The following is a 113651-nucleotide window of genomic DNA, read 5'->3' as shown; positions in this document are numbered from 1 at the left end:
TCTACAGCGAATACCAGCTACCCAAGGACCAGCTCAAGGCCTTCCAGACCACGCGCACCGGCGCGGTGGTCGGCGAGTCGCTGGCCAAGCAATTCGGCTGGAAGATCGGCGACACCATTCCGCTGCAGGCCACCATCTTCCCGCGCAGCGGTAGCAACGATTGGCCGCTGCAACTGGTCGGTATCTTCCGCATGAAGGACCGCACCGTGGCAGCCAACCAGGAACGCCAGTTGATGATGAACTGGAAATATTTCGACGAATCCAACGACTACATCAAGAACCAGGTGAGCTGGTACACGGTGACCTTGCGCAGTGCCGACCAGGCCTCGCGCGTGGCATTGGCGATCGATGCGTTGTCAGCCAACTCCGATCATGAAACCAAGTCGCAGACCGAATCAGCGTTCCAGCAGGCCTTTCTCAAGCAGTTCGCCGACATCGGTTTGATCGTCACCTCGATCATGGCCGCAGTGTTCTTCACCTTGCTGCTGCTGACCGGCAACACCATGGCGCAGGCGGTGCGCGAGCGCATTCCGGAACTGGCCACGCTCAAGACGCTGGGATTCCAGGACCGCACCGTGCTGACGTTGGTGATGGTCGAATCGGTGTTGCTGATTGGCCTGGGCGGGTTGATCGGCATGGGGCTGTCGGCGTTGGTGATTCCGATGGTGGCCGCGCGTAGCGGTGGCCTGATGCCGACACAGACGGTGCCGCTGCAGACCTGGTTGGTCGGCCTGGGCCTGATGGCCGGGATCGGCATCGTGGTGGGTGTGCTGCCGGCGTTACGCGCGCAGCGCTTGAAGATCGTCGATGCCCTCGCCGGCCGCTGACAGGAGCACGCAGATGCAAAGCAAATGGAAGAACCGTCTGGTCAATCTGCTGTCGGTGGTGCTGCTGGCAATCGGCCTGGCTGCGTGGATCGCCTTGCCATGGACGTTGTTGCTGCCGATCGCCGCGCTGTTGGCGGTGTGGTTGGTGGTCACACGCAGCGGCCGGCTGTCGTTGGCGGCGGCACGCATCGGCATTGCGACGTTGCCGCAACGCTGGGGCTCCAGCTCGGTGATCGTGGTCGGCATCGCCGGGGTGGTCGGGGTGCTGGTGGCGATGCTGGCGATGGGTCAGGGATTTCAGGCCACGCTCAACAACACCGGCGACGACAGCACCGCGATTGTGTTGCGCGGCGGCTCGCAAGCGGAAACCAACTCGGTGATTACCCGCGATCTGGTGCCGTTGATCAGCAACCTGCCCGGCATTGCGACCGATGCCAACGGGCGCCCGCTGCTGTCGCCGGAATTGGCGCAGGTGGTCAACATCGCCTCCAAATCCGATGGCACCGACGTCAACGCGCAATTGCGCGGGGTGGGCGAACAGGCCTGGGCGGTGCACACCAAGGTCAAGCTGGTGCAGGGCCGCCACTTCACGCCCGGCCTGCGCGAGATCGTGGTCGGCAAGGGCGCGTTGAATCAGTTCCGCGGACTGGAACTGGGCAAGACGCTCACCCTGGGCAGCCAGCAGTGGACGGTGGTGGGCGTATTCGCGTCCGGCGATGCGCACGACTCGGAGATGTGGACCGACGCGCAGACCCTGGCCACCACCTACAACCGCAGCGCGTACCAGTCGATCACCGCGCGCACCGCCGGCAAACCGGGGTTTGCCCAGTTCAAGGCCGCCATGGCCGCCGATCCACGGCTCAAACTGGATGTGGACACCACCCGTGCGTACTACGGCAAGCAGGGCGGCGGCTTGAACAAGTTGATCAGCATTCTGGGCACGGTGATCGGCGCGATCATGGCGGTGGGTGCGGTGTTTGGTGCGCTCAACACCATGTATGCCGCCGTAGCCACACGGGCGCGCGAGATCGCCACCATGCGCGCGATCGGCTTCCGCGGGCTGCCGGTGATCATGGCGCTGATGCTGGAAACCATGCTGCTCGCCCTGCTCGGCGGCCTGCTGGGCGGGCTGATCGCCTGGGCAGTGTTCAACGGCTACACCGTCTCCACGCTGGGCAACAACTTCAGCCAGGTGGTGTTCCAGTTCAAGGTGTCGCCAGAGCTGCTGTGGAGCGGGCTGAAATGGGCGCTGGGCATTGGGCTGGTGGGCGGGCTGTTCCCGGCATTACGCGCGGCGCGCTTGCCGATCACCACGGCATTGCGCGAGGTGTGAGGCGGGCGGTGGCCCGCCGGGAGTGGGGAATGGGGATGCGTAACAGCCAGGGCAAACCATCTGGCTGCGGCTGAACGCCGGGCGGACTGTCATCGTTTTGTCACCGCACTGCGGTAGATGCGCGCGCCAGGCAGGCCGTAGTCTGCTCGGCCGCTTCGCCCTTCGATGCATTGCCATGACGCGCCTGCTCCTGCTGGCCTGCGCCTGCCTTTGGCTGGCCGGCTGTTCCTCGTCCTCCACCTCGCTGAGCGAGCGCCTGGTCGCGCCCGGCGGCACCTCGCCGTTGCTGGACGAAGAGCGCATTGCCGCCACCATCGCCAGCGTGCCCAGCCGCAGCGGGCACGTGGTCACCCGCGATCAGGTGCCGATCTTCTGGCGCGCAATCGATCCGGGCCAATACGCAATGCGCTACCGCTACCGCGGCCAGCGGCATGACCCGGCGCATGCGCTGGACGTGGATTTCAGCTTTACCGTGCCCGCCGCGGCCGCGCCGGCCACACCGCGCGGCACCGTGGTACTGCTGCACGGCTGGATGATGGATGGCGATTCGCTGCTGCCGTGGTCGTTGGAGTTGGCGCAGGCCGGCTACCGCGTGGTCACCATCGACCTGCGCAACCACGGCCATTCCGGCGGTGGCCCGTCCGGCTACGGCACGCGTGAGTCCGACGACGTCATCGATGTGATCAATGCACTGCAGCCGCGCGGCGAGATCCAGGGCCCGCTGTACCTGTTCGGGATTTCCTACGGCGCGGCCACCGCGCTGTTCACCGCCGACAAACTGGGCGACCGCGTGGCCGGCGTGGTGGCCATGGAATCCTTCGCCAATGCCGGGCGCGGCATTCGCGACATGGTGCCGCACCTGCTCGCCAGCCAGCCCAACGGCTGGCGTGGGCAGGCGGTGGCAGCGTATGCGCGCTGGCGCTATGGCGGCCAGGACATCGATGCGGTGATTGCCGCGGCAGACACGCAATTGCAGCTGGATCTGGACCATGTCGACGTCACCCAGGCATTGGCCGCCACGCGCAGCTGCGTGCTGCTGTTGCATGGCGATGCCGATCAGCACATTCCGGTGGCGCATGGCCGCGCCCTCGCCCTGGCCAGCCCGCGCGCGCACTACCTTGAGCTGCACGACGAAGACCATCTGAGCCTGCCCTTGCGCCTGGACCTGCTGGCGCAGCCGATCGATGCCTGGCTGGCGCAAACGCAACAGGACCGCGGCACTTGCCCGGCCCCGCAGGCGCTTCCAGCCTCCACGCTTGCTGTCGCGGCAGCGGCAACGCCGCCGCGTAGCTGATCGCAGGGCAGGCCGTCGCTTCAGAGCACTGCGCGGCGATACGCGCGTAGCGAAACCAGATCGCACATCGAGTCCCGCGTGCGCAGGTACATCAAGCACGCGACCACGTCCGCGCGCACTCTCACACCTGCATGCGTCACGCGTTGCGCTCAGCGCGACGCCGCAGGCCTGCGCGCACGCCACACGCTGTCACCGACGAACAACAACAAGCCCAGCCAGATCGCGGCAAATCCAATCGCACGGCCCTGGTCGAATGGCTCATGGAAGAACCACACGCCCAGCAGCAGCTGCAGACTCGGCGCGATGTATTGCAGGATGCCCACCAGCGACAGCGGAATGCGCCGCACACCGTAGGCGAACCCGATCAACGGCAAGGCGGTGACCACGCCGCCGAAGATCAGCATCGCGTCGGTGCCCAGGCTCCAGCTACCGATAAAACCGCCGCCGTGGCCGTACTCGCCCCAGCCCACCAGCAGCAGTGCCGGCACGAACAGATACACGCTTTCCACGCCCAGGCCGGCCACCGGATCCACCGCCACCAGTTTGCGCAGCAAGCCATACAACCCGAACGAACTCGCCAGCCCCAACGCGATCCACGGCGGCGCGCCCGCATCGAGCGTCAGCCACAGCACGCCCAGCGCCGCGCATGCCACCGCCACCCATTGCAGGCGCCGCAGGCGCTCCTTCAACACCACCACGCCCAGCAGCACGCTCAGCAGCGGGTTGATGAAGTAGCCCAGGCTGCTTTCGATCACATGCCCGGCGTTGATCGCCCAGATATACAGGCCCCAGTTGAAGGCAATCGCCACGCTGCTGCCGGCCAGCATCGCCAGCGCGCGCGGCTGCGCGGCGATCGTGCGCCACCAGCGCAAGCCGGAGGTGGCCACCAGCCACGCCACCACCAGCAGTGCACTCCAGACGATGCGATGACCAATGATCTGCAGCGACGGCACCGCCTTCAGCACATGCCAGTACAGCGGAATCACGCCCCACAACACGAAGGTGGAGGCGGTGATCAACAACCCACGGCGCGCTTCGGCCGGCGACACCGCGCTCATCGGCGCGCCTTGGCAAGCGTCACCACCAGCACGCCGCACAGGATCACCGCCATCGCGCCGATATCGTGCGCACTGAAACGTTCGTGGCCCAGCCAGGCACCCAGGCTCACCGCAATCACCGGGTTGACGTACGCATAGCTGCCGGCCAGTGCCGGGCGCACGTGATGCAACAGCCACACGTACGCGGTGAACGCCACGATCGAGCCGAACACGCACAGGTAGGCCACCGCCAGCAGGCCCTGCGTGGTGGGCCAGGCGTGCGGGCGTTCGCCCAGCAACAGGCCGGTGCTCACCAGCAACACGCCGCCGCACAACATCTGCCCGGCGGCGGTCATGAACGGGGTCGGCAGATCACGCCCGCGCGACCACACCGAGCCGAACGCCCAGCCGATCGGCGCGATCAGCAACAACACCAGCCCACCCGGCGTGGCGGTCAGGCTGCTGCCGGCATTGAGCCAGACCACGCCAAGAAATCCGATCACGATGCCCAGCCATTCGCCGCGGCTGGCGTGCTGGCCGCGCAACGCGCCGAACAAGGCCATCCACAACGGCACCGATGCCACCGCGGTCGCCGCCAGGCCCGACGACACACTGCGCTCGGCCAGCACCACCATGCCGTTGCCCAACAGCAACAGTGCCGCGCCCATGAACGCCACATTCTTCCATTGCGCGGGTGTCGGTGCGGCCACGCCACGCCAGCGCAGCACCGCATACAACAGCGTGCCGGCAACGATGAAGCGCGCGCCGGACACCATCGTCAGCGGTTGCGCGCCGCCGGCCAGGGCGAAGCGGATCACCAGGTACGTCGAGCCCCACACCACGTAGACCAGCAGCAGCGCGAGAACGACCAGCCCGTTGCGCGCAGGCGCAGGCGCGGCAGCGTTGTGAGAGGAAGACATCGGACATGCCAAGTGCAGCGGAAGCTTCAATTCTAGAGCACCTGCACACGCCCACGTGCCGCATGCGCTCGCCTGCCGCGCACGTTATGGTGCCTACCGACTCTCATCACGATGGAATGCTTATGCAGCGTCGCATCACCTTGCTGGCCCTGGCCGCCCTGAGCCTGCTCTCCACCACTGCAGCGGCGCGCACGCCCGAGCCTTGGGAACTCACCGGGCAGGCGCTGATCGATGCCGGACTGGACGGTTCGCTGGCACCGGAAATCGACGCACCCGGGCAGCCCGAACTCAAGGTCATGGTCTCGGCCAGCCGCGCCGGCGCGTACGTGCTCGGCGTCGCCAGCACCGGCTATCGCACCAAGTGGTGCATGCCCGCAGGCAAGGCCGGCCCGCCGGACTTGCAGGCCATCATTGCCGACCTTGCGGCGCTGCCGTTGAAGCGTCTGGAAGAGCCCGCTCCCGGCTTGATCCTGCAGGCGCTGGCCAAACGCTATCCGTGCCGCTGAGGGTCAGATTGCTTGGGCACTGCCGCAATCCTTCGGCGGCGTGCGCGATACAGCTGAAGGTGCATCTGCACTCAGCGATGCCCGGGCCTGACCACCGCGCCGGGCACCTGCACCGCGCCGCGCTTACTTGCGCGCCGCATCGCTCTTGCTGCGGATCGCCCTGAATTCCGACCCGTCCTGCCAGCTCGGCCATTGGCGGTTGTTGGCCAGCGCCACGCCCACGTCATAGACCAGCGTGGTGTCGGCCGCATGGCCGCTGGCATCCCATTGCGGGGTCCAGCGATCGCAGGGTTGGTGATAGCACTGCGCAAAGTAGGTATCGCGCAGCGCCTTGCCGGCAGCCACGCCGCCATCGAGCATGTCCAGGCCCGGGCCTGCGGTGATCGCCGGCACACCCATGCGGGCAAACGCGAAATGATCCGCGCGGTAGAAGAAGCCCGCTTCCAGATTCGGGTCCGGCGAATACGTGCGCCCACGCGCCTTGGCCGCCTGTTCCAGATCGCCCTCCAGCGACACCCGTCCACGGCCCCACGAGGCGATGTCGCGGGTCGGGCCATCCGGGCTGAACATCTCCATGTTGAGCACCGCCACGGTCTTGTCCAACGGCGCCAGCGGATGTGCCGCGTAGTAGTTGGCACCCAGCAGGCCCTTCTCTTCGGCCGTCAACGCAATGAAGTACAGCGTGCGCTGCGGTCTGGGGCCGGCAGCGAACACGCGCGCCAGTTCCAGCACGCTGGCCACGCCGGTGGCGTTGTCCACCGCACCGCGCCGGATCGTGTCGCCGCTTGTATCGGCCTTGCCAACGCCAAACGCATCCCAGTGCGCGGAGAAGATCACCGTCTCATCCGGATGCTGGCTACCGGTGAGCTTGCCCACCACGTTGTGGGTTACCACCCGCTCGCGCTTGAGCTTGAAGTCCACCGACAGGCGCGCATCGCCCAGCGCGATCGGTGCGAAGTCGCGCTGCTGCGCACGCTGCTTGGCCTGCTCGAAATCCAGGCCGGCGCGCTGGAACAACGATTCCGCTAATGCACGCTGCATCCAGCCACGCACCGGCACGTGCTGCGCGCGGGCGTCGGCATCACTGCGTTCGATATCGAACAGCGGCGACAGGCCGGAGCTCTGCACCGTGGCCCAGCCATACGCGGCCGGCGCGGTCTCGTGCACGATCAATACACCGGCAGCGCCGCGGCGCGCGGCTTCTTCGTACTTGTAGGTCCAGCGGCCGTAGTAGGTCACCGCCTTGCCGTCGAATGCGCCCGGCTGCGGCGTAGCGAAGTCGGCATCATTGATCAGCACCACCGCGATCTTGCCGCGCAGGTCCACGCCCTTGTAGTCGTCCCACTGCCGTTCCGGCGCGCTGATGCCGTAGCCCACGAACACCAGCGGTGCATTCTTCAATGCCACCGTGTCGATCGGCCGCAGGCTCTGCAAGGTCACATCGGTGCCGTTGACCAGGGTCTGGTCCTTGCCGCCCACATGCAACGTCGCGCGGACCGGCCCATCCACCTGCGCACGCACCAGCGGCACCGCCTGGGTCCACCCGCCCTGCTCGCCACCGGGCTGCACCCCTGCGGCCTTGAATTGCTCGACCAAATAATCCACGGTGCGCTGCTCGCCGGCGCTGGCCGGTGCACGACCTTCAAAATCGTCGGACGCCAGCAGGCGCACATGCCGCGACAGCGCTTCGGCATCGATCCCGCCGCCGGGCAGATCGTTGGCGGCCTGCGCCACACCTCCCACAAACAGGCAGGCGGACAACAGCAGGATGCGCATCGGATTCACGGCGTGGCCTTGCAACTCAAAGATGACCAACAGTTTACAAAGCGCGCGCGCAAAACCGTAGCGCTGTGTTGCTGCGCGATACGAGCAAGCGTGCTGCGCAGTGATTCGTACGCGGTTGCCATGACTTGCAGCGCAGCCACACGCCACACGCTGCCTCAGCCCGCGCGCACCGGCCGATCCAGCCAGCAGGCCAATCCCTGCGCATTGAGTTCGATATCGGTGGCCAGCAAGTGCTCCACCGCGGCATCGTCCAACGGGCAGCCATGCTGGCGTGCGCGCTCCAGGTAGAGCGCGGTCAATGCGGCCACCAGACAGCGGTGGCGGTCGGCACGCTCGGCACAGCCGTGCGCGATCTCGGTCATCGCATGGATCTGCTGCACCAGCGCCTTCGCCAATCGCTGCGGATGGGTCACGCGACCATAGTGGGTGAGATACATCGCCTCTGGCGCCATTGCCATCAACCGTCCGATGGACTGCAGCATGGCGTCGGGCTCGAACTGCACCGGCGATGAGGTCGGCAGGATGAAGGCGCCCTGCGCGCTATCGAGCTGGCGATACGACAACCCGAAGGTGTCGCCGGTGAACCAGCTGCGGCTGCGCGCATCCCACAGGCACAGGTGATGCCGCGCATGCCCGGGCGTGTCGATGCATTGCAGCGCACGTGTACCCAGCAGCAGCGTGTGCCCGTCCGGTGCCTGCACCACGCGTTCGGCCGGCACCGGCAGGATTTCGCCATAACTGCGCGCCATCGCCTCGACGCCATAGACGGCGGTGGCGCCGGCAATCAGACGCGCCGGATCGATCAGATGCGGCGCGCCGCGCGGATGCACCAGCACGCGCGCGTTGGGCAGGTGCTGCAGCAAGGCACCGGCGCCGCCAGCGTGATCCAGGTGCACGTGGGTCAGGATCAACCACTCCACCTGCGCCGGCATCAGCCCGGCATGGGGCAACGCCGCCAGCATGTGCGGCACCGACAAACTGGTGCCGCAATCGACAAATGCGCCGCGTTGCTCGTCGACGATCAGGTAGGCAGCATCGAAGTTCGCGCCGCCAAAGCCGGTGTCGATGGTCTGGATGCCATGCTCGACGGGTTCTGTCATGCCCACCACACGATTGCCATGCGCAGCCTCAAGTGTAGACGCGTGCGCAGCGGGCCGCTGTGGACCACGTCAAGCGGCGACAATCACGCCTCGCGCAGCGCGCGCAATGCGGCAAGCACCGGCGCCGCATCGGCGGGCAGCTGCACACCCGGCAATTGCAGCTGGGTGGTGTCTTCGGCCTGTTTCAAGCGCGCAATCAGCTGGCCCGCCTCGCGCGGCGATGCAAAGCCATCGCTCTGCAACAGCAAGGTGCCGGCCGCGTCGTGCAACTTGAAATAGAACTGGCCATCGCTCTCGCGGTATTGCTTGAACACCGGTAATGCAGCCTTTGCCGTCGTCGCCGGAGCCACTGCGCTGGCCTGGCTGGACAGATCGCGCAAGCCCACCGCATCGCGCAGTTGCGCCAGCAGCGGCGTGGCATAACGGGCACGCAGGCGCGCACCGCCGGCACGCAGCGTCGCCTCGATCTTGGCCGGCTCGGCCATCAATGCCTCATAGCGTGCGCGCAGCGGTGCGATCTCCAGATCGATGCGTTCGAACAGTTGCTGCTTGGCATCGGCCCAGCTGATGCCATCGGCAAACGCCTGCGCAAACGCAGCGGTTTCCTGCGGCGTGGCGAAGGCTTGATACAGCTGGAACAGCGCCGAGCCCTGCGTGCCCTTGGCCTCGCCCGGCGCACGCGAGTCGGTCAGGATCGAGAACACCAGCTTGCGCAATTCCTCGCGCGGGGCGAACAACGGAATGGTGTTGTTGTAGCTCTTGCTCATCTTGCGGCCATCCAGGCCCGGCAAGGTGGCCACCTGCTCATCGATCACCGCATCGGGCAGGGTGAAATAGTCCTGCCCATACACATGGTTGAAGCGCTGCGCGAAATCGCGCGCCATCTCGATGTGCTGGATCTGGTCGCGTCCCACCGGCACCTTGTGCGCATTGAAGATCAGGATGTCGGCGGCCATCAGCACCGGATACATGAACAATCCGGCGGTGACCCCGGCGTCTTCGTCCTCGCCCTCGGCGCGGTTCTTGTCCATCGCCGCCTTGTAGGCATGCGCGCGGTTGAGGATGCCCTTGCCGGCCACGCAGGTCAGTAACCACATCAATTCGGTGGTCTCCGGCACATCGGACTGGCGGTAGAACCACACCTTGTCCGGATCCAGGCCACAGGCCAGCCAGCTGGCTGCGATTTCCAGCGTGGAGCGCTGCGTCCGCGCCGGGTCCTGTGCCTTGATCAGGCTGTGCAGGTCGGCCAGGAAGTAGAAGCTCTCGGCATCGGTGGCCGTGCTGGCCTGGATGGCAGGACGGATCGCACCGACGTAGTTGCCCAGGTGCGGTGTGCCGGAGGGAGTGATGCCGGTAAGAACGCGAGTGGTCATCTGCATAGGCCAGGGAATCAGCCTGCAAGTTTAACGGTTCCGCGCCAGGGCATCCGGCAGCGCCTAGCGCCGGTGCCGCGTACAACGAAAGACGGGCCGCAGTGCGGCCCGTCCCTTGCACACGCTGCTCAGCCGATCGGCGAGCGGGCGCGGCGTGCCTTAGCGGTCGTCGCGCAGCGACTTCTCGAAGGCGCGCACCTCGGTCTGTGCGCGGTCACGGTCCCAGCCATAGCGCTCCTGGAGCTTGCCTTGCAGGTATTCCGCATTGCCTTCGGCCACCTTGAAATCGTCGTCGGTGAGGTCGCCCCACTTGGCCTGCATCTGGCCCTTGAGCTGGGTCCACTTGCCGGAAATGATGTCAGTGTTCATTGCGATTCTCCGCTGCTTGCGGCCGCGATTGACCGTGGCGCCAGCTTGATTCTGGCCGCGTTCGGCACAGGTCAAAAGATGTCGAGCGCGCACTCACCGCGATGAACGGTTGCCATCGCAGCGGCGTGCGACGGAGGTGCACTGCACCGGCACATAGCGCCGCGCGCCATTGCGTCACCCACAAAAAAACGGGCCTTTCGGCCCGTTTTTTGTTCACCGATGCAGCAAGTGGATCACTTGCGCGCGGCGTCTTCCACCTTCTCGCCAGCGCCCTGCACGTCCTTGCCAGCACCTGCGACGGTGTTGCAACCCGCCAGCATTCCAACCGACAACATCGACAGCACCAACAATGCAATTGCACGCTTCATAAACTCACTCCTTCATAGGCACGCGGCGGTTGCCGCAGATCAATCAAGACCAACCAAACAGATCAAACAAAACCGATGATCAGCACTTACCGTCGCTGCATTTGTCGGCGGTCTTCTCGACCTTGTCACCCGCACCCTGCATGTCCTTTCCGGCACCAGCCATGGTGTTACAGCCAGTCATCATGCCGGCCGAGAACAGGCCCAGCACCATCAGTGTCAGCAGTCGCTTCATTTGGTCTTCCTCGGTTCCGCGTCCGGTGCCGATGCACCCCGCTTGGCGCCAAATCTGACTGCGCGACCGTGGATTTGATGTGAACGCCGGGCCAAACGTTCAGGCACCGATCAATCTCGCATCAGCGTCGACTTGCCAAACAGGCTTTCCACCAGATCCACCGCCAGCTCGGCGGTGGCGTTGCGGTTGTCCAGTACCGGATTGAGCTCCACGATATCCAGCGACCCCATTCGCCCGGTGTCGGCGATCATCTCCATCACCAGCTGGGCCTCGCGGTAGTTCGGCCCACCCGGCACGGTGGTGCCTACGCCCGGCGCAATGCTGGGGTCCAGGAAGTCCACATCGAAGCTCACATGCAGGTGGGTATCGGCGCTCATGCCTTGCAGGGCCGCTTCCATGGTGCGCTTCATGCCGGCTTCGTCGATGTAGCGCATGTCGTAGACGTCGATGCGGTGCTGCTTGATCAGGCGCTTCTCGTCCGGGTCCACCGAGCGGATGCCGATCTGCCGGATCTGCTCGGGCAACACGGCCGGCGCGCTGCCGCCCAGGTGGGTTAGCGCCTGCGGGCCAAGGCCGCACAGGCAGGCCACCGGCATGCCGTGCACGTTGCCGGACGGGGTTACCTCGCTGGTATTGAAGTCCGAATGCGCATCCAGCCACAGCACTCGCAGCGGGCGATGCTGCTCGCGGCAGTACTTGGCCACCGCGGTGATCGAACCGATGCCCAGGCAATGGTCGCCGCCCAGCATGACCGGCATGCGGCCTGCGCACAGCTCCGCGTAGCTGGCGTCCATCAACGCCTGGTTCCAGGCGACCACCTCGTCCAGATGCCGGTACCCGGCCTGCGGTGCCTGCCACGGATTGCGCGGGCCATCCAGATTGCCCAGGTCACGCACCTCGACGCCGCGCCCGACCAAGGCCTCCTGCAGCCCGGCGATGCGCAATGCCTCCGGCCCCATCCGGGCACCACGGTGGCCGGCACCGATGTCGGTGGGCACGCCAATCAGGGAAACCGGCACGTACTGCGTTGCCATGCATTGCTCCAGCATCGGGAAAGCCGCGCAGTCTAGTCGTCGCATCGCGCAACTACGCGCGGCAGCGCAGCACGGCACACCGCTTGCATCGTGGTGCGCAGTCATCATGACTGCCGTGAGCACCGTCATAAGTGACGTTGCGGGGCAGTTTGTGGCACGCGCAGCTTTGCGGACTGTGCTTGTCTGACCGCACAGTTAAGAAGCTGAGGCCGGTATGACTTTGCCCTCATATGCCGATGGTATCGTTCGCCCGCCAGCGCAGGACCGGTGTCACTTATTCGCGCAGGCCGTTCGCAACAGGGGGAAAATTTTCATGCCGCACAACGCCGTCAACCAGGTCGTCAAGGCTGCCGTGGGCGAAGTCGCGCGGGCGTCGCATCAGTACGACCTGCAGCGCATCGGGCGCGAATTTGCGCAGACCATCGAGCGCGAACCGGGGATCCGGCTGCTGATGTTGTCCACCGCCGACGGGCGCGCGATCACCGAGCAATCCAGCCTCGACGCCGATGGCCGCCGGCTTGCCGCCATGGCCAATTCGTTTTTGACGCTGGGCGAGACGCTGGCGCGCGAATCGGGCCTGAGCGAAGCTGATTACGCCACCATCAGCACCCGTGGCGGGCAGTTGGTGCTGATCCGCATCCGTGCCGACAAACCATTGACGCTGACCGCCGTGGGCGCCAGCGATCTCAATGCCGCCGCGCTGCTGTTCAACGCACGCGATTGCGCAGGCCGGCTGGCCACGGCGCTGGCAACGCCACCGCCGGCCGCCGCGTAGCACTGCTCGCTTGGCACTGTTCGTGCTTGCGTGTGCGCACGGCATCCGCCCACTCATTTCTCAACGCTGGTAAGGACGACTCGTGTCAAAACTCAATCTGGAACAACTGCATTCGCTGGCCGGTTTCGTTGGCGCCGCGCTGGTCGATAGCGACAGCGGCATGGCGCTGGGCATGACCGGCGGTACCGAGCTCAACCTGGAACTGGCCGCGGCAGGCAACACTGAAGTAGTGCGCGCCAAGCGCCGCATCGCCGAACAGCTGGGCTTGAACGACACCATCGAAGACATCCTGATCACCCTGAGCAAGCAGTACCACCTGTTGCGCCCTCTGGAAAGCAACGGCGCGCTGTTTCTGTACGTGGTGCTGGACCGCGCCAAGGCCAACTTGGCCATGGCACGTCACGAACTGAAGGCGTTCGAGAAGACCCTCGACTTCGGTTGATCCGCTGATCGTTAAAGAACGGCGCCACTGCGCCGTTGCTATTGGCCTGCCGGCGCCCGCCGGCAGGCGTTGCTGCCTCGATGCGCCGCCAGGCGCCAGATCATGACCACACCCATCCACACCATGCGGGTCGCTACGGCCGGCCTGGACCTGCTGCACACCACGCGCCTGAAACTGGCCTGCTCGCTGCTGCTCGCCGAACGCATCGACGTGCAGCTGGGCGAGTGGCCCGAGCACGCCGCCGATGTGGTGGTGCTGGGTCTGGAAAGTGCCGATGGCCTGGCCGCGTGGCAGGCCTTGCAAGGCCAGCCGGTGCGGGTACTGGTGGTGTCGCGCACGCCGGTGGCGGGCGCATGGCTCAAGCACGGTGCCACCGTGCGCGAACTCAACGAACAATTACGCCTGCTGCTGTCCTCGCCACAGCACGCCCCGGCCACCGAGCCGGCGCTGTTGCTGCGGCATTGCCGCGGCGAATTCGGCACCGATGCGGTAGTGCTGCAACAGGCGCAGCTGCGCGTGCGTGTGGACCCGGGCAATGGCTGGCTGGAGTTGCCCGCCACACTGCCGCTGGCCGCCTTGGTGGCTGCGCTGGATCGCCCCGATTGGCAACGCGCAATGGGCGACATCGGCACCACCGCCACCCGACGCATCTCGCTGGAAGCGCTGTATTTCGCCTTGCCCGAACACCTGCGCCCGGCACTGCCGGCGGTGGAACCGGGCCACGCGCTGCAACTGCGCCAATGGCCGGAACTCAGCGCCGATATCAGCACGCCGTCACAGTTGCTGGCCATCGCGCACCTGCATGCCCGGCCGTGGCGCCCGCAGGCGCTGGCCAATGCTTGCAAGCTGCCGCTGCAAACGGTGGAATGCCTGTTCGCCGCCGCGCTGGCCAGCGGCCTTGCCCAGACTGCGGAGATTGCCGTGCCGTCCACGCCGCGTCGTCAGAACAGCAGCAACTCCCGGTTCTTTTCCTGGGTTGCGCGTCGGTTCGGTCTCACCCTCTCCCAGGCACAGTCATGAGCCTTCCGGCCAACAAATTGGTGTTCGTGGGCGGCATGGGCGCGGGCAAGACCACCGCGGTGCGTGCGATCTCCGACGTGGAACCGGTCAGCACCGAAATGCCGCTGAGCCAGGATGCCTACGGCGACAAGACTTACACCACCGTGGCGCTGGACTACAGCTCGATCGAGCTCGAAGACGGCGAGCTGCTGCACGTCTACGGCGTACCCGGCCAGAAATACCTGGATTTCATGTGGCCGCTGGTGTGCGACGGCGCCCTGGGCGTGATCGTGCTGACCAGCGCGCGCGATACGCAAATGCGCGACACCACGCTGGAGCTGCTGCGCGAATTTTCGCGGATTGCGCCAGAGGCCAGCCTGGCCGTTGGCGTCACCATGACCGACGAGGTGCAGGAATTCCTGCTGCCGCCGTTCCGCGAAGCGCTGGTGGCCGAAGGCTTCCGCATCCCGGTCATGCGCGTGGATGCGCGCTCGGCCACCCAGATCACCTTCCTGGTGAAAACGCTGCTGTCCTATCGCTACACCTCCGCGCCGGTCTGAGCGGAAGGTGGCCGTGCGCGATCAACGCGCACACAAAGTGAGTCAAGGAATCCGGTCACGACGGTGCCTGCAGAGGGCGTCACGCGGGGGATGCCGCCTCTAGGGTGGCGGCGACGCGTCCTTCATCCTTGAAGTCAGTAAAGCGTCGCTCAAACGCCACACGGTTGAGCACCGTGCCTGACTTGTTCAGTATGACAACCGGACACGAGCGGCGGCATCGGGACATTCCTGACACATACGGCAGCGAATGCTGCATGCGGTTGTCGGTGCACTGACCAGCGCGCGACTGCACGCAGCAATCGGCGGATTCAGGGGGATCGGCTAAAGTAGCGTGATGACTATCGAACTCACGCCAGGCGGCTTGTTGATCGCGATCGAAGGGATCGACGGAGCCGGCAAGACCACCCTCGCCAGGAGCCTGGCCACGCTGTTGGAGCAGGCCGGCGCGCGCGTCGTGCTGAGCAAGGAACCGACCAACGGCCCCTGGGGCACACAGCTGCGGCAGTCGGCCGCCACCGGGCGGCTGAGCGCCCAGGACGAGGTCGACCTGCTGCTCCGCGACCGCCGCGAGCATGTGGAGACCCTGATCGCCCCGGCGCTGGCGCGCGGAGAGATCGTGATCCTGGACCGTTATTTCCCGTCCATGGTTGCCTACCAGGGCGCCGCCGGCCTGCCACTGGATACGTTGCTGGCCGCCAACGATTTTGCGCCGCGGCCTGACCTGCTGTTGCTGCTCGACCTGCCGCCGCCCACCGGTCTGGCGCGCATCCGCGCACGCGGCGATGCCCCCAATCATTTCGAAACCCAGGACAACCTGGAACGCTGCCGCGCGATCTTTGCGGCACTGCAGCTGCCGGGCAAGCACGTCATCGACGCCAGCACCGATGCGGACAGCGTGCTGCGCCAGGCGCATGCGCTGGTGGTGGCCGCACTGGCCGAACGCGTGTCCGGCCATGGCGCAGGCACCGAGCAGGACGTACTGGGATTGCTCTCGGCCGGCCGCCCGGCCTGAGCCGAGGTCGCCGCCGGCCAACGCGCTGGCTGGCCTCACCGACAACCGCTCTAGCGGTTGTCGACACGTCACCTGCGCCGTGCCCAAACCAAGCATCGCCCGCTGCGCGCCATGGAACCAGACATCCACGCACAACACATCAGCGCGCGCCAGACGGTGCGCACTGTGGTGACTGAAGAACGGGGATGGTGCCGACACCCGGATTCGAACTGGGGACCTACCGCTTACAAGGCGGTTGCTCTACCAACTGAGCTATGCCGGCAAAGGCGTGCGCGCATCGCGCAGGGTGCGCATTCTAGCGCAGCGCGGTGCAGTCTAGCGATCGTTGCCGGCTCGCGCCCGCACTGCGCTGCAGGCTGGACACCGACGCACTGCTGCGCACGTCGATCCACCAGCGCGACTGGCCGGTGCCACTGGGCACCAGTTGCGCGGGAAACCCCGCGCTGACCAGGCTGGCCTGACGCCGCTCTGCGCGCTCGCGGCTCTGGTACTGCCCCAGCGCGATGCTGTTGTCCTCGCCCTGGGCGATGACGTAGTAGTCGCCGATTCCGGCCGCAGCAATGCGCTTGACCAGCGCCTGCGCCGCGGCGCGGTCGCCGACATTCGGCAGCATCACCCGAAAGGTACTCACTCCTGCATCCTTGTCCTCGCGCACGCTGGCACGGCTGGCCTGCCCGCGCAGTGCGGGCAAGGCCGCATCGGCCTCGGCACGCGCCGCGTACGGCCCGAGGCTGGCACAGCGCTCGGCGGGTGCGGCAACCGCGGGCGCCGGGCTTGCGGCCGGCACCGCTGGGGTGACAGCGGCGGTTGCCGCCGGCATGGACGGCGGCGCCTTGTCCACCGCTGCAACAACTGGTTGCGCTGCAGGGGCCGCCGGGGGCGGCACGGGCGCTGCTGCTGGCGCCACCGTGGCAACGGCGGGCGCGGCAGCGGTGGGCGGCGTGGGCAGCAGCTCCAGCCGCGCCACACCTGCCGGTTGCGACGGCGCTGCCGGCGGGACAGCCGCCGGTTGCAGTGCCCACCACAGCGCCACGCCGGCGTTGAGGATGATCAGGACAACGATGAGTGCGCGTACGTACATGCGGCCGATTCTACGGCGCGGCCGAATGCGTCGCCCAGGTCGCCAGGCCGTCCAGCACCAGCGCGGCGCGAAATTCAGCCGTGGGCAGCAAGGGCAGCAACGGCGGCGCGCCACCGCCGTGCACCAGCAAGCGCACCGGCATGCCAAGGGTGCGCGCGGCGTGTTGCAGGCTGCGTTCGATCAAGGCCACCGCGGCGCCATCGCAGCCGGAGGCCAGCGCATCGTCGGTGTCGTTGGCCAGCTCGGCATAGGCACCCCCGGTAGGCGGCAACTGCACGGCGCGCGCATGCAGCGCCTCGCGCATGGTGGTCGGCGAGGCAGCGATCCGCCCGCCGTGATGCTGGCCGTCTGCGCCCAGCACGTCGATGGTCAGCGCGGTGCCGACCCCGGCCACCAGCACCGGCGCATCACCGCGCGCGCCCAGCAGGGCCAGGAAGCGGTCCACCCCGAACCGGCTCGGGTCGGCATAGGCAATCCGCACGCCGGCACAGGCAGCGGTGGTGCGCACCACCCGCACCTGCTCAAAGCGCGAGCGCAGGCTGGCCAGCACGCGCTCGGTCAGGCCCGCTGCGGCCACGCTGGCCACGTGCGCAACCTTGCCCGACGGCAGCGCCGACAACGCGGCGGTATCCATCGCCTCGGCACCGTGCGCCCAGGCCTGCACATCACCGGCGCGAGTGCCGTCCAGCGGCGCGTATTTGAAACGCGAATTACCCAGGTCGAACAGCCACTCACTCATGCAGGTCTCACGCTCACTTCTCCGGAGTGGAACAGGCGCACATCGCTGCCGATCTGCACACGCAGCGCGCCATCGGCCGCCAGGCCAAGCGCGGTGCCGCGGTGCAGGCTGCCGGCTTCCTCTACCTGCACCGCGCGCCCGCTCAGCAGGTCCAGCGCGGCATAGCGGGTCAGGAACGGGGCCAGTCCCTGCGCCTCGAACAGCGCCAGCGCCGGGATCAGCCCGGACAGCACGGCCGCCACCACCTGGTCGCGCGACACCGGCCGGCCGGCCAGGGTATCCAGGTCTACCCAGGGCTGGTCGATGCTGGCAGCCGCAGCCGGCGGCATGTGCACATTCAAGCCCAGCCCGATCACCGCGCGCGCATTGCCGGCCATCTCACCGCCGCCTTCGATCAACAGGCCGCCAAGCTTGCGTCCGCGGGCCAGCAGGTCGTTGGGCCACTTCAACCCGACTTCGTCGAACCCGCAGCCGCGCAAGGCCTCGGCCACCGCCACCCCGACCGCCAGGCTCAACCCGGCCAGCTGACCGAGCCCACCACTGAAGCGACGCGATGCCGACAGGTACAGGTGCGCGCCCAACGGCGAGGCCCATTGCCGGCCCCGGCGACCGCGCCCGCCGGTCTGCCGCTCGGCCAACAGCACCGCCACGCCCTGCTCGGGCGCTGGTCGCGCCAGCAGGCTGGTGTTGGTGGAGTCCACGGTCCAGGCCACCTCCAGCGCCGCCAGCCCGGCGGCGGCATCGGCTTGCAGGGCGGCGCGGACGCGCTGGGCGTCGAGCAGGTCCAGCGGCGCGGCAAGCTGGTAGCCCTCGCCGGCTTGGCCGTCGATCGCAACCCCGGCCGCGCGCAGGTTCTGGATGCGCTTCCACACCGCGGCACGGGTCAGCCCGGCCTCGCGCGCCAGCGTGTCGCCGGAGAGCCGGCCAGTCGCAAGTTTGGCCAGCAACGCGCGGTCGTCCACGGCAAGGTCCCCAAATCGATCCGTGAAATTATGCGCCAAGCTCCCCCAGGCGCCCAGCGCGGCTTGCGTGATGGGGTGAAAACCACGTTATGATCGGGGACTTACGCCGCTTGCCCTGGATGTGGACGATGCGCCGACTTACGCTCTGCCTGCTCTTGTTGTTGGCTCCGCTCGCCGCCCTGGCAACGGACCAGCTGGCCGACGGCGATCATGAGAGCTGCGTCAGCAGCAACTCGGCAGCACGCGGCAGAACGCCAAATGGCGAGGCACCCGCCGCGTCGCGCGCACCAGCCCACAAGCCTGCACCCGCCTCCAATGGCGGCGGTGGCGAAGGCGATGCGTTATTCCCGCGCATGCGCATGATGCCGCGCTGGCACAGCTTCCTGCCGGGCATGTTCCGCTGATCCAGTGGGTGTTGCGCTGGCTACGCCGGCCACCTGCTGCCCTTGACGATGCACTGTGGCAGGCGGTCTGCACCGAGTGCGCCTGGGTTGCCGCGCTCGATCCGCCGCGGCAACGCCGCCTGCGCGCACTGACCACGCAATTTCTGCAGCAAAAGACCATTTCGCCGGTGCATGGGCTGACCCTGACCCCGCACGATGCCGTGCTGCTGGCGGCCACCTGTTGTCTGCCGCTGTTGAACATCGGCGCCGCCGGCTGGCGCGGCTGGTCGCAATTGATCGTGTATCCGGATGCCTTTCGCGTGCAGCGCACCCACATGGATGCCGCCGGCGTCATGCATGCCTGGGACGACACCCTGATCGGCGAGGCCTGGGAGCATGGCCCGCTGATCGTCAGCTGGGCCGATGTGCAGGCCGATCTGGCCGATCCCATCGCTGGCTTCAACGTGGTGGTGCACGAGATGGCGCACAAGCTCGATGCACTGGATGGCGCGCTCGACGGCACGCCGCCGCTGCCGGCAGCGCAGTACCGCGACTGGGCACGCGATTTCCAGCAGGCCTATACCGCGTTCTGCCGCCAGGTTGACGCAGGCACGCAGACCGACATCGACCCGTACGCCGCCGAAGCGCCCGAAGAATTCTTCGCCGTGCTCAGTGAGTATCACTTCTCCGCACCGCAGGTGATCGCACGCGAGATGCCGCGCGTGGCCGCACATTTGACCCGTTTCTACGGCGCCTCGCCGTTCGCGCACACGCCGCCAAACTGAGGTAACACGACGGCCGCGGCATCGCTTGCGATCACTGCCGCAGTGCCTGCAACGCACGCGCACCTGATACGCCGTGCCGCAGGTTCTGCATCATCTTGACTGCATTGGTTTGCCTTTAAACAAGCCCAAGATCGCGCGGCCTGGCACCGGGGAATACCCGCTCCAACTGCGATGGCGACAGCCCCCACAGCCGGCCCAACAGGCCACCAAACAGGTCGCGGTAGTTGTTGAGTACCTGGTAATCGCGGTTCTGCAGCAGTTGCGCCTGCGCCACCGCGACCTGCTCGCCGGCGATGCGCCCGCCATGCAAAGCGCCACCCAGCACCCAGTACGCAGTGCCGTGACCATGATCGGTGCCCTTGCTGCCGTTTTCGCGGAAAGTGCGCCCGAACTCGGAAATCACCACCACCACGGTGTCCTGCCATGCCGGTCCCAGGGCGTCCGCATAGGCGGCCAGGCCCTGCCCGAGGTTGCGCAGGTTATTGGCCAGCCCACCTTCGACGCTGCCCTGGTTGGCATGCGTATCCCACCCGCCGACATCCACAAATCCCAGCCGGTAGCGGTCGCGCATCAAGGTCGCCATGCGCCGGGTCTCGTCGGCAAAGGTGCGTGCGCTGGCCGCACCGCGGCCGGCCTGTTCCATTTCCTCGCGCAGTTGGGTGGTCACCTGCTGCCGCAACGCCAGGCCATCACGCGCGGCCGCGGCCAACGGCGTGGCGCCATACATCTGCGCCAGGATCTGCGCCTGGCGGTCATCGAGGCCGCGCTTGCCGATGCCCTTGAGCGAGACATTCGGCAGATCGCCAGCGCCCTGGAACGTCAGCGGCAAGGAATCGGTAAAGGCGATCGCCGGCACGCCGCTGAGTACACCCGACAGCCGCGCCATGAAGCCGGAGCGGTAATCGCGGCGCTGCGTGGCCACCTGGCCCGATTCGATATCGTCCTGGGTTTCGAAATGGCTGCGCGACAGATCGTCAGTGCCGGCGAACGGCACGAACGCCAGTTGCTTGCGTTGCCACAGCGGCAGCAATGACTCACCCATTACCGGGTTAAGACCCCACTGCGCATCCAGTGCCAGCGCGCTGCGCGGATTGTTTGTGTCTGGCCGGGCGATCGCCAGCGTCGGACGCGCCTGGTAATAGAAATCGCTGCCATGCGGCACCAACAGATTGTTGCTGTCGTAGCCGCCGCGCAGGAACACCACCAGCATGCGTGCGCTGTCGCGTGGGGCAGCAAACAGGCGGCCGCTCCACGGCAGACTCGCGGCGGCAGCGGAGGCCAGCAAAAATTGACGTCGTTGCATTGGTGCACTCCCGCTCAGCGATAGTTGAAATCCGGCGAAGACAGCAAGAAGCCATTCCACTCCTGCGGTGTGCGCGCCTGCTCTAGCGCCTGGCGCGTCTGCACCGACAGCGACGGTTGCAGCCAGCGGTACGCAGGGCGCACATCGATGCGCGTCAGTGGTGGTTTGCGCGCGTTGCTCAGCTCTTGCGGCACATCGTCACCTTGAAACAATTGCACCGGTGCGCTGCCCAGCGTGCGTGCCACTTCGAACCGACGCGCCAGCTGCCCGGAGCTGGTCCAGGCTTGCGATTGCAGCGACCATCCATCCGGCGTGATCCGCCCGAACAACGGCTCACCGAGTTGCTGCACCCAGCTCACCATCGGCGCGGCATTGGTGATGACTTCTCCGTCGTAGGCAAGCCGCATCGCCGACACCACCAGACGATTCGGATCCTTGAATTTGCGCGGTTGCGCAGTGGCAAATTCCGGTGCGGCGAGCATGGTCTGCATCACCTGGGCGATGTCGCCGTCGCTGCGCTGGAACGTGGCAGCCATGCGCTTCACCAGCGCCGCAGGCGGCTTGTCGCTGACGAAGTATTCGGCGAGCTTGTGCGAGATGAACTGCGCACACGCCGGCTGCCGCACCAGCAGTTGCACGGCCCGTTCGATCTCATCCAGGCCGCCACCGGCAATGCGCTGACCCAGCAAGGTCTTGTCGCCGGGCTGATGACGGGCCGGGTTGAATTCGAACAGTCCCCTGCGCACGACCGGTGCCTGATCCTTGCCGGGCGGCGGCACCAGGCCTTCGCGTTTGACCTGCGCCAGGCCGGCGCCAGTGAGTATCAAGGCCAGCTGCTGCACATCCTGCTGCGTGTAGCCGCCATCCACACCGAGCGTATGCAGCTCCATCAGCTCACGCGCGTAGTTCTCGTTGACCTTGCCCTTGGCATTCTTGGCGTTGTCCAGATACTCCAGCATCGCCGGGCTCTGCAGCGTGGCCATCACCAGATCGGCGAACTTGCCGGTGGCATTGGGGCGAATAGCGGTTTCCATGTAATCGGCGGCCATCCACTTCACACGGCCCTTGTCGGCATACACACTGAAATGATTGAGCCAGAACCACACCAGTTGCTCGCGCATCTGATCCGGCGCGTACACCGCGCGCAGTAATTGCGCCTGGCGCGCCTGCGTGAGCATCCGCCCACCGCGCGCGCGCCACTGTTTGCTCGCGGCCACCTTGTCATCGCCATCGGGCATCGCCTGCAAACGCGCCTTGTCGGCCTCGTATTGCACCAGCAAGGTGTCGAGCGGGGTATGCAATGCATCGAACTGCTGCAGCTGCGCGCGCACCGGTGCAGGCAACGCTGCATCGTCGCTGGGTTGCAGCAGGGCCGCGCTGTAACGCGCCTGGCCCAGCCGCAGCAACTGCGCCACGTTCTCCGCACTCGCGCCGTAGGTGGCGCGCTGCAGCCATTGCAGTTGCTGCGGTGTCGGCGCCGGCGCGGCGGTGGCCACCGCGCTGCAGACAAGCAGGCAGCCCGCGGCAAACACGCCAACCCAATCGCGGCCGCGTATCACCCGCGTGGACGTGGCAGCTTCACTCTGCATGGCGTCGCTCTCCATCATGGCGGCCGAATACCGGCCCAGTATGGTCAAGACAACGCGCGAGGCGTTAAACGGTTGTCGGTGCGCCGCGCGGCAGTCGCAACGGGTTCATGCAACCGGGGGTGACAGTTACAAGCCTGGCGGCAGGGTGACTTCGAAGCGCGCGCCGCCCAACTCCTGCGAGCGCAGCACCTGCAGCTCGCCGCGGTAGGCCTTGATCAGGTCCTGCACGATCGACATGCCGATGCCATGGCCTTGCACGCGCTCATCGCCACGCACACCGCGCTGCAGGATCTTGGCCACATCTTCGGGCGCAATGCCGGGGCCATCGTCTTCCACCGACAAAATCATGCCGGCGCGTCGGCTGCCGGTGGTTGGGCCCGGCTGGGCGGTCAGCAGCACGCGGCTGCGCGCCCACTTGAAGCCGTTCTCCAGCAGGTTGCCCAACAGCTCCTGCAAGTCCCCCGGCTCGCCGTGGAAACGCGCATCGGGCGAAATATCGAATTCGCACAACACGCCCTTGGCCGCGTAGACCTTTTCCAGGCCACGCACGATTTCCTCGGCGGTCGGCTCGATCGGCAATGGCGCGGCGAAGAGCTTGTGGCCGCTGGAAGCAGCGCGCGCCAGCTGGTAAGAGACGAGGTCGTTCATGCGGCGCAGTTGCACGTCCATTTCTTCGTGCAGATCGCGCTCGGAGGCGCCGCTGTCCAGTTGGGTGCGCAGCACTGCCAGCGGCGTTTTCAAACTATGCGCCAGATCGGCCAGCGTGTTGCGCTGGCGATCCAGGTTGTCGCGCTCACTTTCGATGAAGGCGTTGATGCTTTCGGTCAGCGGTTCGAGCTCGCGCGGATGCTGTTCGCTCATGCGTTGGATCTCGCCGCGCTGCACCTTGGTCAGCTCGTTGATCACTCGCCGCAGCGGGCGCAGGCTCCACTGCAGGATGAAGGCCTGCAACACCAGCAACACCACACCGGCACTGCCCAGGTAGAACCACACCGCGCCGCGGAACACGCGCAACTGCGCGCCCATCGAGCGCGCATCTTCCATCACGTAAATGGTGTACGGGATCTCGCCGCCGTTTTCGCGCTCGACATAGCTCACGCCCAGGCCGTAGCGATAGACCTGCCCAAGGCTGCCGTCGATCTGGGTCATTTCCAGCGGGCCGATGAATTCTTCCTGCCGCGGCTCCAGCATGCGCCCATGCGGAATGCTCGGCCCTTCGGCCGATACGGACGTATAGCTTTCATCAGGGCGCACCACTTCTACATACAGCCCGCCGCCCGGCACGTCGAAGCGCGGGTCCGGCGGCTGGCCGCCGAGATACAGCGAGCCATCGCGGACGAAGTCGATGTTGTAGGTGTAGGCGTTGGCGTAGTTCTTCAGCCGCTCACGCAGATTCTTCTCTGCGGTGTCGGCAAACGCCACGTCGAGTGCGTAGCCAGCCAAGGCCAGAAAGGCCACCAGGCTGAGGCTGGCGGCCAGCAGCTGACGGGCCTGCAACGAGCGCGGCCGCCAGCGCCGATACCACTTGGAACGTCCCGACACTGGCCGATCGCCGCTGCGCTGACTCAGCCTTCGGTACGCGGAATGGCGAAGCGGTAGCCGCGACCACGCACGGTCTCGATCGGCTTCAACTCACCATCCGGGTCGAGCTTCTTGCGCAGGCGACCGATGAACACTTCCAGCACGTTGGAGTCGCGGTCGAAATCCTGCTGATAGATATGCTCGGTGAGGTCGGCCTTGGAGACCAGTTCGCCGGCATGCATCATCAGGTATTCCAGCACCTTGTACTCGTAGCTGGTCAGATCCACGTTGGCGCCGTTGACGCTCACCGTCTGCGCAGCAAGATCCAGGGCCACCGGGCCGCATTCCAGCGTCGGCTTGCTCCAGCCGGCCGCACGACGGAGCAGCGCATTGACGCGCGCCAGCAACTCTTCGACGTGGAACGGCTTGACCAAGTAATCGTCGGCACCCTGCTTGAGGCCTTCAACCTTGTCCTGCCAGCTTGAACGCGCAGTCAGGATCAGCACGGGGAATTTCTTGCCCTCGTCGCGCAGCGCCTTGATCAGCTCCATGCCCGACATCTTGGGCAGACCGAGGTCGATGATGCCGACATCGAACGGCACTTCACGGCCCATGTAGAGACCTTCTTCGCCGTCCTGGGCAGCGTCAACAGCAAAGCCTTCGCGCTTCAGGCGCGCGGCAAGGGTCTCGCGCAGCGGAGCTTCGTCTTCGACCAAAAGGATACGCATGCACTCTCCCTACTTACGTTGTGTGGCCACAGGCCAGGGGATTTATGTCACTGAACGCAGAAGTATCTGCGCTTACTGGTGATCGGCGCGTGGTGGTGGCGCGTCGGACGGAGATGGTGCCGGGCTGCGTGCATTGGCAGGCGGTGGTCCGCCTTGCCCGCCTTCGGGGTGGTAGACGATATGCACGCGGCCGCGTTCGTCCATGTACTTGACGCGCGTCAGCCGGCTATCGCCAAACGGAACACTCTCCGCGCCAAGAATCTGTCCACCGGTAGACCGCTGCACGCGGCGAATGGTGTCCGAAAAAGATCGGCTGTCGCGCGGGCCAACGCCTTCGCGACCGGCCTGCGCCATCGGATATCCCTGCCCCCACGCGGACGGCGCGACCACAGCAACCCAGAGGGCCACCAGGGCGAGACGACGGGACGTGTGGAAGGGCTGGGTCACGGATGAATCCTAGCGGGTTGTTCAGGAACATTCAAAATTCGTGAAACTAGCACCGCGTCACACCGATGCCAGCCGCAGAAATCGAGCCAAATTCTTGATTTTTCGGGGTGAATCCGATCTGAACTTTTTAGCTCGGTGTTAACGCCATTCAGTGAAATGAACATCTAGGCGGCAATTCCGGGTAAGGACGGGAGTGGATCTCTGGCGCAATCGCGATGGCACATGCCATTGGCAGCCTCGACCGTACAGCAGCTGCCCATACCCGAAGATTGCAAAAACCGGGCCGAACTTTCGTCCTGGAGGTGCCGTCTGTTCAGGCAGCAATACGCCGCGCCTGATCGTCGGTGCGCTGCAACGCCTGTTCCACCAGTTCCCAACCCGCGCCGGGGCGGTGGGCGCCCTCGCTCAGCACCTGGCGGAACACCCGGCCGCCGGGCTGCCCGTGGAACAAGCCGAGGATGTGCCGGGTCATGTGCTTCAGGGCCAACCCCTGATCCAGTTGCGCCTGCACGTAGGGCTGGTAGGCCTGCAGCAGGTCTGCGCGCGCGCGCTCGGGGCGCCCGGACAAGGCAGCCTCCAGCTGATGCAGCACGTACGGGTCGTGATAGGCGGCCCGGCCCAGCATCACTCCGTCGGTGTGCTGCAGATGTGCCAGGGAGGCCTCGACGCTGGCGATGCCGCCATTGAGCACCACCGGCAAGGCCGGCCGCTCCTGCTTGAGGCGGTAGGCCCAGTCATACCGTAACGGCGGGACTTCGCGGTTCTCTTTCGGCGACAGGCCCTTGAGCCAGGCGTTGCGCGCGTGCACCACCACCATGGCGGCGCCGGCGCCGACCACCTGGTCGATGAAGCCGGCAAACACGGCGTAGTCCTCATCGTCGTCCACACCCAGGCGGCACTTGACCGTAACCGGCAGGGCGGTGGCCGCGCACATGGCCGCGACGCAGTCCGCCACCAGCGCCGGCTCGCGCATCAGGCAGGCGCCAAAGCGCCCGGCCTGCACCCGATCGGATGGGCAGCCGCAATTAAGATTGATCTCGTCATAACCCCACGCCTGGGCGATCTGCGCCGCCTGGGCGAGCAACGCAGGATCGCTGCCGCCCAGTTGTAGGGCCAGCGGGTGCTCGACCGCATCGAAGCCGATCAGGCGCTGGCGATCGCCATGGATCACCGCGTTGGCGTGCACCATTTCCGTATACAGCCGCGCCGACGGCGCCAGCAGCCGGTGGAAGACCCGGCAATGACGGTCCGTCCAATCCATCATTGGAGCGACGGACAGGCGCAGGGAATCGGCGTACGCAGCGGGAGGGGGCAGAGTCATCGACGGTGGGCCGCGCAACCGGCGGCCTGGAATGCGGAGCAGGATCAACAGCTTACACGGCAGGCGCTGAATCTGCGGCAGCGCGGCGTGCATGCTGGCGCCCCTTGCTGTCGGGCCCTGCTCGAGAACCAGCTGTTCGCTGCGTTATGTGATCGACCCTACCTGCTGGCCGAGTTCGAACGGTACGCGCGCTTGCGGATCCCGCTGGTGACGCGCTGTGGCGGCCAGCATCATGGCGACTTGCTGCCGTCCGAAGGGCGAACAACAGCGTCGCTTGCCGCGTACGAGCGCTATCGGAGCGCTTCGCTAGAGGACGCGGAGTGCCTGGCGGCGTTTGCGTATGCCGAGCACACGCGGTGCATCATCAGTGACGAGCGGAGCTTCTTTCGTCCGCTACCGGGGTGAGCGCTGCGGCGCTCCCCATCACCATCCGCCTCAGCTGCGGATGCTGGCGCGTTCTTCAATGCTGAGCGGCTTGCCGAGTGCGTGGTACGAGGCGACCAGCGTGATCAGGGCGGTGCCCATCACGGTGTAGAAGCTCCACGACTTGGCCAGCAGATGCACCTGACCGAACACCAGGGCCACGACAGCTGTCGCGGTGCACAGCACCATGGCCAGCAGGGACATCAGAAACGGGATGGAGGGATCGAGCTTCATGGTCCGGGGGTTCCAGGGTGCGATAGCTCCAGCATCGGCGTTCGCCGGCCTTTCTTGAAGGATTTTTTGAGGTTTTTATCGCCGCTTTTTTCGCAAGTCAGCGGGCGCTCAGATAAATGTCAAACCCTTGGCGTGCAAGGGTTTGCGCGTCAGAAATTCCCCGACAGCAGCGCAGAAAAACGACCACGCGTGTCGGCATTCCAACGCACGTGCGGCGGAAAACCGACGGCGTTGTTGGTGAGGTTTGGTCGGCGGAAATCGGGGTGGTAGACGGGCTGCGCGCCACCGTGGATGTCTATGCCGGAGCGCCAGATCATTGCGACGGTGCAAAGAGGAGCCAGCAGCAGGGACCCTCATCCCTGGCTGTCGCCTGGCGTGTTGCAGGGGCAGGGCGACATCACCACCGCCGAAGTCCGCCTGCGGGATCGTTCGGCACGCACACGAACGATTACCCTCTCGCACGCTGAAGCGCTGCTGCGCGTTCAGCGTGTCGGCGCGGTGGCGAATTCGCCGCGTTGCAGCTTGGTCACTTCATTGCCCTGCGCATCCTTGATGCTCAGGTCCGCTCCCTTGGCGGCGAGATCCTTGAGCACATCGGTGCGCTGGAACAACGCGGCGTACATCGCCGCGGTCTGGCCGGCATTGTTGCGCTGGTCCGGGGCGCAGTCGGCCTGCATCAGCCGCTTGGCGATGGCCAGCTCGCCCTTGAAGATCGCGCCCATCAGCGCGGTGTTGCCACGCTTGTCCTGCGCACACGGGTCCGCGCCGGCCTGCAGTAACTGCTCCACTGCCGGGCCCTGGCCGTGATACGCGGCCAGGATCAACGCGGTGTAGCCCTTTTCGTCGCGCGTATTGAGGTCGTAATGCGAGCGGATGAATTCGCCCAGCATGTCCTGACGCCCCTCACGCGCGGCGTCGAAGAAGTAGGTCTGCAGCTGTGTCTTGATCTGTGCAGGCGTTGCCGCCGCTGTCGGCGCCTTGGTGGCGACCGGTGCCGGCGAGGCAGCGTTGGCGGTCACGGCCAACGCCGACCACGCTAAAAACAACAGAGTGCGCATCTCGCTCTCCCGAAACGAAGGACGGCACCGCGGCATGGCGCCGCGATGCCGTCGGGTGGATCAGTCCTGCAGGGTCGACGCGAGCTGCTTCACGCGCGCCAGATCGCCCTTGGCCACGCGGGTGACACCGGCGCCGTACTCGGGGTCGGCCTTGTACAGGAACGACAGCACCAGGTGCTTGCTCTCGGTGTCGGTAGTGGCCAGAGACTCGCCAAAACTCTGCACCAGATCGGCGCGATCCTTCTTGCTGTAGGACCGATACAACTCACCGGCCTGCTTGAAGTTCTGCTCGCGGGTGATCTTGGCCTGCTGGGTGGTGCCCGACAACGGCAGCTCGCTGTAACGCGCGGCGCTGTCCTGCGGACGCGGTTCCAGACGGCTCGGCTCGTAGTTCACGCCGCTGGTGGTGTGCCCGGTGTTGGCTTCGCCGTCCTGGTTGCCATTGTTGACGGCCACGCGCGGACGGTTGACCGGCAGGCTCAGGCCGTTGGTGCCGATGCGATACAGCTGCGTGTCGGCGTACGAAAAGATACGGCCCTGCAGCAGGCGGTCTTCCGAGGGTTCGATACCCGGCACCAGATTGGCCGGCGCCATCGCGACCTGTTCGGTCTCCTGGAAGAAGTTGTCGACGTTCTTGTTCAATACCATCTGGCCGACCTTCTGTTCCGGCACATCCGGCCAGATCTTGGTGGCATCGAGCGGGTCGAAATCGAACTTGGCCAGGTCGTCCGGCTTGAGCACCTGCACGTACAGGTCCCACTTCGGGTAATCGCCCTTCTTGATCGCGCCGACCAGATCGTTGGTCAGGTGGCTGTAGTCCTTGGACTGGACGGCGGCAACCTGCTTTGGGTCGAGATTCTTGATGCCCTGCAGCGTCTTCCAGTGGAACTTGACGTAATGCACTTCACCCTGCGCATTGACCAGCTTGTAGGCGTGCACGCCGTTGCCATCCATGAAGCGATAGCCGGCCGGGGTGCCTTCATTGGAATACAGCAGGGTCAGCGTGCGGGTGGATTCGGGCACGTGCGAGAAGAAATCGAAACGACGCGAATCATCGTCCAGGTTGGTGCGCGGATCCGGCTTGAACGCGTGGACCATGTCGGGGAACTTGATCGCATCGCGAATGAAGAAGGTGGGGAAGTTGTTGCCGACCAGATCCCAGTTGCCTTCGCTGGTGTAGAACTTGGTGGCGAAACCATGCGGGTCGCGCAGCGTTTCCGGCGAATGGTTGCCGTGCACCACCGAGGAGAACCGCACGAACACCGGGGTCTTTTCGCCGGCGCTGAACACCTTGGCCTTGGTCAGGTTGGACAGATCGGCAGTGGCGGTGAACTCGCCTTTGACGCCAGTGCCGCGCGCATGCACCACGCGCTCGGGAATGCGCTCGCGATCGAAGCGCTGCAGCTTCTGGATCAGCTGCACGTCCTGCAGCAACGTCGGGCCGGTGGCACCGGCGGTCTGCGAATTCTGGTTGTCGCCAACCTTGGCGCCATTGTCGCGGGTCAGGACGGATTGGGCGAAGACCGGCGGGGCGATCAGCGTGGGGGCTAGCAGGGCTAGCACCATGAGGGATCCAGGGCGCATGGCGTCAGCTCGAGTTGAAGGTGCTGAATCATGGCTAGCCAGCTGATGCGTGAGAAGTCGTTAGTTCTGATCGCTGCGATAGGGGAACATGATGATGACTGCGTAGCGTGATATGCATCGCCAAATGCATCGGCAGCGTGTTGCAGATCGTCGCTGCATGCTTCGTCTTTGCGTTGAGCATCTCGCGGCGATGGTCAGCGGCTGCCGTGCGTTGCGTGCGCTGCGCGCTTAAATGCTGCGCTGCACGCATGCGTGCCTGGTCAAGACGGTGACCTACTTGGCAGGCTTGATCAAGGCAGCGATACGCGGGTGTGCGTTCGAATAACGAAGCAGGCACCGCATTTCTCAAACGCGCGACAGCGACATACGGTGCGCTTGCGAGACGCACGCTCCAGCGAGCTGCTCGCTTCTTGCATGGAAGCAGGCTGTTTCGCCTGCATCACCTTACGACACGCCCGCCCAGCTGCCACTGATGCCGCAACGATCACCATGGCTGCGCGCGAGACTAGCTCACGCCCACCTCGCCAAGCAGCAGTGTGGGTGCGTGGATCTGCACCGTGCCTGCCATCGCGCATCCATCCGCTGCACTGCGCGCCGCGCGCATCCGTCAAGCGTGCAGGCCGATGCACGCACACCAGCTCAGCGCCCGATCACCCGCTTGAACGGCGGCAGCGCATCGAGGATGCGTTTGCCATAGCGGCGCGTGAGCAGGCGCGAATCGAGGATGATGACGCGGCCGTGGTCGTTGGAACTGCGGATCAGACGGCCAGCAAACTGGGTGAGCGTGCGCAGTGCGTGCGGGATGGCGATCAGGTTGAAGGCGTTGTGGCCGCGGCTTTCCAGCCACTCGCTCAAGGTGGAGGTCTGCGGGTCGGTGGGCACGGCGAAGGGCACCTGGGTGATCACCACCGTGGTGCAGGCTTCGCCGGGCAGATCCAGACCTTCGCCGAAGGAGTTCAAGCCGAATAGCACCGAGCCCTCGCCTGCCGCGATCCGGCGCAGATGCTCGGTGATCAGTTGCGACTTGTTGCCTTCGCCCTGCACCAGCACGCGGTTGCGCTGGGCCAGCGGCAGCAAGTCAGCAACCTTTTCCATCTTCCAGCGCGAGGTGAACAACACGATGCTGCCCTTGGCAGCCCAGTCCAGTTCGCGCACCAGATACTTGGCGACTTCCTTCGGATGGCCTTCGCGATCGTCGGGAGTGACCGGGAAATTGGGCACGATCAATTCGGCCTGATTGGGCAGATCGAACGGCGAGGCCAGCGAGGCCATTTCGGCATGGTCGGGCAAGCCATTGTCGATGGCGAAGGATTGGAAATCGCCGCCGCCGGTCAGCGTAGCCGAGGTCATCACCACCGAATCGACTTCGTTCCACAGCAGGGTGCGCAGCACCTGGGCGGCGGAGACCGGCGAGCAGTGGCAGATCAGATCGCCATCGCGCGAGAGCGTGATCCAGCGCGCCATCGGCGGTTGGCCGTCCTTGTCTTCGCGGCGCCAACCGCTCCACAGATTGTGCTGCTGCTCGGCCATCTCCAGCGCCATGCCCAGGCTGCGCTGCAGGCGCTCGCGCGCGGCATCGTCCTGCTTGCCCTTGGCCACGGTGCCGTGTGCGGCGTGCACCCAGTTGAACAGCGCGCGGGTTTCTTCGCCCAGTTCTTCGATCGCCGGGCCCCATTGCGGCGGCAGCTTGCCGTTGGGCGCACGCCACAACGGATCGCGCTCACCGGGTTCGGGCTTCCAGACGCGTTCGACTTCGGTATGGAACGCCTTGAGCAACTTGGACACGCGCGCGGCCACCTCGATGGCTTCGCTGGGCAGCAGGTTGCCGATCTTGTCCTTGTCCACCGCGCGGTACGCGGCGGCGATCAGGATCTGCATGCGGCCGGTGCGCTTGGCCATGTCGTCCAGCGGCAGATTGGCCGCGCCCTGGTCAATCGCCACGCCGGCAATGTGATGACCTTCGTCGAGCACCAGCAACATGTCCGACGGCGGCGCAATCAACGGCTGGCCGTTCTCGGCATCGCCCAACGACAGCGACGACAGCAACAAGGCGTGATTGGTGACCACGATCTGCGCCTCGCGCACATCGGTGCGCGCCTTGAGCACCGGGCACTGCGCCGCATAGCTGCAGCGACGTCCGGCGCAGCCGGAGGCCGGCGTGGTGACGCGCATGCGCAGCGGCACCGACACCGACTCGGGGGCGTCGTCCAGGTCACCGTTCCAGGTGCGTGCGGCGTAGGCCTTGGCCAGCCGTTTGGCCAGGTCGGCATCGGCCGGGCTGAGCGGGCGGTCGTACAGCACCTGCTCGTCCTCGAACATGCCGTTCTGGCTGGTTTCGCCCTCCAGTTCGGCGGCGTTGCGCGTGCATAGGTACCGGGTGCGGCCCTTGGCCAGCGCGACGGTCGCCTCCAGGCCGGTGGCCTTGAGGAAGGCGGGGATGTCGCGTTCCACCAACTGCGATTGCAGTGCGACCGTGCCGGTGCTGATCACCAGCTTCTTTTTGGTGGCCAGCGCGATCGGCACGCCGGCGGTCAGATAGCCCAGGCTCTTGCCCACGCCGGTCGGCGCCTCGGCCACGCCAATGCCGCCGGAGGTGGCTAGCGCGCGCGACACCAGGCCGATCATCTGGCTCTGCGCGCGGCGGGTGGCGAAGCCGGGCGTATTGGCCTGCAGCTTGGCATAAGCCTCGCGGATGCCGGCCTTGACCGGCTCGGTCAGGGTGCGCTGGGTAGGAACGGGCGCCGACGGGGCGGCCGGTGTGGCAATGTCACTCATCGCGCTATTTTCGCACGGACCGACGCAGCGCCTGCGACCGCGCCGCGCGCCGGCTGAACCGCTGGGCAAAGTGCTGGGGTGGCGCGATCAGGCACGCGCTGCCGCGGGCCTGAGCACCACGCGCCACCGGGCCGGCGTGCCGCCAGTTCGGGCGCGATCACCTCCTGTCACTGTCGCTCGCCTGCGTCAGACGCGGCGCGGCCAGGCGTAGCGGGCCCAGACCAGGCCGATCACCAGCATCGCCAGGCCCATCAGCAGCATGCCCACGCCCACGCCGTTTGGCCCGAAGCGTTCGTACAGCAGGCCGCCGCGGTTGACCGTGGCCAGCCGCTCCGGGTGCAGCAGCGTCCAACCGCCCTGCCCGGCACAGACCAGCCCGATCAGGGTCAACGCGATCGCCTTGAGCGGAATCACTGCAACGCTTCCGGCGTAGCCCGCGCCCGCTGCAGGCTACTGGCCAGGGTCCAGACCAGCACGCCCAGCGCGACGCCCTGCACGCTGACCAGCACCAGCCGCGACACGCTCATCACCATCGAGATGCGCGCCACACTGCCCTGCTGCATCAACCACAACGCCACCGCCTGAATCGCGACTTCGGCCACCGAGCAGGTCAGCAGCAACCACAGCGCCGCCAGCGCGGCCCGGCGTGCCGCCACCGGCGGCGTGCGCCAGACCAGCACCAAGCCGAGCACCAAGGCAATCAGCACCGGCACCCGCGACAGCAGGCTGGTGACGATGGACAACAGCAGATCGGTGGTGGTCATCGCAACGCGCTCAGTCGGCGCTGACCAGCACGGCGTCACGCGCGCGCAGCGCGTCGTACACCGGGTCGGTCTGCGGGCGCACGCCGTGCCACAGCGCAAAGCTTTCCGCGGCCTGTTCCACCAGCATGCCCAGGCCGTCGATGGCGTAGCGGCACTGCGCCGCACGTGCCCAGGCCAGGAACGCGATGGCGGTGGCGCCGTAATTGAGGTCCACCGCCGCAGTGAGGCTGTTGACCAGGCCCAGCGGCAGCGCGAACGCACCGGCGTCGCGATCACGGCCGGCAGCGGTGGCATTGACGATCAGCTCGAAGTCGCCCAGCTCGCGCAGGTCTTCCAGATAGCGCGACACCACGCGCCCGGGTTCGCCCAGCGCATCGCACAGCGCATCGGCGCGCTCGGGCGAGCGGTTCACCACCACCATCTCGGTGATGCCGGCCTCCAGCAGCGCCGGAGCGACGCCGCGTGCGGCACCGCCGGCGCCCAGCAGCAGCACGCGGCGGCCGCGCAGATCCAGGCCGTGCCGCTCGGTGAGGTCACGCACCAGGCCGGCGCCATCGGTGTTGTCGCCCTGCCACTGGCCGTCGTTGCGCACCAGCGTGTTCACCGCACCGGCCACGCGCGCGCGGTCGCTCAGGCTCGCCGACAGGGCGAACGCGGCTTCCTTCAGCGGCAGGGTCACGTTGGCGCCCTTGCCACCGTCGGCCGCGAAGCGCTCCAGCGCGGCGGTGAATTGCTCCGGCGCGGCGTCGATGGCGGTGTAGTCCAGCGCGATGCCGGTCTGCTTCCCGAAGTCGGCATGGATGGCCGGCGACAGCGAATGGGCGACGGGGTGTCCGAACACGGCATAACGGGATACGGGCATGAAACGCTCTCTGGGTTGACTAGACTGGGCGCGACTCAGGCAGGAACACCCCATGCAACTTCGAGTGACGCTGCTCGCGCTGGCGGCAAGTTTACTCTTCGTCCCGTCTGCTTCGGGACTTGCCGAATTCGGCATCGAGGGCATGGGCGTGGTCTCCACGCCCGCCAACGAGGCACGCGCCACGCTCAGCCCCGACGGCCAGCGCATCGTCTGGGCCAGCGATCGGGCAGGCGGCGCCGGTGGCTGGGACCTGTGGCAGGCGCAGCTGGTCGGCGGACGCTGGCAGCAGGCCACGCCGCTGCCGTTGAACACGGCGCTGGACGAGACCACGCCGGTGTTCAGTGCCAACGGGCGCTGGTTGCTGTTCGCCTCCACGCGCGCCGGCGGCGCCGGAGGGAGCGATCTGTATCGCGTGCCGGTGGACGCGCAAGGGCAACTGGGTGCGGTGCAATCGCTGGGCCCGGCGATCAACAGCCGCGGCAACGAGACCGCGCCGACGCTATCGCTGGACGGCATCGCCCTGCTGTTCGCCAGCGACGGCCATGGCGGTGCCGGCGGCCTGGATCTGTTCGTCGCGCATTGGAATGGAGCAGCTTTCATCGCCCCGGCAGCGCTGGGCGAGGTCAACAGCGCCGAGGACGAACGCGACGCGGCCTGGCTGGGCGATGGCCGCGCACTGGTATGGGCGCGCGGGACGTCCGCAGGCCCGAGTCAGCTGTTGCTGGCTGCTTGCAAGGGCGGCCACTACGGCCAGGGCCAGCCGCTACCGCTGTCGTTCAACGGCCCGCAGGAACGCACCTTCGGCGCAGTGGTGGACGCAGCAAAGCCGGGCGAACTGCTGGTGACCGGCAGCGCCCGCGCACCGCGCGCCGGCCAGCTGGATATCTACCGGATGAAGGCGCCGGTGGCGGATGGCGAGATGGGGTGTCGGTGAGTTGGTCGAGTGTGGTCGTGCGCTGCGTCAGGTGATGCTGCGTTGACCGTGTTGAGGGAGGCGTGTGTCGCAGGCATTGGCTTGGTGTGCACGCTGCGTGGGAAGCCATCCTCTCAATGCACGCGGGAATGGCGGTGTTGGCTTTCCCGATGTCGATGTCGATGTCGATGTCGATGTCATCGCCACGCTGCCAGCGCAGATGAGGTTTGCCTGAAGCACGTTCGATCCATCGACGCTGCTTCTTACTACCTGCAACGCCAATGCGCTGGTCGTCCTGGGTGGCCGCGCAGTTCTGCGCCTGCGATACGGACTGCACTCAATACACGTCGCGTCGATACCGGCCGGCGGCGGTGAGCAACTCCAGCCGCGTCTCGCCCAGGATCTCGCGCAGGGCCGCATCCACCTCACGCGCCATGCTGTCCAGGCTGCCGCACACATAAAGGACGGCGCCGCGGTCGATCCAGTGCCGCAGCGTCTCGCCGCGCTCGCGCAGGCGGTGCTGCACATAGCGCTTGTCGGCCTGTTCGCGCGAGAACACCCAATCCAGTTCCTGCAGATGTCCGGCGGCCTGCCAGGCCTGCAATTCATCGCCGAACAAGCGGTCGTGCGCGCGATGGCGTTCGCCGAACAGCAGCCAGTGGCCGTGCACGCCCGCCAGCTCTGCGTCGCGCAACAACGCGCGTAATCCGGCGATACCGGTGCCGTTGCCGATCAACACCAGCGGTGCACCTTCCACACGGTGGAAGCCGGGATTGGTGCGCAGGCGTGCGCGCACCGGTGCGCCCAGCGGCGCATGGCAGACCAGCCAGCCAGAGCCCAGGCCCGGGCTGCCATCGGCGCGCGTGGTCAGCCGCACCACCACCTGCGCGCTGCCATCGGCGGGCACGCTGGCGATGGAATAGTCGCGCGTCGGCAGCCACGCGCAGCCATCGAGCCAGGCCTGCGCCACCGTGCCGGGCACCGGCGGCTGCGCAGGCGGCTCGGGCAGCACGCGTTCGGCGGCGGCCTGGTGCAGCGGCAGCAATTGCGCGTCCACATGCACCAGCGCATCGGCCGCCAAGCCCCAGGCCTGCAGGCAGGCGCGCACGGCGGCGGCGGCATGCGCAGGCTGCACTTCCAGGATGTCGCCGGCCAACCACTGCGCCCCTGCCGGCGGTTGCAGGTCCACCTGCCAGATCGGTGCGCCCACGCTGCCTGGATTGAGCTGGGTCCGCGATAGCACCGGCCAGTCCATCAGCGCCGGGCGGGCCAGCGGCACTGCTGCCACCGGCGCGCCGCTGACCTGCGCCAGCTGCGCGTGCCATTGCGCCAGGGCCTGCGGATCGGCCTGGTCCATTTCCACCGCCGGGAACAGCGCACGTGCGCCCTGCGCCTCCAGCCACTGTTCGATACGCCGCGAAAACCCGCAAAACCGCGCGTACTGCCGGTCGCCCAACGCCAGCACTGCGTAGGCCAACTGCGGCAATGCCAGTGTCTGCCGCAGCATTTCGCGCTCGAATCCGCGCGCCGCATCCGGCGGCTCGCCGTCACCGAAGGTGCTGATGACAAACAGCGCATGCCGCGACTGCTGCAGTTGCGCCGCATCCAGTTGTGCCAGCGAGCGCACCTGCACCGGTACCCCGGCCGATTGCAGATGGCCGGCCGCCTGCCAGGCCAGCCGCTCGGCAAATCCGCTTTGACTGGCAAACCCGATCAGCCACGGCGCGGCCTGCGAGGCGGGCGGCGCGCTCTGCAGCACCTCGCGCGCTGCGCGCAGCTCGCGCTTCTTGCGCCGGCGATCCAGATACAGCATCCAGCCAGTCACAAAGAACACCGACATGCCCGCACTGGCCAGCAGCACCACGATGCGCCCGGGCAGGCCGAAGAAACTACCCGAATGCAGCGGGAACATGCTCACCAACAGCTGCTGGCCAAGCGGCAGCCGGGCGTAGTCCTGGCGCCGCAACAGCACGCCGCTGTGCGCATCCAGCTCCAGGTTGTCGTAGGCGCGATCATGGGCGGGCGCATCCGGCAGGAAACGCACGCTCAGCGGCTGGCCGGCGCGGGTGGGAATACGCAGATCCATCGCCGCGCTGCGGGTTCCCGCAATCCCGTCGAGGGTGCGCTGCACACGAGCGAAATCCACCGGGGGCGGCCGGTGCCCGCGTCCATCGCCGCGCATCGCCGGCTCAGTACCCAGCAGGGCCACCATGCCGTCGCGGTACCAGGTGTAAGACCAGGTCAGCCCGGTCAAGGCAATCAACAGATACACCAGCAGGCACCAGGTGCCGAACACCGCGTGCAGGCTCCACAGAAAACTGCGCCCCTGCCGCCGCCATTCCACCACCCACCAGGTCCGCAGGCTCCACCAGCGACGCGGCCAGCGCAGATACAGGCCCGAGGCGCAGAAGAACAGCAGGATCAGCGTACTGGCGCCGGTAATGGCCTGGCCGCGCTCGCCGGCGGTGAGATGCCGGTGCAGGTCTTCGATAAAGGCGAATGCCCCGCTCAGCCGTGGCGCGCCCACGCGCGCGCCGGTGTAGGGATCGAAATACACACGGCCGCCGGGCTTGCCGGCCAGACGCACCGTGGACGGGCGCCCACCGGTCGGGTCGATCAGCATGCGGGTGATGCCCTGCCCCGGCGCCAGGTCGAGCCGGCGCACCAGCACATCCACGGGCAGTGGCGCCTGCCCGGCGGCATGCCGCTCGGCCAGCTGCGCGATGGCCGGGTTGGCCAGGCGCACGATCTCATTCTCGAAGGACATCAGCGCGCCGGTCAGTCCCATGACGGACAGCACCAGCCCGGCAGTGATGCCCAGCAACCAGTGCAGTTGGAATACAACCGTCTTGAACACGCGCGAGCAGCCTGAAGCAGAGGGCTCGCCATTGTAGATGAGAATCGTTATCGCAGTTGCGCAGGCGCGGGAGCGCCCCGCACCGCATTCAACCGCTCACTACATAAAAAAAAGGCGCCCGCAGGCGCCTGTTCGTGCACTTAGGGCTGCGCTTAGTCCTCGCGCAGCCAGCGCGCCACTTGCGGCGCGAAGTAGGTCAGCACGCCATCAGCACCGGCGCGCTTGAACGCCATCAGCGCTTCCAGCACGCACTTGCGTTCGTCCAGCCAGCCATTGGCGCTGGCGGCTTTCAGCATCGCGTACTCGCCGCTGACCTGGTAAGCGAAGGTCGGCACGCGGAACTCTTCCTTGACCCGCCGCACCACATCCAGATACGGCATGCCCGGCTTGACCATCACCATGTCCGCGCCCTCTTCCAGGTCCAGCGCGATCTCGCGCATGGCCTCGTCGCTGTTGGCCGGGTCCATCTGATAAGTGGTCTTGTCGGCCTTGCCGAGATTGCCGGCGCTGCCCACCGCATCGCGGAACGGGCCGTAGAACGCGGAGGCGTATTTGGCCGAATACGCCATGATGCGCACGTTGAGATGGTCGTCGGCATCCAGCGCGCGGCGGATCGCGCCGATGCGCCCGTCCATCATGTCCGAGGGCGAAATGATGTCCACGCCGGCCTGCGCATGCGACAGCGATTGCTTGACCAGCGCCTCGACAGTGATCTCGTTGAGTACATAACCCTTGACGTCGATCAAACCGTCCTGGCCGTGGGTGGTGTACGGATCCAGCGCCACGTCGGTCATGATGCCCAGCTCGGGGAAGCGCGCCTTGAGGGCGCGCACCGCGCGCTGCGCCAGCCCGTCCGGATTCCAGGCTTCGGCCGCGTCCAGGCTCTTGCCGGCGGGGTCGATCACCGGGAACAGATCGATCACCGGGATGCCCAGTTCAAGCGCGTTTTCCGCCTCGCGCAGCAACTCGTCCAGCGACAGACGTTCGACGCCGGGCATCGAGGCAATCGGCGCGCGCCCTGGCAACTCATGTACGAACACCGGCCAGATCAGATCGTCGGTGGTCAACGTGTTCTCGCGCATCAATCGGCGCGAAAACGCATCGTGGCGCATACGACGTGGACGGTAGTGGGGGTGGGCCATCACGGGCTCCTGAAGTCGAAGAAAAGAGTGGGGCATGCCGTCCGCACGGCACTGCCGTGCGTCGCTCCAGCCTGCCGGCACGGACGCCCCGCGCACGCAACCGCTGGCAATGCGGCGCCTGGCAACTGCGCACTGACCCCGCTGCCTAACCACAACAGTCGCCGCGAAAGACGCGAACGTACTGACAGACAGAGCAGTGCATGGAACGAACGAGCGAAGAGCATCGAAGTCGCCTGCAACACGGTGGCAGGCCAGCGGTGGCAGGCGATGGACAGCGCACAAGTCTACGCCCGCCAGCAGCGGCGAAATGCGCTGCGACGCTGTGTCGCAGCGCTGCAACGCTTAGATCACCCCACCGCCCAGGCTCAGGCGGATGACGCCCACCACGATCACCAGGCCGTTGAGCAACAGGCCGGTCTTGGCCCGGCCACGGTTGCCGGCCGAGGTGAACAACAAGGCGATGGCCGCGATCAGCGCACCAAAGGCCGCGAACGGGATCAGAAACCAGTTGCCCCAGCCCAGCAGCGGAATGAAGGCCAGGACCATCCACAGCAACGCCACAATGCCCCACAGCAGGCTGATCAATCCCACACATCACCTCACACGTGTCTCAGAAGGCGCCCAGCTTAGCGGCGCCGGTGCCTGCGCGCCGTGGGCGGGTGGTCACCGTGACCAATGGCGGCTTGGCGGCGGGCTCACATCGGCCGGCCTAGGGTGTGCGCAAAGTCCGGCGCGATTCAGTCCAGGCGCCGGATGATCACTGCCATTACCCACGGGGGGCCAGGTATGAACATGCAGTCACGCATCAGGCAGGTGGCCATCGGTGCCGCCGCAGCGGCCTTGCTGGCCGGCTGTGCGAGTAGTTCCAAGGTGATGCTGGGCCAGCCACGCGCGCCGATCGATCCGGCGCAGGTGCAGGTTTACTCCAACGCGCCAGTGGGCTCGGTCGAGATCGCCCAGCTCGAATCCACCAGCGCCGCCGGCTTCGGCACCCAAGGCCAGACCGACGCCGCGGTGCTACGCCTCAAGCGCGAAGCCGCCAAGCTCGGCGCCAACGGCGTGGTGATCGTCGGCGTGGGCTCCGAGCGCTCCGGCGGTGGGCTGTCGGTGGGCGGTGGCAGCTACGGCGGCCGCGTCGGCGGCGGCCTGGGCATCGGCATTCCCACCACCCAGAAGCGCGCGGCAGGCATGGCGATCTGGGTGCCGGCTGGTGCCGAGCAACGTGACGCACCGCAGTCAGCGCCGCCCGTGCGCTGACATTCGGCGGCTGTCGAAGCGCATCAGCCGCCTGCAGTGATGCGCGGGAACGATGGACGGTGCAGCCAATGCTGTGCTCGCGCGTGGTTCGTAGCGTTGCTGGCGGCTCGCTACGTTTGTAGCAGCCGCTCTTAGTCTCTGCGTGATACGCCAGACCAGGGCGCAGCGCCTCGCTCAGCTGGACGAAGGCCTGCGGTGCAGACGTGATGCCTGCAGGCTGCAGGCATCACGTCCCTCCTGACGACCAGCTACACGCTGATCAGCGCTTGGACTGCTGCGCTGGAATGAACTGCTTTTCCACCGCCTGGGCCAGCTGGTCCGGCGGTAGCAGGCCCTGGTCGAGCAGGAAGTTGTTGAAGGCCAGGCGGTCGAACTTCTTGCCCAGGGCCAGTTCGGTGCGCATGCGCAGTTCCAGGATGCGGGTGTAGCCGTAGAAGTAGCTGCCGGCCTGTCCGGGGGCGCGCACGGTGTAGCGGTCCAGTTCCTGGCGGGTCATGGCGGCCGACAGGCCGACGTCGTCTTCGAGCACCTGGCGGGCGCGTTCGCGGTCGATCAGGCCCAGGTTGAGCATCGGGTCGAGCATGGCGCGGGCCGCGCGCAGCAGGCGGAACTGCAGGGCGATCAGCTGCCCATCGAGCGGTTCGTACGGCACCATCTCGGCTTCGGCGTACAGCGCCCAGCCTTCGACGTTGACCGAGTTGAAGGCGAACATGCTGCGCGCCAGCGACACGCCGCGCTCCACCATCGCGGTGAACTGCAGTTCGTGCCCCGGGCGGCCTTCGTGGGCGCTGAGCGTCCAGGCGGCCGAGCCGAAGTTGAAGTCGTCGTACTGCTCCTTCTTGCCGCCCTCGGCGGACGGGTTGCCCAGCGGCAGCACGAACTGGCCCTGCTGGCCGGTGTTGCCGATCAGCGGTGCGGGCAGGAAGTGCGGCGCCGGCTGCGCGGCGCTTTCGGCGGCACTGCCCAGGCGCATCTGCATCGGCCGCTTGGGCACATCGACGATGCGCTGCTGGCGGATGATCGGGTCGATCTGGTCGATCACGCCGCGGTAGTGGGTTTCCAGCTGGTCATCGGCAATGGTGTTGCGCTTGAGCGCGCGGATCACCTGCACGTAGTCCTCGCCCTGCACGCCTTTGGCCTTGGCCACCAGCGGCGCCAGCTGGCGCATCGCCGAGCGGGTTTCCATGAACTCCAGCTGCGCGCGCTGGATCAGCTGCTGCGGCGCGATGTCGATACCCACCTGCTTGAGCTGATAGGCATACAGCGGCTCGGGCAGGCGGGTGTCCTTGCGCGCCTTTGGCAGCACAGTGCTGCGGGTCCAGCTGGCGTAGTCCTTGAGCTGGGTGGACATGGCCTTGAGGGCCTCGTCGGCACCGGCGATCTTGTACTTGGCGAATAGCTCGCCGATGCCGGCCACGTAGGTGTCCACGTTCGCCAAAGCCTGTTCAACCTCGCGCTCGGTCGGCTGCAGCAAGGTCTTGTTGCCCAGCTGCTCCTCGTAGCGCTGGCGCGCCAGCGTGGTGGTCGGAGTGGTGCCTGGGACCAGGCCCACGTAGCGCTTGAGACGGTCCAGCGCCTTGGCGCGGCGATCCGGCGCGGTCTGGTCGGACAACAACCCGTTGAGACCACTGAAGACCAGCTGCGGCGCATCGTTCCATGGCAGCAGGTAGCGCTCGTTGAGCTCGCTGCCTTCGATGTTGTCGGTGGCCGCACCGATCATGATCTGCAGGTCCTGGCGCACGTTGGGATCGCGCTCGCTGGCCAGCTTGGCCTGCAGCGCGGTGCGCGCGGTGGCCATCGCCTCGCGGTAGCGCTTTGCATTGTTCGGGCCCAGATCGACCACCTGATCGTCGTAGCCGGGCACACCGAAGAAGCTGGCGTATTCCGGCTGGAACGGTGCCTGGGCGCTCAGCAGGAGTTGCGCGTAGCCGTTGCTGGTTTTGACCCAGGCCGGAGTGGCGGGTGCGCTGGTGGTCCCGGTGGTGGCAGGACTGTTTTGCGCGTGCAGTGGCAGGGAGGCGCCGAGCGCCAGGGCGACAGCAATCACGAGAGGCTTCATCGGGCGGATTTCCAACAGGAGATGCGCGACCGTACGCGGCACACGCGGCGCCGGCAACCTGCCGGAGGTCATGGCCGGCGTACTCGGATCAGGCGGCAGCCGCGCCCGTGGGGTGAGACGCAGTGCGCCGCCACAGCGCGCAGCGCCGCATACCCTGGTGTGCAGCGTCGCTACCAAAAGGTAACCCGCCACGGCTAGGTGCGCCGCTGAGCGCCCGGCGCGCGTTACCGATCCTGCTCCTTCCCTGGCGCGACAGTGTCGGTCGTTTCACTGTCCGGATCAGTCCCGGCATCGGTCGCGCGTGGCCGGCCGGCGGCAGCCGTGGCGTCGTCCAGCAATGCGATCGCGTCGCCGACGTCCGGAACCACCTGCACGCTCGTGTAGTGCCATTGCCCGGCATGCCGCTCGGCCTCGATATACAGGGTGCCGTTGCCACGTGCTCCGTGCAGCGAAACGCTGAGGGTGGCGTGTCCCCCGCCACCGCTGGTCGCGATGTTGCCGCTGGGCAGAAAGCCGTCTTTGATCGGCGCGCCGAGTGCGGTGGCAACGCGGGGATCGTGTTGCGCCGTCAACACGCCGACACGGTAGGGTTCGGTCGATTTCATGACGCGCGCGATGCTTGCCACGAGCGCGCCGATGGAGACGGCCAGGATCACGATCAACAGCAGCGCCAGCAGCGGCACCGCCCATTTCCAATGCCGTGACCACCAGCCGCGCCTCGCCGGTGGCGACGGTGTTGCGGAATGCGGCAGCGATGGGGGCGTGGACATGCGCAGAGCTCCTTATCGACGGCGAACGTGGGGCGGCGTGCTCAGGGTTGCAGGCAACGCGCCAGGAACGCTTCTGCCGTCTTGTAGCGATGCAATGCGGTCTTGCCCGACAACCCATGCTTGGCGCCGGGGTAGGTCATCAGCTCGAACGGCGTGCCGCGTTGTTGCAACCCGCTCATCAGCGCGGTGGAGTTGGTGAACAGCACATTGTCGTCGGCCATGCCGTGGATCAGCAGCAGCTTGGCGCGCAGGCCATCCAGGTGGGTGGCGATGCGTGCCTGGCGATAACCGGCCGCGTTGCCGGCAGGCAGGTCCATGTAGCGCTCGGTGTAATGGGTGTCGTACAGGCCCCAATCGGTGACCGGTGCGCCCGCCACCCCGCAGGCATACGCCTCGCTGTGCTTGGCCAGCAGCATCAAGGTCATGTAACCGCCGTTGGACCAGCCCTGCACGCCGATGCGCGCCGCGTCCACCCAGCGTTGCGTCTTGAGCCACGCCACGCCCTGCAACTGGTCGTCCACTTCCACCGTGCCCTGCTTGCCGTACAGCGCGCCACCAAACGCGCGGCCACGCCGCGGGGTGCCGCGGTTGTCGAGTGAAAACACCACGTAGCCACGCTGCGCCAGGTATTGATCGAACAGTGCATCGCTACGACCGGGCCAGGCATCGACCACGGTCTGCGCGGCCGGGCCGCCGTAGACATACACCACGACCGGATAGCGTTTTGACGGGTCGAAATCGGCCGGCTTGATCAGCCGGTAGTGCAGCGGCGTGCTGCCATCGGCAGCAGTGAGCGTGCCGAATTCCACCGGGCGCTGCGCCTGGCGGTATTTGGCATAGGGATGCTGCGGGTCGGCCACATCGTTCTGCAACAAGGTGGCGATCTTTTCGCCATTGGCGCGAAACAGTTCGATCTGCGGCGGCGTGGTGGTGTTGGACCACGTATCCACATACACGCTGGCGTTGTTGGCGAAGCTGGCCGCATGCGTGCCGTTGGATGCCGAGCGTTTTTCGATGGCGCCGCCGGCCAGTGGCACCGCGTAGATGTGGGTTTGCGTCGGCGAGTCCTTGCTGCCGGTGAAGTACACCATGCCGGCCTGCTCATCGACCGCCAGCAGTGCATCCACCACCCAGGCGCCGGAGGTCAGCGGCGTGAGCGTGGTGCCGTCTTCGGAGGCAACATACAGATGCTCGTAGCCGCTGCGTTCGGAGTTCCAGAGAAAGCGGCCGTCCTTGAGAAAGCGCAGATCGTTGGTGAGCGGCACCCAGGTCGGCGAGGTTTCGGTGATCAGCACGCGTTGCTGACCGCTGGCCAGCGTGGCTTCGATCAGTTGCAGGGTTTTCTGGTCGCGTGACTGGCGCTGGAAGGTCAGCCGCTGCGCATCGCGCCAGTCCACCCGCGCCAGGTAGATGTCCGCTTGCTTGCCGAGGTCGATCCACTGTGGTTTCGCTGACGCGCGCGGGGCGATCACGCCCAGCTGCACGGCGACATTCGGTTGGCCGGCCTGCGGATAGCGCTGGTCGATCACTTCGGTGTGATCGGCGTAGACCTCCGGGCGCTTCTGGATGGGCACGGCGGATTCATCGATGCGCGCGAAGGCGATCGCCGAATCGTCCGGTGCCCACCAGTACCCGGTGTGGCGATCCATTTCTTCGTCGGCGACGAATTCGGCCACGCCATTGCCGATGGTGTCGCTGCCATCGCGGGTCAGCTGTAGCTGTTTGCCGCTGGCGAGATCGATCACCCACAGATTGCGCGCCCGCACGAAACTGACAAAGCCGCCCTTGGGCGAGAGCTTGGCATCGGTGGCGAAGCCTTCGCCATGTGTGAGTTGGCGCACCGCAGCGCTGCCGGTCTTGCGCAGGTCATACAGATACAGCTCGCCGCCCAACGGGAACAGCAGCGCGTGCGCATCCGGCGCCCATTGGTAATCGACGATGCCGGCGAAGGCCGCGATGCGTTGGCGCTCGCGGCGGGCCTTTTCGGCATCGCTCAGGGTCTCGGTGCCGGGCAGCACCACCTTGGAATCCACCAGCAGCCGGGTCTGGCCACTGGCGATGTCGTATTCCCACAGGTCCAGCTGGTTGCGGTCGCTGTCCTTGCCGCGCAGGAAGGTCACCCGCGAGCCGTCGGGCGCGACCTTGGGCTTCATCAGCGTCGGGCCAGACAACGGCAACGGGCCGGTGATGGCCTCCAGAGTGAGCTTTTCGGCGTGGGCCATGGGCACGGTGCTGAGCATGAGGGCAAGGGCGGCGAACAGGGCGCGCATTGAAGATCCTGTCTGGAGACAGCACACAGGATGCGGGCGCGTGGAGTATTTGAGAAGCGCGGTGGTGGTGCGCGTGTGCGCGTGTGCGATGAGGGGCGGTGTCTGCGGCGGTGCGCGTGTGCTGCAGCGTGGTGCTGGGGTGTTGTGGTTGCGCTGCTTTCCGGCGAGCAGGCGTGCCTGTGAGCTGGTGGCTGCAGTTGGCGCGCTGCCGATGAGGGGCGCGCTTTTTTCATGCGGCGCACGTTGCGGGAGCGGTGGGTCTGGCGCCACTTGCGTGCCCTCACCCCAACCCCTCTCCCGGGGGGAGAGGGGCTAGAGCTGCCGGGTTGTGTCGTGCGCGGTTGGTGTATGCGCGTGCCGCTGCCAACCCCTGATTCTGCTTGCTGTTGCTGCTTGCTGTTGCTGCTTGCTGTTGCTGCTTGCTGTTGCTGTTGCTGCTTGTCCTTGTTGCTTGCTGATGCGGTTTTGCGGTGGTTCTTGCTGTGCAGTTGCAACAGTCGCCGCTCTCGCCGCATGTCCTGTTGCGCGACCGCCGCGACCGCTTTGCCTCAGCGCTTGCCAAACAGGTGCTTGCGCTCTTCCTCGCTCAGCGGTTTGCCGGCATCCGGGTTGACCTTGTCCTTCAACGCGTACGCGCGCTGGGTGGCCGGGCGGGCGGCGATGGCGTCGTGCCAGCGCTTCACATGAGGGAACGCGGCGTAGTCCGGCTTGAGGTCGCCATACACTTCGATCCACGGGTAGCTGGCCATGTCGGCGATGCCGTATTCCGGGCCGGCCAGGAACGCGTGCTCGGCCAGGCGCTTGTCGAGCACGCCATGCAGCCGGCGCACCTCGGCGTTGTAGCGTTCGATCGCGTAGGGAATCTTTTCCGGCGCATAGACAGTGAAGTGGCCCATCTGGCCGCTCATCGGGCCCAGCCCGCCCATCTGCCAGAACAGCCATTCCAGCGCCGCGATGCGGCCGCGTGCGTCGCGCGGCAGAAAGCGCCCGGTCTTCTCGGCCAGGTACAGCAGGATGGCGCCGGACTCGAACACGCTCAGCGGCGCGCCACCGCCGGCCGGTGCGTGGTCCACGATGGCGGGCATCTTGTTGTTGGGCGAAATCTGCAGGAAGGCGGGCTCGAACTGGGCACCCTTGCCGATATTGACCGGCTTGAGGGTGTACTCCAGCCCGGCCTCTTCCAGAAACAAGGTGACCTTGTGGCCATTGGGGGTGGGCCAGTAGTACAGGTCGATCATTAGATGCTCCAGTTCGGAAGGAAGATGCACGCGGCGGCGCGCCGGCAACTTCGGATGGTACGGCCAAGCGCAGCCAGGCAACGGTGCCCAATGCCGCGCCGGCTGGAACGATGTGTGACGCGATTGGCTCGCGGCCGATGCTGCAGTGCAAGTTGACTTGTTAAGAGCCGCGCTAACAAATGCACGACTGCTTAATTAACCTTGCCTGTCCAGCTCGGACCGGCGTTTTGTTCATTTGGGGAAGAAACACCGTGAGAGAGCCACGCACCTTGCCGCGTACGCGACGCCTGACGTCTGCCTTGCTGTTTGCACTGTCCGCACCGCTGGCCGCGCAAACCGCGCCGGCGCCGCAGTCGGCCTCGACCGTCCCCGGCTCCAGCCAGGCCGACCCCGCCACGCTCGATACCGTGCAGGTCAGCGGTATCCGCGGCAGTCTCACCTCGTCGATGAACGTCAAGCGCGATGCGCAGGGCATCGTCGATGGCATCGTGGCCGAGGACATCGGCAAGTTTCCCGACACCAACCTGGCCGAGTCGCTGCAGCGCATCAGCGGTGTGTCGATCGACCGCTCGCTGGGCGAAGGCTCGCGCGTCACCGTGCGTGGCGTCGGCCCGGACTTCAACCTGGTGCTGTTGAACGGCCGGCAGATGCCCGGCGCCAGCATCGAAGAATCCAATGCGTCCAACTCGCGTGCGTTCGACTTCGCCAACCTGGCGTCCGAGTCGATCTCCGGCATCGAGGTGTTCAAGACCAGCCGCGCCAGCACGCCCACCGGCGGCATTGGCGCCACCATCAACATCAAGACCGCCCGGCCGCTGGACAACCCGGGCATGCATGCCAATGTGGGGCTGAAGGGCGTGCACGATGCGTCCAACGAGAACCTGCCCGGCCGCCTGCAGGGCGATGCGCTGACGCCGGAAATCTCCGGCATCTTCAGCAACACCTCGGCTGATGGACGCTTTGGCGTGTCGCTAAGCGGCAGCTACCAGGAGCGCGACTTCGGCTACAGCCAGGTCGGCGTGCCCAACGGCTGGCGCTCATTCCGTGGCGATTCCACCGCCTACGGCACCATCCCGCAGCCGGGTGCGCCGGGCTCGGAGAACATCACCAACCGCCCCGGCCCGAACGACATCTACTCGGTGCCGCAGAACCTCAACTACCGCGTGGTCGGCGTCGAACGCCAACGCACCAACGGTCAGCTGGTGCTGCAGTACAAGCCGCTGGACAACATCACCACCACGCTGGATTACACGTACTCGGAAAACAAGATCCAGCAGCAGCGTAATGAAATGTCGGTGTGGTTCAACTATGGGCCTTCGGCCAGCGCCTGGACCAATGGTCCGGTCGCCGGCCCGGTGACCTATTCTGAAATCGTCAATCCGGCCACCAGCGATCTGGCCACCGCCGGCTCCAACGCGGCCACGCGCAACCAGAACAAGTCGCTGGGCTTCAACGTGGACTGGGCGGTGAACGATCAGTTCAAGCTCAACTTCGATATCCACCGCTCCACGGCCGAAGCCGGTGCGGACAGCCCGTACGGTTCTAGCAATTCGCTGGGTGTGTCGGGCTTTTACCGCGGCACCTCGGTGGTGGATTTCAGCAAGGATTTCCCGGTGTTGCAGCAGCAGTTGGGCTTCGGCCTGAACGGGCTGGACCCCTCGCGCACGCTGGTCACCGGCTCGGCGTTCCGCAATAGCTACATGAAGTCGGAGATCGACCAGGCGCAGGTCAACGGCGACTTCACCTTCGAAAATTATTCGCAGTTGAAGTTCGGTATCGGCAGCACCGAGGTCAAGAACCGCTCGGCATTCTCCAACGTGCAGCGCGATACCTGGGGCGGCAACGGCACCGCGGCCGATTACCCGGACGATCTGTGGATTCCCAGTTCGTTTGCGCAGTATTTCGATGCGATCGACGGCAGCGGCAACCCGGCGCAGTTCAACCAGTTGTTCCTGTTCGACTTCGAGCGCGCACGTCAGGCCGCCGCGCAAGCTGCGGGCGATGACGCGCTGTACCGCATCTCGCCGGTGTTCACCACCGACCGCCGCGTGACCGAAAAGTCCAAGAACGCCTATCTGCAGTGGAACAACAGCTGGGACGAGTTGCGCGTGCCGATCAGTCTGGCCGCCGGTGTGCGTTACGAAGAAACCAAGGTGGACGCACAGGCACTGGTGCCGGTGGCAGTGGACATCGATTGGGTCGCCAACAACGAATTGCCGATCCGCCTGGCCGACTCGGCGTTCGCCAGCGGCAGCGGCAAGTACGAATACTGGCTGCCCAGTCTGGACCTGAGCTTCAAGCTCACCGACGACCTGGTGCTGCGCGCCAGCTACGGCGAAACCATCGGCCGGCCCGGCTGGGGCGATATCCAGGGCGGGCAGACGCTCAACCAGATCGCACGTCTGGAAGGCGGCACCGGCCAGGAAGGCAATCCCGGCCTGAAGCCGCTGCTCTCGCACAACATCGATTTCTCGCTGGAGTGGTATTACAGCGATGCCAGCTACGCCTCGGTGGGCTTCTTCCGCAAGAACATCGACAACTACATCGGCGTGACCACGCGCAACGACGCCTCGCTGGGCCTGAACACGCCGGTGGGCGGCGCGTACTGGAACGAAGCGCTCGGCAACGGCTGCGCCTCGGCCGACCTGACCTGTATCCGCAACTACATCTTCCGCAACCGCGGCGGCGCGCCCGGCGTGGTACGCGGGGCCGACGATGCCAACGGCAACGCCACTGGCGTGATCAGCGGCCAGCCCGGCGACCCGGTGGCCAACTTCGCCATCACCGCGCCGGCCAACCAGCGCTCGGCGTCGCTGGACGGTTGGGAATTCAACCTGCAGCACATGTTCGGCGACAGCGGGTTCGGCGTCTCGGCCAACTACACCATGGTCGACTCGGGCCTGACCTACGACAACTATGTGATCGGCGAGCAGTTCGCGCTGGAAGGGCTGAGCGATTCGGCCAACGTGGTCGGCTTCTACGACAGGGACAAGTGGCAGGTGCGTGCGGCCTACAACTGGCGCGACGAGTTCCTGGCCGCACGCTTCGATGGCAGCGGCCAGCCCAATCCGGTCTACACCGAAGCCTATGGCCAGCTGGATCTGAGCATCGGCTACCAGTGGACCGAGAACCTGTCGCTGAGCCTGGAGGCGATCAACCTCACCGACGAGGTGCAGCGCCAGCACGGCAGGCAGTCGAACCAGATCGTCTATGCCACCCAGACTGGCCCGCGCTACATGCTGGGCGTGCGCTACAAGTTCTGGTGATGCGGTTCTGATGCGGTTGCTGTGTTGATCCAACGCGTCTCCCGGCAGCCTGGCTGCCGGGTGGCGTGCATGGCCGTTGCGGCCGGCCCTGCGGTGTTGCGCCATGGGGCTTGCCGTCGCACGGCGATTCGTTGAAGCATGGGCCACGCGCCCCGCGTGCTGTGCCATTCCCCATGACCGATCCCGTGCTGTTGAACAATCTCGATCACCGCGACCTGCGTGTGATCACCACACACGGCGCCGCCTATGGCGACAACGTGATGTCGGCCGCCACTTTTCCGCTGGAATTCCGCCAGCTTCAGGCGCAATACCCAATCGTGTTCCATCGCGATGCCGACGGGCAGTTCCAGCCGCTGGCCCTGCTGGGCCTGCGCATGGGCGAAAACCTGTTCCTGGACGGCGCGCGCTGGGATGCGCCATATGTGCCACTGGCGATCCAGCGCCAACCGTTTTTGATCGGCCAGCAGCCCGACGGGCCGATGGTGCATGTGGACCTGGACAGCCCGCGCATCAGCACCGCCGAAGGCGAGCCGCTGTTCCGCGAGCACGGTGGCACCACCGAGTTTCTGGAGCGCATCAGCCAGGTGCTACGCACGCTGCATGACGGGCTGCATGCCACGCGGGAGTTCATGAGCCGCTTGCTGGCGCACGACCTGCTGGAACCGTTCGTGTTCGAGGCCACGCTGGACAACGGCGTGGAATGCCGGCTCGCCGGTCTGTATGCCGTGCACGAAGAGCGCCTGCGCGCGCTGGGTGACGAAGCACTGCTCAGCCTGCACAAGCATGGCGATCTGGAACCGCTGTACATGGCGGTGGCCTCGATCGCGCAGTTCCGCCACCTGCTGGACCGCATGAACCGCCGCCATGCCGGCTGAGCCGCGCCCCATCTCCGAACTGCACGGGCTGGATCCACAGCAACTGGATCCGGCACTGCTGCGCTCGACCACGCCGCTGGTGTTGCGCGGGCTGGTGCGCGACTGGCCGCTGGCCCGCGCCGGCGCGCAGTCTGCGCAGGCCGCCGCCCAGTACCTGCGCAGGTTCGACCGCGGCGAGGCGGTGGTGGCGCAGGTCGGGCCACCGGAGATCGCGGGGCGGTTCTTCTACAACGCCGACATGAGCGGCTTCAACTTCCGGCCCGAGCGGGTGCCGCTGGCGGTGGTGCTGGAGACCTTGCTGCGCGATCTGGAGGTTGCGCAGCCGCCGGCGATCTACGTGGGCTCCACCACGCTGGACACCTACCTGCCCGGCCTGCGCGCGGACAACCCCATCACCCTGCCGCAGGCCGAGCCGCTGGCAAGCATCTGGATCGGCAACCGCACCCGCATTGCCGCTCACCAGGACCTGCCCGACAACCTGGCCTGCGTGGTGGCAGGGCGCCGCCGCTTCACGCTGTTTCCGCCGGAGCAGCTGGCCAATCTCTACATCGGCCCGCTGGATCTCACCCCGGCCGGCCAGCCGGTCAGCCTGGTGGATATCACCGCGCCGGACCTGGAGCGCTTCCCGCGCTATGCGCAGGCGCTGGAACACGCACTGGTGGCCGACCTGGAACCGGGCGATGCGGTGTTCATGCCCAGCATGTGGTGGCACCACATCCAGGCACTGGACGGCTTCAACGTGCTGGTCAATTTCTGGTGGCGGCAAAGTCCGGCCTATATGGATTCGCCAATGAACGCGCTGATGCTGGCGCTGCTCACCATCCGCGACCTGCCGGCCGAACAACGCGCCACCTGGCAGGAGGTGTTCCGCCACTACGTGTTCGACGCCGATGCCGACACCGCCGCACATCTGCCCGAGGCCGCGCGCGGCGTGCTCGCCCCGATGGACGACGCCCGCGCCCGCGCCTTGCGCGCGCGCCTGCTGCAACGCCTGAATCGCTAAGGATCTCCCATGCACGCCCCTGTCCCCTCCGAGTCGCAACGCCTGGTCCGCCGCGTGGTCATCGCCGGTGGCGGTACCGCCGGCTGGATGGCCGCCGCCGCGCTGTCCAAGCTGCTCGGCCGGCAGCTGCAGATCACCCTGGTGGAATCGGACGAGATCGGCACGGTGGGCGTGGGCGAAGCCACCATCCCCAGCCTGGTGACCTTCCACCGGCTGCTGGAGATCGACGAAGCGCAGTTCATGGCCGCCACCCAGGCCACCTTCAAGGTGGGCATCGCCTTCGAACATTGGCGCGATGTGGACCGCCACTACATCCATTCCTTTGGCCACACCGGTACCGATCACTGGAGCGCGGGCTTTCAGCACTTCTGGCTGAAGGCACGCGCACGCGGCGTGGCGCGCGACTTCGGCGACTACTGCCTGGAGCTGCGGGCCGCGCAGGAAGGCCGCTTTGCGCATCTGCCCAACGGCGGCATGAATTACGCCTATCACCTGGACGCAGGGCTGTACGCGCGCTTCCTGCGTCGCTTCAGCGAAGGCTTCGGCGTGCAGCGCATCGAAGGCCGCATCGGCAGCGTGCAGACCGACGCGCACAGCGGCGACATCGCCGCCCTGGTGCTGGACGACGGCACCCGCATCGAGGGCGACCTGTTCCTGGATTGCACCGGCTTCCGCGCGCTGCTGATCGGCCAGACGCTGGGCGTGGGCAGCGAAGACTGGTCGCGCTGGTTGTTCGCCGACAGCGCGCTGGCCGTGCAGACCGAATCGGTGGGCGCGCCAGTGACCTTCACCCGCGCGCGCGCCGATCGCGCCGGCTGGATGTGGCGCATTCCACTGCAGCACCGGGTGGGCAACGGCATCGTGTATTCCAGCCGCTACATGGACCAGGACAGCGCCGCGCAGGTGCTGGAACACAACCTGCAGGGCCGCGCGCTCACCACTCCGCGGGCATTGCGCTTCACCCCCAACCAGCGCCACCGCGTGTGGGAAAAGAACTGCGTGGCGCTGGGCCTGGCCAGCGGCTTTCTGGAGCCGATCGAGTCCACCAACATCCATCTGATCCAGCGCGGCATTGTCCGCCTGCTGCAGACGTTTCCGCAGGTCATCGACCCGGTGGACATCGCCGAATACAACCGACAGGCGGCCGAGGAGATCGCGCACATCCGCGATTTCGTGATCCTGCATTACCACGCCACCGACCGCCGCGACACGGCGTTCTGGCGCGATTGCGCCGGTATGGACATCCCCGACAGCCTGCGCCACCGCATGGAGCTGTTCCGCCAGAGCGGGCGCGTGTTCCACCAGGGCAATGAGTTGTTCGCGGAGAATTCCTGGATCCAGGTGATGCTGGGCCAGGGCATCGTGCCGCGGCACCACCACCCGGTGGCCGACCTGATGGGCGATGTCGAGCTGAGCCAGTTCCTGGAGGGCATCCGCCAGCGCGTGGAGGCCACCCTGGCCCGCCTGCCGCCGCATGCCGAGTTCCTGCGCCGCTATTGCCCGGCCCCGGCACCGCCCGCGCCCATGCCACAGCCGGCACCGGGCACGCCGCTCGCCGCACCGGCTGCCTGAATTTCGCGGGCATCTCGGCAACCCTTGGCTTAGACCGCCCCAGCAATGCTAGATTGCGGCATTGCCGACCCTTGCGGGAACAAGGGCCGGCGCTCACCGCAGCAACGTTATCTTTCGCACTCGGGGTAAGGGGGACGCATGTTGGATCTGACACAGGGCCGTATGGCACGCCGGATCGCGCCGGTCATTTTGCTGGTTGGCCTGGCCGCCTGCTCCAAGCAGGAAGAAAAACCTGCCGCCAGCGCGGGCACCACGCCAGCGGCACCGGCCACCGCGCCGGCGCCTACGGCAGCCACCGCGGTCTCCCCGCAGGTGCAGTCGATGGCAGCCGATCAGCTGCGCGAATCGGCCACCAAGGCGCTGCAGGACAACCGCATGTACGCCCCGGCCGGCGACAACGCGGTGGAGTACTACCTGGCGCTGCGCGAGAAGCAGCCGCAGGACGCCACCGTCAACAGCGCGCTGACCGACCTGATGCCGTACACGCTGATCGCCGCCGAACAGGGCATCAGCCGTGAGGAGTTCCCCGAAGCGCAACGGCTGATCGCGCTGATCGAAAAGGTCGACCCCAAGGCACCGGCGCTGCCGCGTCTGAAGAGCGGCCTGGAAACCGGCATGAAGACCGCTGCCAACCGCACCGAGCAGGACGCCGAGCAGGCCAAGAAGCTGGTCGAAGACAAGGCCAAGCAGGCCGCCGAGCAGAAGCGCCTGGCCGAGCAGCAATCGCGCGAGGCCGCTGCGGCCCAGCAGATCGCCGCCCAGCAGGAAACAGCGCGCCAGCAGGCGGCCGAAGCCGAACGCCAGGCCGCCGCCAAGCGCCCGGCCGAGCCGGCACCGACGCCCGCCGCACCACGCCCGGCGCCGGCCGCTGCAGCTGCCGCTCCGGCGGCCGCGTCGCTGCGCCCGATCAGCACCCCGGCCCCGCGTTATCCCCCCGAAGCCCTGCGCGCCGGTACCTCCGGCGAAGTGCTGGTGGAGATCACCGTGGGCACCGATGGCTCGATCACCGCCTCGCGCGTGCTGCGTGCCAACCCGCCACGCGTGTTCGACCGTGAAGCCCTCAACGCCGTGAAGCGCTGGCGCTTCGAGCCGGTGGCCGCGCCGGTGACCACCCGCCGCACGCTGTCGTTCAACCCGGGCGGCTGAGTGAGTGGTTGGGTGCTTGCAGGGTCTACGCGCGGCTGAGTAACTGCGTTGGTTGGTGATCGTTGCTTGATGCTGCTGATGATTGATGCAATGCACCTCCGGCACATGCCGAGCGCCAAACAAAAAGCCCGCAGCGATGCGGGCTTTTTGTGGGCTGGCCATCCGTACCCTCATCCGCCCTTCGGGCACCTTCTCCCGAGGGGAGAAGGATTAAAGCCCCTCTCCTGCGGGAGAGGGGTTGGGGTGAGTGTACGGCGGCAGATTGGACATCACGAACTGCATCGGCGACAGCAACATTCAATCATTCAACATCAACATCAACATCAACAGCTGTAACAGGCATTCGCACCAACAACCCATACCCCCATCCTGCGCTGCGCGCCGCCTTCTCCCGACGGGAGAAGGAACATCAGCCCGAAATCGCCAGCCGCTCCTGGTGATATCGACGCACCGCGGCGTACCACAGCACCCCCGCCAGACTGAACCCGGCCAGCAGGTACACCGCCCAGGTCTGCAGCGTGATCTGTTCGTGGCGGATCACCTTGAGCAACATCTGGTTCTGCGCCAGGAACGGCACGGCGAAATGCCACAGCTGCGTCTTCAGCGGATAGGCCATCAGCGCATAGCCCGGCAGCATTGGCAGCAGCAGCAGCCAGGTCATGTGCGCCTGCGCCTCTTTCATGCTTTTGGCAGCCGCGGCCAGGTAGGTCAGCAGCGAGGTACCGATGAACAGCATCGGTACCAGGATGAAGAGCATCTGCAGGATCGGCACGAAGCCCACGTTGAGCTGGCGCCCCAGGTTGGAGCTGGACAACTGCGCGCTGAGCTTGAAGGCCAGCAACGTCAGCAACAGCGACACCATACCGATCACGCAGGCTGCGGCGATCTTGCCGCTGACGATCGCACTGCGGGGCGCGGGCGTGGCCAGCAGCGGTTCCAACGACTGCCGTTCGCGTTCGCCGGCGGTGGCGTCCAGGATCAACGACGCACCACCCAAGAACGAGGTGATCACCAGCAGCACCGGCAACAGCATCGCCATCATCTGCCCGCGCTTGGCCTCGGCGGTGGCCAGGTCCTGCGCGGCGATCTCCAGCGGCCGCGCCACCTGCGCATCGATCCCGCGTGCGAGCAGACGCAACGCACCCACCTGCTGGCTGTAGCCGCTGAGTGCGGCCTGCAGGCGCATCGCCGGCACATCGGCTTCGCGGCGCGTGCTGTCCTTGATGATCTCCACCAGCGCCGGCCGCCCGGCACGCCAGTCGTCGGCGTAGTGCGCACTGATGCGCAGCGCCACGTCCACGTCCTGGTCGCGGATGGCGGTGGTCAGATCGGCCGGCGCGTCCACTGCGTTGAGCCCTTGCGCGGCGAGAAAACGCACCAGATTGGGCGCGTGCTCGCGGCCAAGCACCGGGATGTCCAGCGGCTTGTCGATCTGCGTGCGCACGCGGCTTTCGCTGAGCGCGCCCATGCCCAGGATCAGGATCGGATACAGCAACGGCGACAGCAACAACGCCAGTGCCAGGGTGCGGCGGTCGCGGCCGATGTCGCTCAGTTCCTTGCGCAGCACGGTGCCCAACGTGGCGAAAAATGACATCTTGCTCATGCGTGCAGTCCCTCGTCCGAACCGATCGCCTTGACGAAGGCGTCTTCCAGGTTGTCTTCGCCAGTAGCCGCGCGCAGTTCATCGGCGGTGCCGGCAGCCACCACGGTGCCCTTGGCAATGATGACGATGCGATCGCACAGCGCCGCCACCTCTTGCATGATGTGGCTGGAGAAGATCACGCAGCGCCCTTCGGCGCGCAGTTGCTGCAGGAAGCCGCGCATCGCGCGCGTGGTCATCACGTCCAGCCCGTTGGTGGGTTCGTCCAGGATGACGTTGCGTGGGTCGTGCACCAGCGCGCGTGCAATCGCGGTCTTGGTGCGCTGGCCCTGGCTGAAACCTTCGGTCTGCCGGTCCAGGATGTCGTCCATGTCCAGTGCATGCGACAGCAGGCGCGTGCGCTCGGCAATCTGCGTGCGCGACATGCCATGCAGTTCACCGAAGTAGGCGATGTTCTCGCGTGCGCTCAAACGCTTGTACACGCCGCGCGCATCCGGCAGCACGCCCAGCGCGCGGCGCACCGCGACCGGGTCGTGCGCGGCATCGACGCCGTCCACGCGGACGCTGCCCTGGTCGGGCGTCATCAAGGTGTAGAGCATGCGCAAGGTGGTGGTCTTGCCGGCACCATTGGGGCCGAGCAAGCCGGTGATCTGGCCATCGGCGGCGTTGAAGCTGACCCCGTTGACCGCCTTAACCAGGCCGGTCTTGGTCTTGAACGACTTGTGCAAACTGTCGACGACGATCATGCGTGCGCCTCCGTGGCGTGGTCGATGCGGCTCATGGTTCCCATCCGTTGAACGAGGTAAACGCGGGCACATCGGTCAGGCTGTCCACGCAGCGCGCGTCCAGGCCCTTGGCATCGGCGGTCTGCAGGAATTGCCCCAGCACCTTGGGCATGCAGCCCAGCCGGAACACACCGTGGCTCTGCCCGGGCGCGATCAGATGCCGGCCGTTGGGCAGGCCTTGCAGCACGCGCGCGGCATAGCGCGGCGGGGTCACCGGATCGAGCTGGCCGGACAACAACAGCACCGGCAGCGTGGAGCGGAACGGCGCAAATGCCGCCGCCGGAGTGGGCTTGGACGGCCATGTCTTGCACGCTGCGAAGAACATCTCCGCCACCTGCGCGCCCAGCAAGGTGTCGTCCTGCGCGGCCGGCGCGCGATAGCGCCCCGCATCTTCGCTGCACAGCACCGACCACTGCATCGGGCGATTCATCTGGTCGGCCATGTCCGAGCCGCTCATCTGCGCCAGCGCCATCAACGACGCGTAGCGCCCCGCGGCGGCTTCGTCCAGCACCAGCGGCAGCAGCGAGGCGGTTTCCGGCGCATACGAAAACCCGAATGCCAGGCCGGCCACGGTATCGGCGTTGACCTCCTGGTGATGCAGTTCACCGGTGCGTGGGTCGCGGTAATCCACCGCGACCGGCGCCTGGCGCAGGCGCTCCACCACCTGGCGCAGCTGGGTGCGCGTGTCCACCGGGAAGCGCTTGGCGCAGGCTGGCTGCGCCTTGCATTGGGTGGTCTGCAACGCAATCGCGTCTTCAAAGGTGCGCGCAAATTCGCCGCCGATCACCAGATCGTTGGGGGCCACGCCGTCGAGCACCACGGTGCGCGTGTGCTGCGGGTAGCGCGCCGCGTACTGCTGCGCAACCCGCGTGCCGTAGGAGCCGCCGATCAGGTTGATCTGTTGCGCGCCCAGCGCCTCACGCACCGCATCCAGATCGCCGATGGCTTCGCTGGTGGTGAAATAGCGCGGGTCGGCATCGTTGCGCAGCCCTGCAGCACAACGCGCCGCATAGGCACTCAGCTGCTCGGCGGTGGCGGCACTGTCGTTTTCCAGCGCCAGCGCCGTGCCGTCCGCATCGCGGCATTCCAGCGGATGCGAGCCGCCGGTGCCGCGCTGATCAACCAGAAAGATGTCGCGTTGCTTGCGCACTTCGCGCAGGCCCATGTCGACGATCGCCGCCACCTGCGTAGCCGATTGCCCGGGCCCGCCGGCGATGAAGAACACCGGGTCCGGCGCGTGGCTGGCGCCTGCATCACTCTCCAACCAGGCGATCTTGAGCGCGAGCTTGCGCCCGTTCGGCGCGGCCGGATTTTCAGGTACCTGCAACTGTGCGCACTGCGCCTCGATGTTACCGGCGGCGCTGCCGGAGCTGAGCGTGCATGGCGAAAACTGCAGGCGGCCGTAGGCATTACCCGCCACCGTGGTGGACGCGGCCTGCGCCTTGCTAGTGGCCGCCACGGCGCCCTCGCCCGCGCGCTGGCAGCCGCCCAGCGCCACTGCCAGCGCAAGCACCAGCGTTATTGTCCTAACGTGCTTTGCCATTCCCGCTGCTCTCCGTGTGATCCATGGTCCTGTGACGTTGCATCCGGCCAGACGTGACCGCTGCGGCTACTGCCCGTCTTCAAACAGAAAAACGTGCTCGATCGATTCCCCAAACAGACGCGCGATGCGAAACGCCAACGGCAGGCTGGGATCGTACTTGCCGGTCTCCAGCGCGTTGATCGTTTGCCGCGACACGCCCAGCCGTTCGCCCAACTCCCCTTGCGACCAGCCACTGGCCTCGCGCAGTTCCCGCACGCGGCTGTTCATTGATAGCGGCGCGCGTTGACGCCCTTGGTGATGCCGTAGGTGGCGCACAGGACCGGGAACACCCACAACATCGCGACTGTGGCCGGGATGTCGATCAACTGCGCCGCCTGCAGGAACCCGCCGGTCATGTATGCAGCACTCACCAGCCCGGCAGCGATGGCGATCGATTCCAGTTCGATCCGCCGCTGCATCTCGTCCGAATCACGCACGAAACGCGCCACCGCACGGATCACCAGCATCAACAACAGCGCAGGCAACAACGCGATCAGCGTGCGCGCCCACTGCGGCCCCACGCGCGCCAGCAGCGTTGGCCAGCACAGCATCACCGCTACATAGAACAGCATGGGGATGCCGAATTCACGGTAGTAACGCCGCGCCAGCGCCGGCAGTGCACTGTCGCGCATGCCGCCGGGTGACAGCCACAGCATCAGCGCCATCAACAGGCCCGCCGCTCCCATACCGACGCACAGGCCAATCAGATACTGGCCCAGCGGCAGCACCCGCCAATACCCAAGTGCACCGCTGCCCAGCAAGCTCAGGCTGATGCCCAACGCCACCAGTGCACTGCGTTTGCAGCCGCTCATGCGCGTTGCGCCTTTCCGGATGTTGCATGCAATTGCAGTGCATCAGCCTGCGCGTGGTTGCGACGATGCCGTGCTGCCGGAGGCGCTGACGCCCAATGCGGTGGGAGCTGCTGATGCATGCGACATGCCTGTCAAGTTCACTTGACAGGCACAATGCGCGGCACCAGCCGCGCTGTCAAGCGTCCTTTACATGTTGCGCGATACGGCAGGCGGCGCATGGGCGTCCTGACTACCCTGGATCGCGGGTTAGTGGAGCACGCGCCAGAGCTGAGCGTTGCGGGTCCGGGCACGCACGAATTCGACGTGGGAGCGGCTTCGAGGCGATCGTGACGTCCCGAAGATGAGGGAATATCTCCGGAGCCGCCGAGTCAAAACCTTCTGCCCCAGCGCCGCAGCGCGCGTGCCGGCAGCGATGCGATTGATGAGTCGTTGTTCGCGGCCACGCGATTGCATGCAACGCTTCAATCGGCGCATGCAGCGCGCGCCGCGCGCTACTTCAAATACGTCTTGAGAATCGCCGCCACCTCGTCCACGGCCTGCTCGCGCGTGCCGCGCGCGTCCGGTGCGGCGACATGGTGCTGCAGATGCTCTGTCAGCAGCTCCACCATCAGGCCTTGGGCGGCACCGCGGAAGGCAGCGACCTGGGTCAGCAAGGCGGTGCATTCCACGTCCTGCGCCAGCGCTTTCTCCAGTGCCTCGACCTGCCCGCGAATCTTGCGGACCCGCGCAAGCAGCTTGGATTTGTCCTGATGTAAATGCGCCATGCAGATACCCCCCAGGGGTATTTCGGATACCATCGGGGGGTATCTTAGTCAGGCCGCCTCGCCCATGTCGAACACCCCGCCCCTCCCGCACTGCGCGCAACCGCAGGCCTTTGTCGGTGGCAACCCGCTTGCCGAGCGCAGCACCCGCAAGGCGGTCGTGCTGACCGCGCTGATGATGGTGGTGGAGATCGTGGGCGGCTGGGTGCTCAACTCCATGGCCCTGCTTGCCGACGGCTGGCATATGAGCTCGCACGCGCTGGCACTGGGCTTGGCGTTGTTCGCCTACGCGTTCGCGCGCCGCCACACCCGCGACGGGCGCTTCGCGTTTGGCACCTGGAAAGTCGAAGTGCTGGGCGGCTACACCAGCGCAATCCTGCTGTTGGGTGTGGCCGGGTTGATGGCCTTCCAGTCGGTGGAGCGGCTGGTCTCGCCCAAACCGGTGCATTACCCGGAAGCCACCGCGATCGCGGTCGTCGGCCTGCTGGTCAATCTGATCTGTGCATGGTGGTTGCGCGATTCGCACGGCCATGCGCATCACCATGATCACGCGCATGGGCATGGACATGCGCACCGACATGGACCACATGGCCACGCGCATGCGCACGGCCACGGCGATCTGAACCTGCGCGCGGCGTATCTGCACGTGGTGGCGGATGCAGCCACCTCGGTGCTGGCGATCGTGGCGCTGGTGGTCGGCATGCGCTGGGGCGTGACCTGGATGGATCCGCTCATGGGCATCGTCGGTGCGGTGCTGGTCACCGTATGGGCCTGGGGGCTGTTGCGCAGCACCGGCCGGGTGTTGCTGGATGCGGAGATGGATGCGCCGGTGGTGGAGGAAATCCGCGAGGTGATCGCTGCGCTGCCCTACTCCGCACGCATTGCCGACCTGCATGTGTGGCGCATCGGCACAGACCGCTACGCCTGTCTGATCAGTCTCGTCACCGAAGCCACCGTCGCCGCAGAAGCCATCCGCGCCGCGCTGCAGATCCACGAAGAACTGGTGCACATCACGGTGGAAGTGCAGCGCCCCGACAGGGTTTCTGCAGCGGTGTAAGACGCGTAATGCGCCGTGCGGTCACGCAGGGCAGCAGTGCATCACCCACCGCCGTGCAACGCGCGCTTGAGCGCGCTTTTCAGCGGGCGCAGCAATGCGCACGCATCGGTCATACGTGCACGAGTGCGCTACGCTTGCGCATCACTCATGCCCGGGAGCCGCGATGCGCTTGACCCTGTTACTGGCCACCACGCTGGCATGTTGCCTGGCAACCGCGGCCTCGGCGCAACCTGCCGCGCAACGCGAGATCCAGTTGGACATCGCAAGCGCCGGCGCACCGGTGGATCGGTTCTATGCGCTGTCGGTCGGCTCGGATTTTCCCGGCACCTTGATCCGCGACGACACCCAGGCGCATCTGGTGCCCGCAGTGCAGGAACTGGGCTTTCGCTATATCCGCTTCCACGACGTGTTCCATGACGTGCTCGGCACGGTCAAGGAGGTCGACGGCACGCTCGTGTACGACTGGACGCAGCTGGACAAACTCTACGACGCACTGCTGGCCAAGAAGATCCGCCCATTCGTCGAACTGGGCTTCACCCCGACCGCGATGAAGACCTCTGAGCAGACCCTGTTCTACTGGAAGGGCAACACCTCGCATCCGGACCCGGCCAAGTGGACGCAGCTGATCGACGCATATGTGCGCCACATTCGCGCGCGCTACGGTGCGGATGAAGTGCGCCAGTGGTATTTCGAAGTATGGAACGAGCCCAATCTGAAGGACTTCTGGGAGAACGCCGACCAGCAGGCCTACTTCGCTCTGTACGCCAACACCGCGCGCACCATCAAGGCCATCGACCCGCAGCTGCGCGTGGGCGGCCCTTCCACCGCTGGCGCGGCGTGGGTGCCGGAGCTGCTGGCTTTCGTGCAGAAAAACACGTTGCCAATCGACTTCGTCACCACCCACACCTATGGCGTGGATGGCGGGTTTCTCGATGAAAACGGCAAGCAGGACACCAAGCTCTCCGCCTCGCCCGAGGCCATCGTGGGCGACGTGCGGCGCGTGCGTGCGCAGATCCAGGCCTCGCCATACCCGGATCTGCCGCTGTTTTTCACCGAGTGGAGCAGCAGCTACACGCCGCGCGATTTCGTCCACGACAGCTACATCAGCGCGCCGTACATCCTGACCAAGCTCAAGCAGGTGCAGGGCGTGGTGCAGGGCATGAGCTACTGGACCTACACCGACCTGTTCGAAGAGCCCGGCCCGCCGCCGACGCCCTTCCACGGCGGCTTCGGGCTGATGAACCGCGAAGGCATCCGCAAGCCAGCCTGGTTCGCCTACAAGTATTTGAATGCCCTGCAGGGGCGCAGCCTTGCGGTGGACGATGCGCACACGCTCGCCGCAGTGGACGGCAAGCGCATTGCCGCGGTGGCCTGGGATTGGCAGCAGCCGGTGCAGGCGGTGAGCAATACGCCGTTCTATACCCGCCAGGTGCCGGCAAGCGACAGCAAGGCAATCGTGTTCCGGTTGGCGCATGTGCCGGCGGGTACCTATCGGCTGCAGGTGCGCAAGACCGGCTACCGCCGCAATGACCCGCTGTCGCTCTACATCGACATGGGCATGCCCAAGCAGCTTGCTGCAGACCAGCTGACCCAACTGCAGCAGGCCACGCGCGATGTGCCCGAACAGGACCGCCGCGTGCGCGTGGGCGCCGACGGTGCGGTTGCGGTCACGGTGCCGATGCGCAGCAACGATGTGGTGCTGCTGACGCTGGAACCGGCAACGCGCTGAGCGTTGCCGCCTCCCTGCCTTGACGCTGCGCCTGCACACACGTTGCAGGCGGCCGCCTCAACGCACCGCGCTCAGGCCGCAGGCTTGGGCGGTGATGAGCTCACGTATTTCTCGCGGCGGATCTGTGCATTCGGCAGGCCTGCCTCGCGCAGCGCCACCGCGCAGGTGTCCACCATGTCCGGGTTGCCGCACAGGTAGGCGATGTCGCCATCGGCCGTCGGCGCGAACTCGGCCAGATGTTGCTGCACGTAGCCATGCCGTACGTCGGCATGCGGGTGTTCGGGCAGCTCGCGCGAGAAGCACGGCACGTAGCGGAACTGCGGATGCGCATCGGCAAACGCGCGGAAGTCATCGCCGTACAGCAGCTCGGCGGGCGCGCGTGCACCTTGCAGCAGCACCACCTCCAGCCCACGGGTGGCGATTGCCTCGGCCAGCAGCGGCAGCATCGAGCGATACGGCGTCACCCCGGTGCCGGTGGCGATCAGCAGGTAGCGCCGGTTGTGGTCGCCCGGCAGCAGGCAGAACTTGCCGTAGGGGCCGCTGGCCTGCAGCTGGTCGCCAATCTCCAGGCCTTCGAACAGCGCGGTGGCCGAGCCGCCGGGCACGAAACTCACCGCGATCTCCACCGCCTCGCCCGGTCCCAGCGCGTGGTCGTGGATGGTCGCCAGCGAATAGCTGCGCTTGGCATCGGTGCCATCGGCGTACTGGAAATGGATCTGAATGAACTGCCCGGGCTGGAAATCCAGCGGCTGCCCGTCATCACGCAGGAACTGGCAGTGGGCCACGGTGGGCGCGAGCATGCGCCTGTCGACAAGCTTGAGGGGGAATTGAACGGGCACGAACGGATTTAGGACAGTCTGTGATCGGGGCGAACCCCCACGGGCTTCTATAATAGCGGCTGCAACTCGCTGCGCCGTCACGCTGACGCGAAGGACCATCTTGAATTCCCCATCTCCGACCGCGGCACCCGCCCTGCGCGTGTGCGACCTGCGCAAGACCTACGACAACGGCACCCAGGCGCTCAAGGGCGTATCGCTGGACGTTGCGCCTGGCGACTTTTTCGCCCTGCTCGGCCCCAACGGGGCGGGCAAGTCCACCCTGATCGGCATCATCAGCTCGCTGGTGAACCTCTCGCAGGGCCAGGTCGAGGTATTCGGCACCGATCTGGTCCGCCACCGCAGCGATGCGATGCGGCTGATCGGCCTGGTCCCGCAGGAAGTGAACTTCAACCTGTTCGAAAAGCCCTTCGACATCCTGGTCAACTACGCCGGTTTCTACGGCATGCCGCGCGAGCAGGCTGCCGCCCTGGCGGAGGCCGAGCTGCGCCGCGCGCATCTGTGGGAAAAGGCACAGGTGATGAGCCGCACGCTCTCCGGCGGCATGAAGCGCCGCCTGATGATCGCCCGCGCCATGATGACCCAGCCGCGGCTGCTGATCCTGGACGAGCCCACCGCCGGTGTGGATATCGAAATCCGCCGCGACATGTGGCGCGTGCTCAAGGAGATCAATGCCGCCGGCACCACGATCATCCTGACCACCCATTACCTGGAAGAGGCCGAGCACCTGTGCCGCAACCTGGCCATCATCAACCACGGCCAGATCGTCACCCAGGGCCCGATGCGCGAGCTGCTGGCCAAGCTCGACGTGGAAGGCTTCCTGTTCGATATCGATGGTGAGTTGCCGACGCAGCTGCCGGTGATCGAAGGCACCACGCTCACCGCGATCGACGGCCATACGCTGGATCTGGACATGCCGCGCGCGATGGACCTCAACCGCGTGTTCGCCACTCTGGGTGATGCCGGCATCCGGGTGCGCTCGATGCGCACCAAGAGCAACCGGCTGGAAGAATTGTTCGTCCGTCTGACCGGGCCTGGCGACACCACTGTTGCTACGCCCCCTGCTGCAGCGGCGCCAGCGCGCCCGGCAGGCCACCCATGAGTTCCCCGGAGCCTTCGATGTCTGCTGTTCCCGCTACCTCCCGCCAGCGCAACTGGGTTGCACTGGGCACCATCGTGCGCCGCGAAGTGCAGCGCATCCTGCGCATCTGGGGCCAGACCCTGGTGCCGCCGGCCATCACCATGACGCTGTACTTTTTGATCTTCGGCGGGCTGATCGGCTCGCGCGTGGGCGACATGGGCGGCTACAGCTACATGCAGTTCATCGTGCCGGGCCTGGTGATGATGAGCGTGATCCAGAACAGCTACGGCAACATCAGCTCCAGTTTCTTCGGCGCCAAGTTCGGCCGCCATGTGGAAGAACTGCTGGTCAGCCCGATGCCCAACTGGGTGATCCTGTGGGGCTACGTGGCAGGCGCGGTGCTGCGCGGGGTCATGGTGGGCGCGCTGGTGCTGATCATCGCCATGTTCTTCACCCCGGTGCGCATCCCGCACCCGCTGGTGACGCTGACCACGGTGCTGCTAGGCGCGACGATCTTCTCGCTAGCCGGCTTCGTCAACGCGGTGTACGCCAAGAAGTTCGACGACGTGGCCATCGTGCCCACCTTCATCCTGACCCCGCTGACCTACCTGGGCGGCGTGTTCTATTCGGTGAAGCTGCTGCCCGGCTGGGCCGAAGCCGCCACCCACGCCAACCCGATCTTCTACATGGTCAACGCGTTCCGCTACGGCCTGCTCGGCAGCTCCGACGTGCCGATCTGGGTGGCCTACGCGCTGATGCTCGGCTTTGTCGCAGTGCTGAGCGCGTTGGCGCTATGGCTGCTACGCCGTGGCGTTGGACTGCGGAGCTGATGGCGCAATTCAGCGACTACATCGTCTTTGTCGATGAGAGTGGCGATCACGGGATGGCGAGTATTGATCCTGCCTTCCCATTGTTTGTGCTGTCGTGCTGCCTGATCAGCAAGCGCGATTACATGGCAACCGTTGTGCCTGCGATCCAGCGGATCAAGTTCGCGACGTTTGGCCATGACGCCGTCGTGCTGCATGAGCGCGAGATCCGCAGGGATATCGGGCCGTTCGCCGTGTTGCGTGATCGCGACAAGAAACAGGCATTTCTCGATGCGCTGACAGACGCATTGGCGTTGGCGCCGATGACGATCTTTGCCGCTGTGATCGACAAGCGCCGCCTTCAGGATCGCCAGCGCGGTGAAAACCCATATGAAATCTCGATGCGCTTCTGCCTTGAGCGGATGTATTACAAACTCAGCAAGCAGGGACAGGTGGCGCAAGCGGGAGAGCCGTTGACCACGCACGTGCTGTGCGAGGCACGTGGGCGCAGCGAGGACCAGGATCTGGAATTGGCGTTTCGCCGGATCTGTGGGGGAGACAATTTCTCTGGCATGGAGCTGCCATTCGATCCGGTGATCTGCGACAAGAAGAGCAATGCGATCGGGCTACAACTTGCGGATCTGATCGCTCGCCCCATTGGCATGCGGCAGCTGCGACCGGAGCAGCCAAATCGCGCCTGGCAGGTGATTGAGCAGAAACTCGACAAGAATCCGGCAGGTCGTTACCTGGGCTATGGCCTGAAGTGTTTCCCATAAACAAAAGGCCCCGGCGAGTCCGCCAGAGCCTGATGCCGACCGAGAATCCCCGATCCGGCTGAAAGCTTAGCACCGTGTCCGGCATGTACCAAACATCACACTGAACGGAGATCCTATGCGCATTCTGATCCTCGGTGCCGGCGGCACTGGCGGCTACTTTGGCGGGCGGCTGGCGCAGGCTGGCGTGGATGTCACCTTCCTGGTGCGTGACGCCCGTGCGGCGCAGCTGCAGGCGCAGGGCCTGCGTATTCGCAGCCCCCTCGGCGATGCCGATCTGCCGGTGGCCACGGTCACCGCGCAGGCGCTGCCCGCGCTGGTGGCGCAGCGGCCATTCGATCTGGTGATCCTCAGCTGCAAGGCCTACGACCTGGACAGCGCGCTGGAGGCGATTGCGCCGGCGGTCGGCGAGCACACCACGGTGCTGCCGATCCTCAATGGGCTGCGCCATTACGCGGCGCTGGACGAACGCTTCGGTGCGGCCCGCGTGCTTGGCGGGCTGTGCTTCATCAGCGCCTCCAAGGGCGCCGATGGCGAGATCCTGCACCTGGGCAAGCCGGCCTCGCTGACGTTTGGCGAGCGCAGTGGCGAGGCGGCCTCTGCACGCGTGCAGGCGTTTGCCGCGGCCTGCGCGCAGGCCGGCATCGACCATGTGGCCAGCACCCAGATCGCGCAGGAGCAGTGGATCAAGTACAGCTTCCTCACTGCGCTGGCGGCAGCGACCTGCCTGATGCGTGCGCCGGTTGGCGCGATTGTGGCCACCGACGACGGCCGCGCCTTGATCAACGGCCTGTACAACGAATGCCTGTGGGCCGCCGATGCCGCCGGCCAGCCAATTCCCGAACCCGCGCGCGCCAAGGCGCTGCAGACGCTGCTGCAGGTGGACTCGCCGCTGAAGGCCTCGATGCTGCGCGACCTGGAGGCCGGGCAGGATGTGGAAGCGGCGCAGATCGTCGGCGACATGCTCAAGCGCGTGCGCGAGACCGGGCGCAACGCGCCGCTACTGATGGCGGCCAATGTGCATCTGCAGGCGTATCAGGTACTGCGGCATAGCTGAGTGGATGGAGGTGGGGCGCTGAGTCGCGTGTAGACCGGCCCCCATCGGTCTTTTGGGCAGTTTCTCCAGGTGGGCCAAGGAATCGGCGTGCCTCGTCCTCGCCCGTGTAGCTGCCCCGTCGCGCGCCCTGCCAGCGCGCAGCGCGTGCACGATTCGGCGGCCCGAGTGCCTTCGCGCCGCCGCGACGCGGTGCACACGATGCTCTGCGTCCCATCCCCCGTCGTGCCCGCCATGAAGCTGCTCAGCCACCTGTTCCGTGCCGGTCACTTCGTGATCCTGGCGTTCTTCGTGCTGTGCGCCTGCGGGCTGGTGGGCATGGCCGCGCTGGAGCTGTGGCATGGCTTCACCCCGGGCGGCGACATGGTGGTCCGCGACCGCTTCAACGTGGTGCTGGAAGCCATCGGCCTGCTCACCGTGGCCTTGGTGACGCTGGAACTGGGCCAGACCATCTTCGAAGAAGAGATCCTGCGCGACGTCAAAGTGAGCGGCCCCACGCGCGTACGTCGTTACCTGTCGCGGTTCTTCGTGGTGATCGTGATCGCGCTGGCCATCGAAACCCTGGTGTCGATCTTCGAGCTGATGCACGACGACCCGGCCAAGTTGCCGTATGCCGCCTCGGTGGGCTTCTGTGCCGGCCTGTTGCTGATTGCCTGGGGCGTGTTCGTCAAACTCAATCGCAGCGCCGAAGAGCTGGAACCCGAAGCGATGGCCGAAACCAAGCGCGAAGACAACGAAGTGCAGGAGTAAGCACGGCAATTACCGCGACGATGCATTCGCCAGATCGGCACGGCTGCTAGGCGTTTAGATCGACCGCGGGTCAGTGCGGTGCTTGCCGGCGTTCCACACGTGTTTTGCGACACCGTGCGACGTGGTGTTCGTCACTCCGGGCGTTCGGTGCAACAACCCGACAGCGTCGCAAGGCATCACCGCACCCCGCTGGTGTTTAAGGTCGCATGGTTGCAGCGGTGGCCTTTGCTGGAATCAGCAGCCGCATTCCCTCGCTGGATTCATCGCCGCTGCGCTGCACCGGCGTCTGCCTCGGCACGATCGGCGGGCGGCGCTCGCGAGGCGACAGCAATCTGATCGATCCCGCCTTGAGCGTGGTGATGCTGCCTGCCGCATCGCCACGGCCCACTGGGTGGCCACTACTGCGGGGCTGGTCGGCAGCAATGGCCTGCGCAACCTCGGCCACCACGCCCCAGACCTGCACGCGGTCGCCGCTGCGCACACGGGTGCCCAAGCGCAGGGTGAACTCGCCCTCGCCGGGCATCCCGATACCGGTGTCGTAACCCTGGTCGAGCACGAACAGCGCGTCGGACGTGGCGTCCACGCCATCGCCTTCGTCCTGCACGAACCAACCGATCGGCCTGCTGCGGGTGCCCTCGCCCACCGTCTCGGCGACTTCCTGCGCAAGATCGTCCTCATCGCCGGCCAGGCTGCGGGTCACGATGCCTTCGATGCGCACTTCTTGCCCCAGCAGCGGGCTGCTGGCGCCCACGCCTTGCACGCGACCGATCAGCACACGGTCCGCGTCCATCGGCACGACGGCCTGGTCACTCTCCCCCGGTATCGGCAAGCGGCACGCACTCAACACTGTGAGCACCAGCAAAGGTGCTCCCCAGCGCACGCGGTGGCGGTGTTGCATCACTCGACTTCCTTGTGGAGACACTGCAGCGGGCCGTTGGCTGCATCGCCAACGGCGCGTGGTTCGACGCTAGGCTGCTGGCAGCGCCGGCACCGAGGTCGGCTTGCCGTCGTCGCCGAGCGCGATCATCACGAAGTGGCCGCGGGTGCACAGTTCGCGTGCGCCGCTGAGCAGATCTTCGGCGATCAACTCCACTTCCACCTTGATCGAACTGCGCCCCACCGAGACCACGCGCGCGATGGTCTCCACCATCTGCCCCTGGCGGATCGGCAACTTGAAATCCACCTGATCCGAGCGCGCGGTCACCACGGTGCGACGCGCATAGCGCGAGGCGGCCAGGAACGCGGCCTTGTCCATCCATGCCAGCGCCTGACCACCAAACAACGTGCCCATGTGGTTGGTGTGATTGGGGAACACGATCTCGGCCATACGCGCTTCGATCGGTGGAGGGGTCTGCGGGCTGTCGGACATCGTGGGATCCAGGAAGAAGGTGGAACAAACGGCGCGCGGGCGATGCGGCCGTGGCGGCCGTGTGGCATGCACGCGTTCGACATGTCTCGCGTGTCGAAGCACAACGATAGCCTGATCCGCGCGACGTGCAGGCGATGGTGCTACGCAATGCGAGGCATTCGTGCTGTCTGGGGTTCGTCACGGCTGCGCTGCGGCTGGCGGCTGCGGCTGGAGCACGAACAGCCACACGCGCTGCGTGTCACCACATGCAAAGCCAAGGTGTCGGTGCAAAGGTGCAGCGAATGCAGCGAATGCAGCGAATGCAGCAAGAGCGTACGCGGGACAAGCACCCGTAGGCGGCTGTCGCGGCCGGCTCGGCTCCTACGAGCGCGGATTCCCCACTAGCGTCGAGTCACGCGTTGCGTGCGCAAGCACGCAACGCACCAGAGCTCGCTCAGAGGCTGGTCTTGACCGCGGTTTCCACCTGCGCCGGCGATTGGAAGCCAGGCAGGCGTGCCACCTCGCTGCCGTCGCGGTACAGCGCCAGGGTCGGCGTCTGGCGCAGACCCAGATCGCGGAAGAATTCCTCGCCCACCACTTCCAGCTTGACCTTCAACAAGGCCACGCCGGCGGCGGCATCGCTGGCGGAGAACTTGTCCAGCGACATGTCGAGCATCTTGCAGCCCGGGCAATTGTCCTTGTAGTAGTCGACCAGCAAGCGCGGATGCGCAGCCAGGGCGGCGACGTAGTCGTCAGGCGTGGAGGCGTGGAGAGTCTGCATGGGGGGGTGTCTCTGTACAGGCAAGAATGTGGTCGGTCCAGCGTTGGATTTTAGTGGCGTCGCGTTCGCCGTGGGGCATCTGTTCGATCTCCAGCCGCGGGTAGCGCGTGCCGAAGAATGCGGCGATGCGCCGGGCCGCACCGCAGTAGTTCTCCTCGCCCCACTGCGTCTCGCCGGTGCCGAACACCGCCATGCGCTCCGGCTTGCCGACCGCGGCAACGAGCTCCTCGATGAAGCGCTTCATCTCCGGCGGCGTACGCCCGGCGTTGATGCTCCAGCTGCCTAGGATGTAGAGATCGTGCACGGCGCCGTCCGGGCACGCCTGCGCCAGCGTCTGGATATCTGCATCGATCCAGGTTACCGCATGGCCCAGCTCTCCGCAGCGCGCGTGGATCGCGCGCGCGACATTGCGGGTGTTGCCGCTGAGCGATGTGTGGGCGAGGAGGATGCGCACTTGTTTAATGCTTAATAGGTTCAGGAAAAATTTATATTAAAAACAATAGGTTGCAACCACCCTTGGTTACTGGGTCTTCTTGGGGCTTCGGCGCTGTGCCAAGCGCACTTGACTCTAACGATGGCTGAGCTAAGCTCCGCCTCGAGTTCACTGCCCATCGGCTTTGAACCTATCGAGGTCTCGGCCGCTGAACCCGCGTAGCGAATCAGCGGCCTTTTTTTGCATGCTATTTGGTTTTGGTAAGCGAGCGGACGCATTCTTCGCGAGACCAAGTCGGCGAACTTCGAATCTTTCCTATGCTGCTATCTGCTTGGTAGCACGTGATGAAGTTGGCCTTTAGTGCCGAATCTCGCTTGAGCGACAGTGCAATCACGACCACAAAATCTTCATAGACCACCGCCACTCGGCGGGTGGGGTCAACCTGTCCGGCAGTTTTATCCCAGCCTTGAAATAGAATGGCGTCCGGATGCGTAAGGGTCGCCTGAATCCAGTCGATTCGCTGCGCCCTTACTTCTGAAAAAGTATCCTTCTGTCCATCTCGCCCTGCACTCTCGTAGAACGCGTGGCCAAATTTTCTTGCATCGAAGTAGACTCGGATCTCGTCTGGTGTCTGGATATTGCCACGGCAGTAGACGCGTTCGTAGTGTTGTCGGTACTCGGCAGAAGTCTCGTACTTGACTAACGGAGGCAACGACATCACCACCCTCCGTTAAGTCGAATCTTGAAGAGGTTGAATTTCTCCTCGCCCTTGCTGGTTGGACCAAGTTCGCGACCCAATGCGCTTTCAATACGGCTAACGACAGTGAACTTCGCAGTGTTAGGCTTCAGGGTAGAGTTGATCTTGCTACTAGCCGCTCCCAGCAACAAATCACACATCTGGATCAGTACTACTTCGTTAGACGGTAAGGACTGAACACTCTCAATATTCGAGCTCAAGTTCGCGCGAGACAGACACTGGGCGAGGACAGGCAGGCGCTTCGAATCGCGATTGCTCTTCGCGTCACAGAAGATTCGATAATCATTAAAATCAAGAATCCAGTGATGAAGAAGCTGGTAGTAAAACTTGTAAAACCCCAGCTCCGCATCATCGTCATGTAACGAAAGATCAATTTGCGTCCGATCAACCGCAATACATCGAAAACGAAGGTTCTCGCCGTATGCGAAGAAGAGGTCAACCAGTTCTACATAGAAGTCGCGGCGATTAGGCGCAACCTTGCTCCACTTGATCTCGCCCCAGGCTTCATGTCTTTTTCGAAGGTCGCCAATTCGCGACTTAAACTCATTCCGAACTTCCTGTGGAAGCCAAAGGCTTCCGATCATGAGGTAACGCGCACGTGGATTAGCAGACGTTAGGACGTCTGGATTCGCCTCATCGCAGTACACCTCAAATCTCATATGGGTTCGCAGGTAGTTGGAGATATGAGCGGCAGAAATTCTTACAGATCGTCGAAGCCGTTATCCGAGTTGGTCTTCTTGTATGAGGCATTGCGCATCTCGAAGAAGTCGGTCTTGGTCTCGGTGAAGTTGTCGGCGTAGGCCTTGATCCACGGCATCACGTTGTCGTTGGCGCCTTCGTACAACTTCTCGATGCCGAGCATGCCGGCCATCTTGTTGGCGCGGTACTTCACGTAGCGGATCATTTCGTCGACGTCGATCCCGTCGATGCCGTCCAGCACTTCGGCCGTCCACACCGTTTCCAGGTCGATCGCGTGCTCGAAGGCCTTGTGCACGTAATCGGTGAGCTGGTCGCCCTGCAGCGCCTGGTTCTCGCCGATGATGGCGCGGATCAATTCGCTGATGAACTTGGAGTGGGCCAGCTCGTCGCGGTTGATGAAGCTGATGATCTTGCCGGTGCCGGTCATGCGGTTCTGGCGGACCAGATTGTAGAAGTACGCAAAGCCGGAATAGAAGTTGATGCCTTCCAGGATCGAGGACTGGATCAGCGCGCGGATCAGCGTTTCGGCCGTCTTGTCGCGCATGAAGTCGTCGTAGGCGCCCATGATCGGCGCATTGCGCTTGATGATGGTCGGGTGCGTGCGCGCAATCTCGAACACGCGGTTCTGATCGGCCAGGCCGGTGATGGAGGCCAGCACGTAGCTGTAGCTCTCGTTATGGATCACTTCCTGCTGGCCGATGATCGCAGCATTGGCATGCGCGGCCGGGTCGGTGATGTATTCGGCGACGTTGTAGATGAAGCGCGTCTGCGGCGAATCCAGCGTGGCCAGCAAGCCGATGATCGAATCATAGGCATTTTTCTCGCGCGCCGAGAGTTCGTTGTACTGGCGCGCATCGCCCTTCATGTCCACTTCGTCGGGAATCCAGAAGTTGGTCGACAGCTCCTTGTACGCCCGATAGAAGGACGGGTACGGAATGTCGTTCCAGTTGAGGATGCCGGACGTGGAGCCATTGATGATGGCAGTGGAGCGATTGGGGTGACGCGGCTCCAGGATCTTGATGCGCTCAAGCGGTGTTGCGGACATGGATTTCTACTCGTGTTCCTGGCGTCGCGCACGCATGGAGCGGTAACGACGGCGGCAAATCATTCTGGAGGAAAGCCCCCCCCTGAGTCAGGGGGGCGCGCCGAAGGCGCAGGGGTGTGGATGCTAATGAGCCGGGGCCCGCAGTTCGCAGGGCGAACCGTGGGAGCTAAGCGCGAATGCGCTTAGCTCGAACACCACTCACATTCACTGATATCGATATCGTTGGAACGCACGTAGTACGTGGTCTTCAAGCCTTCACGCCAGGCGGTCATGTGCAGATCCAGCAACGTGCTCGCACGGATGGTGCTGGGCACATAGAAGTTGAAGCTGATCGACTGGTCGATGTGGCGCTGGCGACGCGCGTTCTGGCGCACGCTAGCGAACTGGTCGACCTTGTAGGCACCCTTTTCGTAGTACGGCCAGGTGTCCAGCGACAGGCCGGGCGCGGCCACCGGGCGACGGAAGTCCTTCTTTTCTTCGTAGTAGAACGCGCTGTAGATCGGGTCGATCGACGCGGTGGAGCCGGCGATCTGCGCGGTGCTCATATTCGGCGCCACGGCCAGCATCCAGGCGTTGCGCACGCCGTTGACCGCCACCTGCGCGGACAGCTCCAGCCACTGCGGGCTGTTGTAATCGCGCGCACGGAAGTACTCACCGGTGTGCCAGTCGCTGCCGCGGAACACGCTGTAGGTACCCTTTTCCTTGGCCAGCTCCATGCTCGCCTGGACGGTCAGGTAGTTGATGCGCTCGTACAGCTCGTCGCTGTAGTCCTCGGCTTCCTTGGCATTCCAGTGGATGGCCTTCTGCGCAAGCAGGTGATGCCAGCCGAAGGTGCCCAGGCCGATGGCGCGGTACTTCTGGTTGGTGATGGTGGCCTGCGGCACCGGCAACTGATTCAGATCGATCACGTTGTCGAGCATGCGCACCTGGATCGGGATCAACCGCTCCAGCACGTCGGCACCCAGCAGATCGGCCTGGTCGGCCTGCACGGTGATCGCGCGGCCCAGGTTGATCGAGGACAGGTTGCACACCACGAAGTCGCCCGCCTTCTTGGTGGTGACGATCTGATTGCCGCTGATGATTTCCTGCATCATCCGCGTGGGGCTCATGTTCTGCAGGATCTCGGTGCACAGGTTGGACGAATAGACCATGCCTTCGTGCTTGTTCGGATTCTTGCGATTGACTTCATCGCGGTAGAACATGAACGGGTTGCCGGTTTCCAGCTGGCTGACCATGATCCGCTTGAAGATCTCGATCGCCTTGACGGTCTTGCGGGTGATGCGCTCGTCGGCAACCACTTCCTCGTACTTCTTGCGGAAGCTGCTGTTGGCGTCGCCCTTCTTTTCGTCATAGAAGTCCTGCAGGTACCAGCCCTTGATGCGCTTGACTTCATGCGGATCGAACAGGTACCAGTCGCCGCGGCGCTCGACCGCTTCCATGAACAGGTCCGGGATGCACACCGAGGTGAACACGTCGTGCGCGCGCAGACGCTGGTCGCCGTTGTTCAGGCGCAGATCCAGGAACGATTCGATGTCGCGGTGGAAGATGTCCAGGTAGACCGCGATGGCGCCCTTGCGCTGGCCCAGCTGATCCACCGACACGGCGGTGTTGTTGAGCTGCTTGATCCACGGCACCACGCCGCCGGACGAATTGGACACGCCGCGGATCGCCGAGCCGGACGAACGCACATAGCCCAGGTACGCACCCACGCCGCCACCGTGCTTGGACACGCGCGCCACGTCGGTGTTGGAGTCGTAGATGCCCTGCAGGCTGTCGTCGACGGTGTCGATGAAGCAGCTCGACAGCTGCCCGCCGACCTTGCCGGCATTGGCCAGCGTCGGGGTTGCCACGGTCATGTACAGGTTGGACAACGCCCAGTAGGCCTCGCCCACCAGCTGCATGCGGCGCTCGCGCGGCTTCTCGTCCTGCATCAGGTACAGGGCGATGGTCAGCCAGCGCTCCTGCGGCAGCTCGAACACGCCGCGTGAGTTGTCGGTGGCCAGGTAACGGGTGGCCAGCAGGTACAGGCCGTTGTAGGCGAACAGCGTGTCGCGCTCGGGCGCGATCATCTTGCCCGCCTCGATGAGCTCTTCCTTGGAATAGCTCTTGAGGATGTCGTTGGAATAGACGTTACGGTCGGCCAGGCTTTCCTGCAGGCCCACGAACGAGCCGTACTTCTGGCCGGCGTCGTAGAAGCGGTTGCGGCTGGCGCGCTTGTACAGGCGGCGCAGGTACAGACGCGCAGCGAAGTGCTCCCACTCCGGGGTGGTCAGATCGACGCGGGCCTCGGCCTCGCGGATCAGGTGGTCGACCAGGTCGTCGGCGTTGACACTGTCCTTGCGCTCGACGAAGCCGAACACCGAGCGCTTGTAGTCGCCCACGTCCAGCTGCGGGAATTCGGCATGGATCTGGTCGATGGCGCGCTCCAGGCGCGCCGGCTCGAACGGGATCTTGCGGTTGCCGGCTTCCTTGGTGATCCAGGTGGAGACGGTTTGTTCTTCGATGGTCTGTGCGTGCATTGCAATGGCTTGGCGGGGGGGCGGCACGACGTCCGACGGGTCACTCAACTCCGGGTGTGCGGGGCTGGGCACGGTCACACTGGCGGGAGCGCTGGTGGGTGCAAGGGTACCGGCGGCGATCGCGGCAAGGGTGTCGTTGGTGGTCATGCGTCCTCCATGCGTAGGCACACGGACCCGCCTGGGGACGGGGTGCGGCCGGATCCGGAGTCCCTGGACAGCGATGGCAGTGCAAGGCGCGCAGCACGCAAGACCTGTGGTCCGCGGCGACATCGCCCTCACCCGCCATCTCCTCACCGGAGATTCCACGGCCGCCACCGCGCGGTGTGCTGTCGCGTGGTGGTCGGTGGCGAAACAACCGCAGCGCACCGGCCCCACGCAGTTCGCTCCACGGCACTGCCCTGGATGACTGAATGAAACCGATTGCGGCTGCGGCGAGGAGGCTCATCAATCGCGGGATGCCCGCTGATTGTGCTCTTTCAGGTCCGGCCGCTTGGGGCGGCCAACCACCGACTCCCCCAAGATAGTGGGGTGCTCCCGAGGGGTCAACACATAATGTGGGAAAAACCCGCAAACCCTTGTGGCGCAAAGCGTCGTCTGACGAACGGTCGTTTCGGCGCGCCCAACTGCCCAATCCGAGTGCGCAGTCAAGGCCTGGAGCGGCGGTTTTGCCGACTGGTTGGGTTCGGTTAGGTCAGCTGCGGCACAGGCCGATGCTGAAGCTGGTCACAGTTGGGTGTGGCTATGTCAAGCGTCACCGCAGGCTTGGCGCGACTGCTCTGGCCCCGGCAACCGCTGCTGCATCCATGGTGGGAAGCGGACTTCTCCCGGGCGTTGCGGTCGAGGGCGCGATGCCCTCGCCGCTCGCGGGACACGCCGTGAACCCGTCCCTGGGGGCTCGGTGGCGGCATCCATGCCGCCACACGGTCCCGCAAGCGGCGAGGACACCGCACCAGACAGTTTGTAGGTGGCTTTGTTGAAAACATGCACACCGACCAGCTCGACTGGTCCTTGCCCGCCCACTGTCGCGGGACCTTACGCGGCATGGATGCCGCGTAAGAGCTTACAAGGACGTACTTGCAGCGTGTCCCGCGATGGTGGGCGGGCAAGGGCCTTGCAGCCAAGTCACAGAAGGAGCGGCGCCGGTCCGTCAGCAGCACCCATCCGACAGCCACGAAGGCGCTCCGTAGCCGCTCTTAAGCAGAGCGCGGCCCGTGGCGGGATCAGATCTCGGTCGGGCCGATGTGGTGGCGCTTGCGGTAGCGGATCGACGACCACACCGAGGCGGCGATGAAGGCCACGCCGATCAGGCCGGTCAGCACTTCCGGCACGTGGTAGACGGTACCCACCAGCATGATGATCGCCAGCACGCCAATGGCGTAATGCGCGCCGTGCTCCAGGAACACGAACTCGTCCAGGGTGCCCTTGTGCACCAGGTAGACGGTCATCGAGCGCACGAACATCGCGCCGATCGCCAGGCCCAGCATGATGATCACCACGTCGCGGGTGATGGCGAAGGCGCCGATCACGCCGTCGAACGAGAACGAGGCGTCCAGCACTTCCAGGTACAGGAAGGCGGCAATGCCTGAGCGCTTGGCCGGGCCCATGCTGCCGTCTTCGCTCTCTTCGGCCTCGAACAAGGCATCCACACTGCCCACCAGCAGGTACAGCAAGATGCCGCCCAGCCCGGCGAACAGCACGCTCTGGAACACCGCATCGGGCAGGAACAGCTTGGTGCCCAGCAGCACCGAGACCGCCACGATCACCGACATCGCATCGGCCTTGCCCAGCTTGCCGACCAGCCGCTCCACCGGGCCGAGCCAGTGCAGCTTGCGGTCCTGGTCGAACAGGAAGTTCAAAAACACCAGCAGCAGGAACATGCCACCGAAGGCGGCAATGGACGGGTAGTGGTCGGTCAGCACCTGGCTGTAGCGGTCCGGCTCCTTCAGCGCCATCTGCATCACCGGCACCAGGCCCATGCCGGTGGCCACCGACACAATCACGATCGGGAACACCAGGCGCATGCCGAACACGGCGATCAGGATGCCCACGGTGAGGAACAGCTTCCGCCAGAACTCGTTCATGTGCTTGAGCACACCGGCGTTGACCACCGCGTTGTCGAACGACAGCGACACCTCCAGCACGCTCAGCACCAGGCACAGCCATAACGCCTGCCAGATGCCCATCGACGAGGTGTGACCCCACCAGGCGGCCAGGCCCAGGCAGATCGCAGTGACCAAAAACGACATTCTGAAATCGCGAAACATTGACACTCCCAGGCGGGCCGAGACGACAGCCGGACGGCGACACCAGGGCAAGGCCTGGCCGGTCCGGCATGCGGTGGAGGATGGGGGACCGCGGCGTGACGGGGAGTCAGGCCGGGCGTGGCTCGCCCATTATAGGGAGTGTCACCGCCATCAGGGTCGGGTCGTCCGGATCCGGGCGCACGCCGAAGCCCAGGCTCTGGCACATCGCCAGCATGGTGCGGTTCTCGCGCAGCACCTGGCCTTCGATCAGTTTCAGGCCCAGCCACCGCGCGTACTCGATCATGATGCGCATCAGCTGCCAGCCGATGCCGTGGCCCTTGAGGTCGGAGCGGATCAGGATGCCGTATTCGCCGCGCGCGTAATCGGCGTCGGCATGCAGGCGCACCGCGCCGAGCATGTCGCCGGTCTTGGGGTCGATGGCCACCAGTGCGATCGAGCGCGCGTAGTCCAGCTGGGTCAGCCGCGCAATGAATTCGTGGCTGAAATGCTTGACCGACTGGAAGAAGCGCAGCCGCAGGTCTTCGTCGGTGACCCGGGCGAAGAACGCGCGGAACAGGGCGTCGTCCTCGGGACGCACCGGGCGCACCAGCGCGTGCGCGCCATCGCCCAGCGCGATGCGGCGCTCCCATTCCTTGGGGTACGGGAAGATCGCAAACCGCGGATGGCCGCGGCCCTTGTGCAGCTTGCGCACCGGCGCCACCGCCACGCGCGCATCCAGCGCAATCACGCCTTCGCGGTCGGCCAGCAGCGGGTTGATGTCCAGCGCGGTGATTTCGGGGATGTCGGCGGCCAGCTGCGCCAGCTTGACCAGCACCAGCGCCACCGCGCGCTCGTCGGCGGCCGGCACGTCGCGGTAGGCCTTGAGGATGCGTGAAACGCGGGTGCGGCCGATCAGTTCGTGGGCCAGGCGCAGGTCCAGCGGCGGCAGCGCCAGCTCGCGGTCGTTGATCACCTCCACCGCCGTGCCGCCACGGCCGAACACGATGGCCGGGCCGAACACCGGGTCATCGGCAATGCCGGCGATCAGCTCGCGCGCCTTGGGCCGCAGCACAGTGGGCTGCACGATCACGCCCTCGATCAGCGCATTGGGGTGCGCGGCGCGGGCACGCGCCAGGATGCCGGCCGCCGCCTCGCGCACTGCCGCCACGCTGGACAGGTTCAGGCGCACGCCGTCCACGTCCGACTTGTGTGCAATCTCGCTGGAGAGCACCTTCAAGGTGACTGTGCGCCCCATTGCCAGCAACGGGTCGGCCAGCAGCGCGGCCTCGTTGGCGGTGGCGGCCACCTGCACCGGCACGATCGGGATGCCGTAGGCGGCCAGCAGGCGGTTGGTGGCGACCGGATCCAGCCAGCGCCTGCCGGCGGCCAGCGCTTCGTTGACCACCGCTCGGCCGATGCCGGCATCGACCACGAAATCTTCCGGCAGGCTGGGCGGGGTTTCCATCAAGGCGGCCTGCGCCTCGCGGTAGCGCACCAGGTGGGTGAAGCCGCGCACCGCGTCCGACTCGGTGGCATAGGTGGGCACGCGCGCGGCGTTGAGCGCGGCAATCGCGGCGTCGTCCTGGCCCAGCCACACCGCAAACACCGGCTTTTCGCGCTGATAGCGGCTGCGCTGTTCCAGCGCGCGGGTCAGTGCCTTGGCCGCATCGGCCGAGGAGGTGAAGGCGGTGGGCACGTTGACCACCAACAAGGCGTCGTTCTCGGAGTCGTCCAGCAATGCTTCGATCGCGGCCGCATAGCGCTCGCCATCGGCGTCGACAATGATGTCCACCGGATTGCTGCGCGACCAGCCTTCGGGCAGCGATTGATCCAGCCGCTCCAGCGTCTTGGCCGACAACTCGGCCAGGGTGCCGCCGCGCAGCAACAGCTGGTCCATTGCCAACTGCCCCACCCCGCCGCCATTGCTCAAGATCGCCAGCCGACGGCCCGGAAAACTGCCCAGACGGCCCAGCGTTTCGGCCGCGGCGAACAGTTCGTCCAGCGCCCCCACCCGCAACAGCCCGGCCCGTGCGAACGCGGCGCCATACACCGCATCCGAGCCGGCCAGCGCCTGCGCGTGGGTGTCGGCATTGGGATCAATGCGGAACTGCCGCCCGGACTTGACCACCACCACCGGCTTGGCGCGCGCGGCGGCACGCGCCGCCGACATGAACTTGCGCGCATCGCCAATGCGTTCGACATACAGCAGGATCGCGCGGGTGCGGTAGTCGGTGGCGAAGTAATCCAGCAGATCGCCGAAATCCACGTCCAGCGTGTCGCCCAGCGAGACCACCGCCGAAAACCCCACCGAGCGCGCCACGCCCCACTCCACCAGCGCCGCGGCAATGGCGCTGGATTCGGAAATCAGCGCCAGGTCGCCGGCCTGCGGGCAATGCGCGGCGATGCTGGCGTTGAGCCGCGCATGCGGGGCGATCACGCCCAAACAGTGCGGGCCGAGGATGCGCATGCCCTTGGCCCGCGCCGCTGCTTCCACGCGCGCGGCCGGCGAGCCGGCACCACTGCCCAGGCCGGCAGTGAGAATGATGGCCGCTGCCACACCACGCCGCGCGGCGATGGAGACAATGCGCGGCACGATGCGTGCCGGCGCGGTGATCACCACCAGGTCCGGCACCCAGGGCAGGTCGGTCAACCGCGCCACCGTGCGCACGCCGTCGATTTCGGTATAGCGCGGGCTGACCCAGCCGATTTGCCCGGGAAACCCGGCCGCACGCAGATTGCGCACCACCGCGCGCCCGGCCGAGCGCTCGCGCGGGCTGCCGCCCACCACCGCGACGGTGGTGGGGCGGAACACCTGTTGCAGGTGATACGTACTCATCGTGCAGAAGATGCGGAAACCATCGCGCTACGGTACACGCACTGGCGTGCGAGGGCATGCGGCAAGGTTGGCGAACGCAAGATGGCGGGGCGGCCGACCGGTGTGCGTGCTCCCTGCGGGCAGGGACTTGGCGCACCCGTCTCGCGGCATGGCCGTCGTCGACAATCGTCGATCGTTTTCGCCGAAGACTGTTCGAGTTGGTGATTTTTTTTGGCTGGTCAGTGCACCACTGGCTGCACCGTCGTCATGCCTGCCGCCCTGTCGATGCCTGCCTACTTTGAAAGTGTCGAGGTCGATGTGCGGCAACGCTGGGCGCCGTAAGCCACCGAATAGGGTTCGTCGTAGCATTTGATCAGGCCATCGACGACATCCAGGTTTGGTGGCCAGCGCACCTTCATCTCAGCTCGGCCCTTCTCGGCGGGAAAAACCATATAGCCATCCTGCAGCGGCGGCATATCCTTGGCCTGCGGATAGGGCACCATCGCAAGCCGCGCACGTGCGGCATCAAGGCCGGCGCGGTCGCGTTTGAGGAACGCGAGCATCGCATCCACATACAGATTCCAGCCGGCGAGATCCTCGGCGGCTGGCTTGTAAGACTTTTCGAACAAGGCGATCGCCTGTGCCGTTTGACCAGCGTCTGCACGCATCTGGCCTTCGTGCCAGGTCATTATCCCGCCAGTGATCGCATGCGCCAGGCGATACTCGCGCAGCAGATCGGCTGCCGCCACGGTGCAACCGGGGCGGTCGGCGATGGTGCGCCAGCCGCCCTGCATGTCTTGGTCGAAGGCGTTCTCATCCAGCGCCAGCATGGCGGCGCGATCATAGGCACAGGCCGGTGGATGGGCCTGTTCGGCCCATCCTGGCTGCGACATGGCGACCAGCAATGCACTCGCCCCAAGTACATACCGCAGCGCCTTGTTGCCCATCGCGATCTCCTTATCGGTCGTGTTGGCAAAGCCTACAACAACGTTCCACTCAAGATGGCCGCCGCAATGCTGAAATAGATCACCAAGCCGGTGACATCCACCAACGTTGCAACGAACGGCGCCGAGGCACTGGCGGGATCGAAGCCGAAGCGTTGCAACACGAACGGCAGCATCGAGCCGGACAAGGAGCCGAAGGTGACGATGCCCACCAGTGCCGCGCCGATGGTGAGCGCCACCATCTGCCAGTGCGGGCCGTAGTCGTACAGGCCGGCGTTCTGCCAGATGGCGATGCGCACGATCGCCAGCACGCCCAGAATGGCGCCCAGCGTGAGCCCGGTGGGCAACTCGCGCAGCGCCACCTTCCACCAGTCGCGCAGGCGGATTTCGCGCAATGCCAGCGAGCGGATCAGCAGCGAGGTGGCCTGCGAGCCGGAGTTGCCGCCCGAGCTCATGATCAACGGAATGAACAAGGTCAGCACCACCGCCTTGGACAGCTCGTCCTCGAAGTGCTGCATGGCGCTGGCGGTGAGCATTTCGCCCAGAAACAACACGCTCAGCCAGCCGGCGCGCTTCTTGATCATCTGCCCGAAGCCGATCTGCATGTACGGCTTGTCCAGCGCTTCCATGCCGCCGAACTTGTGCACGTCTTCGGTGGATTCGGCGATCAACGCATCCAGCACATCGTCCACGGTGACGATGCCCAGCACGTGGCCGCAGGCATCCACCACCGGAATCGCCAGCAGGTCATGGCGGCGGATCAGCCGCGCCACTTCTTCCTGATCCAGGGCCGGGTCTACGGTGACCGGCGGATTGACCTGCGCCACCTCCAGGATCGGTGCCTCGGCCGCGCCGGTGATCAACCGGCGCATGGTCACCACCTGCTGCAGCACACGCGTGTGTGGATCCAGCAGATAGATCGCATACACGGTCTCGCGGCTGCGCTCCACATCGCGGATGTGCTGCAAGGTGCGCCCCACCGTCCAGTCCGACGGCACCGCCACAAACTCGGTGGTCATCAGCGCACCGGCGGTGTTGGGCGGATAGCGCATCAAGGCCTGGATCGACAGCCGCGCTTCGGCGCTGAGCCGCCACAACAGCGGCTCGCGTTGATCGGCGTCCAGGCCGTGGAAGATGTCGGTGGCGCGGTCGTCGGCCATCTGCCCGAGCAGCACGGCGGCATGCTCGGCCGGCAGCTGCGCAACCAGCGCACTGGCATCGCGCAGCTCGGGTTGTTCGAGCAGCTTCACCGCACGCGGCTGCGGCAACACCGCCAGCAGATGCGCGGCATCGTCGCGGTCGAGGGTGTTGAGATATTCCACCGCATCGGCCGTGTTGAGTTCGGCCAGGGGTGCGGTCAATGCATCGACGCCTTGGGCAAGGCGCAGGGTTTCGTTGTACATGGGGGTTCGCCTGGTGACGACCGTCGTCGATGACAGCCGGCGAACCTGAAGCCTCAGGCGCTCGTCAGCTGGGTCATCGACCCGGGTCTAGGGTGACTGTCGCTGGACATGAGAGTGAGCTCCGTAAGTGCGGCCGAGCGGATGCTCCGGTCGGTGCGCGGCGCAGTCTGCGCGCATGTGTCCGCCTGGTCAATGCCTCGCGTGCGCCGCGCTTAAGTGCGCGTTTGGCAGGGCAATCGCGTGCTGTGCGCGGCCGGCGTTGTCACGCGTCGCGACGATTGGCAGCGGCGTTTCGCCTGCAACAAAATTGCGACACGCACAGATCCTGCTACGGCGCGCACGCAGGGACGAGGCACGCGTAGCGGCAAGGCGCAGCGTTGCCATCGGTTGCCGTTGCATCCTGCACATAGATGCGCACGCGCTGATCGGCCGCAGTGAACCGGCTGTCGCAAACCTGTGCTGTGCGGCACGGCAATCGGTACAGTTCGCTTCCCGGCATTGCCGTTCCCGCACAGCGTTTGCGGGAGCCGCACCGGCCATCGCATTCACGCCACTCCGCTGCTTTGCCAGGAACCTTTCATGCCGTCTTTCAAGTCGTTTTTGTTACACCGCGTCAGCCCGGTCTGCCTATGCGTTGCCGCTGGTTGGGGCACGGTGGCGATGGCGCAGACCGTGTTGCCCGACGCCACGCCAGTGCACGCGCACGAAACCACCCAGCATGACGGGCACGAGTGGGGCTACACCGGCCCGGAGGGCGCCGAGCACTGGGCCGAACTGGCCAAGGAAAATGCGCTGTGCGGCAATGGGCAGCAGAACAGTCCCATCGATCTGAAGGACGCGATCGACGCCACGCTGGGCAAGCTGCAACTGGACTACGGCGCAGTGCCGCTGGTGGTGCGCAACACCGGCCACTCCATCCAGCTGGATCTACACGCCGGCGGCACGATGCGGGTCGGCGGCAAGCAGTACGATGCCCTGCAGCTGCATTTCCATCATCCCAGCGAGCACCTGTTGAATGGCCGGCGCTTCCCGATGGAGGCGCACATCGTGCACCAGGGCCCGGACGGAACGCTCGGCGTGCTGGCGATCTTCTTCGAGACCGGCAAGGCCAATCCGGCCTTCCAGCGCGTGCTCGACGCCATGCCGAGCGACAAGAACCAGACCCGGCAGGTGGCCGATGCACTCGTGCGCGCCAGCGATTTTCTCCCGCCCGCCACTCAGCGCAGCTTCTACCGCTACGAAGGCTCGCTGACCACCCCGCCTTGCAGCGAAACGGTGGACTGGGTGGTCTTGAGTCAGCCGGTGCAGGTGTCCAGGGAACAGATCAACGCGTTCGAGCGCGTGTACCCGTTCAACGCGCGCCCACTGCAGCCGCTGGATCGTCGCTTCCTGCTCAAGAGCCACTGAGCCTGGCGCGAGCGCGTTGCCGCCATCGCAGCGCGCTGAACACTGTTTTGCTCCTAGCTCCGCGTCTCCTCGCTAAACCGACAGCCGACGTCCGTTGTGCGTTGACTGTCGGGTTGGCTGCTGCCATGCGCAGCGGAGGTCAGCGCGTTGCACGCGTGCGGATGGCGCGCGGAGGCTTGCGTCGTCGTGCCGGGGTTTGGGGGAGACGGGCACACTCCGCTTCCACCGCACGCAACAAGAGCACTCGGCCGCCATTGTCTGAGGGCGGGGTCGAGGCTCATGCGTGACGGCCGCCCCCAGCGGCCCCGGCACAGGCATGCAAGCCGGCTGCCTGCCTTGCGCGGCATAATGCGCACCTCAACGGAGAGTGCAACATGCATAGCGGCGGCCTCGAACTGGCCTTGGTCCTGATGCTGGCGGCGATCGTGGCCGTGCCGGTGTTCAAGCGCTTCGGCCTGGGTGCGGTGCTGGCGTACCTGGTTGCCGGCGTGGTGCTCGGGCCCGATGGCGTGGGCGTGGTGCAGGATGCCGAACGCATCAGCGGCGCGGCCGAGATCGGTGTGGTGATGTTGCTGTTCGTGATCGGGCTGGAGCTGTCGCCGGCACGGCTGAAGGTGATGCGCCATTCGGTGTTCGGCGCCGGCACCACCCAGGTGGTGATGACCGCGCTGATCCTGGGCGGCCTGCTGATGGCCGGGCAACTGGGCTGGAAAACCTCGCTCATCGTCGGCGTGGCGCTGGCGCTGTCGTCCACTGCGGTGGGCCTGCAGCTACTGGCCGAACGCAAGGCGCTGGGCAGCGATTACGGACGACTGGCCTTCGCCATCCTGCTGTTTCAGGACTTGATCGCCATCCCGCTGCTGGCCGCCATTCCGCTGCTGGGCGGCAGCAAAAACGCCACGCTGGATTGGCAGGACGTGGCCAAGGCGCTGGTGGCGTTGACGCTGGTCATCCTGTGCGGCCGCTTCGTGCTGCGGTATCTATTCAATGTGGTGGCGCGCACGCGCATGCCCGAGGTGTTCACCGCCAGCGCCTTGCTGGTGGTGCTGGGCACTGCCTGGATCATGCAGGAGGCCGGCCTGAGCGCCAGCCTGGGCGCCTTCATCGCCGGCGTGCTGCTAGCGGATTCGGAATTCCGCCACGAGCTCGAATCGCAGATCGAGCCGTTCGAAGGCTTGCTGCTTGGGCTGTTCTTCATTTCGGTGGGCATGGGCATCGATCTGGACCGGGTGGTGTCCGAACCGTGGTTGATCGCCGCCGGCGTGGGCATCTTGCTGCTGGTCAAGTTCGCGCTGCTGGTGGGGATCGGCACCGTGGCGAAGCTGCCGCTGCGCAGCAGCCTGATGCTGGGTGGCGTGTTGTGGCTGGGCGGCGAATTCGCATTTGTAGTCTTCAACGAGGCTGATCGCGTCGGCCTGCTGGACGCCGCCAACCACGACCGCCTGGTCGCCATCGTGGGTGTTTCGATGGCGCTGACGCCGCTGTTGCTGCTCGGCATCCAGCGTGTGCTCAATGGCCCGCTGCGCATCAAGGTGCCCAAATCCGAGCGCCCCTACGACACCATCGACACGCAGACGCCCAAGGTGCTGATCGCCGGCATGGGCCGCTTCGGCCAGGTGATCGCGCGCCTGCTCACCGCGCGGCACGTGCCGTTCGTGGCGCTGGAACACAACCCGGACACGGTGGAGGATCTACGCCGCTTCGGCAGCCAGCTGTACTACGGCGACCCGACCCGCCCGGAGCTGCTGCGCGCCGCCGGTGCCGAGCGCATCAAGGTCTTTGTGATCGCGGTGGACGACCCGGACACCAACATCAAGACGGTGCGGCTGATCCGCCGCCTGTACCCGAACGCCACGGTGCTGGCGCGTGCGCGCAACCGCCAGCACGCCTGGAAACTGATGGACCTGGGTGCCGAGCCGTTCCGCGAAGTGTTCGCTTCCAGCCTGGAGCTGGGCGGGCGCGTATTGACCTCGCTGGGGCTTGGCGAGGCCGACGCGCAGGAGCACGTCACACGCTTCCGCCACCACGACGAAGACCTGCTGCGCCGCCAGCATCTGGTCTACGACGACGAGGCCAAGGTGATCCAGACCTCGCGCGATGCACGCGAAGACCTGATGCATCTGTTCGAAGCCGACGTCAAGGCCGAAGTGGATCCGGAGCCTGCACCGGTTACGCCCGAGCGGTAAGACACGCATCGGCACATGCGATCACGCGCACTTAGTCGCAGTTGAGAGAAGCCCGTAGGAGCGCGCTTGCGCGCGATGCGGCGTTACCGGATGTCTGTCAGTCCATACGCACGAAAGATGATCCCTCTGTTCCAGAGCACCTTCAAAGAAAACATCAAAGCCGCCGCGGACCAAGAACGAAGAACGCCTGTTGATAGTCACATCAACGTAGGAGCGCGCTCGCGCGCGATGAGGCATTCCCGATCAAGCCTCATCGCGCGCAAGCGCGCTCCTACGCACTCTTTCCGCGTCTCTACGAAGCGCTCTTTTTGACAGCTTTGGTTACCGACTTCGTCGCCTTTTTGGTAGCGCGCTTGGTGACCGCCTTGCTTGCCGCCTTGCTCGGCGACGCCGCCGCTGCAGATTTACCCGCCGCCGCAGCGCTGCGCTTGGCAGGCACCTTGGCGACTTTTTTCGCAGCCTTTTTGACCGCCTTCTTGGCGCTCTTCTTCGCCGGTGCCGCCGCACCCGCACGTGCCTCAGGCGGGCGACGCGGCGGCGGTTTGCGGCCCGGGGTGAGCGCACGCCAGGCGTGCCCGCCATTCATCGCCAGCAACGCATCGGCCGCCGACGGGCCGGCACTGCCAGCCGCGTAATTGGGAAAGTCGCTGGGCGGTTGCTTCCACGCATCCAGGATCGGCTGCACGATGCGCCACGCGCCTTCCACCATCGCTGCATCCTGGAACAGGCCGGCCTCGCCATTCATGCAGTCCTGCAGCAGACGCTCGTAGCCAACGGTGTATTCCTTCGGGAACCAGTCGCGGTAGCGGAAGTCCATCCGCACCGGCGCCAACGCCACTTGCGCACCCGGGCGCTTGACGTCGAACTGCAGCGAGATGCCTTCATCGGGCTGGATATGCAACACCAGCCAGTCGGGGCCGTAGCCACCCACTTCGGTGCTACGAAATGGCGCCAGCGGTGCGGGCTTGAAGCGGATCGCAATCTCGGTGGTGCGTTCGCGCAGGCGCTTGCCGGTGCGCAGATAGAACGGCACGCCGGCCCAGCGCCAGGTGTCGACCTGCAACTTCATCGCCACGAAGGTTTCGGTTTCCGACTCGTCCGGTACGGTGTCTTCTTCGCGGTATCCCGGCACGGCGCTGCGATTGACCGCACCGGACGCGTACTGCCCGCGCACCACGTCTTCAGGTTTGATCGGGCGCACCGCTTCGATCACTTCGGCGCGGCGGCGATGCATCGCCTCGGTGGTGAACGCGGCCGGCGGCTCCATCGCAATCATCGCCAGCAACTGGAACAGATGGTTGGGCACCATGTCGCGCAGGCAGCCGGTGGGATCGTAGAAACGCCCGCGCCCTTCCACACCGATGGTTTCGGCGGCGGTGATCTGCACATGGTCGATGCGGTCGCGGTTCCACACCGGCTCGAACAGGCCATTGGCGAAGCGGAACGCCAGGATGTTCTGCACGGTTTCCTTGCCCAGGAAATGGTCGATGCGGAACACCTGGTCTTCGTGCAGCACGCGCGCAACGGTGGCATTGAGATGCTTGGCACTGGGTAGGTCGTGGCCGAACGGCTTTTCCACGATCACCCGGCGCCAGCCGGCGCCCTCGCGCTGCTTGACCAGCCCCGCCTCGCCCAGATTCAGCAGCACCGGCTCGAAGAAGCGCGCAGCGGTGGCGAGATAGAACAGCACATTTCCGCGGGTGCCATAGCGCTTGTGCAGTTTTTCCAGCACGCCGTCCAGCGACTGATAGGCACGCAGGTCGGTGAAGTCGCCGCGCACGTAATGCATGCGCTCGCGCAACCAGTCCCAGGTATCGGTATCGAATCCATCGGCCTGGAACTCGGCATCGCGGCTGCTCAGCAGCTCGGTCATCGCCTTGCCCATGTTGGTGCGCCAGGCACGCTCGGTGATGTCGCCGTGGTCCATGCCGACAATGGCGAATTCATCGCCAAGTGCACCGGCGCGGCGCAGGTTGTACAGCGCCGGCATCACCAAGCGCCGGGTCAGATCACCGCGCGCACCGAACACCACGATGATGCACGGCGGGGTGGTCACTTGCTCACTCATGGATGCGTCTCCTTCTCGCCCATGCGTCCATGCAGGCGCAATGCCGCATTGACCAGGGCCACGTGGGAATACCCTTGCGGGAAGTTGCCAAGCATGCGTTTGCCACGCGGGTCGTACTCTTCGGCGAGCAGGCCCACGTCGTTGCACAGCCCGAGCAGGCGCTCGAGCAATGCGCGCGCCTGCTCGGTGCGGCCGAGCAAGGCGTAGTTTTCCACCAGCCAGAAACTGCAGGCGATGAAGGTGCCCTCGCCGGCCGGCAGGCCATCGGCACTGTCGTCGGCGCGATAGCGTTCGACCAGGCCATCGATGGTGAGGTCGCGCGCGATGGCGTCGGCGGTGGCGGCAATGCGCGGATCATCCGGCGGCAGGAAGCCGACGATGGGAATCAGCAATAACGACGCATCCAGCCGATCCGAGCCGTAGCTCTGCACGAAATACCCATCCGGGTGCACGCCTTTTTCCAGCACCTCGGTGCGGATCTCCTCGGCGATACGGCCCCAATGCGCGCGTTTTTCGGCGCTGGCATTGGTGATGCCGTCGCGGCAGCCGCAATCGAAGGCCAGCCACGCCATGACCTTGGAATGCACGAAGTGGCGGCGTTCGTCGCGCACTTCCCAGATGCCTTCGTCGGGTGTGCGCCACAGGTCTTCGAGCATTTCCAGGAAATGCTCTAGCAACGAGGCCGAAGAACCGTCGTCATCGGCCGGCGGCGGGACGCCTTTTTCGCGCGCGTAGTGAAACGCGCCGATCAGTTCGCCATAGACATCGAGCTGAAACTGGTCTACCGCGCCGTTGCCGATCCGCACCGGCGTCGAGCCTTCGTAGCCAGGCAACCAATGCGCTTCCCATTCCTGCAAGCGACGCTCGCCAGCGATGCCGTACAGCGCCTGCAGCTGATCCGGCGAACCGGCGATGGCCCGTTGCACCCAATCGCGAAATGCCGAGGCTTCATCGCGGTAGCCGGCCTGCAACAACGCGATCAGGGTGAACACCGAATCGCGCAGCCAGCAATAGCGGTAATCCCAATTCCGCGTGCCGCCCAGGTGTTCGGGCAGCGAGGCAGTGGGCGCGGCGACAATGCCGCCGGTGGGCAGATAACTCAGCCCCTTCAGCACCACCAGCGATCGCTTCACCTGCTGCGTCCACGGGCCTACATCGGTGCACCGCCGCGCCCAGCCGTGCCAGAACGCGGTGGTGCGCTGCAGGGCTTCATCCGGGTCGATGGCCGGCGGCACGGTCTGGTGCGACAGGCCGTGACTGAGCAGAAACCAGGTGCTCTCGCCCTCGCGCAGGGTGAAGTCGGTTTCGGTGCCCAGGTCCTTGCCTTGCAGCGTCTGCGGCGTGCGCAGTGCCAGCTGATCCGGACCGGCAATGGCGCGAATGCCGCCATCGATGCTGGTCACCCACGGCACCGTGCGGCCGTAATTGAAGCGGAAGGTCAGGCGCATGTGCATGGGCACTTCGCCCTGCACGCAACGCACCATGCGCACCAGATGCTGATGCACCTCGCCGTCGTCGCTGGCCACCATGAAGTCGACCAGTTCCACCGTGCCGGTGTCGGTGATGAGCCGGGTGCGCAGCACCAGGCTGTCGTCTTCGTAGGCGCGCTCGCTGCGGAAATCGGCGGCCGGCGCCAGCGCCCATTGGCCGTGTTCCGGCATGCCCAGCAGCGAGGCGAAGACTGCATCGGAATCGAAGCGTGGCAGGCACAGCCAGTCGATGGTGCCGCAGTGGTCGACCAGGGCCGCGCTGTGGCAATTGCCCAGCATGGCGTGGTCCTCGATACGGACGCTCATCGGGTGGGCGCTTCCTTCGTGCGAGTCAAGCCTCAGTGTTGCACGCGAGGTGTCGGGATCGGGTTACGAATGCGCCGGCAAACGCAGCAGTGGTGGCACCGTGTGTTCCAGCCGGCGGATCAGTTCCGGCTGCATGTAGGTGTAGTCGTCGGGAATCTGCAGGCAGGCCACACGGCAGTGCCGCAGGTGCGCAGCGAAGCGCCGGCGCAACAGCTGCAGATGGCGGCGCTCCATCACCAGCACCAAGTCGCTGTCGTGCAGCAGCTCGGGCGTGACCGGTTGCTCTGCATCGGGCGCCAGCCCGGCCGATTGCGTGAGCACATTCGGCCACTGCGCGAAGACGTGCTCGGCGGTAGGGCTGCGCAGCCGATTGCGGCTGCACACGAACAGCACCCGCAGCGGCGCGGAGGCGCGCTGGCTCAGCGGCCTTCGCGCAGGAAGCGCGCCATCGACGACACCCCCGGCAACGCCGGTTCGAACTGGCCCGCCACGTCGATGAAGCCGCGCATGATCGCAATCTCGCGCGGGGTGCGGTTGAGCGCGTCGCGGCGGTCCGAATCGGCGCCGGCACGCAACAGGCGCTGCACCAGCAGGGGCAGCCCATGCAGGGCCGCCAGATGCAGCGGGCCGAAGCCGCGCTGATCGGCCACATCCAGCGCCACGTCTTCGTCGAGCAGGCGCTCCACACCGGCCAGTACAACCTGCTCGTCGCAGGCGGTGCCAGGTTCAGCGCGCGCGCCCAGCAACATCAGCAGCGGGCTGACCCGCCCGCCGGCCAGGTAATCCGGGTCGGCGCCGGCCAGCAGCAAGGTGTCCAGCAGCGCCAGCAGACGGATCTTGTCGCGCGCGGTGAAACCGTACAGCGCGGCACAATGCAGCGCCGCCAGGCCCTGGTCGTCGTTGGCATGCACGTCGGCGCCGGCGGCGAGCAGGCGCGCCACGATGTCCGGCAGGCCCAGCGCACAGGCCAGCATCAGCACGGTGACGCCACCGGGCAGGCGGTGTTCGATCTGCGCGCCGGCCGCCAGCAGCGCCGCCACGATCTGGGTCTGGCGCATGCTCACCGCCGCCGACAATGGCGTGGCGCCGCTGTTGGCGGCACGCTGCGGGTCCGCGCCACGGCCGAGCAGATGGGTCACCACGGCCAGATGGCCGCTGCCGGCTGCACGCAGCAGTGCGGTGCAGCCCTGCGCGTCCACCGCATCCACCGGCAGGCCGAGGTCGATCAGGCGCCGCACCGCATCGGTATCGCCGGTCATCGCCGCGGCCGGCACATCGGCCTCGCGCAGCGTGCGGCGTGGCAGCGACCAGATGCGCCAGTCCAGCCAATCGGCCAGATCGCGCCGGCCGATCGACAACGCCACGCCCAGCGGGGTCTGCCCGTCGGCGGCGCGCGCTTCCGGCGAGGCGCCTTGCTTGACCAGCAATTTGAGCGAGGCCTCGCGGCCCAGCGCGGTGGCCAGATGCAGCGCGGTCATGCCGTGGCTGTCGCGCGCTTCGCGGTCCACGCCGTGTTCGAGCAGCCACTGCTGCAGGCGCAACCAACCCAGGCGCACCGCCAGCGACAGCGGCGGGTCGCCAGCGGCCGACGGCGCGAACGGGTCGGCGCCGCGTTCCAGCAATTCCAGCGCGAACTGTTCCAGCCCGCGCGAGGCCGCGTCGTGCTGCACGCAGGCGCTGAGCAGGCGGGTCAGCCCGCCGGCACCGGCCGGCGAGACGCCGTGGCGCAGCAACACCTGCAGCGCCGGTATCGCTTCGACGCCACGCGAGAGCAGCGCGAACATCGGCACGTCACCGCAGGCATCGCGCACCTCGGCATCGGCCCCGTGGCGCAGCAGCCAGTCGACCGCGTCGGCATTCAGGGCCAGGTGCGCGTCGTGCAGCAGGCCGCCCAGTTCTTCCGGGCCGCACAGCCGCGCCAGTGCAACCAGGCCATCGCGCTGGCCCAGCTGCAGGCCTTCGCGCAACAGCACCAGCGGCGGGCGGTCCGGTAGCTGCGTGGTGGGACCGACACCGTCGCCGTGCGCGTCACTCACCGCCGAGGGCAGCGGATAAGCCGGATCGAGCAGGCGCACGATCGCCCAACGGCCCGCTTCGGCGGCCACGTCTACGGCGCGGCGGCCGTGCATGTCCTGCGCATCGGCGGGGACGTCCAGCTCCAGCAGGCGGCGGATCAGCGCTGGCGACACGGTGTCGGCGGCGCACGCCAGCATCACCGCATTGCGGCCGTCGCCATCGATCGCCAGCACGTCGGTCTTGCGCGCCACCAGCCGCTCCAGCACCGCGCTGCGGGCCTGGCGGGCGGCATCCAGCCACGGCGTGCGGCCGAGCAGGTCGCGCGCTTCCAGATTCGCGCCGGCCGCCAGCAACGCCTCGACGATGTCGCCGTGCCCGGCCAACGCGGCTTCGTGCAGCGCACTGCGGCGCTGGCGGTCGCGCGCATCCACGCGCGCCTTGTGCTTGAGCAGCAGTTGGACGCCGGCCGGGTCGTCTTCCTCGGTCCCTGCGGCCGCCAGCAACACCGGCGCACCACCGGCCGGCTCGGACTGCGCGCCGCGTTCCAGCAGGAACTTGGCCAGGCGCCAATTGCCGACCTGGCAGGCCATTGCCAGCGGCGAGTGGCCTTCGTTATTCAGCGCATCCAGTTCGGCGGCGGCATCGCGCAGCAGCGCGGCCACGCCGGGGTCGGAACTGCGCACCGCGTGGTGCAGCGGCGTGTTGCCATCGTTGTCGGTGGCGCGCGGGTCGGCGCCGTTGGCCAGCAGCGTCATCACCGCATCCGGGCGGCCATGCCAGCTGTCGCGGGTGGCCGCCAGCAGCGGGGTCATGCCGCGGTGCGGCTGGTTGACGTCCACGCGCCGGGTGATCAGTTCGCGCAGCAGGCGCAGGTCAGGCAGCACGGCAGCCAGCGCCGGCAGGCTGCGTTGATCGCGCCATTCCGGCAGCGGCAGCGCCTGCGGGTCGGCGCCGGCCTCGAGCAGTTGCAGCGCCCGATCCACGCGCCCGCCGCGGGCGGCTTCATACAGCTCCGGCACCAGCTGATGCTGGGCCACCGGTTCCAGCGGGCCGGGTTCGGCCGCGGCTTCGGAGAAGAAATCCGCGGCCTGGCGGGGCGCCAGCGTCTCGGTGCGCGCCGGCGGCACGGTGCGCTGCAGCAGCAGGTGGGCAGCCGGCAGCAACACACTCGCGGCGACCGCCAGGCCCCAACGCAGCCCGCCGGACAGACCGCCCGGCCATGCCAGCGCCACGCCCAGCCCGCACACCGCCAGCACCAGGGCCGCGACCAACAGGCCGCGCCAGGCGTGCAGTTCCTGCGTGGCCAATGCATGCCAGCGTGGCGTCAGCGGGCCGCCGTCGCGTTCCACCTCACCCCACAGCGGCCAGGTACGCCACAGCCCGAGCAACGCGGCGCTCACCGCCACACTGAGCGCCAGCGCGGCGGCCAGGCTGCCGCTGTCGCGCAGGGCGGTCAGCGGCCAGGTAATCAGCGCGCCGAGGGCGAGCAGCCCAACGCCCCACAGCGTCAGCAAAGGCGGCAGGCCTGGCAGCAGTGCGCGGGGGTGGGACGGCAATGCGCGGGTGCCGCGCAGCCACGACACCGCCAGCGCAAAGGCCGGTTGCGCCAGCCACAGTGCCAGCGCGGCAACAACGCCGCCCATGCCGCCGAGCAGGGTGAGCACCACGCCGGCCGCAGCGGCCAGCCCCGCAGCGCGCAGCCGCACGGCTCGCTGCGGCTCAGTCATAGTCGCACTCGCCCGCCAGCACCACCGTCTTCGGCAATTGCAGATAGAAGCCGTGGCTGGCCAGCGCCGCGCGCACGGTGTCCACGTCGGCCTGCGCCAGGCGGCGCTCCGGCGTCAACGCCACGTCCAGCACGAACGCGAACGGCGCCAACCGCGCCTGCACGTCGGCGGGAATCACGGAGAAATCGTCACGCGTGGCGAGATAGACGAACGTGTCCTGCTTGCGTTGGCTTTTATAGACGTAGGCGTGCATGCGCGCGTGGTCGCGCTCTAGGTGATGTGGGTCGCAGGATTGTGTCCCAATTGCGGCCATGGCGAAAGCGCGGCACGCGCGGAAAATCCCAGTCGCGTCAGCCACATGACCGTCACGTTCAGTTGCGCCATCGACGGGTGGTCTACCCGCCACCGATATACTGCGGTCACTTTTTGCCAGCCAGACCACCGTGAGCCAAGCGCATCGTTCGTCCCAGATGGCCCCGGTCGCCATCACTGCCTTCACCGCCACTACTGCGCTCGGCGCCGGATTGGACGCCCAGGCCAGCGCGCTGCGCGAGCGCCGCAGCGGCATGCGCCGCAACGATTTCGGCCCGCAGCCGCTGGAATGCTGGATCGGCCGGGTTGCCGGCGTAGAAGACGTGGTGCTACCAGACGCGCTGCAAGGCTGGGACTGCCGCAACAACCAGCTGGCCTGGCTGGCCCTACAACAGGACGGCATGGCCGCCGCCGTGCAGGCCGCCGCGCAGCGCTATGGCGCCGAGCGCGTGGCGGTGGTGATGGGCACGTCCACCTCCAGCGTGGGCGCCAGCGAAGAGGCCTACACGCGCCTGGTCGAAGACGCCCACGGCCTGCGCTTCCCGGACGACCTGCAGCGCCCGATCGTGCACACCCCGCATTCGCTTGGCGATTTCGTGCAGCACGCCACCGGCCTGCGCGGGCCGGCGATCACCGTGGCCACGGCATGTTCGTCCAGCGCCAAGGTGTTCGCCCAGGCGGCGCGGTTGATGGCGGCCGGCGTGGTCGATGCGGCCCTGGTCGGCGGCGTGGACACCTTGTGCGGCAGCGTGTTGTTCGGCTTCAACTCGTTGCAGGTGGTGGCACCACAGCTGTGCCAGCCGTTCGACGCACGCCGGGTCGGCCTGAGCCTGGGCGAGGCCGGCGGCTTTGCCTTGCTCGAACGCCCCGCCGCCGCCCCGGACGCCGCGCAGTGGCTGTACGGCTATGGCGAATCCAGCGATGCCCACCACATGTCCGCCCCGCACCCGCAGGGCCTGGGCGCGCAGTTGGCGATGCGTGGCGCGCTGGACACCGCCGGGCTGGATGCCGCGGCGGTGGGCTATCTCAACCTGCATGGCACCGCCACGCCGGCCAACGACAGCGTCGAGGCGGCCGCGGTGGCGGCGATCTTCCCCGACACCCTGCATGCCAGTTCGACCAAGGCCTGGATGGGCCACACGCTGGGCGCGGCCGGCATCGTGGAGTCGGTGATTGCGCTGCTCGCGCTGCGCGACGGCCTGCTGCCGGGCACGCTCAACAGTGCGGTGCCCGACTCCGCCTGCGGCCCGCAGATCCGCTTCGATAACGCCCATTCCCGGATTCAGTACGCAATGAACAACTCCTTTGGCTTCGGCGGCAACAACTGCTCGCTGCTGTTCGGGCAGGCACGCTGATGTTGGCGGCCACCATCGAAGGCATCGGTTTCTGGACCCAGGGCCTGCCCACCTGGGATGCCGCGGTCGCATTCGCGCATGGCGCTGACCTGCAGGACACCCCGGCCCGTCCGTCCCCCCAGTTGCTGGCCCCCAACGAGCGCCGGCGCGCGCCGGACACCGTGGCGGTGTCGCTGGACGCCGCGCTGGCCGCCTGCCACGCCGCGGGCCGCGACCCCACCATGCTGCCATCTGTGTTCACCTCCACCCACGGCGATCTGGCGATCACCGACTACATGTGCACCACCCTGGCCAGCGACCCAACGGCCATCTCGCCGACCAAGTTCCACAACTCGGTGCACAACGCCGCCGCCGGTTACTGGACCATCGGTGCCGGGGCGATGACCCCGACCACCGCGCTCAGCGCCGGCGCCGGCAGCTTCGCGCAGGGCCTGCTGGAGGCGCTGATGCAGCTGGGCGCCGGCGCCGATGCGGTGTTGCTGGTGGGCTACGACGCGCGCTCGATCGGGCCGCTGGGGCGGGTGTCGCCCAGCGAAGGCCTGCTTGGCGCCGCACTGGTGCTGGGTGCGCCCGGCCAGGCCGGCAAGCCGCAGCTGGCACTTCGCTTCGACGACGGCGTGCCCACGCCGGGCGATGGCCCGCTGGCGCGCCACATGGCCGCCAACGCCATGGCGCCGATGCTGCCGCTGTTCGACGCACTGGCCGCAGGCAGCACCCACACCGCGCTGTACGCCGGCCCGGGGCGCGTGCTGCAGGTGGAGGTGCAGCCATGAGCCGCATCCCGCTGAGCCGCGACGACACCGCCATCCTGGTGCCGGCCTTGAACGAGTCGCTGCGCATCCGCGAAGTGGTCAACGACGCGCTGACCTATTGCTCGCAGGTGATCGTGATCGACGACGGCTCCGATGACGGCACCGCCGATTGCATCGCCGATTTGCCGGTCACCCTGATCCGCCACCCGCAGCGCATGGGCAAGGGTGCCGCGTTGCGCAGCGGCTTTGCCGAAGCCCAGCGGCAAGGCATGCGCGCGGTGATGACGATGGACGGCGACGGCCAGCACAAGGCGGCCGATTTCCCGCGCCTGCTGGCTGCAGCGAACCGCCACCCGGGCGCGGTGATCGTGGGCGCGCGCATGCGCAAGCGGGCCACCCAGCCCACCATCCGCCGCATCGGCAACGACTTCGGCGACTGGGGCATCGCCTGGGCCTGCGGCTTCCGCCTGGTCGACAGCCAGAGCGGCCAGCGCCTGTATCCGGCCTCGGTGTTCACCCTGCCCAACGTGCCCGGCGAAGGCTTCGTGTTCGAAGCACAATTGCTGATCTCCGCCGCGCGCCAGGCCGGTGCGCGCGTGGTCGCGGTGCCGATCGAAACCCGGTACGCGGGCACCTCGCCCGGCACCTTCCGTAAGAGCCATTTCCGGCTGGTCCGCGATCTGTGGAACATCACCTCGCATGTGGTCAAACAGGTGTGGGCCTACGGCCACGTCTGGCGCGAATACCGCCGCGTGCGCGCCCACCCGGTGCTGATTGACGACCCGGACGGCGAATTTGCTACTGTGCCCGCGGTCACCAAGAGCAATCCATCCACATGAGTGCACAACGCGCAGATGTCGTGATCACCGGCGGTGGCCTGGCCGGCCTGAGCCTGGCGCTGCAGTTGCGGCAACGCGATCCGGCACTGGCCATCACCGTGCTGGAACGCCGCGCGCACCCGGTGCGCGAGGCGGCCTTCAAGGTCGGCGAATCGACCGTGGAAATTGGCGCGCATTACTTCGCCGATGTGCTCGGCCTGCGCGAACATCTGGAAGCCGAGCAGATCCGCAAGTTCGGTTTCCGCTTCTTCTTCTCCGACAAGCGCGACGACATCGACCGCTGCACCGAACTGGGCGTCAGCAAGATCCTGCCGACGCCGTCATGGCAGATCGACCGCGGCCGCTTCGAGAACTTCCTCGGCGAGCGCGCGCGCGCGCAAGGCATCGCGTTTCTGGATAGCTGCAGCGTCAAGGGCGTGGACCTGAGCGATGACGATGCCAGCGACCACAGCGTGCGCTACGAACGCGGCGGCGAAGCCGGCACGCTCAACGCGCGCTGGGTGGTGGATGCCAGCGGCCGCGCAGGATTACTCAAGCGTAAGTTGGGCCTGGCGCAGGACAACGCGCACGACGCCAACGCGGTGTGGTGGCGAGTGGAAGGACTGATCGACCCCAATGCCTGGTCGCAGGACAGCAGCTGGCTGCAGCGCTGCACGCCGCCGGACCGCTGGCGTTCGACCAATCACATGTGCGGGCCGGGTTACTGGTTCTGGCTGATTCCGCTGTCGTCCGGTGCGCATTCGCTGGGCATCGTCTGCGATGCGGCGATGCATCCGCTGGAAACCATGAACACCCATGACAAGGCGATGGCCTGGCTGCGCACGCATCAGCCGCAGGTTGCCGCCACCCTGGACCAGACCGATTACCGGCTGCAGGACTTCCTGTTCCTGCGCAACTTCTCCTACGGCTGCAAGCAAGTGTTTTCCACCCAGCGCTGGGCGCTCACCGGCGAGGCGGGCGTGTTTCTGGACCCGTTCTATTCGCCTGGCAGCGACTTCATCGCCATCTCCAACACCTACATCTGCGAACTGATCGGCCGCGACCGCGCCGGCCGCTCGCTCAGTCCCTACGTGGAGCTTTACGAGCAGCTGTACTTCTCGTTCTACGAAAACACCTTGAGCCTGTATCAGGACCAGTACGCCTTGTTCGGCGATGCACAGGTGATGCCGGTCAAGGTGATCTGGGACTACACCTATTACTGGTCGTTGCTGGCGCCACTGTTCTGCAGCGGGCGCATCGCCGACCTGGGCCTGCTGGCGCGCATGAAGGCGGACTTCTTCTATGCGCGCGACATGAATCTGGCCATGCAGCGCGTGCTGCATGACTGGGGCCAGCACAACACCGCGCTGGGCACGGTTACCGGTGACGGCCGCCTGCTCGATCAATACCTGATCGGCTGGTTCAATGAACTCAACGGCGCACTGCACGACACCCTAGACGACGAGGCATTTGCCGCGCGCATCCACGCCAACATCGCGCGCATGGCAGTGCTGGCTCGCGAAATCCTGGAACAGGCCCGCCAACGCCACCCTGCCCTGCCCGACCACGGCCTGGCCGCACTCACCGCCAACGCCGTCGGCGACCCAATCCTCACCGCCGCGTGGTATGCCGACGCTGCGTGAGGTGCACAAAACGCGCCTAACCGGCGCGTTTTTTGTCGGTGCGGCCGCAGCCGAGCGCTAGGCCATGATTTGCCAGCATGGTCGCAGCCCGTTGCGTAGCGCATGCGAATGCACGCCGGCGTGGGCGACCGCTCGCTTGTTCCCGGAGGCTTAAATTCAGCCCATACCGCCGTTGATGCCAATCACCTGGCCGTTGATGTAACCAGCCACATCCGAGCACAGGAACGCCACCAGCGCGGCAACTTCGTCGGGTGTGCCAACGCGGCCAGCCGGCACCATCTGCTTGATCATCTCCGGCGCGAAGCTGTCGCCGACCATCTCGCTTTCGATCACGCCCGGTGCGACCACGTTGACGGCGATGCCGCGGCTGGCCATCTCGCGCGAGAGCGATTTACTGGCGCCGTGCAGCGCGGCCTTGGCGGCGGCGTAATTGGTCTGGCCGCGATTGCCCAGCACCGCCGCCACCGACGACACGCTGACGATGCGGCCCCAGCGCGCGCGCGCCATCGGCAGCAGCAGCGGTTGGGTGACATTGAAGAAGCCGTGCAGCGACACATCGATGACCCGATGCCACTGTTGCGCGTTCATGCCGGCCATCGGCGCATCGTCGTGGATGCCGGCATTGTTGACCACGATGTGGATCGGCCCGACCTCCAGCAACGCCGCCAATGCGTCCGCGCTGGCCTGCGCATCGGCCACATCGAAGGCGACCGCTTCGGCACTGCCGCCCGCGGCCACGATCGACGCCACCACTTCCTCGGCCCGGGCGAGATTGCGATTGGCATGCACAATGACGTGCCGGCCCTGCGCCGCTAGCTGACGGCAGATCGCACCGCCAAGATCGCCGCTACCGCCGGTGACCAGCGCACGGCGCTGTGGAACAGATGTGCTCATGGAAACCTCATCAGGGCCGCAATTGGCAGCAGCAAGCGCACCATCCTAGCGATTCACGCGCGTCGCCGGAACCGCCGCCCTACGTAGGAGCGCGCTTGCGCGCGATGACGCGTTCCCGTGAATGCCTATCGCGCGAGCGCGCTCCTACGCGAATAAGAGCAGCTATCAAAAACTACTGCGCAGCCGTCAGGCGGGCGCGGCCGGTGCTCGGAATCGGCATGTACCCACGTACACTCCGGTTCCTCCGCGCCGTCCGCACCCACCTGACGACTGCTCGCTACGTTTTGTTAGCTGCTCTAAGCAGCGATCGATTAGGCCTGCGCGGCGCCCAACATCACCGTGGCGCGCCCTTCGGCCAGCAGCTGCTCGCCGTGGGTGAGCCGGAAGCTGTATTGCTGGCTGTCCTCGCCCTGCAGCAACACCTGCGCTTCGCAGCTGATCGCATCGGGCAGGTCATCGAGATAGGCCACGTGCAAATCCACACCGCGCAGCGCCACCAGCATGCCGGGGCGCACCGGTTTGCCCGATGCCTGGCCCAGCAACCCACCGTGCACCGCCATCGCCTGCGCGCCGTATTCGCACAGATGCAGCGCGCGCAGGCGTCCATCGGCACGCAACGGGTGCTCGGCGCTGTGATGCGCGCGGCTCTGCACCACGATGCGCTGCGCGTCCCAGTCCAGCACCGCTTCCCACAGGCACATGGCACCCTGGTGCGGAATCAGCGCCGCAATCGCCTCACGTCCGAGCATCGGTCACCTCGCCTGCGGAGCGTTCCAGCGCCGGCTCACGCGACACCAGCAACGCCAGGATGAAATTGAACAGCACGCCCAGTGCGACCGTGCTGCCAATGGCGCGCAGCACCGGGATGCTGGAGGCCGCCAGCAACGCAAACACCAGCAGCGTCATCAGGCTGCAGACGATCAGCGCGTGCAAGGTGCGCAATTGATCGGCGTGATCATCGCCGGCATGGTCGAAGAACAGCGCGTAATCCAGGCCCAACCCCGCGGCAAGGATCAACGCGATCAGGTGGAACAGGTTGAGCTCCACGCCCATGCCGCGCAGGATCGCCAGAATCAGCACGGTGGTCAGTGCCATCGGCAGCAATACGCGCACGATTCGACGCGGGCTGCGCAGCGCAATCGCCACCGTTGCCGCCAGCAACAACGCGGCCAGCAGCAGCGCGCCGAGCACGCGCCCACGGTAGGCGGCGACCAGCGATTCGGACGCCTCCTTTAGATCGAGCAACTGCGCGCCGCTGCCTTGCACGGCGCTGGCGATGACGGCCGGATCGCGCAGGCCGGTGAGCGATACCAGCGCAGTGCTGCGGTCGCTACGCCCCAGCAACAGCCCGCCGACCGACGTCGCCAGCGGCGAGCCAGCCAGATCCTTCGGCGTCAGCGGCGCGGCCTGCTTGGCGGTCTGCAGATCCTGCAGGAACGGCGCAAACACATCGCTGCGAAACGGCGTGGCTGCCACCGCTTGTTGCAGCAGCGCGCTGGCCTGGGCTGCATCGGGCAACGCGGCCTGGCGTGCCTGCTGGGTCTTGGCGCTGGGCAAGTACCGCGCGGCCATGTCGTAACCGACCAAGGCACCCTCACGCACCAACGCATCCAGACGCGGGCGCAAACGCTCGCTGGCCTGCAGCGCGGCTTCGTCCGATGGCGCGGACAGCGCCAGCACATACCGCACATCCGGTGCGCCCAGTTCCTGGCGCAAATGGGTGTCCTGCGCCAGCGCCTTGGGCGGCACCGGAGTGAGTTTGGACAAGTCGTTCTGCCAGAACTGCCCAGGCGCAAAGGCAATCACCGCGATGCCCACCACCGCAATCACCGCCAGGCTGATGCGCGGGCGTGGCAGCCGCGCAATCGCGCGCCACAGCGCGGCCAGCAGGCGCGAATCGGCATAGTCGCGCGGCGCCGGATCGATCAACCACGGCAGCAGCCAGCGCGTGGTGACCGCCGCAGTGGCCAAGCCGGCGATGGTGAACACCGCCAACTGGCGCAGGCCGTCCACACCGGAAAACAGGAAGGTCACATAGGCAATGCAGGTGGACACCACGCCGGTGGCCAGCGTGGGCCACAGATGCCGCGCGTTGGCGCGTGGATCCAGGCCCGGGCGTTGATGACTGAACAGGTGGATCGGGTAGTCCTGCACTACGCCGATCAAGGTGAAGCCAAAGGCCACGGTGATGCCGTGCACGCCGTCGAACAGCAGCGCCACTGCGCCCAGGCCGGCCAGCCCGGCGCTGGCCAGCGGCAGCACACCGAGCACCGGAATCTTCCAGCTGCGGTAGGCCACCAGCAGCAACAGCACCAGACCCACGGTGTCCAGCGTGCCGATCCACTGCGCCTCGCCCTGCGTGCGCGCGGTAATTTCCACCGCGAACGCCCCCGGGCCAGTCAGCGTCATCCGCGTGGCAGTGCCGGCGCTGACCTTGACAAAGGCCGCCTGCACCGCGTCGTAGGCCAGTTGCTGGCCGGTCGGGTCGAAGCCGGCGGCACGCGTCTGTACCACCAGCAGCGCCGAGGTGCCGGCACGGTCGAACCACACCTCATCGCGTGTCTGCGGGGCGGCGGCTGGCTGCAAGGTTTCGGCCAGATGCAGCACTTCCAGCGTAGGGTCACGCGGCAGCAGCGGTTCCATCATCGCGCCGGCGGGCGAACCCAGATCCTGCACGCGCGCCTGCAGCGCCGTCTCCAGCGCAGCGGCATCCAGGGGTGCGGCATCGAAGCTGTCGCTGAGCAGGTAGCGGTACGGCAGCAGGCGCTGCGGAATCGCCTCCAGGCCAGCGCTACCGCCATTGCCGACCAGCTCGAACAGGTCCGGCTGCGCGGCCAGTGTGCGATACAGCGCGCGCGACTGCGCTGCCAAGGTCGCCGGGTCGCTGTTGGACAGCGACATCAGCAACAGCCGCGAGCCAGGGCCTTCGCCGAGTTCTTCGATCAACAGCTTCTGCGCCGGCGTGCGCGGAGCGGGCATGAACTTCCTTAAATCGCCCGACACCTTGAGCGTCTCGCTCAACCAGAAACCGGCCACCGCCAGCAGCGCCAACCACAGCAACGCCAAGCCGATGCGCCGGTTGGCATTCAACTCAAACGCCATGTGCCGGCTCCCGCTGCGTGGCCGAACGTGCACCGGCCGCACGCGCGGCATCGGGCAGCAACAGTGCTTTCAGTTTGCTGAGGGCGGGCATGAACTTCCTTAAATCGCCCGACACCTTGAGCATTTCGCTTAACCAGAAACCGACCACCGCCAGCAGCGCCAACCACAGCAACGCCAAGCCGATGCGCCGGTTGGCGTTCAATTCAGACGCCATGTGCCAGCTCCAATGTCATGGCACCACGTGCACCGGCCGGGTGCGACATCAAGAGGTGCTGGCGCTGTGCGCTGCCGATGGGCGCGATCACGCCGCCGGGCCGTGGCACAAGGTGGTGAGCGCCGCCGCGTCGGTCACGGCCGCCGCATCGCGTGCCGCACCGGCCAGCAAGGTGCGTTGCACATCGCCCTTGACCGGCACACTTTCGATGCAGCGCAGCTCATCGCCATGCCCGTACAGGCGCAACTCGCGCACCTGCTTGGCCACGGCCGCATCCTTGGGCTGCAACTGCAACTGCCAGGCCTGCGGCCGGCCCTGCCCGCTGACGCGGTACTGCTGTTCCAGCAAGGCGCGGTCGCCAGCGAGTAGTGCGCCGAAGCCGGACTTCAAGCCGGCCAGTTCGGGGACGCGGCTCAAGGAAAAACGACGCGGCGCTTTGCCTTCGCGTTCCAGCACGCCTTCGTCGCCGCGCAAGGTGGTCGTCTCGCGATACGGCGCGCTAACCTCACGCACCAGGGTTTGCGCATCCGGGCGGCGGTAATGGCCCTGCACGCGCAGCGGCGTCTTCAGCAGTGCCGAGCCGCGCAACTCCACGAACTCGGTGCTGACCGGGGCCGGGCGTGCCAGGCGTTGCAGCACCTGTCCCACATCCAGGGCCTCAGGCGGTGCGGCGCATAGCGGTGCGGCGCTGAACAGCAGTATCAGCATCCACGGCAGGGTGCGGCGCATCGGCATGATGGGTGTTCCAGAAATCGTAGAAGTTGAACCAGTTGTACGGCGCGTAGCGTGTGTAATGTTCCAGCCTGGCGGCGTAATCGCGCATGAGCACGGCCAGCACCGGCGCACGCTGCCGACGCGGCACGTCCAACCCTTCGCTGAAGGTCTCGAACGCCAGCTCGTAATGGTTGCCGCCGCGGTACAGGCCGAAGGCCAGCACCACCGGCACCTTGAGCGCAGCGGCAATCAGCCACGGCGAGGTCGGGAACATCGCATTACGGCCCAGGAACATCGCCGGCAACGCCGGGTCGCCCTCGCGCGGGCGATCGATCAGCAGCGCCACCAGCGCGCCGGCGTCGGTGGCTTCCTTGATCGCCATGACGATCGAGGTCGCGTCCATCCCGGCATCGATGATGTTGGCGGCCAGCTGCGGATTGAGCGCGCCCAGCAGATCGGTCATGGCGCGGTTATGTGCCTTGTCCAGCACCACCTTGACCTGCACGTCCGGGCGTTCGGTGGCCAGCACACGCAACGCATCGAAACTGCCCAGGTGCGAGCCGAAGATCAGCACGCCACGGCCGCGGTCCATCTGCGTGTGCAGTTGATCCAGCCCGGTGATATCGACCTGGAAGCGCTGCATCTGGCCGCACAGCATGTACACGCGGTCCAGGATGGTGGAGGCAAAGGTATGAATATGGCGCGCCACATCGCGCACCGTGGCCGGCCGGCCCAGCACACGTGCCAGGTAGGCGCGCGAGGCGGTTCGCTCAGGCCCGCGCACCAGCAGGAAGTACAGCGTGATCGGGTACAGCAGCGCGCGCCCGACCGAACGCCCGGCGTGCCGGGCAATGCCACGGATCAGCCACAGCGCGAACCGGCCGCCGCCCTCGGGGCGTTGTTTCCAGTGATTGCTCATGCCGCCGCCTCCGCCACCAGCTCGCCACTGACCAGCAACTGGCCGTCGCGCTGCACGCGGAAGCGCCAGCGCGGGCCATCGCCTTCCAGCGTCACCGAGGCCGTCTGGCCAGGCAACAACGGTTGCACGAACTTCACCTGCGGCAAGCGTGCGGGCGCACGCGCACCGTGCACCGCTTCCACGGCCTGCAGCACGTGGTCGAGCACCACCACGCCAGGCACCACCGGGCGGCCGGGAAAATGCCCAGGCAGGGAGGGATGATCATGCGGCACGACGAAATCCATAAGCGTGGAACTCAGATCCTGGGTTGAAGCATTGCAGCCACCATACGGTGTGCCTGCTCGGTCAATTGTTGGCGGTCCGGCGCGTCCGGCCCGGTCACCGGGATGGGCGCGCCGATGCGCACGCGGATCACGCCGGGCCTGACCCGGAACAGCCCGTCCACCGGCAACACCTTGCCGCATCCATCCACGGCCACCGGCACCACCTGCACACCAGCATCGATAGCGGCCTGCAGTAGCCCGGCCTTGAATGGCAATAGTGCGCCTGTGCGGCTGCGCGTGCCTTCGGGAAACAGACACAACTGTTGGCCATTGCGCAGCAAGGCGGCTGCCTGCCGGCGCACCATCGCACCGGCGCGGCGGCTGTCGCGGTCCAGGAACAGCATGCCGGTGGCGCGCGCATACCAGTTCACGAACGGCACCTTGAGCATTTCTTCCTTGAGCAGGAAGCGCAGCGGCACCGGCAAGGCGTAGAACAACGCGCAGATGTCGATGATCGACTGGTGGTTGCTGACGAACAGATAGTTCTTGGACCAGTCCACGCGCTCGCGGCCTTCCACGATCACCTTGGCACCGGCGCCGCGAAACAGCACCGGCGCCCACATCCAGGCGCCCATGCGCAGCAGCCGGTCCGCATCGCGCGTGATCGCCAGCAGCACCAGCGCATACACGATCCCGCCGGCGGTAAACGCCAGCGTGAATGCGAATTGCAGCAGGTTGAACACAGCCCACGCCAAGCGCGACGGCATCCTTGCCAACGGCATTTTTGTCTTGTCCCCGAAAATGTGCACGTACGTCGGTGCCCCTGGCTACACCGTCAGCGTAGCAAATCGCGCCAGAATTCCGGCCCGAGCTGCGCCATCTGGCGCAAGAAGTCGGGCAGATTACGATAGGGGCGCTGCGGAAACCAGCGGCCGCGCAACAGATATTCGCCAACGAAGAACCCGCCGACCACGCCATAGGCCAGCAGATTGGCGAACAACGAGGCGCGCGCGTCGCTGATCGGCAGCGGTGAGGCGTAGCCCAGCTGCGCCAGCACGCCACTGGGCTCGGCGCACAGCCCCAGCACCAGATTGACCAGGGTCAGCAGCGACAACAGCACCGCCCAGCCCAGCGTGAGCCGGCGCGTGTAGGTGTATTGCGCAGGAGTGATCGGCATGCCCGCCTGGCGGTACAGCCCTTCGACGATGCGGGTGATCAGCGGCGTGCGCCCGCGGCGCAGGCTGCGGCCGAAGAACCAGGCAATCCAGCCCGTGAACACCACCGGCGGCGCGGCCAGCAGCAGCATGGCATAGGGCGAGTGCCACAGCGCGCCCAGCCCCACCAGAATCAGCGCCGCCAGCGCCCACGCCCACAAACGGCGGCTGGCCAGCGGCTCGATCAACACCATGGCCAGCAGCAAGCCGCCGGCGATGACGGCTAAGTCCGAGCGATGCGTGGCGTTGGCCCAGTGCGCCAGCGGCGAATAAGCCACGGCCAGCAGCACGCCCAGCCCCAACACCCACGGCGCCGCTTCGGCAGGCGGCGTGGCCGGGTCTTCAGGTGGTCTTGTTGGCTTCGACATGCGCCGACAATGCGCGCAGCGACGCGAAGATGCGACGGTTCTCGTCGTTGTCCGAACGCAGCTGGAAGCCGTAGCGCTTGCTGATCGCCAGCGCCAGTTCCAGCGCGTCGATCGAATCCAGCCCCAGGCCGGTATTGAACAGTGGCGCTTCCGGATCGATGTCGGCGGGCTGGACGTCTTCCAGGTTCAGGCTTTCGACCAGGAGTTCGGCCAGTTCACGTTCGGCAGCGGTTTGCGAGGACATCCAGAGAGCTTCCAGGCTGAGGGGTGCGGGTAACGATTGCGGTGATCGGCGCCAGGGCATAACTGTCCCGGGCCGCCGGGCAGGCTATCATGACTCAATGACGCTCGCCCGCTGCAGGTTCGTTCCAGGATGACTTCCACTGTTGTTCGCCCCACCCCGTCCGCCATGCCGGCAGCCGGGCAGGCTCCCGGGCCGGAGTGTCCGGATGTATTGATCATCGGCGGTGGCCCCGCCGGTTGCGCCGCCGCCATCGTGCTCGCGCAGCAGGGCTGGGCCGTGACCCTGCTGGAAAAAGAGCAGCACCCGCGCTTCCACATCGGCGAGTCGCTGCTGCCGATGAACATCCCGATCCTCGAACGCCTGGGCGTGCTGGAGCAGGTGCGCGCCATTGGCGTGCTCAAGCGTGGCGCCGACTTTCCCAATGATGCCGGCGGCTACAATACCTTCCGCTTTTCGCATGCGCTCGATGCCAAGGCCGACTACGCCTTCCAGGTGCCGCGTGCGCAGTTCGACCAGGTGCTGTTCGCGCGGGCGCGGGAGGTTGGCGTGGATGCGCGCGAACAGGTCAAGGTGGAGAGCGTGGCGTTCGATGGCGAGCAGCCGGTACTGCAGGCACGCGGCGTGGACGGCGTGCAGCAGTTCCGCCCGCGTTATCTGCTCGACGCCAGCGGCCGCGACACCTTTATGGGCAATCGCCTCAAGCTCAAGCGTGCCAATGCGAAGCACCAGTCGGCGGCGGTGTTCAGCCATTTCCGTGGGGTGACCCGGCGCCCGGGCGAGGACGCCGGCAACATCAGCATCTACCGCCATGCGCATGGCTGGATGTGGCTGATTCCGCTCCCAGACGATGTGATGAGCGTGGGCGCGGTCTGCTACCCCGACTACATGAAGACCCGCAAGGGCGACAGCGAAGGCTTTTTGCTGCGCACGCTGGCGTTGAATCCGGAAGTGGCCGCGCGCATGGCCGATGCCGAGCGCGTGGCGCCGGTGCACGCCACCGGCAACTACGCCTACGAATGCACGCGCATGAGTGGCCCGCGCTGGCTGCTGCTCGGCGATGCCTACACATTTGTCGACCCGATGTTTTCCTCCGGCGTGTTCCTGGCCATGCACAGCGCCGAACGCGGCGCGGCCATGGTGGATGCGGTGCTGCGCGCGCCGCAGCGCGAAGCCAGCCTGCAGCGCGCGCTGTCGCGCGAGCTGGCGCGCGGCCTGAGCGAGTTCAAGTGGTTCATCTACCGCTTCACCTCGCCCACCATGCGCGCACTGTTCGCGCAGCCGCAGAACGTGTGGCAGGTGGAACAGGCGGTGGTGGCGATGCTTGCCGGCGATGTGTTCGACAGCCCCAAGGTGCGCCGCCGCTTGCGCGTGTTCCGCGCCATCTATTCCGTCACCGCGCTGTCGATGCTGCCGCGCGCCTGGCATGCCTGGCGGCATCGCCGGCGCCAGGCCCGGCTCGGCTTCGACGGTGACACCTTGCACAGAGACGCTCCATGACCGCGCCAACGCTCCAGCACAACCAGACCGTGCGGCATCCGCGCCTGCAGGTCGACTATGTCGCGCAGACCGATCCCTCCACGCTGCTGCAGGATGCGCAGGTGCTGGCGGTGTTCGGTTTCGGCGATGCCGCGCCGCGCCTGGACGACCCACGCTATTTGCGCGTGCCACTGCAGCCGTACGCGGCCGATGTGCTGGAAGTCTGGCGCACCGATGCGCCGGTGCGCAGCGGCCGCGACGGCAACATTGCCTGGTCCAGCGACGGCCGCCTGCAGTTCGGCGTGATCGAGATCGACGAGCAGGATGTCGAGATCGAAGAAGCCGCCGCCAAGGCGTATGCGGAGATCACCGCGTTCGTCTCCGGCAGCCAGACGCCGCGCCTGTTGCGCATCTGGAATTACCTGGATGCGATCACGCTGGGCAGCGGCGACCGCGAACGCTATCGGCAGTTCTGCGTGGGCCGTGCGCGCGGCCTGGGCGCCTTCGATGTTGCCCAGTTGCCTGCCGCCACTGCCGTGGGCCGCTGCGATGCCGAGCGCATCATCCAGATCTACTGGCTGGCCGCAGCCGACGCCGGCACGCCGCTGGAAAATCCACGCCAGGTCAGCGCCTACAACTACCCGCGCCAGTACGGCCCGCAGCCGCCAAGTTTTGCCCGCGCGATGCTGCCACCGGCCGGCGGCGACATGCCGCTGCTGCTCTCCGGCACCGCTGCAGTGGTTGGCCACGCCTCCATGCACACCGGGCAGCTGCTCGCGCAGCTGGAAGAAACCTTCGCCAATTTCGACGCCCTGCTCGGCGCCGCGCGCCAGCACGCACCCGGCCTACCGGCGCAGTTTGGCGCCGGCACCCGCCTGAAGGTCTACGTGCGCGAACGCGACGATCTACCCAAGGTGGCCCAGGCCCTGGACGCACGCTTCGGCGACGCGGTCCCGCGCCTGTTGCTGCACGCGGTGATCTGCCGCGACGAACTGGCGGTGGAGATCGATGGGGTGCACGGCTGAAGGATGCCGTGCGTGCGGATGCTGCGGGCCGGGACGACCCGCCGGCCGGCGATCCACTGACACGCGCATTGCCTTATGCAGTATGCGGCATGCGCAGGCAGAGACGACCATCATTCTGCGGATTTCATGATGGCCCGAGCACGCGATGCTCAGCCCAAGGCCGTCTACACGCCTGCAACCGATCCGCTTCGGCCATCAACGACACGCTGTCGGCTGTTGCAATGGAAGTCCATACATGAATGTTAGGAATCACCCACGCCCATGCAGTACAGACCCCGCACCATGAGCGCTACTGGTGTAGGCGGCTCGCCATCTCCTAGCTCAAGCCAGTTGGAATCTACTTCATTCGGATCAAGTGCGCCGAGTTCGAACGCGTTCGTTATTAGGTGACCAGTTTGCACGTCCTGGAAGCCCCGGACTTTGGCTATAGGCATTTGGCCGAAAAAGCGCCTTCTCGACACGCGAAGTAGCGCCATGAGCTCGATTGGCACTACTTGGCCGTAGCCATTATCAATTCGCGCCACATCATCTACGCAGACCGGAACCTCGTGCTCGCCCGGCTCCATTGGAAATCTACCCAGATCCCAGTTCCTGGCAGCCACCTCCGCTATCGTGCCGATTGCTACGCCGCCATTATCCAAGAGCGCCACCGCACCAGTGTTGGATGGAATCTTGAGCGGAAGCGGCAGCGAGAATGATAGGCGCAGAGAGATTTGCACACTCCGGTAGTCGCAGATTGTGGGTAGCGACACTGAGCAACGCCATTTGTGTGGGTTTGTATCGACTGGCCGATACGTCTCGATTCCGTTGCTCGCTGCGAGTTGGAGCGCTGGCCTAGTGAAACCGCCTGGGCAGACAAGTACGCCCTTCGAGATGCGGGTGTCTTGAAGCAGAGACTGGAACTCGCCTACGACATTGACGTCCGCCGGGGTGCCATGATCCTTGCATTCGATGGCGATCTGGATCGGGAACTGTCCGACTTGAGCGCGAATGAGCACATCAATCTGGTGATCAGTGCCAGAGCTCCGTCCCGGCACTTTAACGTTGTGCAGGATAGTGCCTGCTGGTGAGAGACTCTGTTGAATCTCCGCCGCCAAGTGTTCTAGCTTTTTCCAGTCTGGCGTCGACATTGCTGTGAGCCCTAACACTTGAATTAAGCCGACTTGCAAAGCAACTTCGGCTTGAAATGAGTTGTAAGGAAGTAAGCAGTCGCGAAGGTTGGATGGTGCAACCATGCTCCCCAGCACTGCCGCCTGGGCCGAGTGTGCCACAGCTTGCCAGATGGAGCTTGCCCAGCGATGCCCCGGTGCGGGCTGCCACCGAAGACAAATGCAACACGCGCAGCGCGGCAATGACGTACGAGGGCAAAGCGCCGAACTTACCGCACCCAGCAACGGTGATGACGACTTCCCGAAGCCGACCGCATGCATGCCAGCGAACCGGCCGAAGCCGGACCCACCAACCGACGTGCTCCCCACGGCCTAACTCTGCGCGCATCCAGCGCCTCCAGTGAGCCATCAGCTCATCCGGCCGGCGTGAGCGAGCTGCAGACGGGCTTACCCAGCCTCACTCGCCCTTGAGCAACCCCAACACCAGATCGCGCGGGAGCTTGCCGGTTTCATTGCGTGGCAGGGCGGCGAGCTTGCGCAGGCGGCGCGGCAGGAAGACCGGGTCGAAGCTGCCGCGCAAGGCGGTGAGGATTTGTGCCTCGTCCAGGCTCGGGGCCACCACCAGCGCGGCGATGCGGCCCACCGATTGGCCGTGTTCCGGCGCGAGTTGCACGATGGTGCCGTCGACCACGCCCGGCACGGCGAGCAGGCGGCGGGTGAGATCTGCGAGCGAGGCGCGTTTGCCGGCGATTTCCAGCAGATCGGCCTGGCGGCCACGCACCTGGAAACGGCCATCGGCGGCCACGTCCATCATGTCGGCCAGCAGCACCGGGCTGGCCAGATGCGGCGCGTGCACCAAGGTGCCGGCGGCCTGCGATTCCAGACGCACGCCGGGCAGCGGCGTCCAGGCAGCTTCCACGGCGGTACGCCGCACCGCAAACACGCAGGTTTCGGTGGAACCGAACATCTCGCGCACTTCCCCGCCAAAGCGCGCTTCGGCGGCGGCCGCCACCTCCTGCGCCAGCGGTGCAGTGGCCGAGACGATGCCCACCAGCGGCGGCAGGTGCACGCCCGATTCGACCAGCGCGCGCAGATGCACCGGCGTGGTCACCAGCACGCGCGGCTCGGGAATCTCCGCAAGCGCACGCGCCACATCATCGGGGAAGAACGGACGGCCGGCATGCACCGCCAGTGCGGTGACCATCGGCAGCAGCACCGACAGCTCCATGCCGTACATGTGTTGCGGCGGCACGGTGGCCACCACGTGCGGCACCGCGTCGGTGTGCGCCCACAGGCTCTGCAACGCCACCAGATCCTGCCGCGTGCTGGTCAGGAAACTGCCCCAGGTCTTGGGATTGGGTTGCGGCGCGCCGGTGCTGCCGGAGGTGAAGCCGATCGCCACCAGGGCATCGTCGGCCAGCATCGGGACCGGGCCTTCCAGCCGCGGCAAGTCCGCCGGCAATTGCCAATAGCGCGGCGGCGCCAGTTCCAGCGCCAGATCGCCCAGGCAGTACGCATCGGCGTGGCGCGCCTGCACTTCGCCCACCACCGCCGGCGCGCGCGAAGACGGCAGCAGCGACACCTGCCCACGCACCGCGCAGGCGTAAAACGCCACCATGAAGCGATAGCGGTCCTCGCACAGGTTCACTGCGTGGCGGCCGTCGGGCAGCAACTGCGCCAGGCCATGCACGTGTGCGATGAAGGTGGCCAGGTCCACCGCCTGCCCATCGCGCCACGCCAACGGCCGGCCGGGTTCGCCAACGGCCAACGGATGGGACAGCGGAGTGGACGGACTGGGCATGGGCACCGGGGATCGCAAAAGCGCGCTAGCTTGGCGGCCCCCTGCGCTGCTGGCAAGTCGGGGCATTCCTGGCATTGGCTGATAGTCGGCGCTCATGACGGCGCGTGTTCGCGGCAATGTCGCTACTTCGCTGCTGTGTGCAGGGCGGCGTGGCACCGGAATGCGCGCGTGGGAAGCGTAGAGCGCTTGGCACACGCGCTGATAGGCGCCGCATAAATATGCACGCATCGCCGACGCGTGATTCGTGCAGCGATCGCGCGCTCGTCGCCGGATGAGCGTCAATGCAAGCGCTCTGCCGCTGGCCCACCGAAACACGCTGCGATCGTGAAACGCGGTTGATCGCCACAATTCCCAGCACAGGCGCTTGCTCAATCGCGGCCGCCTCGCACGACAACGCAGTCCGCAGCGCGGCTCTAGTCCAGCCTGCTTCAATTACAGCAATGGCCACCGATGACCCGCGTATAGACGCCATCACGCATGACCTGTGGCCCAGCCCCGTGCGGAAACGAACTGCTAGGCTTGCCCGCTCTTCTTGCGTTTCGATCCTGCCCGATGCCCAGACTGTTGCCGTTGTCCCTCCTGTTGCTGGCCGCCACTGCGCAGGCGCAGTCCACCGCACCGCTCACCATCGAACAGGTGATGGCCGACCCGGACTGGATCGGGCCGTCGGTCGAGCAGGCCTGGTGGCAATGGGACGGCAAGCAGGTGCAGTACCAGCTCAA

Annotated in this window: 103 protein-coding genes, 1 tRNA gene, 1 other RNA gene and 1 pseudogene (2 of these 106 cut by a window edge); 35 read left to right on the top strand and 71 right to left on the bottom strand. The window is 66.3% G+C overall.

Annotated features, from left to right (window positions below; all coding sequences use genetic code 11):
- The 3 genes from QRM89_RS00720 to QRM89_RS00710 form a co-directional block, all read left to right on the top strand.
- Positions 1-827, top strand: partial view of an ABC transporter permease gene (locus QRM89_RS00720; RefSeq protein WP_070693771.1) — the 3' portion only. 334 nt of this gene lie to the left of the window's left edge; the window shows 827 of its 1161 coding nt (coding positions 335-1161); its start codon lies off the left edge, out of view; its stop codon occupies positions 825-827.
- Between the two features lie 13 nt (positions 828-840).
- Positions 841-2160 carry an ABC transporter permease gene (locus QRM89_RS00715; RefSeq protein WP_285447060.1) on the top strand — a complete coding sequence of 440 codons (1320 nt, stop codon included), beginning with the start codon at positions 841-843 and terminating at the stop codon, positions 2158-2160.
- Between the two features lie 175 nt (positions 2161-2335).
- The gene (locus QRM89_RS00710) at positions 2336-3454 is read left to right on the top strand and encodes an alpha/beta fold hydrolase (protein WP_285447059.1); all 1119 of its coding nucleotides are present in this window, start codon (positions 2336-2338) and stop codon (positions 3452-3454) included.
- Between the two features lie 149 nt (positions 3455-3603).
- Here the strand turns inward: QRM89_RS00710 and rarD are convergent, their stop codons facing one another.
- Complete coding sequence (gene rarD / locus QRM89_RS00705) at positions 3604-4512, bottom strand: EamA family transporter RarD (RefSeq protein ID WP_228437501.1); 909 nt, start codon at positions 4510-4512, stop codon at positions 3604-3606.
- A complete protein-coding gene (gene yedA, locus QRM89_RS00700; protein WP_011038991.1) occupies positions 4509-5411 on the bottom strand; it encodes a drug/metabolite exporter YedA in 903 nt (300 codons plus the stop codon). Before yedA ends, rarD begins: the two co-directional genes overlap by 4 nt.
- Before the next feature lie 122 nt (positions 5412-5533).
- Here yedA and QRM89_RS00695 point away from each other — a divergent pair, with 122 nt between their 5' ends.
- Positions 5534-5917: a Rap1a/Tai family immunity protein gene (locus tag QRM89_RS00695; RefSeq protein ID WP_040942011.1), complete on the top strand. Its 384-nt coding sequence runs from the start codon at positions 5534-5536 to the stop codon at positions 5915-5917.
- A gap of 123 nt (positions 5918-6040) precedes the next feature.
- Here the strand turns inward: QRM89_RS00695 and QRM89_RS00690 are convergent, their stop codons facing one another.
- The 7 genes from QRM89_RS00690 to rocF all read right to left on the bottom strand — a co-directional run bounded on the left by QRM89_RS00690 (position 6041) and on the right by rocF (position 12178).
- On the bottom strand, positions 6041-7693 hold the full coding sequence (locus QRM89_RS00690) for a M28 family metallopeptidase (protein ID WP_285447091.1): 1653 nt from the start codon (positions 7691-7693) through the stop codon (positions 6041-6043).
- Between the two features lie 164 nt (positions 7694-7857).
- Positions 7858-8802 carry an MBL fold metallo-hydrolase gene (locus QRM89_RS00685; RefSeq protein ID WP_285447058.1) on the bottom strand — a complete coding sequence of 315 codons (945 nt, stop codon included), beginning with the start codon at positions 8800-8802 and terminating at the stop codon, positions 7858-7860.
- A gap of 83 nt (positions 8803-8885) precedes the next feature.
- The gene (locus tag QRM89_RS00680; RefSeq protein ID WP_285447057.1) at positions 8886-10175 is read right to left on the bottom strand and encodes a tryptophan--tRNA ligase; all 1290 of its coding nucleotides are present in this window, start codon (positions 10173-10175) and stop codon (positions 8886-8888) included.
- A 159-nt stretch (positions 10176-10334) separates the two neighbouring features.
- Entirely contained in the window at positions 10335-10544 is a 210-nt protein-coding gene (locus QRM89_RS00675; protein WP_011038998.1) for a CsbD family protein, read from the bottom strand.
- A gap of 233 nt (positions 10545-10777) precedes the next feature.
- Entirely contained in the window at positions 10778-10912 is a 135-nt protein-coding gene (locus QRM89_RS00670; protein WP_011270059.1) for an entericidin A/B family lipoprotein, read from the bottom strand.
- Positions 10913-10991: 79 nt separating this feature from the next.
- Complete coding sequence (locus QRM89_RS00665; RefSeq protein WP_011038999.1) at positions 10992-11144, bottom strand: entericidin A/B family lipoprotein; 153 nt, start codon at positions 11142-11144, stop codon at positions 10992-10994.
- 110 nt (positions 11145-11254) lie between these two features.
- Entirely contained in the window at positions 11255-12178 is a 924-nt protein-coding gene (rocF, locus tag QRM89_RS00660; protein ID WP_103700858.1) for an arginase, read from the bottom strand.
- Between the two features lie 313 nt (positions 12179-12491).
- On the opposite strand from rocF, the gene QRM89_RS00655 reads away from it, so the two are divergent.
- From QRM89_RS00655 to tmk, 5 genes are all read left to right on the top strand, one after another.
- Entirely contained in the window at positions 12492-12953 is a 462-nt protein-coding gene (locus QRM89_RS00655; protein WP_012439505.1) for a roadblock/LC7 domain-containing protein, read from the top strand.
- A gap of 82 nt (positions 12954-13035) precedes the next feature.
- Complete coding sequence (locus tag QRM89_RS00650; RefSeq protein WP_011039002.1) at positions 13036-13395, top strand: hypothetical protein; 360 nt, start codon at positions 13036-13038, stop codon at positions 13393-13395.
- A gap of 102 nt (positions 13396-13497) precedes the next feature.
- Positions 13498-14415: a hypothetical protein gene (locus QRM89_RS00645; RefSeq protein ID WP_285447056.1), complete on the top strand. Its 918-nt coding sequence runs from the start codon at positions 13498-13500 to the stop codon at positions 14413-14415.
- Positions 14412-14954 carry a GTPase gene (locus QRM89_RS00640; protein ID WP_042595653.1) on the top strand — a complete coding sequence of 181 codons (543 nt, stop codon included), beginning with the start codon at positions 14412-14414 and terminating at the stop codon, positions 14952-14954. Before QRM89_RS00645 ends, QRM89_RS00640 begins: the two co-directional genes overlap by 4 nt.
- A gap of 334 nt (positions 14955-15288) precedes the next feature.
- On the top strand, positions 15289-15966 hold the full coding sequence (gene tmk, locus QRM89_RS00635; protein ID WP_285447055.1) for a dTMP kinase: 678 nt from the start codon (positions 15289-15291) through the stop codon (positions 15964-15966).
- Positions 15967-16152: 186 nt separating this feature from the next.
- On the opposite strand, the gene QRM89_RS00630 is transcribed toward tmk, so the two are convergent.
- From QRM89_RS00630 to birA, 4 genes are all read right to left on the bottom strand, one after another.
- Positions 16153-16228: transfer RNA gene (locus QRM89_RS00630), tRNA-Thr, on the bottom strand.
- A 33-nt stretch (positions 16229-16261) separates the two neighbouring features.
- The gene (locus QRM89_RS00625; RefSeq protein ID WP_285447054.1) at positions 16262-17047 is read right to left on the bottom strand and encodes an SPOR domain-containing protein; all 786 of its coding nucleotides are present in this window, start codon (positions 17045-17047) and stop codon (positions 16262-16264) included.
- 10 nt (positions 17048-17057) lie between these two features.
- The gene (locus QRM89_RS00620) at positions 17058-17786 is read right to left on the bottom strand and encodes a type III pantothenate kinase (RefSeq protein ID WP_285447053.1); all 729 of its coding nucleotides are present in this window, start codon (positions 17784-17786) and stop codon (positions 17058-17060) included.
- Positions 17783-18787 (bottom strand): bifunctional biotin--[acetyl-CoA-carboxylase] ligase/biotin operon repressor BirA, encoded by a 1005-nt coding sequence (gene birA, locus QRM89_RS00615; RefSeq protein ID WP_310792784.1) that lies wholly within the window; start codon positions 18785-18787, stop codon positions 17783-17785. Before birA ends, QRM89_RS00620 begins: the two co-directional genes overlap by 4 nt.
- A gap of 50 nt (positions 18788-18837) precedes the next feature.
- Here birA and QRM89_RS00610 point away from each other — a divergent pair, with 50 nt between their 5' ends.
- Positions 18838-19152: a hypothetical protein gene (locus tag QRM89_RS00610; protein ID WP_040942016.1), complete on the top strand. Its 315-nt coding sequence runs from the start codon at positions 18838-18840 to the stop codon at positions 19150-19152.
- 8 nt (positions 19153-19160) lie between these two features.
- A complete protein-coding gene (locus QRM89_RS00605; RefSeq protein WP_285447052.1) occupies positions 19161-19916 on the top strand; it encodes a M90 family metallopeptidase in 756 nt (251 codons plus the stop codon).
- Between the two features lie 115 nt (positions 19917-20031).
- On the opposite strand, the gene QRM89_RS00600 is transcribed toward QRM89_RS00605, so the two are convergent.
- The 14 genes from QRM89_RS00600 to aroE form a co-directional block, all read right to left on the bottom strand.
- On the bottom strand, positions 20032-21219 hold the full coding sequence (locus QRM89_RS00600; RefSeq protein WP_285447051.1) for a DUF1501 domain-containing protein: 1188 nt from the start codon (positions 21217-21219) through the stop codon (positions 20032-20034).
- Positions 21220-21233: 14 nt separating this feature from the next.
- On the bottom strand, positions 21234-22823 hold the full coding sequence (locus QRM89_RS00595; protein ID WP_285447090.1) for a DUF1800 domain-containing protein: 1590 nt from the start codon (positions 22821-22823) through the stop codon (positions 21234-21236).
- A gap of 111 nt (positions 22824-22934) precedes the next feature.
- The gene (locus QRM89_RS00590) at positions 22935-24305 is read right to left on the bottom strand and encodes an ATP-binding protein (protein ID WP_172666263.1); all 1371 of its coding nucleotides are present in this window, start codon (positions 24303-24305) and stop codon (positions 22935-22937) included.
- 68 nt (positions 24306-24373) lie between these two features.
- Entirely contained in the window at positions 24374-25057 is a 684-nt protein-coding gene (locus QRM89_RS00585) for a response regulator transcription factor (RefSeq protein ID WP_002808458.1), read from the bottom strand.
- Between the two features lie 72 nt (positions 25058-25129).
- Positions 25130-25447 carry a hypothetical protein gene (locus QRM89_RS00580; protein WP_238151574.1) on the bottom strand — a complete coding sequence of 106 codons (318 nt, stop codon included), beginning with the start codon at positions 25445-25447 and terminating at the stop codon, positions 25130-25132.
- A 370-nt stretch (positions 25448-25817) separates the two neighbouring features.
- Entirely contained in the window at positions 25818-26825 is a 1008-nt protein-coding gene (dusA, locus tag QRM89_RS00575; protein WP_043922083.1) for a tRNA dihydrouridine(20/20a) synthase DusA, read from the bottom strand.
- 435 nt (positions 26826-27260) lie between these two features.
- The gene (locus tag QRM89_RS00570) at positions 27261-27482 is read right to left on the bottom strand and encodes a hypothetical protein (protein WP_057673549.1); all 222 of its coding nucleotides are present in this window, start codon (positions 27480-27482) and stop codon (positions 27261-27263) included.
- 149 nt (positions 27483-27631) lie between these two features.
- Complete coding sequence (locus tag QRM89_RS00565; RefSeq protein ID WP_285447050.1) at positions 27632-27799, bottom strand: hypothetical protein; 168 nt, start codon at positions 27797-27799, stop codon at positions 27632-27634.
- Positions 27800-27964: 165 nt separating this feature from the next.
- Complete coding sequence (locus QRM89_RS00560; protein ID WP_285447049.1) at positions 27965-28540, bottom strand: ankyrin repeat domain-containing protein; 576 nt, start codon at positions 28538-28540, stop codon at positions 27965-27967.
- A 60-nt stretch (positions 28541-28600) separates the two neighbouring features.
- Positions 28601-30106, bottom strand: a complete 1506-nt coding sequence (gene katB / locus QRM89_RS00555) for a catalase KatB (protein WP_186829532.1) — start codon at positions 30104-30106, stop codon at positions 28601-28603.
- A 657-nt stretch (positions 30107-30763) separates the two neighbouring features.
- On the bottom strand, positions 30764-32899 hold the full coding sequence (gene dinG / locus QRM89_RS00550) for an ATP-dependent DNA helicase DinG (RefSeq protein ID WP_285447048.1): 2136 nt from the start codon (positions 32897-32899) through the stop codon (positions 30764-30766).
- A gap of 186 nt (positions 32900-33085) precedes the next feature.
- Positions 33086-33313, bottom strand: coding sequence for a hypothetical protein (locus tag QRM89_RS00545; protein ID WP_285447047.1), 228 nt, complete (start codon positions 33311-33313; stop codon positions 33086-33088).
- On the bottom strand, positions 33310-33663 hold the full coding sequence (locus QRM89_RS00540; RefSeq protein WP_285447046.1) for a hypothetical protein: 354 nt from the start codon (positions 33661-33663) through the stop codon (positions 33310-33312). The genes QRM89_RS00545 and QRM89_RS00540 overlap by 4 nt, the downstream gene beginning before the upstream one ends.
- Before the next feature lie 10 nt (positions 33664-33673).
- A complete protein-coding gene (gene aroE, locus QRM89_RS00535) occupies positions 33674-34525 on the bottom strand; it encodes a shikimate dehydrogenase (RefSeq protein ID WP_042595671.1) in 852 nt (283 codons plus the stop codon).
- Between the two features lie 52 nt (positions 34526-34577).
- On the opposite strand from aroE, the gene QRM89_RS00530 reads away from it, so the two are divergent.
- Positions 34578-35459, top strand: a complete 882-nt coding sequence (locus QRM89_RS00530) for a TolB-like protein (protein ID WP_285447045.1) — start codon at positions 34578-34580, stop codon at positions 35457-35459.
- Positions 35460-35775: 316 nt separating this feature from the next.
- Here QRM89_RS00530 and QRM89_RS00525 read toward each other — a convergent pair whose 3' ends face one another.
- The 3 genes from QRM89_RS00525 to QRM89_RS00515 form a co-directional block, all read right to left on the bottom strand.
- A complete protein-coding gene (locus tag QRM89_RS00525; RefSeq protein WP_285447044.1) occupies positions 35776-38295 on the bottom strand; it encodes a sulfite reductase flavoprotein subunit alpha in 2520 nt (839 codons plus the stop codon).
- 152 nt (positions 38296-38447) lie between these two features.
- On the bottom strand, positions 38448-39437 hold the full coding sequence (hemB, locus tag QRM89_RS00520; protein WP_285447043.1) for a porphobilinogen synthase: 990 nt from the start codon (positions 39435-39437) through the stop codon (positions 38448-38450).
- 342 nt (positions 39438-39779) lie between these two features.
- On the bottom strand, positions 39780-40022 hold the full coding sequence (locus QRM89_RS00515) for a hypothetical protein (RefSeq protein WP_170873897.1): 243 nt from the start codon (positions 40020-40022) through the stop codon (positions 39780-39782).
- A gap of 201 nt (positions 40023-40223) precedes the next feature.
- On the opposite strand from QRM89_RS00515, the gene QRM89_RS00510 reads away from it, so the two are divergent.
- Complete coding sequence (locus QRM89_RS00510) at positions 40224-40694, top strand: hypothetical protein (protein ID WP_054088446.1); 471 nt, start codon at positions 40224-40226, stop codon at positions 40692-40694.
- Positions 40695-40953: 259 nt separating this feature from the next.
- On the opposite strand, the gene QRM89_RS00505 is transcribed toward QRM89_RS00510, so the two are convergent.
- The 4 genes from QRM89_RS00505 to QRM89_RS00490 all read right to left on the bottom strand — a co-directional run bounded on the left by QRM89_RS00505 (position 40954) and on the right by QRM89_RS00490 (position 47031).
- Entirely contained in the window at positions 40954-42753 is a 1800-nt protein-coding gene (locus QRM89_RS00505) for a DUF885 domain-containing protein (protein WP_228424272.1), read from the bottom strand.
- Positions 42754-42977: 224 nt separating this feature from the next.
- Complete coding sequence (locus QRM89_RS00500) at positions 42978-43523, bottom strand: cytochrome c oxidase assembly factor Coa1 family protein (RefSeq protein WP_285447042.1); 546 nt, start codon at positions 43521-43523, stop codon at positions 42978-42980.
- Positions 43524-43564: 41 nt separating this feature from the next.
- The gene (locus QRM89_RS00495) at positions 43565-45793 is read right to left on the bottom strand and encodes a S9 family peptidase (protein ID WP_285447041.1); all 2229 of its coding nucleotides are present in this window, start codon (positions 45791-45793) and stop codon (positions 43565-43567) included.
- Between the two features lie 548 nt (positions 45794-46341).
- Positions 46342-47031 (bottom strand): glutathione binding-like protein, encoded by a 690-nt coding sequence (locus tag QRM89_RS00490; RefSeq protein WP_103702462.1) that lies wholly within the window; start codon positions 47029-47031, stop codon positions 46342-46344.
- A gap of 251 nt (positions 47032-47282) precedes the next feature.
- Here QRM89_RS00490 and QRM89_RS00485 point away from each other — a divergent pair, with 251 nt between their 5' ends.
- From QRM89_RS00485 to QRM89_RS00465, 5 genes are all read left to right on the top strand, one after another.
- Positions 47283-50297 (top strand): TonB-dependent receptor, encoded by a 3015-nt coding sequence (locus tag QRM89_RS00485; protein ID WP_285447040.1) that lies wholly within the window; start codon positions 47283-47285, stop codon positions 50295-50297.
- Between the two features lie 173 nt (positions 50298-50470).
- Positions 50471-51172, top strand: coding sequence for a SapC family protein (locus tag QRM89_RS00480; protein ID WP_285447039.1), 702 nt, complete (start codon positions 50471-50473; stop codon positions 51170-51172).
- Complete coding sequence (locus QRM89_RS00475) at positions 51162-52175, top strand: cupin-like domain-containing protein (RefSeq protein ID WP_285447038.1); 1014 nt, start codon at positions 51162-51164, stop codon at positions 52173-52175. Before QRM89_RS00480 ends, QRM89_RS00475 begins: the two co-directional genes overlap by 11 nt.
- 9 nt (positions 52176-52184) lie before the next feature.
- Positions 52185-53747 carry a tryptophan halogenase family protein gene (locus tag QRM89_RS00470; RefSeq protein ID WP_285447037.1) on the top strand — a complete coding sequence of 521 codons (1563 nt, stop codon included), beginning with the start codon at positions 52185-52187 and terminating at the stop codon, positions 53745-53747.
- 138 nt (positions 53748-53885) lie between these two features.
- A complete protein-coding gene (locus QRM89_RS00465; RefSeq protein ID WP_228958149.1) occupies positions 53886-54893 on the top strand; it encodes an energy transducer TonB in 1008 nt (335 codons plus the stop codon).
- A gap of 409 nt (positions 54894-55302) precedes the next feature.
- Here the strand turns inward: QRM89_RS00465 and QRM89_RS00460 are convergent, their stop codons facing one another.
- The 6 genes from QRM89_RS00460 to QRM89_RS00435 all read right to left on the bottom strand — a co-directional run bounded on the left by QRM89_RS00460 (position 55303) and on the right by QRM89_RS00435 (position 60436).
- Complete coding sequence (locus QRM89_RS00460; protein WP_285447089.1) at positions 55303-56487, bottom strand: ABC transporter permease; 1185 nt, start codon at positions 56485-56487, stop codon at positions 55303-55305.
- Between the two features lie 5 nt (positions 56488-56492).
- Positions 56493-57239: an ATP-binding cassette domain-containing protein gene (locus QRM89_RS00455; protein ID WP_042597979.1), complete on the bottom strand. Its 747-nt coding sequence runs from the start codon at positions 57237-57239 to the stop codon at positions 56493-56495.
- A gap of 31 nt (positions 57240-57270) precedes the next feature.
- Positions 57271-58821, bottom strand: coding sequence for an alpha/beta hydrolase (locus QRM89_RS00450; protein WP_057673567.1), 1551 nt, complete (start codon positions 58819-58821; stop codon positions 57271-57273).
- A 66-nt stretch (positions 58822-58887) separates the two neighbouring features.
- On the bottom strand, positions 58888-59088 hold the full coding sequence (locus tag QRM89_RS00445) for a helix-turn-helix transcriptional regulator (protein WP_006449488.1): 201 nt from the start codon (positions 59086-59088) through the stop codon (positions 58888-58890).
- The gene (locus tag QRM89_RS00440; protein WP_115577854.1) at positions 59085-59672 is read right to left on the bottom strand and encodes a hypothetical protein; all 588 of its coding nucleotides are present in this window, start codon (positions 59670-59672) and stop codon (positions 59085-59087) included. The genes QRM89_RS00445 and QRM89_RS00440 overlap by 4 nt, the downstream gene beginning before the upstream one ends.
- A gap of 491 nt (positions 59673-60163) precedes the next feature.
- On the bottom strand, positions 60164-60436 hold the full coding sequence (locus tag QRM89_RS00435) for a metal/formaldehyde-sensitive transcriptional repressor (RefSeq protein ID WP_012439534.1): 273 nt from the start codon (positions 60434-60436) through the stop codon (positions 60164-60166).
- A gap of 64 nt (positions 60437-60500) precedes the next feature.
- Here QRM89_RS00435 and dmeF point away from each other — a divergent pair, with 64 nt between their 5' ends.
- Together dmeF and QRM89_RS00425 are read left to right on the top strand one after the other, a co-directional pair.
- Positions 60501-61490, top strand: coding sequence for a CDF family Co(II)/Ni(II) efflux transporter DmeF (gene dmeF, locus QRM89_RS00430; protein WP_285447036.1), 990 nt, complete (start codon positions 60501-60503; stop codon positions 61488-61490).
- A gap of 163 nt (positions 61491-61653) precedes the next feature.
- Positions 61654-63219, top strand: a complete 1566-nt coding sequence (locus QRM89_RS00425; protein WP_285447035.1) for a cellulase family glycosylhydrolase — start codon at positions 61654-61656, stop codon at positions 63217-63219.
- Between the two features lie 71 nt (positions 63220-63290).
- On the opposite strand, the gene QRM89_RS00420 is transcribed toward QRM89_RS00425, so the two are convergent.
- A complete protein-coding gene (locus tag QRM89_RS00420) occupies positions 63291-64157 on the bottom strand; it encodes a ferredoxin--NADP reductase (protein WP_285447034.1) in 867 nt (288 codons plus the stop codon).
- A 1-nt stretch (position 64158) separates the two neighbouring features.
- On the opposite strand from QRM89_RS00420, the gene QRM89_RS00415 reads away from it, so the two are divergent.
- The 5 genes from QRM89_RS00415 to QRM89_RS00395 all read left to right on the top strand — a co-directional run bounded on the left by QRM89_RS00415 (position 64159) and on the right by QRM89_RS00395 (position 68519).
- Complete coding sequence (locus QRM89_RS00415) at positions 64159-65157, top strand: ABC transporter ATP-binding protein (RefSeq protein WP_285447033.1); 999 nt, start codon at positions 64159-64161, stop codon at positions 65155-65157.
- Positions 65154-65966, top strand: a complete 813-nt coding sequence (locus QRM89_RS00410) for an ABC transporter permease (RefSeq protein WP_285447032.1) — start codon at positions 65154-65156, stop codon at positions 65964-65966. Before QRM89_RS00415 ends, QRM89_RS00410 begins: the two co-directional genes overlap by 4 nt.
- The gene (locus QRM89_RS00405; protein ID WP_285447031.1) at positions 65966-66718 is read left to right on the top strand and encodes a DUF3800 domain-containing protein; all 753 of its coding nucleotides are present in this window, start codon (positions 65966-65968) and stop codon (positions 66716-66718) included. The genes QRM89_RS00410 and QRM89_RS00405 overlap by 1 nt, the downstream gene beginning before the upstream one ends.
- Positions 66719-66833: 115 nt before the next feature.
- Positions 66834-67772 carry a 2-dehydropantoate 2-reductase gene (gene panE, locus QRM89_RS00400; protein ID WP_228433182.1) on the top strand — a complete coding sequence of 313 codons (939 nt, stop codon included), beginning with the start codon at positions 66834-66836 and terminating at the stop codon, positions 67770-67772.
- A 231-nt stretch (positions 67773-68003) separates the two neighbouring features.
- Positions 68004-68519 (top strand): hypothetical protein, encoded by a 516-nt coding sequence (locus QRM89_RS00395; protein WP_014506181.1) that lies wholly within the window; start codon positions 68004-68006, stop codon positions 68517-68519.
- A gap of 196 nt (positions 68520-68715) precedes the next feature.
- On the opposite strand, the gene QRM89_RS00390 is transcribed toward QRM89_RS00395, so the two are convergent.
- The 13 genes and pseudogenes from QRM89_RS00390 to mgtE form a co-directional block, all read right to left on the bottom strand.
- Positions 68716-69309 (bottom strand): hypothetical protein, encoded by a 594-nt coding sequence (locus QRM89_RS00390; RefSeq protein WP_285447030.1) that lies wholly within the window; start codon positions 69307-69309, stop codon positions 68716-68718.
- A 177-nt stretch (positions 69310-69486) separates the two neighbouring features.
- Entirely contained in the window at positions 69487-69888 is a 402-nt protein-coding gene (locus QRM89_RS00385; RefSeq protein ID WP_011039053.1) for an acyl-CoA thioesterase, read from the bottom strand.
- A gap of 433 nt (positions 69889-70321) precedes the next feature.
- Positions 70322-70648 (bottom strand): thioredoxin family protein, encoded by a 327-nt coding sequence (locus QRM89_RS00380; protein ID WP_223647290.1) that lies wholly within the window; start codon positions 70646-70648, stop codon positions 70322-70324.
- Complete coding sequence (locus QRM89_RS00375) at positions 70620-71102, bottom strand: flavodoxin (protein WP_285447029.1); 483 nt, start codon at positions 71100-71102, stop codon at positions 70620-70622. The genes QRM89_RS00380 and QRM89_RS00375 overlap by 29 nt, the downstream gene beginning before the upstream one ends.
- A gap of 226 nt (positions 71103-71328) precedes the next feature.
- Positions 71329-71799: a hypothetical protein gene (locus tag QRM89_RS00370; RefSeq protein ID WP_080565706.1), complete on the bottom strand. Its 471-nt coding sequence runs from the start codon at positions 71797-71799 to the stop codon at positions 71329-71331.
- Positions 71799-72497, bottom strand: a complete 699-nt coding sequence (locus tag QRM89_RS00365; RefSeq protein ID WP_176994125.1) for a DUF3800 domain-containing protein — start codon at positions 72495-72497, stop codon at positions 71799-71801. Before QRM89_RS00365 ends, QRM89_RS00370 begins: the two co-directional genes overlap by 1 nt.
- Positions 72498-72538: 41 nt before the next feature.
- Positions 72539-73582: a ribonucleotide-diphosphate reductase subunit beta gene (locus tag QRM89_RS00360; RefSeq protein ID WP_011270067.1), complete on the bottom strand. Its 1044-nt coding sequence runs from the start codon at positions 73580-73582 to the stop codon at positions 72539-72541.
- A gap of 182 nt (positions 73583-73764) precedes the next feature.
- Positions 73765-76248, bottom strand: coding sequence for a ribonucleoside-diphosphate reductase subunit alpha (locus tag QRM89_RS00355; RefSeq protein WP_011039057.1), 2484 nt, complete (start codon positions 76246-76248; stop codon positions 73765-73767).
- 689 nt (positions 76249-76937) lie between these two features.
- Positions 76938-77181, bottom strand: a pseudogene (locus tag QRM89_RS21340) (hypothetical protein); the annotation flags it as partial.
- A gap of 140 nt (positions 77182-77321) precedes the next feature.
- Positions 77322-78365 carry a DUF475 domain-containing protein gene (locus tag QRM89_RS00350; RefSeq protein ID WP_011039058.1) on the bottom strand — a complete coding sequence of 348 codons (1044 nt, stop codon included), beginning with the start codon at positions 78363-78365 and terminating at the stop codon, positions 77322-77324.
- 106 nt (positions 78366-78471) lie between these two features.
- On the bottom strand, positions 78472-81180 hold the full coding sequence (locus tag QRM89_RS00345; RefSeq protein ID WP_119960926.1) for a bifunctional acetate--CoA ligase family protein/GNAT family N-acetyltransferase: 2709 nt from the start codon (positions 81178-81180) through the stop codon (positions 78472-78474).
- A gap of 272 nt (positions 81181-81452) precedes the next feature.
- Positions 81453-82106, bottom strand: coding sequence for a hypothetical protein (locus QRM89_RS00340; RefSeq protein ID WP_076057181.1), 654 nt, complete (start codon positions 82104-82106; stop codon positions 81453-81455).
- A gap of 32 nt (positions 82107-82138) precedes the next feature.
- Positions 82139-83506, bottom strand: coding sequence for a magnesium transporter (gene mgtE, locus QRM89_RS00335; protein ID WP_285447028.1), 1368 nt, complete (start codon positions 83504-83506; stop codon positions 82139-82141).
- A gap of 579 nt (positions 83507-84085) precedes the next feature.
- Here mgtE and QRM89_RS00330 point away from each other — a divergent pair.
- A complete protein-coding gene (locus tag QRM89_RS00330) occupies positions 84086-84913 on the top strand; it encodes a carbonic anhydrase family protein (protein ID WP_285447027.1) in 828 nt (275 codons plus the stop codon).
- A gap of 374 nt (positions 84914-85287) precedes the next feature.
- Positions 85288-87099: a monovalent cation:proton antiporter-2 (CPA2) family protein gene (locus tag QRM89_RS00325; protein WP_076057184.1), complete on the top strand. Its 1812-nt coding sequence runs from the start codon at positions 85288-85290 to the stop codon at positions 87097-87099.
- A gap of 292 nt (positions 87100-87391) precedes the next feature.
- Here the strand turns inward: QRM89_RS00325 and zwf are convergent, their stop codons facing one another.
- The 5 genes from zwf to QRM89_RS00300 form a co-directional block, all read right to left on the bottom strand.
- Positions 87392-89167, bottom strand: coding sequence for a glucose-6-phosphate dehydrogenase (gene zwf / locus QRM89_RS00320; RefSeq protein ID WP_285447026.1), 1776 nt, complete (start codon positions 89165-89167; stop codon positions 87392-87394).
- Positions 89164-90963 carry a glycoside hydrolase family 15 protein gene (locus QRM89_RS00315; protein WP_285447025.1) on the bottom strand — a complete coding sequence of 600 codons (1800 nt, stop codon included), beginning with the start codon at positions 90961-90963 and terminating at the stop codon, positions 89164-89166. The genes zwf and QRM89_RS00315 overlap by 4 nt, the downstream gene beginning before the upstream one ends.
- A gap of 63 nt (positions 90964-91026) precedes the next feature.
- Positions 91027-91356, bottom strand: a complete 330-nt coding sequence (locus QRM89_RS00310) for a phosphatase (RefSeq protein WP_014506165.1) — start codon at positions 91354-91356, stop codon at positions 91027-91029.
- A 26-nt stretch (positions 91357-91382) separates the two neighbouring features.
- A complete protein-coding gene (locus QRM89_RS00305) occupies positions 91383-94706 on the bottom strand; it encodes an ankyrin repeat domain-containing protein (RefSeq protein ID WP_285447024.1) in 3324 nt (1107 codons plus the stop codon).
- Positions 94699-94959, bottom strand: a complete 261-nt coding sequence (locus QRM89_RS00300) for a YcgL domain-containing protein (RefSeq protein WP_114999532.1) — start codon at positions 94957-94959, stop codon at positions 94699-94701. The genes QRM89_RS00305 and QRM89_RS00300 overlap by 8 nt, the downstream gene beginning before the upstream one ends.
- 217 nt (positions 94960-95176) lie before the next feature.
- Here QRM89_RS00300 and QRM89_RS00295 point away from each other — a divergent pair, with 217 nt between their 5' ends.
- Genes QRM89_RS00295 through QRM89_RS00280 form a run of 4 tightly spaced genes read left to right on the top strand, consistent with a single transcriptional unit; the run spans position 95177 to position 99586 of the window.
- On the top strand, positions 95177-96373 hold the full coding sequence (locus QRM89_RS00295) for a beta-ketoacyl-[acyl-carrier-protein] synthase family protein (protein ID WP_285447023.1): 1197 nt from the start codon (positions 95177-95179) through the stop codon (positions 96371-96373).
- Positions 96373-97146, top strand: a complete 774-nt coding sequence (locus QRM89_RS00290; protein WP_285447022.1) for a beta-ketoacyl synthase chain length factor — start codon at positions 96373-96375, stop codon at positions 97144-97146. The genes QRM89_RS00295 and QRM89_RS00290 overlap by 1 nt, the downstream gene beginning before the upstream one ends.
- A complete protein-coding gene (locus tag QRM89_RS00285) occupies positions 97143-97964 on the top strand; it encodes a glycosyltransferase family 2 protein (RefSeq protein ID WP_011270074.1) in 822 nt (273 codons plus the stop codon). The genes QRM89_RS00290 and QRM89_RS00285 overlap by 4 nt, the downstream gene beginning before the upstream one ends.
- A complete protein-coding gene (locus QRM89_RS00280) occupies positions 97961-99586 on the top strand; it encodes a tryptophan 7-halogenase (protein WP_223647280.1) in 1626 nt (541 codons plus the stop codon). Before QRM89_RS00285 ends, QRM89_RS00280 begins: the two co-directional genes overlap by 4 nt.
- Positions 99587-99742: 156 nt before the next feature.
- Here the strand turns inward: QRM89_RS00280 and fabG are convergent, their stop codons facing one another.
- Positions 99743-100480, bottom strand: a complete 738-nt coding sequence (gene fabG / locus QRM89_RS00275) for a 3-oxoacyl-ACP reductase FabG (protein WP_115577871.1) — start codon at positions 100478-100480, stop codon at positions 99743-99745.
- Between the two features lie 218 nt (positions 100481-100698).
- Here fabG and QRM89_RS00270 point away from each other — a divergent pair.
- Positions 100699-100773: non-coding RNA, sX9 sRNA (locus QRM89_RS00270), on the top strand.
- Positions 100774-100791: 18 nt separating this feature from the next.
- Here QRM89_RS00270 and QRM89_RS00265 read toward each other — a convergent pair.
- The 9 genes from QRM89_RS00265 to xanC all read right to left on the bottom strand — a co-directional run bounded on the left by QRM89_RS00265 (position 100792) and on the right by xanC (position 107518).
- The gene (locus tag QRM89_RS00265) at positions 100792-101229 is read right to left on the bottom strand and encodes a phosphotransferase (RefSeq protein WP_285447021.1); all 438 of its coding nucleotides are present in this window, start codon (positions 101227-101229) and stop codon (positions 100792-100794) included.
- Entirely contained in the window at positions 101216-103582 is a 2367-nt protein-coding gene (locus QRM89_RS00260) for an MMPL family transporter (RefSeq protein WP_285447020.1), read from the bottom strand. The genes QRM89_RS00265 and QRM89_RS00260 overlap by 14 nt, the downstream gene beginning before the upstream one ends.
- Positions 103572-103796 (bottom strand): hypothetical protein, encoded by a 225-nt coding sequence (locus QRM89_RS00255; RefSeq protein WP_285447019.1) that lies wholly within the window; start codon positions 103794-103796, stop codon positions 103572-103574. The genes QRM89_RS00260 and QRM89_RS00255 overlap by 11 nt, the downstream gene beginning before the upstream one ends.
- A gap of 87 nt (positions 103797-103883) precedes the next feature.
- The gene (locus tag QRM89_RS00250) at positions 103884-104531 is read right to left on the bottom strand and encodes a LolA-related protein (RefSeq protein WP_343237664.1); all 648 of its coding nucleotides are present in this window, start codon (positions 104529-104531) and stop codon (positions 103884-103886) included.
- Positions 104455-105429: an acyltransferase gene (locus QRM89_RS00245; RefSeq protein ID WP_011039079.1), complete on the bottom strand. Its 975-nt coding sequence runs from the start codon at positions 105427-105429 to the stop codon at positions 104455-104457. Before QRM89_RS00245 ends, QRM89_RS00250 begins: the two co-directional genes overlap by 77 nt.
- Positions 105426-105653 carry a dehydratase gene (locus QRM89_RS00240; RefSeq protein ID WP_014506154.1) on the bottom strand — a complete coding sequence of 76 codons (228 nt, stop codon included), beginning with the start codon at positions 105651-105653 and terminating at the stop codon, positions 105426-105428. Before QRM89_RS00240 ends, QRM89_RS00245 begins: the two co-directional genes overlap by 4 nt.
- A 71-nt stretch (positions 105654-105724) precedes the next feature.
- Positions 105725-106474 carry a lysophospholipid acyltransferase family protein gene (locus QRM89_RS00235; protein ID WP_011039081.1) on the bottom strand — a complete coding sequence of 250 codons (750 nt, stop codon included), beginning with the start codon at positions 106472-106474 and terminating at the stop codon, positions 105725-105727.
- 53 nt (positions 106475-106527) lie between these two features.
- Positions 106528-107211, bottom strand: coding sequence for a ketosynthase (locus tag QRM89_RS00230; protein ID WP_016944514.1), 684 nt, complete (start codon positions 107209-107211; stop codon positions 106528-106530).
- A 37-nt stretch (positions 107212-107248) separates the two neighbouring features.
- Complete coding sequence (xanC, locus tag QRM89_RS00225; protein WP_011039083.1) at positions 107249-107518, bottom strand: xanthomonadin biosynthesis acyl carrier protein XanC; 270 nt, start codon at positions 107516-107518, stop codon at positions 107249-107251.
- Positions 107519-107683: 165 nt separating this feature from the next.
- Here xanC and QRM89_RS00220 point away from each other — a divergent pair, with 165 nt between their 5' ends.
- Together QRM89_RS00220 and QRM89_RS00215 are read left to right on the top strand one after the other, a co-directional pair.
- Positions 107684-109015, top strand: coding sequence for an NAD(P)/FAD-dependent oxidoreductase (locus tag QRM89_RS00220; protein ID WP_014506150.1), 1332 nt, complete (start codon positions 107684-107686; stop codon positions 109013-109015).
- Entirely contained in the window at positions 109012-110019 is a 1008-nt protein-coding gene (locus QRM89_RS00215; protein ID WP_285447017.1) for a pteridine-dependent deoxygenase, read from the top strand. Before QRM89_RS00220 ends, QRM89_RS00215 begins: the two co-directional genes overlap by 4 nt.
- Before the next feature lie 242 nt (positions 110020-110261).
- On the opposite strand, the gene QRM89_RS00210 is transcribed toward QRM89_RS00215, so the two are convergent.
- Both QRM89_RS00210 and xanA2 read right to left on the bottom strand, forming a co-directional pair.
- Complete coding sequence (locus tag QRM89_RS00210) at positions 110262-111254, bottom strand: restriction endonuclease (RefSeq protein WP_285447016.1); 993 nt, start codon at positions 111252-111254, stop codon at positions 110262-110264.
- A 331-nt stretch (positions 111255-111585) separates the two neighbouring features.
- Positions 111586-112929, bottom strand: a complete 1344-nt coding sequence (xanA2, locus tag QRM89_RS00205; protein ID WP_285447015.1) for a xanthomonadin biosynthesis 3-hydroxybenozate--AMP ligase XanA2 — start codon at positions 112927-112929, stop codon at positions 111586-111588.
- Between the two features lie 552 nt (positions 112930-113481).
- Between xanA2 and QRM89_RS00200 the strand changes: the two genes are divergently transcribed.
- Positions 113482-113651 carry the beginning of a S9 family peptidase gene (locus QRM89_RS00200; RefSeq protein WP_285447014.1) on the top strand. Its footprint extends 2203 nt past the window's final position, so 170 of the gene's 2373 nt are visible here — the first part of the coding sequence; it begins with the start codon at positions 113482-113484; its stop codon lies off the right edge, out of view.

Origin of the sequence: Xanthomonas sp. LMC-A-07 (genome assembly GCF_030208825.1) — a bacterium.
Lineage (GTDB): Bacteria > Pseudomonadota > Gammaproteobacteria > Xanthomonadales > Xanthomonadaceae > Xanthomonas > Xanthomonas campestris.
The sequence above is the reverse complement of the archived record's forward strand: the minus strand, read 5'-3'. Positions and strand labels throughout refer to the sequence as shown.

Excerpts from the sequence above, each read along its gene's own strand:
- QRM89_RS00715 (WP_285447060.1), top strand. The coding sequence starts at position 841 with ATGCAAAGCAAATGGAAGAACCGTCTGGTCAATCTGCTGTCGGTGGTG.
- QRM89_RS00710 (WP_285447059.1), top strand. The coding sequence starts at position 2,336 with ATGACGCGCCTGCTCCTGCTGGCCTGCGCCTGCCTTTGGCTGGCCGGC.
- rarD (WP_228437501.1), bottom strand. The coding sequence starts at position 4,512 with ATGAGCGCGGTGTCGCCGGCCGAAGCGCGCCGTGGGTTGTTGATCACC.
- yedA (WP_011038991.1), bottom strand. The coding sequence starts at position 5,411 with ATGTCTTCCTCTCACAACGCTGCCGCGCCTGCGCCTGCGCGCAACGGG.
- QRM89_RS00695 (WP_040942011.1), top strand. The coding sequence starts at position 5,534 with ATGCAGCGTCGCATCACCTTGCTGGCCCTGGCCGCCCTGAGCCTGCTC.
- QRM89_RS00690 (WP_285447091.1), bottom strand. The coding sequence starts at position 7,693 with ATGCGCATCCTGCTGTTGTCCGCCTGCCTGTTTGTGGGAGGTGTGGCG.
- QRM89_RS00685 (WP_285447058.1), bottom strand. The coding sequence starts at position 8,802 with ATGACAGAACCCGTCGAGCATGGCATCCAGACCATCGACACCGGCTTT.
- QRM89_RS00680 (WP_285447057.1), bottom strand. The coding sequence starts at position 10,175 with ATGACCACTCGCGTTCTTACCGGCATCACTCCCTCCGGCACACCGCAC.
- QRM89_RS00675 (WP_011038998.1), bottom strand. The coding sequence starts at position 10,544 with ATGAACACTGACATCATTTCCGGCAAGTGGACCCAGCTCAAGGGCCAG.
- QRM89_RS00670 (WP_011270059.1), bottom strand. The coding sequence starts at position 10,912 with ATGAAGCGTGCAATTGCATTGTTGGTGCTGTCGATGTTGTCGGTTGGA.
- QRM89_RS00665 (WP_011038999.1), bottom strand. The coding sequence starts at position 11,144 with ATGAAGCGACTGCTGACACTGATGGTGCTGGGCCTGTTCTCGGCCGGC.
- rocF (WP_103700858.1), bottom strand. The coding sequence starts at position 12,178 with ATGGCAACGCAGTACGTGCCGGTTTCCCTGATTGGCGTGCCCACCGAC.
- QRM89_RS00655 (WP_012439505.1), top strand. The coding sequence starts at position 12,492 with ATGCCGCACAACGCCGTCAACCAGGTCGTCAAGGCTGCCGTGGGCGAA.
- QRM89_RS00645 (WP_285447056.1), top strand. The coding sequence starts at position 13,498 with ATGACCACACCCATCCACACCATGCGGGTCGCTACGGCCGGCCTGGAC.
- QRM89_RS00640 (WP_042595653.1), top strand. The coding sequence starts at position 14,412 with ATGAGCCTTCCGGCCAACAAATTGGTGTTCGTGGGCGGCATGGGCGCG.
- tmk (WP_285447055.1), top strand. The coding sequence starts at position 15,289 with ATGACTATCGAACTCACGCCAGGCGGCTTGTTGATCGCGATCGAAGGG.
- QRM89_RS00625 (WP_285447054.1), bottom strand. The coding sequence starts at position 17,047 with ATGTACGTACGCGCACTCATCGTTGTCCTGATCATCCTCAACGCCGGC.
- QRM89_RS00620 (WP_285447053.1), bottom strand. The coding sequence starts at position 17,786 with ATGAGTGAGTGGCTGTTCGACCTGGGTAATTCGCGTTTCAAATACGCG.
- QRM89_RS00610 (WP_040942016.1), top strand. The coding sequence starts at position 18,838 with ATGATCGGGGACTTACGCCGCTTGCCCTGGATGTGGACGATGCGCCGA.
- QRM89_RS00600 (WP_285447051.1), bottom strand. The coding sequence starts at position 21,219 with ATGCAACGACGTCAATTTTTGCTGGCCTCCGCTGCCGCCGCGAGTCTG.
- QRM89_RS00595 (WP_285447090.1), bottom strand. The coding sequence starts at position 22,823 with ATGGAGAGCGACGCCATGCAGAGTGAAGCTGCCACGTCCACGCGGGTG.
- QRM89_RS00585 (WP_002808458.1), bottom strand. The coding sequence starts at position 25,057 with ATGCGTATCCTTTTGGTCGAAGACGAAGCTCCGCTGCGCGAGACCCTT.
- dusA (WP_043922083.1), bottom strand. The coding sequence starts at position 26,825 with ATGACTCTGCCCCCTCCCGCTGCGTACGCCGATTCCCTGCGCCTGTCC.
- QRM89_RS00570 (WP_057673549.1), bottom strand. The coding sequence starts at position 27,482 with ATGAAGCTCGATCCCTCCATCCCGTTTCTGATGTCCCTGCTGGCCATG.
- QRM89_RS00565 (WP_285447050.1), bottom strand. The coding sequence starts at position 27,799 with ATGATCTGGCGCTCCGGCATAGACATCCACGGTGGCGCGCAGCCCGTC.
- QRM89_RS00560 (WP_285447049.1), bottom strand. The coding sequence starts at position 28,540 with ATGCGCACTCTGTTGTTTTTAGCGTGGTCGGCGTTGGCCGTGACCGCC.
- katB (WP_186829532.1), bottom strand. The coding sequence starts at position 30,106 with ATGGTGCTAGCCCTGCTAGCCCCCACGCTGATCGCCCCGCCGGTCTTC.
- dinG (WP_285447048.1), bottom strand. The coding sequence starts at position 32,899 with ATGAGTGACATTGCCACACCGGCCGCCCCGTCGGCGCCCGTTCCTACC.
- QRM89_RS00540 (WP_285447046.1), bottom strand. The coding sequence starts at position 33,663 with ATGACCACCACCGATCTGCTGTTGTCCATCGTCACCAGCCTGCTGTCG.
- aroE (WP_042595671.1), bottom strand. The coding sequence starts at position 34,525 with ATGCCCGTATCCCGTTATGCCGTGTTCGGACACCCCGTCGCCCATTCG.
- QRM89_RS00530 (WP_285447045.1), top strand. The coding sequence starts at position 34,578 with ATGCAACTTCGAGTGACGCTGCTCGCGCTGGCGGCAAGTTTACTCTTC.
- hemB (WP_285447043.1), bottom strand. The coding sequence starts at position 39,437 with ATGGCCCACCCCCACTACCGTCCACGTCGTATGCGCCACGATGCGTTT.
- QRM89_RS00510 (WP_054088446.1), top strand. The coding sequence starts at position 40,224 with ATGAACATGCAGTCACGCATCAGGCAGGTGGCCATCGGTGCCGCCGCA.
- QRM89_RS00505 (WP_228424272.1), bottom strand. The coding sequence starts at position 42,753 with ATGAAGCCTCTCGTGATTGCTGTCGCCCTGGCGCTCGGCGCCTCCCTG.
- QRM89_RS00500 (WP_285447042.1), bottom strand. The coding sequence starts at position 43,523 with ATGTCCACGCCCCCATCGCTGCCGCATTCCGCAACACCGTCGCCACCG.
- QRM89_RS00495 (WP_285447041.1), bottom strand. The coding sequence starts at position 45,793 with ATGCGCGCCCTGTTCGCCGCCCTTGCCCTCATGCTCAGCACCGTGCCC.
- QRM89_RS00490 (WP_103702462.1), bottom strand. The coding sequence starts at position 47,031 with ATGATCGACCTGTACTACTGGCCCACCCCCAATGGCCACAAGGTCACC.
- QRM89_RS00480 (WP_285447039.1), top strand. The coding sequence starts at position 50,471 with ATGACCGATCCCGTGCTGTTGAACAATCTCGATCACCGCGACCTGCGT.
- QRM89_RS00475 (WP_285447038.1), top strand. The coding sequence starts at position 51,162 with ATGCCGGCTGAGCCGCGCCCCATCTCCGAACTGCACGGGCTGGATCCA.
- QRM89_RS00470 (WP_285447037.1), top strand. The coding sequence starts at position 52,185 with ATGCACGCCCCTGTCCCCTCCGAGTCGCAACGCCTGGTCCGCCGCGTG.
- QRM89_RS00465 (WP_228958149.1), top strand. The coding sequence starts at position 53,886 with ATGTTGGATCTGACACAGGGCCGTATGGCACGCCGGATCGCGCCGGTC.
- QRM89_RS00460 (WP_285447089.1), bottom strand. The coding sequence starts at position 56,487 with ATGTCATTTTTCGCCACGTTGGGCACCGTGCTGCGCAAGGAACTGAGC.
- QRM89_RS00455 (WP_042597979.1), bottom strand. The coding sequence starts at position 57,239 with ATGATCGTCGTCGACAGTTTGCACAAGTCGTTCAAGACCAAGACCGGC.
- QRM89_RS00450 (WP_057673567.1), bottom strand. The coding sequence starts at position 58,821 with ATGGCAAAGCACGTTAGGACAATAACGCTGGTGCTTGCGCTGGCAGTG.
- QRM89_RS00445 (WP_006449488.1), bottom strand. The coding sequence starts at position 59,088 with ATGAACAGCCGCGTGCGGGAACTGCGCGAGGCCAGTGGCTGGTCGCAA.
- QRM89_RS00440 (WP_115577854.1), bottom strand. The coding sequence starts at position 59,672 with ATGAGCGGCTGCAAACGCAGTGCACTGGTGGCGTTGGGCATCAGCCTG.
- QRM89_RS00435 (WP_012439534.1), bottom strand. The coding sequence starts at position 60,436 with ATGGCGCATTTACATCAGGACAAATCCAAGCTGCTTGCGCGGGTCCGC.
- dmeF (WP_285447036.1), top strand. The coding sequence starts at position 60,501 with ATGTCGAACACCCCGCCCCTCCCGCACTGCGCGCAACCGCAGGCCTTT.
- QRM89_RS00425 (WP_285447035.1), top strand. The coding sequence starts at position 61,654 with ATGCGCTTGACCCTGTTACTGGCCACCACGCTGGCATGTTGCCTGGCA.
- QRM89_RS00420 (WP_285447034.1), bottom strand. The coding sequence starts at position 64,157 with ATGGTCCTTCGCGTCAGCGTGACGGCGCAGCGAGTTGCAGCCGCTATT.
- QRM89_RS00410 (WP_285447032.1), top strand. The coding sequence starts at position 65,154 with ATGAGTTCCCCGGAGCCTTCGATGTCTGCTGTTCCCGCTACCTCCCGC.
- QRM89_RS00405 (WP_285447031.1), top strand. The coding sequence starts at position 65,966 with ATGGCGCAATTCAGCGACTACATCGTCTTTGTCGATGAGAGTGGCGAT.
- panE (WP_228433182.1), top strand. The coding sequence starts at position 66,834 with ATGCGCATTCTGATCCTCGGTGCCGGCGGCACTGGCGGCTACTTTGGC.
- QRM89_RS00395 (WP_014506181.1), top strand. The coding sequence starts at position 68,004 with ATGAAGCTGCTCAGCCACCTGTTCCGTGCCGGTCACTTCGTGATCCTG.
- QRM89_RS00390 (WP_285447030.1), bottom strand. The coding sequence starts at position 69,309 with ATGGACGCGGACCGTGTGCTGATCGGTCGCGTGCAAGGCGTGGGCGCC.
- QRM89_RS00385 (WP_011039053.1), bottom strand. The coding sequence starts at position 69,888 with ATGTCCGACAGCCCGCAGACCCCTCCACCGATCGAAGCGCGTATGGCC.
- QRM89_RS00380 (WP_223647290.1), bottom strand. The coding sequence starts at position 70,648 with ATGCAGACTCTCCACGCCTCCACGCCTGACGACTACGTCGCCGCCCTG.
- QRM89_RS00370 (WP_080565706.1), bottom strand. The coding sequence starts at position 71,799 with ATGTCGTTGCCTCCGTTAGTCAAGTACGAGACTTCTGCCGAGTACCGA.
- QRM89_RS00365 (WP_176994125.1), bottom strand. The coding sequence starts at position 72,497 with ATGAGATTTGAGGTGTACTGCGATGAGGCGAATCCAGACGTCCTAACG.
- QRM89_RS00360 (WP_011270067.1), bottom strand. The coding sequence starts at position 73,582 with ATGTCCGCAACACCGCTTGAGCGCATCAAGATCCTGGAGCCGCGTCAC.
- QRM89_RS00355 (WP_011039057.1), bottom strand. The coding sequence starts at position 76,248 with ATGACCACCAACGACACCCTTGCCGCGATCGCCGCCGGTACCCTTGCA.
- QRM89_RS00350 (WP_011039058.1), bottom strand. The coding sequence starts at position 78,365 with ATGTTTCGCGATTTCAGAATGTCGTTTTTGGTCACTGCGATCTGCCTG.
- QRM89_RS00345 (WP_119960926.1), bottom strand. The coding sequence starts at position 81,180 with ATGAGTACGTATCACCTGCAACAGGTGTTCCGCCCCACCACCGTCGCG.
- QRM89_RS00340 (WP_076057181.1), bottom strand. The coding sequence starts at position 82,106 with ATGGGCAACAAGGCGCTGCGGTATGTACTTGGGGCGAGTGCATTGCTG.
- mgtE (WP_285447028.1), bottom strand. The coding sequence starts at position 83,506 with ATGTACAACGAAACCCTGCGCCTTGCCCAAGGCGTCGATGCATTGACC.
- QRM89_RS00330 (WP_285447027.1), top strand. The coding sequence starts at position 84,086 with ATGCCGTCTTTCAAGTCGTTTTTGTTACACCGCGTCAGCCCGGTCTGC.
- QRM89_RS00325 (WP_076057184.1), top strand. The coding sequence starts at position 85,288 with ATGCATAGCGGCGGCCTCGAACTGGCCTTGGTCCTGATGCTGGCGGCG.
- zwf (WP_285447026.1), bottom strand. The coding sequence starts at position 89,167 with ATGAGTGAGCAAGTGACCACCCCGCCGTGCATCATCGTGGTGTTCGGT.
- QRM89_RS00315 (WP_285447025.1), bottom strand. The coding sequence starts at position 90,963 with ATGAGCGTCCGTATCGAGGACCACGCCATGCTGGGCAATTGCCACAGC.
- QRM89_RS00305 (WP_285447024.1), bottom strand. The coding sequence starts at position 94,706 with ATGACTGAGCCGCAGCGAGCCGTGCGGCTGCGCGCTGCGGGGCTGGCC.
- QRM89_RS00300 (WP_114999532.1), bottom strand. The coding sequence starts at position 94,959 with ATGCACGCCTACGTCTATAAAAGCCAACGCAAGCAGGACACGTTCGTC.
- QRM89_RS00295 (WP_285447023.1), top strand. The coding sequence starts at position 95,177 with ATGGCCCCGGTCGCCATCACTGCCTTCACCGCCACTACTGCGCTCGGC.
- QRM89_RS00290 (WP_285447022.1), top strand. The coding sequence starts at position 96,373 with ATGTTGGCGGCCACCATCGAAGGCATCGGTTTCTGGACCCAGGGCCTG.
- QRM89_RS00285 (WP_011270074.1), top strand. The coding sequence starts at position 97,143 with ATGAGCCGCATCCCGCTGAGCCGCGACGACACCGCCATCCTGGTGCCG.
- QRM89_RS00280 (WP_223647280.1), top strand. The coding sequence starts at position 97,961 with ATGAGTGCACAACGCGCAGATGTCGTGATCACCGGCGGTGGCCTGGCC.
- fabG (WP_115577871.1), bottom strand. The coding sequence starts at position 100,480 with ATGAGCACATCTGTTCCACAGCGCCGTGCGCTGGTCACCGGCGGTAGC.
- QRM89_RS00265 (WP_285447021.1), bottom strand. The coding sequence starts at position 101,229 with ATGCTCGGACGTGAGGCGATTGCGGCGCTGATTCCGCACCAGGGTGCC.
- QRM89_RS00260 (WP_285447020.1), bottom strand. The coding sequence starts at position 103,582 with ATGGCGTTTGAGTTGAATGCCAACCGGCGCATCGGCTTGGCGTTGCTG.
- QRM89_RS00255 (WP_285447019.1), bottom strand. The coding sequence starts at position 103,796 with ATGGCGTCTGAATTGAACGCCAACCGGCGCATCGGCTTGGCGTTGCTG.
- QRM89_RS00250 (WP_343237664.1), bottom strand. The coding sequence starts at position 104,531 with ATGCCGATGCGCCGCACCCTGCCGTGGATGCTGATACTGCTGTTCAGC.
- QRM89_RS00245 (WP_011039079.1), bottom strand. The coding sequence starts at position 105,429 with ATGAGCAATCACTGGAAACAACGCCCCGAGGGCGGCGGCCGGTTCGCG.
- QRM89_RS00235 (WP_011039081.1), bottom strand. The coding sequence starts at position 106,474 with ATGCCGTTGGCAAGGATGCCGTCGCGCTTGGCGTGGGCTGTGTTCAAC.
- xanC (WP_011039083.1), bottom strand. The coding sequence starts at position 107,518 with ATGTCCTCGCAAACCGCTGCCGAACGTGAACTGGCCGAACTCCTGGTC.
- QRM89_RS00220 (WP_014506150.1), top strand. The coding sequence starts at position 107,684 with ATGCCGGCAGCCGGGCAGGCTCCCGGGCCGGAGTGTCCGGATGTATTG.
- QRM89_RS00215 (WP_285447017.1), top strand. The coding sequence starts at position 109,012 with ATGACCGCGCCAACGCTCCAGCACAACCAGACCGTGCGGCATCCGCGC.
- QRM89_RS00210 (WP_285447016.1), bottom strand. The coding sequence starts at position 111,254 with ATGGTTGCACCATCCAACCTTCGCGACTGCTTACTTCCTTACAACTCA.
- xanA2 (WP_285447015.1), bottom strand. The coding sequence starts at position 112,929 with ATGCCCAGTCCGTCCACTCCGCTGTCCCATCCGTTGGCCGTTGGCGAA.